Annotated in this window: 92 protein-coding genes (2 of these 92 only partly in view); 50 read left to right on the top strand and 42 right to left on the bottom strand. The window is 61.7% G+C overall.

All coding sequences use genetic code 11. The annotated features are described in order from the left end of the window. The 3 genes from aguA to J3P97_RS01370 form a co-directional block, all read right to left on the bottom strand. Nucleotides 1-388, bottom strand: the 5' portion of a protein-coding gene (gene aguA / locus J3P97_RS01380) for an agmatine deiminase (protein WP_434673310.1). It extends 719 nt beyond the left edge of the window; the window shows 388 of its 1,107 coding nt (coding positions 1-388); the start codon lies at nucleotides 386-388; its stop codon lies beyond the left edge, outside the window. A gap of 3 nt (nucleotides 389-391) precedes the next feature. Then, nucleotides 392-1,270: an N-carbamoylputrescine amidase gene (gene aguB, locus J3P97_RS01375; RefSeq protein ID WP_434673309.1), complete on the bottom strand. Its 879-nt coding sequence runs from the start codon at nucleotides 1,268-1,270 to the stop codon at nucleotides 392-394. Nucleotides 1,271-1,520: 250 nt separating this feature from the next. After that, a complete protein-coding gene (locus J3P97_RS01370; protein ID WP_434673308.1) occupies nucleotides 1,521-4,433 on the bottom strand; it encodes an aminotransferase in 2,913 nt (970 codons plus the stop codon). A 151-nt stretch (nucleotides 4,434-4,584) separates the two neighbouring features. On the opposite strand from J3P97_RS01370, the gene rfbC reads away from it, so the two are divergent. From rfbC to J3P97_RS01350, 4 genes are all read left to right on the top strand, one after another. Beyond that, nucleotides 4,585-5,133 carry a dTDP-4-dehydrorhamnose 3,5-epimerase gene (gene rfbC / locus J3P97_RS01365; RefSeq protein ID WP_434673307.1) on the top strand — a complete coding sequence of 183 codons (549 nt, stop codon included), beginning with the start codon at nucleotides 4,585-4,587 and terminating at the stop codon, nucleotides 5,131-5,133. Nucleotides 5,134-5,194: 61 nt separating this feature from the next. Next, nucleotides 5,195-7,003: a sensor histidine kinase gene (locus tag J3P97_RS01360; protein ID WP_434673306.1), complete on the top strand. Its 1,809-nt coding sequence runs from the start codon at nucleotides 5,195-5,197 to the stop codon at nucleotides 7,001-7,003. Then, the gene (locus J3P97_RS01355) at nucleotides 7,000-8,388 is read left to right on the top strand and encodes a sigma-54-dependent transcriptional regulator (protein WP_434673305.1); all 1,389 of its coding nucleotides are present in this window, start codon (nucleotides 7,000-7,002) and stop codon (nucleotides 8,386-8,388) included. Before J3P97_RS01360 ends, J3P97_RS01355 begins: the two co-directional genes overlap by 4 nt. A gap of 35 nt (nucleotides 8,389-8,423) precedes the next feature. Beyond that, complete coding sequence (locus tag J3P97_RS01350; RefSeq protein WP_434602511.1) at nucleotides 8,424-8,879, top strand: YiiD C-terminal domain-containing protein; 456 nt, start codon at nucleotides 8,424-8,426, stop codon at nucleotides 8,877-8,879. 145 nt (nucleotides 8,880-9,024) lie between these two features. On the opposite strand, the gene cysQ is transcribed toward J3P97_RS01350, so the two are convergent. Beyond that, nucleotides 9,025-9,852, bottom strand: coding sequence for a 3'(2'),5'-bisphosphate nucleotidase CysQ (gene cysQ, locus J3P97_RS01345; RefSeq protein WP_434673304.1), 828 nt, complete (start codon nucleotides 9,850-9,852; stop codon nucleotides 9,025-9,027). Next, a complete protein-coding gene (nudE, locus tag J3P97_RS01340) occupies nucleotides 9,849-10,415 on the bottom strand; it encodes an ADP compounds hydrolase NudE (RefSeq protein ID WP_305497515.1) in 567 nt (188 codons plus the stop codon). The genes cysQ and nudE overlap by 4 nt, the downstream gene beginning before the upstream one ends. An 89-nt stretch (nucleotides 10,416-10,504) precedes the next feature. On the opposite strand from nudE, the gene yrfG reads away from it, so the two are divergent. Beyond that, nucleotides 10,505-11,167 carry a GMP/IMP nucleotidase gene (gene yrfG / locus J3P97_RS01335; RefSeq protein WP_305497516.1) on the top strand — a complete coding sequence of 221 codons (663 nt, stop codon included), beginning with the start codon at nucleotides 10,505-10,507 and terminating at the stop codon, nucleotides 11,165-11,167. A gap of 111 nt (nucleotides 11,168-11,278) precedes the next feature. On the opposite strand, the gene lysM is transcribed toward yrfG, so the two are convergent. Continuing rightward, entirely contained in the window at nucleotides 11,279-11,728 is a 450-nt protein-coding gene (lysM, locus tag J3P97_RS01330; protein WP_434570328.1) for a peptidoglycan-binding protein LysM, read from the bottom strand. A 136-nt stretch (nucleotides 11,729-11,864) separates the two neighbouring features. Between lysM and J3P97_RS01325 the strand changes: the two genes are divergently transcribed. The 4 genes from J3P97_RS01325 to J3P97_RS01310 all read left to right on the top strand — a co-directional run bounded on the left by J3P97_RS01325 (nucleotide 11,865) and on the right by J3P97_RS01310 (nucleotide 16,748). Continuing rightward, the gene (locus tag J3P97_RS01325; RefSeq protein ID WP_305497518.1) at nucleotides 11,865-12,749 is read left to right on the top strand and encodes a LysR family transcriptional regulator; all 885 of its coding nucleotides are present in this window, start codon (nucleotides 11,865-11,867) and stop codon (nucleotides 12,747-12,749) included. Between the two features lie 93 nt (nucleotides 12,750-12,842). Beyond that, on the top strand, nucleotides 12,843-13,682 hold the full coding sequence (fdhD, locus tag J3P97_RS01320; RefSeq protein ID WP_305497519.1) for a formate dehydrogenase accessory sulfurtransferase FdhD: 840 nt from the start codon (nucleotides 12,843-12,845) through the stop codon (nucleotides 13,680-13,682). Then, nucleotides 13,679-16,027, top strand: a complete 2,349-nt coding sequence (locus J3P97_RS01315) for an FdhF/YdeP family oxidoreductase (RefSeq protein WP_434673303.1) — start codon at nucleotides 13,679-13,681, stop codon at nucleotides 16,025-16,027. Before fdhD ends, J3P97_RS01315 begins: the two co-directional genes overlap by 4 nt. Before the next feature lie 238 nt (nucleotides 16,028-16,265). After that, on the top strand, nucleotides 16,266-16,748 hold the full coding sequence (locus J3P97_RS01310) for a glycine zipper domain-containing protein (RefSeq protein ID WP_305497521.1): 483 nt from the start codon (nucleotides 16,266-16,268) through the stop codon (nucleotides 16,746-16,748). Nucleotides 16,749-16,831: 83 nt separating this feature from the next. Here J3P97_RS01310 and J3P97_RS01305 read toward each other — a convergent pair whose 3' ends face one another. The 5 genes from J3P97_RS01305 to J3P97_RS01285 all read right to left on the bottom strand — a co-directional run bounded on the left by J3P97_RS01305 (nucleotide 16,832) and on the right by J3P97_RS01285 (nucleotide 20,413). After that, nucleotides 16,832-17,251 carry an acyl-CoA thioesterase gene (locus J3P97_RS01305; RefSeq protein WP_434673302.1) on the bottom strand — a complete coding sequence of 140 codons (420 nt, stop codon included), beginning with the start codon at nucleotides 17,249-17,251 and terminating at the stop codon, nucleotides 16,832-16,834. A gap of 48 nt (nucleotides 17,252-17,299) precedes the next feature. After that, entirely contained in the window at nucleotides 17,300-18,526 is a 1,227-nt protein-coding gene (locus J3P97_RS01300) for a 3-hydroxyacyl-CoA dehydrogenase NAD-binding domain-containing protein (RefSeq protein WP_434673301.1), read from the bottom strand. Between the two features lie 122 nt (nucleotides 18,527-18,648). Continuing rightward, nucleotides 18,649-18,900 (bottom strand): hypothetical protein, encoded by a 252-nt coding sequence (locus J3P97_RS01295; protein WP_434673300.1) that lies wholly within the window; start codon nucleotides 18,898-18,900, stop codon nucleotides 18,649-18,651. Between the two features lie 18 nt (nucleotides 18,901-18,918). After that, on the bottom strand, nucleotides 18,919-19,170 hold the full coding sequence (locus J3P97_RS01290; protein WP_434673299.1) for a colicin E3-like toxin immunity protein: 252 nt from the start codon (nucleotides 19,168-19,170) through the stop codon (nucleotides 18,919-18,921). A gap of 7 nt (nucleotides 19,171-19,177) precedes the next feature. Further along, a complete protein-coding gene (locus tag J3P97_RS01285) occupies nucleotides 19,178-20,413 on the bottom strand; it encodes a colicin E3/pyocin S6 family cytotoxin (protein WP_434673298.1) in 1,236 nt (411 codons plus the stop codon). Nucleotides 20,414-20,592: 179 nt separating this feature from the next. Between J3P97_RS01285 and J3P97_RS01280 the strand changes: the two genes are divergently transcribed. Next, nucleotides 20,593-20,955 carry a DUF1493 family protein gene (locus J3P97_RS01280; protein WP_434673297.1) on the top strand — a complete coding sequence of 121 codons (363 nt, stop codon included), beginning with the start codon at nucleotides 20,593-20,595 and terminating at the stop codon, nucleotides 20,953-20,955. 223 nt (nucleotides 20,956-21,178) lie between these two features. On the opposite strand, the gene J3P97_RS01275 is transcribed toward J3P97_RS01280, so the two are convergent. The 3 genes from J3P97_RS01275 to J3P97_RS01265 all read right to left on the bottom strand — a co-directional run bounded on the left by J3P97_RS01275 (nucleotide 21,179) and on the right by J3P97_RS01265 (nucleotide 24,449). Next, a complete protein-coding gene (locus J3P97_RS01275) occupies nucleotides 21,179-22,723 on the bottom strand; it encodes a phosphoenolpyruvate carboxykinase (protein WP_092253286.1) in 1,545 nt (514 codons plus the stop codon). Between the two features lie 178 nt (nucleotides 22,724-22,901). Continuing rightward, a complete protein-coding gene (hslO, locus tag J3P97_RS01270) occupies nucleotides 22,902-23,804 on the bottom strand; it encodes an Hsp33 family molecular chaperone HslO (RefSeq protein WP_434673296.1) in 903 nt (300 codons plus the stop codon). 240 nt (nucleotides 23,805-24,044) lie between these two features. Then, nucleotides 24,045-24,449, bottom strand: a complete 405-nt coding sequence (locus J3P97_RS01265; protein ID WP_434673295.1) for an RNA-binding S4 domain-containing protein — start codon at nucleotides 24,447-24,449, stop codon at nucleotides 24,045-24,047. A gap of 295 nt (nucleotides 24,450-24,744) precedes the next feature. On the opposite strand from J3P97_RS01265, the gene J3P97_RS01260 reads away from it, so the two are divergent. Both J3P97_RS01260 and rimK read left to right on the top strand, forming a co-directional pair. After that, complete coding sequence (locus tag J3P97_RS01260; RefSeq protein WP_305501394.1) at nucleotides 24,745-25,167, top strand: ATP-dependent zinc protease family protein; 423 nt, start codon at nucleotides 24,745-24,747, stop codon at nucleotides 25,165-25,167. Continuing rightward, entirely contained in the window at nucleotides 25,164-26,069 is a 906-nt protein-coding gene (gene rimK, locus J3P97_RS01255; protein WP_003196697.1) for a 30S ribosomal protein S6--L-glutamate ligase, read from the top strand. The genes J3P97_RS01260 and rimK overlap by 4 nt, the downstream gene beginning before the upstream one ends. A 131-nt stretch (nucleotides 26,070-26,200) precedes the next feature. Here the strand turns inward: rimK and J3P97_RS01250 are convergent, their stop codons facing one another. Next, nucleotides 26,201-27,514 carry an ATP-binding protein gene (locus J3P97_RS01250; RefSeq protein WP_434570347.1) on the bottom strand — a complete coding sequence of 438 codons (1,314 nt, stop codon included), beginning with the start codon at nucleotides 27,512-27,514 and terminating at the stop codon, nucleotides 26,201-26,203. Nucleotides 27,515-27,624: 110 nt separating this feature from the next. After that, nucleotides 27,625-28,365, bottom strand: coding sequence for an osmolarity response regulator transcription factor OmpR (ompR, locus tag J3P97_RS01245; protein ID WP_039592639.1), 741 nt, complete (start codon nucleotides 28,363-28,365; stop codon nucleotides 27,625-27,627). Nucleotides 28,366-28,719: 354 nt separating this feature from the next. Between ompR and J3P97_RS01240 the strand changes: the two genes are divergently transcribed. The 7 genes from J3P97_RS01240 to tauD all read left to right on the top strand — a co-directional run bounded on the left by J3P97_RS01240 (nucleotide 28,720) and on the right by tauD (nucleotide 37,050). Continuing rightward, on the top strand, nucleotides 28,720-31,044 hold the full coding sequence (locus tag J3P97_RS01240; RefSeq protein ID WP_434570350.1) for a Tex family protein: 2,325 nt from the start codon (nucleotides 28,720-28,722) through the stop codon (nucleotides 31,042-31,044). After that, the gene (locus tag J3P97_RS01235; protein ID WP_305497532.1) at nucleotides 31,044-31,427 is read left to right on the top strand and encodes a PaaI family thioesterase; all 384 of its coding nucleotides are present in this window, start codon (nucleotides 31,044-31,046) and stop codon (nucleotides 31,425-31,427) included. Before J3P97_RS01240 ends, J3P97_RS01235 begins: the two co-directional genes overlap by 1 nt. Nucleotides 31,428-31,698: 271 nt before the next feature. After that, nucleotides 31,699-33,282 (top strand): glutamate--cysteine ligase, encoded by a 1,584-nt coding sequence (gene gshA, locus J3P97_RS01230; RefSeq protein WP_434673294.1) that lies wholly within the window; start codon nucleotides 31,699-31,701, stop codon nucleotides 33,280-33,282. Between the two features lie 247 nt (nucleotides 33,283-33,529). Continuing rightward, the gene (gene tauA / locus J3P97_RS01225) at nucleotides 33,530-34,507 is read left to right on the top strand and encodes a taurine ABC transporter substrate-binding protein (RefSeq protein ID WP_434673293.1); all 978 of its coding nucleotides are present in this window, start codon (nucleotides 33,530-33,532) and stop codon (nucleotides 34,505-34,507) included. A 20-nt stretch (nucleotides 34,508-34,527) separates the two neighbouring features. Beyond that, complete coding sequence (tauB, locus tag J3P97_RS01220) at nucleotides 34,528-35,322, top strand: taurine ABC transporter ATP-binding subunit (RefSeq protein WP_434570356.1); 795 nt, start codon at nucleotides 34,528-34,530, stop codon at nucleotides 35,320-35,322. Continuing rightward, entirely contained in the window at nucleotides 35,319-36,158 is an 840-nt protein-coding gene (tauC, locus tag J3P97_RS01215; RefSeq protein ID WP_434673292.1) for a taurine ABC transporter permease TauC, read from the top strand. The genes tauB and tauC overlap by 4 nt, the downstream gene beginning before the upstream one ends. 49 nt (nucleotides 36,159-36,207) lie before the next feature. Continuing rightward, nucleotides 36,208-37,050: a taurine dioxygenase gene (tauD, locus tag J3P97_RS01210; RefSeq protein WP_434673291.1), complete on the top strand. Its 843-nt coding sequence runs from the start codon at nucleotides 36,208-36,210 to the stop codon at nucleotides 37,048-37,050. A gap of 195 nt (nucleotides 37,051-37,245) precedes the next feature. On the opposite strand, the gene mgrA is transcribed toward tauD, so the two are convergent. Further along, the gene (gene mgrA / locus J3P97_RS01205; RefSeq protein WP_434602497.1) at nucleotides 37,246-38,283 is read right to left on the bottom strand and encodes an L-glyceraldehyde 3-phosphate reductase; all 1,038 of its coding nucleotides are present in this window, start codon (nucleotides 38,281-38,283) and stop codon (nucleotides 37,246-37,248) included. A 202-nt stretch (nucleotides 38,284-38,485) separates the two neighbouring features. After that, a complete protein-coding gene (locus J3P97_RS01200; protein WP_434602496.1) occupies nucleotides 38,486-39,376 on the bottom strand; it encodes a LysR family transcriptional regulator in 891 nt (296 codons plus the stop codon). Between the two features lie 119 nt (nucleotides 39,377-39,495). Between J3P97_RS01200 and J3P97_RS01195 the strand changes: the two genes are divergently transcribed. After that, the gene (locus tag J3P97_RS01195) at nucleotides 39,496-40,236 is read left to right on the top strand and encodes an SDR family oxidoreductase (protein ID WP_434602495.1); all 741 of its coding nucleotides are present in this window, start codon (nucleotides 39,496-39,498) and stop codon (nucleotides 40,234-40,236) included. A gap of 124 nt (nucleotides 40,237-40,360) precedes the next feature. On the opposite strand, the gene betT is transcribed toward J3P97_RS01195, so the two are convergent. Next, a complete protein-coding gene (gene betT / locus J3P97_RS01190) occupies nucleotides 40,361-42,322 on the bottom strand; it encodes a choline transporter BetT (RefSeq protein ID WP_434674495.1) in 1,962 nt (653 codons plus the stop codon). Nucleotides 42,323-42,870: 548 nt separating this feature from the next. Between betT and J3P97_RS01185 the strand changes: the two genes are divergently transcribed. The 12 genes from J3P97_RS01185 to J3P97_RS01130 all read left to right on the top strand — a co-directional run bounded on the left by J3P97_RS01185 (nucleotide 42,871) and on the right by J3P97_RS01130 (nucleotide 55,097). After that, a complete protein-coding gene (locus J3P97_RS01185; protein ID WP_434604959.1) occupies nucleotides 42,871-43,872 on the top strand; it encodes a D-cysteine desulfhydrase in 1,002 nt (333 codons plus the stop codon). Between the two features lie 235 nt (nucleotides 43,873-44,107). Further along, a complete protein-coding gene (tcyJ, locus tag J3P97_RS01180; RefSeq protein ID WP_434673290.1) occupies nucleotides 44,108-44,908 on the top strand; it encodes a cystine ABC transporter substrate-binding protein in 801 nt (266 codons plus the stop codon). After that, on the top strand, nucleotides 44,908-45,573 hold the full coding sequence (gene tcyL, locus J3P97_RS01175) for a cystine ABC transporter permease (protein ID WP_305497544.1): 666 nt from the start codon (nucleotides 44,908-44,910) through the stop codon (nucleotides 45,571-45,573). The genes tcyJ and tcyL overlap by 1 nt, the downstream gene beginning before the upstream one ends. A gap of 3 nt (nucleotides 45,574-45,576) precedes the next feature. Next, nucleotides 45,577-46,335 carry an L-cystine ABC transporter ATP-binding protein TcyN gene (gene tcyN, locus J3P97_RS01170; RefSeq protein WP_305497545.1) on the top strand — a complete coding sequence of 253 codons (759 nt, stop codon included), beginning with the start codon at nucleotides 45,577-45,579 and terminating at the stop codon, nucleotides 46,333-46,335. Nucleotides 46,336-46,811: 476 nt separating this feature from the next. After that, entirely contained in the window at nucleotides 46,812-47,561 is a 750-nt protein-coding gene (locus J3P97_RS01165) for a hypothetical protein (RefSeq protein WP_434602494.1), read from the top strand. 296 nt (nucleotides 47,562-47,857) lie between these two features. Continuing rightward, nucleotides 47,858-49,099, top strand: a complete 1,242-nt coding sequence (locus tag J3P97_RS01160) for an SfnB family sulfur acquisition oxidoreductase (protein ID WP_305497547.1) — start codon at nucleotides 47,858-47,860, stop codon at nucleotides 49,097-49,099. A 23-nt stretch (nucleotides 49,100-49,122) separates the two neighbouring features. After that, nucleotides 49,123-50,316: an SfnB family sulfur acquisition oxidoreductase gene (locus tag J3P97_RS01155; RefSeq protein WP_434673289.1), complete on the top strand. Its 1,194-nt coding sequence runs from the start codon at nucleotides 49,123-49,125 to the stop codon at nucleotides 50,314-50,316. Beyond that, a complete protein-coding gene (locus J3P97_RS01150) occupies nucleotides 50,316-51,674 on the top strand; it encodes an LLM class flavin-dependent oxidoreductase (RefSeq protein ID WP_434602492.1) in 1,359 nt (452 codons plus the stop codon). Before J3P97_RS01155 ends, J3P97_RS01150 begins: the two co-directional genes overlap by 1 nt. 132 nt (nucleotides 51,675-51,806) lie before the next feature. Continuing rightward, entirely contained in the window at nucleotides 51,807-52,616 is an 810-nt protein-coding gene (locus tag J3P97_RS01145; RefSeq protein WP_434673288.1) for a MetQ/NlpA family ABC transporter substrate-binding protein, read from the top strand. A 1-nt stretch (nucleotide 52,617) separates the two neighbouring features. Then, nucleotides 52,618-53,742 (top strand): methionine ABC transporter ATP-binding protein, encoded by a 1,125-nt coding sequence (locus J3P97_RS01140; RefSeq protein WP_434673287.1) that lies wholly within the window; start codon nucleotides 52,618-52,620, stop codon nucleotides 53,740-53,742. Then, nucleotides 53,732-54,376 carry a methionine ABC transporter permease gene (locus J3P97_RS01135; protein WP_434673286.1) on the top strand — a complete coding sequence of 215 codons (645 nt, stop codon included), beginning with the start codon at nucleotides 53,732-53,734 and terminating at the stop codon, nucleotides 54,374-54,376. Before J3P97_RS01140 ends, J3P97_RS01135 begins: the two co-directional genes overlap by 11 nt. A gap of 94 nt (nucleotides 54,377-54,470) precedes the next feature. After that, complete coding sequence (locus J3P97_RS01130; protein WP_434570385.1) at nucleotides 54,471-55,097, top strand: class I SAM-dependent methyltransferase; 627 nt, start codon at nucleotides 54,471-54,473, stop codon at nucleotides 55,095-55,097. 180 nt (nucleotides 55,098-55,277) lie between these two features. On the opposite strand, the gene J3P97_RS01125 is transcribed toward J3P97_RS01130, so the two are convergent. Further along, nucleotides 55,278-55,844, bottom strand: a complete 567-nt coding sequence (locus tag J3P97_RS01125) for a transporter substrate-binding domain-containing protein (protein WP_305497554.1) — start codon at nucleotides 55,842-55,844, stop codon at nucleotides 55,278-55,280. Nucleotides 55,845-55,976: 132 nt separating this feature from the next. On the opposite strand from J3P97_RS01125, the gene J3P97_RS01120 reads away from it, so the two are divergent. Beyond that, nucleotides 55,977-56,402, top strand: a complete 426-nt coding sequence (locus J3P97_RS01120) for a DUF4399 domain-containing protein (RefSeq protein WP_434570387.1) — start codon at nucleotides 55,977-55,979, stop codon at nucleotides 56,400-56,402. Nucleotides 56,403-56,598: 196 nt separating this feature from the next. Here J3P97_RS01120 and serA read toward each other — a convergent pair whose 3' ends face one another. After that, a complete protein-coding gene (gene serA / locus J3P97_RS01115; protein ID WP_039592617.1) occupies nucleotides 56,599-57,828 on the bottom strand; it encodes a phosphoglycerate dehydrogenase in 1,230 nt (409 codons plus the stop codon). 204 nt (nucleotides 57,829-58,032) lie between these two features. Between serA and J3P97_RS01110 the strand changes: the two genes are divergently transcribed. From J3P97_RS01110 to J3P97_RS01095, 4 genes are all read left to right on the top strand, one after another. After that, complete coding sequence (locus tag J3P97_RS01110) at nucleotides 58,033-59,427, top strand: FAD-binding oxidoreductase (protein ID WP_434570389.1); 1,395 nt, start codon at nucleotides 58,033-58,035, stop codon at nucleotides 59,425-59,427. A 43-nt stretch (nucleotides 59,428-59,470) separates the two neighbouring features. Next, a complete protein-coding gene (locus J3P97_RS01105) occupies nucleotides 59,471-60,136 on the top strand; it encodes a fumarylacetoacetate hydrolase family protein (protein WP_305497557.1) in 666 nt (221 codons plus the stop codon). A 226-nt stretch (nucleotides 60,137-60,362) separates the two neighbouring features. Continuing rightward, nucleotides 60,363-61,295: an SdiA-regulated domain-containing protein gene (locus J3P97_RS01100; RefSeq protein ID WP_434673285.1), complete on the top strand. Its 933-nt coding sequence runs from the start codon at nucleotides 60,363-60,365 to the stop codon at nucleotides 61,293-61,295. A gap of 118 nt (nucleotides 61,296-61,413) precedes the next feature. Continuing rightward, nucleotides 61,414-62,328, top strand: coding sequence for an SdiA-regulated domain-containing protein (locus J3P97_RS01095; protein ID WP_434673284.1), 915 nt, complete (start codon nucleotides 61,414-61,416; stop codon nucleotides 62,326-62,328). Between the two features lie 143 nt (nucleotides 62,329-62,471). On the opposite strand, the gene rpiA is transcribed toward J3P97_RS01095, so the two are convergent. Next, complete coding sequence (gene rpiA, locus J3P97_RS01090; RefSeq protein ID WP_434673283.1) at nucleotides 62,472-63,146, bottom strand: ribose-5-phosphate isomerase RpiA; 675 nt, start codon at nucleotides 63,144-63,146, stop codon at nucleotides 62,472-62,474. A 326-nt stretch (nucleotides 63,147-63,472) separates the two neighbouring features. On the opposite strand from rpiA, the gene ilvA reads away from it, so the two are divergent. Genes ilvA through J3P97_RS01070 form a run of 4 tightly spaced genes read left to right on the top strand, consistent with a single transcriptional unit; the run spans nucleotide 63,473 to nucleotide 67,175 of the window. After that, nucleotides 63,473-64,987: a threonine ammonia-lyase, biosynthetic gene (ilvA, locus tag J3P97_RS01085; RefSeq protein ID WP_434673282.1), complete on the top strand. Its 1,515-nt coding sequence runs from the start codon at nucleotides 63,473-63,475 to the stop codon at nucleotides 64,985-64,987. Nucleotides 64,988-65,025: 38 nt separating this feature from the next. After that, nucleotides 65,026-65,439, top strand: a complete 414-nt coding sequence (locus J3P97_RS01080; RefSeq protein ID WP_434673281.1) for a DUF2269 family protein — start codon at nucleotides 65,026-65,028, stop codon at nucleotides 65,437-65,439. Between the two features lie 15 nt (nucleotides 65,440-65,454). Continuing rightward, nucleotides 65,455-66,711: an SDR family oxidoreductase gene (locus tag J3P97_RS01075; protein WP_434673280.1), complete on the top strand. Its 1,257-nt coding sequence runs from the start codon at nucleotides 65,455-65,457 to the stop codon at nucleotides 66,709-66,711. Further along, nucleotides 66,708-67,175: a DUF2269 family protein gene (locus J3P97_RS01070; protein ID WP_434673279.1), complete on the top strand. Its 468-nt coding sequence runs from the start codon at nucleotides 66,708-66,710 to the stop codon at nucleotides 67,173-67,175. The genes J3P97_RS01075 and J3P97_RS01070 overlap by 4 nt, the downstream gene beginning before the upstream one ends. Before the next feature lie 4 nt (nucleotides 67,176-67,179). On the opposite strand, the gene J3P97_RS01065 is transcribed toward J3P97_RS01070, so the two are convergent. Then, on the bottom strand, nucleotides 67,180-67,836 hold the full coding sequence (locus J3P97_RS01065; protein ID WP_434570403.1) for an HAD family hydrolase: 657 nt from the start codon (nucleotides 67,834-67,836) through the stop codon (nucleotides 67,180-67,182). A 143-nt stretch (nucleotides 67,837-67,979) separates the two neighbouring features. On the opposite strand from J3P97_RS01065, the gene J3P97_RS01060 reads away from it, so the two are divergent. Beyond that, entirely contained in the window at nucleotides 67,980-68,459 is a 480-nt protein-coding gene (locus J3P97_RS01060; protein ID WP_003186867.1) for an RNA pyrophosphohydrolase, read from the top strand. Between the two features lie 22 nt (nucleotides 68,460-68,481). Then, on the top strand, nucleotides 68,482-70,761 hold the full coding sequence (gene ptsP, locus J3P97_RS01055) for a phosphoenolpyruvate--protein phosphotransferase (RefSeq protein WP_305497566.1): 2,280 nt from the start codon (nucleotides 68,482-68,484) through the stop codon (nucleotides 70,759-70,761). 127 nt (nucleotides 70,762-70,888) lie between these two features. Here the strand turns inward: ptsP and J3P97_RS01050 are convergent, their stop codons facing one another. Further along, the gene (locus J3P97_RS01050) at nucleotides 70,889-71,635 is read right to left on the bottom strand and encodes an NRDE family protein (RefSeq protein ID WP_434673278.1); all 747 of its coding nucleotides are present in this window, start codon (nucleotides 71,633-71,635) and stop codon (nucleotides 70,889-70,891) included. A gap of 147 nt (nucleotides 71,636-71,782) precedes the next feature. On the opposite strand from J3P97_RS01050, the gene J3P97_RS01045 reads away from it, so the two are divergent. The 3 genes from J3P97_RS01045 to J3P97_RS01035 all read left to right on the top strand — a co-directional run bounded on the left by J3P97_RS01045 (nucleotide 71,783) and on the right by J3P97_RS01035 (nucleotide 74,464). Next, nucleotides 71,783-72,565, top strand: coding sequence for a sulfite exporter TauE/SafE family protein (locus tag J3P97_RS01045; RefSeq protein ID WP_305501400.1), 783 nt, complete (start codon nucleotides 71,783-71,785; stop codon nucleotides 72,563-72,565). Nucleotides 72,566-72,633: 68 nt separating this feature from the next. Next, nucleotides 72,634-73,443 (top strand): prolipoprotein diacylglyceryl transferase, encoded by an 810-nt coding sequence (gene lgt, locus J3P97_RS01040; RefSeq protein WP_434673277.1) that lies wholly within the window; start codon nucleotides 72,634-72,636, stop codon nucleotides 73,441-73,443. A 49-nt stretch (nucleotides 73,444-73,492) separates the two neighbouring features. Continuing rightward, nucleotides 73,493-74,464 carry a thymidylate synthase gene (locus J3P97_RS01035; protein WP_434673276.1) on the top strand — a complete coding sequence of 324 codons (972 nt, stop codon included), beginning with the start codon at nucleotides 73,493-73,495 and terminating at the stop codon, nucleotides 74,462-74,464. A gap of 135 nt (nucleotides 74,465-74,599) precedes the next feature. On the opposite strand, the gene cadR is transcribed toward J3P97_RS01035, so the two are convergent. After that, complete coding sequence (gene cadR / locus J3P97_RS01030; protein WP_434570409.1) at nucleotides 74,600-75,046, bottom strand: Cd(II)/Pb(II)-responsive transcriptional regulator; 447 nt, start codon at nucleotides 75,044-75,046, stop codon at nucleotides 74,600-74,602. A gap of 85 nt (nucleotides 75,047-75,131) precedes the next feature. On the opposite strand from cadR, the gene J3P97_RS01025 reads away from it, so the two are divergent. Continuing rightward, complete coding sequence (locus tag J3P97_RS01025; RefSeq protein WP_434673275.1) at nucleotides 75,132-77,351, top strand: heavy metal translocating P-type ATPase; 2,220 nt, start codon at nucleotides 75,132-75,134, stop codon at nucleotides 77,349-77,351. A gap of 754 nt (nucleotides 77,352-78,105) precedes the next feature. Here the strand turns inward: J3P97_RS01025 and J3P97_RS01020 are convergent. Genes J3P97_RS01020 through J3P97_RS01010 form a run of 3 tightly spaced genes read right to left on the bottom strand, consistent with a single transcriptional unit; the run spans nucleotide 78,106 to nucleotide 83,314 of the window. Continuing rightward, nucleotides 78,106-81,153, bottom strand: coding sequence for an efflux RND transporter permease subunit (locus J3P97_RS01020; protein WP_434673274.1), 3,048 nt, complete (start codon nucleotides 81,151-81,153; stop codon nucleotides 78,106-78,108). After that, on the bottom strand, nucleotides 81,150-82,214 hold the full coding sequence (locus tag J3P97_RS01015) for an efflux RND transporter periplasmic adaptor subunit (protein ID WP_434570415.1): 1,065 nt from the start codon (nucleotides 82,212-82,214) through the stop codon (nucleotides 81,150-81,152). The genes J3P97_RS01020 and J3P97_RS01015 overlap by 4 nt, the downstream gene beginning before the upstream one ends. Next, on the bottom strand, nucleotides 82,211-83,314 hold the full coding sequence (locus tag J3P97_RS01010; protein ID WP_434673273.1) for an efflux RND transporter periplasmic adaptor subunit: 1,104 nt from the start codon (nucleotides 83,312-83,314) through the stop codon (nucleotides 82,211-82,213). Before J3P97_RS01010 ends, J3P97_RS01015 begins: the two co-directional genes overlap by 4 nt. Before the next feature lie 125 nt (nucleotides 83,315-83,439). Between J3P97_RS01010 and J3P97_RS01005 the strand changes: the two genes are divergently transcribed. Next, nucleotides 83,440-84,600 (top strand): AAA family ATPase, encoded by a 1,161-nt coding sequence (locus tag J3P97_RS01005; protein ID WP_434570419.1) that lies wholly within the window; start codon nucleotides 83,440-83,442, stop codon nucleotides 84,598-84,600. Between the two features lie 282 nt (nucleotides 84,601-84,882). On the opposite strand, the gene J3P97_RS01000 is transcribed toward J3P97_RS01005, so the two are convergent. The 7 genes from J3P97_RS01000 to J3P97_RS00970 form a co-directional block, all read right to left on the bottom strand. Then, entirely contained in the window at nucleotides 84,883-85,665 is a 783-nt protein-coding gene (locus J3P97_RS01000) for a MetQ/NlpA family ABC transporter substrate-binding protein (protein WP_434673272.1), read from the bottom strand. 277 nt (nucleotides 85,666-85,942) lie between these two features. Beyond that, entirely contained in the window at nucleotides 85,943-86,878 is a 936-nt protein-coding gene (locus J3P97_RS00995) for a sigma 54-interacting transcriptional regulator (protein ID WP_434673271.1), read from the bottom strand. Nucleotides 86,879-86,925: 47 nt separating this feature from the next. Continuing rightward, nucleotides 86,926-87,507 carry an alpha/beta hydrolase gene (locus J3P97_RS00990; RefSeq protein WP_434570425.1) on the bottom strand — a complete coding sequence of 194 codons (582 nt, stop codon included), beginning with the start codon at nucleotides 87,505-87,507 and terminating at the stop codon, nucleotides 86,926-86,928. Nucleotides 87,508-87,714: 207 nt separating this feature from the next. Further along, entirely contained in the window at nucleotides 87,715-87,960 is a 246-nt protein-coding gene (locus J3P97_RS00985) for a DUF2789 domain-containing protein (protein ID WP_434673270.1), read from the bottom strand. A 56-nt stretch (nucleotides 87,961-88,016) separates the two neighbouring features. Then, nucleotides 88,017-90,452 carry an alpha/beta hydrolase gene (locus J3P97_RS00980; RefSeq protein WP_434673269.1) on the bottom strand — a complete coding sequence of 812 codons (2,436 nt, stop codon included), beginning with the start codon at nucleotides 90,450-90,452 and terminating at the stop codon, nucleotides 88,017-88,019. A 9-nt stretch (nucleotides 90,453-90,461) separates the two neighbouring features. Next, on the bottom strand, nucleotides 90,462-91,904 hold the full coding sequence (locus tag J3P97_RS00975; RefSeq protein ID WP_434673268.1) for a TIGR01777 family oxidoreductase: 1,443 nt from the start codon (nucleotides 91,902-91,904) through the stop codon (nucleotides 90,462-90,464). Beyond that, nucleotides 91,897-92,385 carry a cell division protein gene (locus J3P97_RS00970; RefSeq protein WP_434673267.1) on the bottom strand — a complete coding sequence of 163 codons (489 nt, stop codon included), beginning with the start codon at nucleotides 92,383-92,385 and terminating at the stop codon, nucleotides 91,897-91,899. The genes J3P97_RS00975 and J3P97_RS00970 overlap by 8 nt, the downstream gene beginning before the upstream one ends. A gap of 506 nt (nucleotides 92,386-92,891) precedes the next feature. On the opposite strand from J3P97_RS00970, the gene J3P97_RS00965 reads away from it, so the two are divergent. Next, nucleotides 92,892-93,572, top strand: coding sequence for a hypothetical protein (locus tag J3P97_RS00965; RefSeq protein WP_434673266.1), 681 nt, complete (start codon nucleotides 92,892-92,894; stop codon nucleotides 93,570-93,572). A 775-nt stretch (nucleotides 93,573-94,347) separates the two neighbouring features. Here J3P97_RS00965 and J3P97_RS00960 read toward each other — a convergent pair. From J3P97_RS00960 to J3P97_RS00930, 7 genes are all read right to left on the bottom strand, one after another. Continuing rightward, nucleotides 94,348-95,214 (bottom strand): ABC transporter permease, encoded by an 867-nt coding sequence (locus tag J3P97_RS00960; protein WP_434602472.1) that lies wholly within the window; start codon nucleotides 95,212-95,214, stop codon nucleotides 94,348-94,350. A gap of 12 nt (nucleotides 95,215-95,226) precedes the next feature. Next, nucleotides 95,227-96,087 carry an ABC transporter ATP-binding protein gene (locus tag J3P97_RS00955; RefSeq protein WP_434626611.1) on the bottom strand — a complete coding sequence of 287 codons (861 nt, stop codon included), beginning with the start codon at nucleotides 96,085-96,087 and terminating at the stop codon, nucleotides 95,227-95,229. 5 nt (nucleotides 96,088-96,092) lie between these two features. Then, nucleotides 96,093-97,118 (bottom strand): ABC transporter substrate-binding protein, encoded by a 1,026-nt coding sequence (locus J3P97_RS00950; RefSeq protein ID WP_434673265.1) that lies wholly within the window; start codon nucleotides 97,116-97,118, stop codon nucleotides 96,093-96,095. Between the two features lie 37 nt (nucleotides 97,119-97,155). Further along, nucleotides 97,156-98,058, bottom strand: a complete 903-nt coding sequence (locus J3P97_RS00945; RefSeq protein WP_434602469.1) for a TauD/TfdA dioxygenase family protein — start codon at nucleotides 98,056-98,058, stop codon at nucleotides 97,156-97,158. A gap of 347 nt (nucleotides 98,059-98,405) precedes the next feature. After that, entirely contained in the window at nucleotides 98,406-99,773 is a 1,368-nt protein-coding gene (locus tag J3P97_RS00940; protein WP_305497595.1) for an HlyD family type I secretion periplasmic adaptor subunit, read from the bottom strand. Then, nucleotides 99,763-101,919 (bottom strand): type I secretion system permease/ATPase, encoded by a 2,157-nt coding sequence (locus J3P97_RS00935; protein WP_305497596.1) that lies wholly within the window; start codon nucleotides 101,917-101,919, stop codon nucleotides 99,763-99,765. Before J3P97_RS00935 ends, J3P97_RS00940 begins: the two co-directional genes overlap by 11 nt. 36 nt (nucleotides 101,920-101,955) lie before the next feature. Continuing rightward, entirely contained in the window at nucleotides 101,956-103,305 is a 1,350-nt protein-coding gene (locus J3P97_RS00930; protein WP_434673264.1) for a TolC family outer membrane protein, read from the bottom strand. Between the two features lie 360 nt (nucleotides 103,306-103,665). Between J3P97_RS00930 and J3P97_RS00925 the strand changes: the two genes are divergently transcribed. Next, nucleotides 103,666-115,343: the 5' portion of a retention module-containing protein gene (locus tag J3P97_RS00925; RefSeq protein WP_434673263.1), read on the top strand. It continues 352 nt past the right edge of the window; the window shows 11,678 of its 12,030 coding nt (coding positions 1-11,678); its start codon is at nucleotides 103,666-103,668; its stop codon lies off the right edge, out of view.

Raw genomic sequence — 115,343 nt, 5'->3', positions numbered from 1 at the left:
TCCATGGGAAATACAAGCCACCCTCGAAGCCGCCCCAGGAATTGAAGTCCCAATCGACACCGCGCACTTCGCCGTTGTTGTTGATCACGAACGTCGGGCCTGTGTCCCGGACCCAGGCGTCGTCGCTGGACATTTCCACCAGGCGGATATTCGGCACATCGAGCCGCGCCCGAGCGTTTTCGTATTGGGCGGCGGATACCGCCACGGTGACCGGCTCGAAACGGGCGATGGCCTTGGCAACCGCCACATGGGCGGCCTGCGCGGGCTTGCCGCCCAGGCGCCAGTTATCCGGGCGCTCGGGCCAGATCATCCAGACCTGGGTCTGGGGCGCCCACTCGGCAGGCATGTAAAAACCGTCCGCGCGCGGAGCGCTGTGCAAAGTTGTCATGTTTCAGGACTCCAGTGAGCCGTCGAGGGTTTTGATCGCGCCGTACAGGTTCGGGCGCCGATCACGGAAAGTGCCCCAGGCACTGCGAATGTGTTCCAGTTCGTCGAGGTCGAAGCTGTGTACCAGCACGCCTTCTTCGGTCTCGTTCAATTCCTGGACTTTTTCACCGAACTGATTGGCGATGAACGAGGAGCCGTAGAACGTGATGTCATAGCCATCCTGCTCTTCGTTGCCGATGCGATTGCTGGCGACCAGCGGCATCAGGTTGGCGCCGGCATGGCCCTGTTGTACACGCTGCCAATGATCGCGCGATGAAATGGTCTTGTCGTGCGGTTCGCTGCCGATGGCGGTCGGGTAAAACAGAATTTCCGCACCTTGCAACGCCATGCTGCGGGCGCACTCCGGAAACCATTGGTCCCAGCAGATGCCTACGCCGATTTTCGCATAGCGGGTATTCCACACCTTGAAGCCGGTATCGCCAGGGTTGAAATAATACTTCTCATGGTAGCCAGGACCGTCCGGGATGTGGCTCTTGCGGTAGATGCCCAGGTTGCGACCGTCGGCGTCGATGATCGCAATGCTGTTGAAACGCGCACGCCCGGCCCGTTCAAAAAAACTGATCGGCAGCACGACCTGCAGTTCTTCGGCGATTTTCTGGAAGTGCTTGATGGCGACGTTCTCGTCAACCGGAGTCGCCAACTGCAAATAATCCGGGTTCGGCTTCTGGCAGAAGTACGGTGTCTCGAACAATTCCTGGATAAGGATAACCTGCGCGCCTTGTGCAGCGGCCTGGCGGACCAGCTTTTCGGCGGTCTCTATGTTGGCTTCGAGATCCCAGGAACAGGCCATTTGCGTGGCGGCTACGGTAACGATACGGCTCATGAATCATCTCCTGGGCGATGGACAGTAGCGCCTTTATAGCCGATAAAAATCGACTTTCAAAGCGTAAAAAACCATGAATATAGGAAACACTCATAAAAATACCGACAAAAATCGAACTAACACCCAATAAACCTGTGGGAGCGAGCCTGCTCGCGAAGAGGGGGAACATTCAACATTGACGTTGACTGATCCACCGCTTTCGCGAGCAGGCTCGCTCCCACAGGAAAAACAGCGTGCTGTGCCGGATAAACTACAACCCCTCCTCCAGCGCTTTCGCCAGCATGTCGACGAAGAAGTCCACGCTCTGGCGACTGGTGACCATCGGTGGCTTGATCTTGAGGATGTTCAGGTAATCACCAGTCGGCTGCATGAAGATGCCCAACTCCCGCAGGCGATTGCACAGCGCGGTGGTTTCCTCGGTGGCCGGTTCGAGGGTGTCGCGATTGCGGATCAGCTCCACGCCCAGGTAGAACCCGGAGCCATGCACCGCTCCGACCAATGGATACTGGTCGATCAGCGCTTCCAGGCGGGCCTTGAAATGTCCGCCAACGACCCGGGCGTTTTCCCATAGGTTTTCTTCCTCCATGACGTCCAGCACGGCCATGCCGATCTGGCAACTGACCGGGCTGCCGCCGGCGGAAGAGAAAAAATACCCCTCGGCTTCCAGCGCCTCGGCGATTTCCCGGCGGGTGATGACGGCCCCCAGCGGCTGACCGTTGCCCATGCCCTTGGCCATGGTGATGATGTCCGGCACCACGCCTTGCTCCTCGAAGCCCCAGAAAAACTCCCCCATGCGCCCGTAGCCGACTTGCACCTCGTCGGCGATACAGACACCACCGCGCTCGCGCACCAAGGCGTAGACCTGTTTCAGGTACCCCGGTGGCAGCGCGATGCCGCCGGCATTGCCATATACCGGCTCGCAGATGAAGCCGGCGAGCTGACGTTTCTGTTCGGCGATTTTTGCCAGGTTGTGCTCGACGCTGAGCACGTAGTCCGGCGCACTGTCGACACCGCGGAATTCACCACGATAGGTGTTCGGCGCCGTCACCGGGTGCACCCAGTCCGGACGGCTGCTGAGGGCCTGGGGATTGTCGGCGATGGACGTCGAGACCGCATCGGCCGCCACCGACCAGCCGTGATAGGCCTCCAGCACGCTGAGCATGTCGCGTCCGCCGCTGTAGGCCCAGGCCAGGCGGATAGCCAGATCGTTGGCTTCGGTGCCGCTGTTGACCAGGAACACCCGGTCCATGTTCGACGGCGCCAGTGCCAGCAGGCGTTCGGAAAATTCGGCGATCGCCGCGTAGTGAAAACGCGAGTTGGTATTAAGCAGCGACCACTGCCTGGCCGCGACCGCCGCCATGCGCGGATGACCATGGCCCAGCACCGCGACATTGTTGAGCATGTCGAGGTACGAGCGGCCCTGCATGTCGATCAGGTGGTTGCGCCAGCCACGCTCGATGCGCGGCGGGTCGACGTAGTAGTGCTTCTGCGAACGGGCAAAACTGGCATCGCGACGGGCCAGCAGCGCCTGCGGATCGATTTCCGGCTCGGCATCGCAAGCCAGCCCCAACAGCACCGCGGGTGATGGGCAGAGCGCTTGCCAGGCCTGCGCCCGGGACGGTGTGCAGAACAACGGCGGGGCCAGATGCGCGCCCCGGCACAGCTGGACCAGCAATGGGCCAGCCACCTCGCCCACTACCTGACCCTTTGCCAGCGCGGCCCCGGGTTGCAGCGACGAGGAAACGCCCCACAAACGCACGCTCAGTTGCGGGCCATCGAGCCGCAGCAAGCCGTCAGCGTCCCTGTGCAACACCCCGGCGAAGGGCGATTCCAGCGGCGTACCGTGAGGAATGTGCAGTTCCACATGGAGCGGATAAGTATCGGGCTCTTCGGCACTGTCCGGCCGGGTGCGGGACAACCGATACTGCCCGTAACGGCTGGCCGCCAATCCATGCACGGCGGCCGCTTCGCTCAGCAGGCGCTGATCGATCCCCGGCTGCTCCCAATTGCCCGCCTCGAAATGCGGGCTGAGCACACCCAGGTCGATCAGGGCGAAATCACGCCCCACCAAAGTCGGCAACAGCGGTGCGAAACCCTCGTTGGCGAGGGGCGGCAGGCTATGGTCCACGGCGGCAAGGATCGCCGCTTCCATCAACTCAAGCGGTACGGAATGGGCGACGTTGAAGATTTCCCATTCATGCCTGAGATTGTCGCGAGCATATTGGTTATCCGGATCGACAGCGACCTGTTGCTCTCCGCTAAGTACCAGCACAGCGGCGCGGGCCACGATCAACGGCCAAAGCGCCTGGAGCTCTTCACGCTGCAATGGATTGACCGCGTGGTAGGCCTTGATCGCCGGCAGGATGAAAAACGGATCTGCATCGGCATGATGTAACAGCGCCGCGCAGGTGACCGACAGATCGGTGACACGCCAGGTACGGATCAGGTCGCCGAAATCGATGACGCCCTGCAGTTGCCATTGGCGCTGTGCATCGCGTTGCCAGACCACGTTGTCATCGGTGATGTCCATGTGGATCGCCTGCATCGGCAGGCTGGCCTTGAGCGGCTGCAAGCGCCGTTCGGCCTGCTGTGCGACGTCGGCGATCAACTGACGCCGCTGGTCATCGTCGATGACAGGCAACAGGTGATCGATCAAGGCTGGCGCGTGGCGCGCGTCCCATTGCAGGGTTCGCTCCAGGCCCGGGTGGTCGAACGTGGCCAAGGCCAGGTCCATGTCGGCGCACAGGCGGCCCAGCCCAGTCACCAGGTCAGGCGTGAGGTGCTTGAGTTGGGTGAGGGACTGGCCGTCGATGTACTCGAGCAGGCGCATGTGTATCGCTTGCCCGTCGACTTCTAGCGTCAGCAGGTCCTGGCCATTGGCAGCCTCGATCACCCGCGGCACCTTCACCGCGCCGTGCCCGGCCAACTGCTTGAGCGCGGCATGTTGGGCCTGGAGCTCCTGGACGGCGTAGTCGCCATGGCAGATTTTCAGCACGAACCGCCCGCGTTCGCTGTCGACGCGGTAGTTGAGGTCCTGATGACTGCCAAGGGGTCGCAGGTCACCGCTGAGTCCGTAATTCGAGCGCAGCAGTACCAGTGCCTGTTCGGCGCTGATCTGTGGGCTTGGCAAACTGGCACGGTGAACCAACGTGGCGAGTGGCATACAACGACCCCTGGGGTGGTTTTGTCTGGATGCCTATCTCGCCACCGAGTCGTTGGATAAGCAACCCCCTCTTTGACTCGGGGCTCGCGCCGACCACTGCTTTGGGCAAGAATGGACATCCTTGCTGCTGCCATTCCCATGGAGACACCCAATGAATGTAATCGCCACCGACCTGCCCGGTGTCCTGATCATCGAACCCAAGGTATTTGGTGACGAGCGCGGTTTTTTTTATGAAAGCTTCAACGCCAAGGCATTCAAGGACGCGACCGGCATCGACACTCAATTCGTGCAGGACAACCATTCTCGCTCGCTGAAAGGCGTGCTGCGCGGCCTGCATTACCAATTGCAGAACACCCAGGGCAAACTCGTGCGTGTCACCGTCGGTGAAGTGCTTGATGTGGCCGTGGACATCCGCCGCAGCTCGCCGAATTTCGGAAAATGGGTTGCGGTACGCCTCAGCGCCGACAATCACCGTCAACTCTGGGTGCCACCAGGGTTCGCCCACGGCTTTGTGGTCCTGAGTGAATTCGCGGAATTCCTCTACAAGACCACCAACTACTACGACCCGACATCCGAACGCAGCCTGTTGTGGAACGACCCCACACTGAACATCGACTGGCAATTGGGAGATATCCAGCCGCAACTGTCCGGCAAGGACCTGGCGGCTTCGACCCTGGAGCATGCGGACGTCTTCGCCTGATCGAAGACGCTGGCGTGCGTCCTAGGCATAATGCGCCTGTCCCCACAGGCGCATCATGCTCATGAATTCCACTCTCCCCCGCAGACCCCGTTGGCGCAGCCTGGCACTGCTGGCCCTGTGCCTGGCGCCGTTGCTGTGGCCGCTGGAGCACCTGGCGGAGCGTTACTACCGCAGCGAGCTGGCCGGGCAGAATCGCCAGACGCTCGATCTCTACGTCGCCAACCTGTTGGGAACCCTGCACCGCTATGAAGTGCTGCCGCAGATTCTTGGCGAGCTGCCGCCCCTGCGCGCGGTCCTGTCTGCGCCGGATGATGGCGTTACCCAGGGCAATGCCAATCGATTGCTGAAGAACATCAGCGCCCAGACTGGCGCTGAAGTCATGTACTTGATGGACGCCACTGGCAAGACCCTGGCGGCATCGAACTGGGACAAGCACGACAGTTTCGTCGGGCGCAATTTTGCTTTCCGCCCGTACTACATCGAAGCCATGGCCGGGCGTCTTGGACGCTTCTTCGGCCTGGGCACCACGTCGGGCAAGCGCGGTTACTTCTTTGCCGCCGCCGTACGTGATCGCGAAAAAGTCATTGGCGTACTGGTGGTCAAGGTCGACCTGGACCACACCGAAAGCCTGTGGGGCAAGACCCCTGAACAATTGCTGGTGACCGACCATAATGGCGTGGTAATCCTGACTTCACGCCAGGAGTGGCGGTTTCGCGCAACCCGCCCTTTGAGCATCGAAGAGAGCAAGGCGATCAGCGCGGTCCAACCCTACCCGACCCGCGATCCGAAGCCGCTTCATCTGGACGCCAATGCCTGGCTGACCCAGACCCAGGTCATCGAAGAGACAGGCTGGAACGTGAGCATCCTGGCCCCGCGAACGCTGATCGATCGTCCGGTGCGCACGGTGGTGGTCATTGGTGGCTCGGCGTTGCTGGTCTTGATGTTGCTGCTCGGGTTGATGATGCAGCGCCGGCGCCATTACCTGGAACGGATCGCCTTCGAAGCCAAGGCCCGGCTTGAGCTGGAAGGTCGGGTGGCGGAACGCACCAGTGACCTGGAAGGCCTCAACCGGCGCCTGCGCCAGGAAGTTCTGGAGCGCGAGCAGGCCCAGCAGGAGCTGGTCCGCGCCCAGGACGACCTGGTGCAGGCCGGCAAGCTGTCGGCCCTTGGCACCATGTCGGCGAGCATCAGCCATGAACTCAACCAGCCGCTGGCGGCCATTCGAAGCTACGCGGAAAACGCCGAGATCCTGCTCGATCACCAGCGCACCGACGACGCCCGGGGCAATCTCAAGCTGATCAGCGAACTGACCGGGCGCATGGCCTCGATCATCGCCCATTTGCGCGCTTTTGCCCGCCGCGACCGCCACGCGCCGGAAAGCGTCGCCCTGCAACCGGCGTTGGACGATGCCTTGGCGCTGCTCGCCAAACGTCGGCGCAGCATGGAAGTGGAACTGATCCGTGACCTGCCGGCCGCCACCTTGTGGGTCGAGGCCGGCGAAACACGCTTGCGCCAGGTGCTGGGCAACCTGCTGGCAAACGCCCTTGATGCCCTGACCGAAAAGGGCCCGCCGCGCAGACTCTGGCTCAGTGCCCAGGCAACGGAAACCGGAGTCAACCTGTACATACGCGATAACGGCCCGGGGTTCTGCATGGAAGCCCTGGGCCGGGCCGGCGAGCCTTTCTATACCACCAAGACCCGCACCCAGGGTCTTGGCCTGGGGCTGGCGATCTGCGACACCCTGATGCGCGCCTTCGGCGGCGAGCTGTTGTTCGCCAATCACAAGGAAGGCGGCGCCCTGATTACCCTGAAGCTGCGCGCGGGCGCGCCCGGGGTGAGCCTGCAACCGTCCGAGGACCGTAGTGTATGACCATCGATAACCAGATTGAGGTGGTGCTGATCGACGACGATCCCCACCTGCGTCAGGCCTTGAGCCAGACCCTCGACCTGGCCGGCCTGAAGATCCTCCCCCTGGGCGAGGCCAATGGCTTGGCCGGGCAATTGCCGCGAGACTGGCCCGGCGTGGTTGTCAGCGACATTCGCATGCCCGGCATGGACGGCCTTGAACTGCTGAACCAGCTGCACGCACAGGATCCGGAGCTGCCGGTCCTGTTGATTACCGGCCACGGCGATGTACCGCTGGCGGTCCAGGCAATGCGCGCCGGGGCCTATGACTTCCTGGAGAAACCCTTCGCCAGCGATCATTTGCTCGACAGCGTCCGTCGCGCCCTGGCCCTGCGCCGCCTGGTCCTGGACAACCGCAGCCTGCGCCTGGCCCTTAGTGACCGGCATGAACTCAGCGCCCGCCTGGTTGGCCAATCGGCGCCCATGCTGCGCCTGCGCGAGCAGATCGGCGCCTTGGCGGCGACCCGCGCCGACGTGTTGATCCTCGGTGAAACCGGGGCCGGCAAGGAAGTGGTCGCCCGCGCACTGCACGACCTCTCAAGCCGGCGCAACGGGCCCTTCGTGGCGATCAACGCCGGCGCCCTGGCTGAGTCAGTGGTGGAAAGCGAACTGTTCGGCCACGAGCCCGGCGCCTTCACCGGCGCGCAAAAACGCCGTATCGGCAAGTTCGAATTCGCCAATGGCGGCACATTATTCCTCGATGAAATCGAAAGCATGAGTCTGGACGTACAGGTCAAACTGCTGCGCCTGCTGCAAGAGCGCGTAGTGGAACGGCTGGGGGGCAACCAGCAGATCCCGCTGGATATCCGCGTCATCGCCGCCACCAAGGAAGACCTGCGCCAGGCCGCCGACCAGGGCCGTTTTCGCGCCGACTTGTATTACCGCCTGAACGTCGCGCCGCTGCGTATTCCGCCGTTGCGCGAACGCGGCGAAGATGTGCTGATGCTGTTCCAGCACTTTGCCAACGAAGCCAGCACCCGCCATGGCCTGCCGCCGCACGAACTGCAGCCGCCCCACCGGGCGCTGCTGTTACGCCACAGCTGGCCGGGTAACGTGCGCGAATTGCAGAACGCCGCCGAACGTTTTGCCCTGGGCCTGGAACTGGCACTGGACAACAGCGCGCCGGACAGCAGCCCCGCTGCGGTGGATGTGATCAGCGGCGGCCTGAGCGAGCAGGTGGAGAACTTTGAAAAAACCCTGATCGCTGCCGAACTGGCCCGTTCCCACAGCTCCGTACGCAGCCTCGCCGAAGCCTTGGGCATTCCGCGCAAGACGCTGCACGACAAGTTGCGCAAACACGGGCTGAACTTCGGCGACAGCAGCCATGGCCCGACCGAAGAGTCGGATTGAGCTCCACCCTTTCACTTTCAGCCAAGAGGGCCTGTATGAACCGCGACAGCCACTACCTGGAAACGATCCTGCACCGGGACATCCCGCTGACGCAGGACATGGGACTGAAGGTGCTCGGCTGGCAAGCCCGGCAGCTACGCTTGTTCCTGCCGATCGCGGCCAACGTCAATCACAAGAGCACCATGTTCGGCGGCAGCCTGTATTGCGGCGCCGTGCTCGGTGGCTGGGGCTGGCTGCACCTGGCGCTGCGCGAGGAAGGCATCGAAGACGGGCACATTGTGATCCAGGAAGGGCAGATCAGTTATCCGCTACCGGTTACCCGCGACGCGACCGTCATCTGTGAGGCGCCCGATGAAAAGACCTGGACGCGTTTCCTGGCCACTTATCGTCGCTACGGACGGGCAAGGCTGACCTTGCAGACGCAGGTGGTAAATGTGGATAGCGAGGACCTGGCGGTGCAGTTTGAAGGGCAGTACGTGCTGCATCGCTGATTGGCGCATAGACCCGTGGCGAGGGAGCTTGCTCCCGCTCGGCTGCGCAGCAGACGCTTTGGGGCCGCTTCGCCCGAAGCGTCGGACCGGCCCAGCGGGAGCAAGCTCCCTCGCCACAAAAGCTTCTGGGCTAAAAGATCAGATTTTAAGAACGAGCCAGCTCCAGCAACTTCCCACGCCACGGCGCTTTCGCCGGAAGCGCCAGGAAAGACGTATTCAATAACGACTCGCGTGCCGGATAGCAGAACGGCTGGCCCTGCAGGTCGAGTACCTCGCCACCCGCGCCCTCCAGCACGCCCTGGGCAGCGGCGGTGTCCCACTGCGACGTCGGCGCCAGACGCGGGTAGCAATCCGCCGCACCTTCAGCCAAAAGGCAGAACTTCAGCGAACTGCCGATATTGGTCAATTGCAGCGCCCCCAGGCTTTCGCTCAAACCGCCCAGCAGGCGTTCCTGCTCCGGGCTGGTATGACGGCGGCTCGCGACCACCGTAAAGGTTTCACCGCGCGCCAGCACGTTACGCACCACAATGGCCGCAGGCTCGGCATTCCTGTCGCCGCGCCAGGCACCCAGGCCTGCACCGCCGGCATAATAACGACCGTTGGTGGGCATCGACACTACACCGAACACCACTCGCCCGCCCTCGATCAGGGCGATATTCACGGTAAATTCCGCGCTGCCGGAAATGAATTCCTTGGTGCCGTCCAGCGGATCCACCAGCCACCAGCGTTGCCAGCCGGCGCGGACGCTTTGCGCAATATCGGCATCCTCTTCGGAAAGGATCGGGATATCCGGCGCCAGGGCTTTGAGCCCGGCCACGATCACATGATGAGCTGCCATGTCGGCGGCGGTCACCGGCGATTCGTCGGCCTTGCGCACGACCTCCACATCGGCCCGCCAGAAGGGCAGGATCGCGTCGCCAGCCGTGAGCGCCAGCTCGATAACCGGGGCCATCAGGGGATGCGGAAAATTCATGGCAGGTAGGCTCCGCGCTGAGTCAGCAGATCGCGGGCCAGGTACAACGCCGCCAACGCCCGGCCCTCGGTGAATTGAGGGTTCTGCGCCAGGGCCGACAGCTCGCCCAGGTTGACCTTGTCCACACGCATTGGCTCGGGCTCGTCGCCTTCCAGACGCTCCTCGTATAGATCGGTCGCCAGCACCACCTGGATCTTCTGGCTCATGTAGCCGGGAGACAATGACAACTCAGTCAGGTGTTCCAGTTGACGGGCGCCAAAACCGGCTTCCTCCTTGAGCTCGCGCTCGGCCGCCGCCAGCACATCTTCACCTGGCTCGATCAGGCCCTTGGGCAGGGACCATTCGTAGGCCTCGGTACCGCCGCAATACTCTTCCACCAGCACCGCATGGTCGGCGTCGAGCATCGCCACGATCATCACCGCACCGTAACCTGCGCCCTTGCCCGCCAGGCGTTCGTAGGTGCGTTCCACACCGTTGGAAAAACGCAGTTTCAGTTCTTCCACGCAAAACAGGCGGCTGGTGGCGACGATCCGTCGGTCGAGTATGGTGGGTGTCTGGCGCATAAACGGCTCCCTGGGCGATAGCAGGCTACTATACCCGGCCTATCTTGATTGTTTGTGTCGGTTATCTGATTACCGCTGGAGAAGTTTTTATGGCCTTGTTGCCCTGGCACGAGATCGATACGGTTCTGCTGGACATGGACGGCACCTTGCTGGACCTGCATTACGACAATCACTTCTGGCTGGAACATCTGCCCCAACGCTATGCCGAACTGCATGGCGTCAGCCGGGCCATGGCCGAGATGGAACTGCAGCCGCTGTTCGAGCGCAATGCCGGTCAGTTGCAGTGGTACTGCCTGGATTTCTGGAGTGCCGAGCTGAAGCTGCCGGTGCGCGAGTTGAAGCTGGAAACCGCCCACCTGATCGCCCTGCGTCCGGACGCCGATACGTTTCTAGCAGCCATCCAGCAGGCCGGCAAACGGGTCGTTATGATCACCAACGCCCACCGCGACTCGTTGTCCCTGAAGCTGGAACGCATCGAACTGGCCCCGTACTTCGAGCGTTTGATCAGCTCCCACGACTACGGTTTTCCCAAGGAAAGCCCACAATTCTGGGACGCACTGCAAGCCGACCTGGACTTCGACCCGGCCCGGAGCCTGTTCATCGACGATACCCTGCCGGTATTGCGCAGCGCCCGGGATTTTGGCATCGCACATTTACTGGCGGTCAGCGAGCCGGACAGTCGCAAGGGGCCGAAGGATACGGGGGAGTTCGATGCCGTCAGAGATTATCGGGATTTGATTGCCGGGCTTTGAACCGCACCGTCCTCATCGCGAGCAGGCTCGCTCCCACCTTGGCTCGCGGCGAACCAGTAATCTCCGTGGGAGCGAGCCTGCTCGCGATAAGGACACCGCCGAGCTCAAATCCTATTCAGGGATACGCAGTGACTGCCCTGGGTAGATCTTGTCCGGGTGCTTGAGCATCGGTTTGTTGGCTTCGAAAATCTTGTTGTACTTGTTCGGGTCGCCATAAACCCGCTTGGAAATGGCGCTCAAGGTGTCGCCTTTTTCCACGGTGACGAATTTGGCCTGCGTCGCGACCGGGCCGGTCACGGTGATCTGGTCATCGACACCGCTGATACCGGCCACGTTGCCCAGCGCCAGGAGAATCTTTTCCTTCTCCTCCTGAGTTGCGGCTTCGCCCGTGGCGATGACTTTCTCACCTTCGACCTTGACCTGAATCTTTGAAGTATCGATCCCTGTCAGGGCCTCCTGTACATGCTTGGTCAACGCTTCGCTGTTGGCTTCTGCCTTGTCGGGCGTCAGCGCATCGAGGATTTTTTCACCGGCATCTTTCAAGAAACTGAAAAGGCTCATCGTATTCACTCCATGGGTTCAGGTGTCCAGACGCAAAAGACTAGACCAAGCCAACCGACCCCGTTTCCCAGCCGACCAATGACCTCGCCACCGTCAAGGCGCTAGAATCCGAATCTTCCCGCGCCCAGGAGCGAAGATGGACATCAAGCAGCTGAAATTTCTTATCGCGCTCGAAGAAACCCGCCACTTTGGCCAGGCTGCAGCCCGCTGTCACATCACCCAGCCCACTTTGTCGATGCGCCTGCGCAGCCTGGAGGAAGAGCTGGGTTTGCCACTGGTCAATCGCGGCCAGCGCTTCGAGGGTTTTACCGCACCGGGCGAACGGGTGCTGGCCTGGGCGCGCACGGTGTTGGCGGCCTACGACGGACTGCAGGCTGAAGCGGCGGCCTGTCGCGGCAACCTGGTGGGCACGCTGCGCCTGGGCGTGGTTCCGCTGTCGGATTTCGACCCGTTGGCGATGATGCAGCGCCTGCACACCGACCATCCCAGCCTGCGTTTCGAATTGTCGTCCCTGAGCTCCGAACGCATTCTCGAACAATTGGCGAACAACCGGATCGACCTGGGCATCTCCTACCTGGAACGTCTGGACAACGAGCGTTTCGAAGCCCTGCCCTTCGCCCATACCCGCATGGGCCTGCTATACGACCAACGGTTTTTCTTTTTTGGCGAAGAACCGCTGAGCTGGGAAGCGCTAGTGGAGCTGCCCCTGGGCATGCTCACCAGCGGAATGCATTTTCGCCAATCCATCGACCATCACTTCCACAGCCGGGGGCTGACACCCCAACCGCTGCTGCAAACCGACGCGGTGCACCAATTGTTACAAGCTGTGCACGGTGGACTGTGTTGCGCCGTGGTACCGCTGGAAAGCGGGCTGAAGCTCACCGAAGACCTGCGAATCCAGCCCATCGACAGCGCCCAGACGCTGGTCCCGCTGGGGCTGATCATGCGGCGCGGCGCCCCACGCTCGGCATTGGCGGAGGCCTGTTTCGCCCTTTATCAGCAATCAGTAACCATTCCTTGATCGACGTCATCTATTGAAGGATCAGTAATAGCGATTAGACGTGGCAGATTGCCGCATTTAGTCTTAGGACTATTCCTACTCTCAGTGATGCCCATGAACGACAAGCCTCCGGTCTGTCCTGCGCCTGCCTTGGAAGCCTCCAAGCCAGCCGCCAGCCAGAGCTATCGCTACTGCAACCTGGACCACTCGCAATCGGACAGCGCCGCGCTGGCCGAGGAAGTGGCGTTGGCGATTGCCTATAACGGCATCAGCCAAGCGGTAATGTTGGTCACGCCCACTGACCTGGAAGATTTTATCGTCGGCTTCAGCCTCGGCAGCGGCATCATCGAAGACCCGGCGGATATCTATGACCTGCAACTGAGCGGAGCCGGTTCCGCGCAATATGCCCAAGTCACCATTGCCAACCGCGCCTTCTGGAACCTCAAGCAACAACGTCGGCAACTGGCCGGCACCAGCGGTTGCGGGCTGTGCGGGGTGGAGGCGGTGGAACAGGCGCTGCCCAACCTCAAGATGCTGCCGGGCGCACCGCTGCCACCGGCGCAATGGCTTGACGGCCTGCGCCAGCGCATCGGCCAGTTCCAACCCCTGGGCCAGCACTGCGGCGCGGTACACGCGGCGCTGTTCATGAATGACCAGGGTGAATTGCTGCTGGGCCGCGAAGACATCGGTCGCCACAACGCCCTCGACAAATTGATCGGTGCGCTGATCCGGCAGCAGATCCCGATAGCCGGGGGCCTGGCGATCGTCACCAGCCGTTGCAGCCTCGAATTGATTCAAAAAGTATTGCGTGCGGGCATCCAGACGCTGGTCAGCCTGTCGTCGCCCACCGGCCTCGCCGTGCAATGGGCTCGCCAACACAACCTCAACCTCATCCACCTGCCGCAAAAAAGTGCGCCGCGGGTCTACAGCCCTGCGATGGAGAATCAAGCGTGAGCAATCATCAACAAGCCAACCAGAAACCCGCACCGCGCTACAAGCCTTACAAGGGCCCGGCCGGTGGTTGGGGCGCGCTGATCAGCGTCGCCCAGGCCTGGCTGACCAGCGATAACGCGCTGAAAAACATTCGCATGATGCTCAAGACCAACCAGAACGGCGGTTTCGACTGCCCTGGCTGCGCCTGGGGTGACTCGCCGGAAAGCGGCATGGTGAAGTTCTGCGAGAACGGCGCCAAGGCGGTGAATTGGGAAGCGACCAAGCGTCGTGTCGACGCGGCTTTTTTCGCCAGGCACAGCGTGACGTCGTTGCTGGAGCAGAGCGACTACTGGCTCGAATACCAGGGCCGCCTGACGGAGCCGATGAGCTACGACGCGCAAACCGACCGCTACAAGCCCATCAGTTGGGAAGCCGCGTTCGCGATGATCGGTAAACACTTGCAAGGGTTGTCCAGCCCGAGCCAGGCCGAGTTCTACACCTCGGGCCGCGCGAGCAATGAAGCGGCTTATTTGTACCAGCTGTTCGTGCGCGCCTATGGCACCAACAATTTCCCCGACTGCTCGAACATGTGCCATGAGGCCAGCGGCGTGGCCCTGTCTCAAAGTGTCGGGGTGGGCAAGGGCACGGTAACCTTTGACGACTTCGAGCATGCCGATGCGATTTTCGTCTGGGGCCAGAACCCCGGCACCAACCACCCGCGGATGCTCGAACCGCTGCGCGAAGCCGTGAAGCGCGGCGCCCAGGTGGTGTGTATCAACCCGCTGAAAGAGCGTGGCCTGGAGCGTTTCCAACATCCGCAACACCCGCTGGAAATGCTTACCAACGGCGACAAACCCACCAACACCGCGTATTTCCGCCCAGCTCTGGGCGGCGACATGGCCGTGCTGCGGGGCATGGCGAAGTTCCTGCTGCAATGGGAACGTGACGCGCAGAACAGCGGCGCCCCTGCGGTATTCGATCATGCGTTCCTCAACGAGCACAGCGCCAACGTCCTGGATTACCTGGCAGTGGTTGACGACACCCCTTGGGAGCAGATCGCCGAGCAATCCGGGTTGACGCTCGCCGAAATCGAACAAGCGGCGCGCATGTACGCCAAGGCCAAGAACGTGATCATGTGCTGGGCGATGGGTATCACCCAGCACCGCCATTCGGTGGCGACGATCCAGGAAATCGCCAACCTGATGATGCTGCGCGGCAACATTGGCAAGCCAGGCGCCGGCCTGTGCCCGGTGCGTGGCCACAGCAACGTGCAGGGCGACCGGACCATGGGAATCAACGAGCGCCCGCCCGTTGCATTCCTCGACGCTCTGGAACGGCGCTTCCAGTTCAAGGTACCGCGTGAAAACGGCCACAACGTGGTCGAGGCGATCCACGCCATGGCCGAGGGCCGGGCCAAGGTGTTCATCGCTCTGGGCGGCAACTTCGCCCAGGCTACGCCAGACAGCCACCGGACCTTCCAGGCCCTTGGCAATTGCGACCTGACGGTACAGATCAGCACCAAGCTCAACCGCAGCCACCTGGCCCATGGCAAGGAAGCGTTGATCCTGCCGTGCCTGGGCCGGACTGACATCGACCTGCAAGCCGATGGCCCGCAGGCGGTGACGGTGGAGGACTCCTTCAGCATGGTCCACGCCTCGAACGGCCAATTGCAGCCACTGTCGGACCAGATGCGCTCCGAGCCGTGGATCATTGCCGGCATCGCCGCCGCCACCCTGGGCAGCCGCCCGGTGGATTGGAACTGGCTGGTGGCCGATTACAGCCGCATCCGCGACCTGATCGCCGAGACCATCCCTGGCTTCAAGGATTTCAACGAAAAACTCAAGAACCCCGGCGGCTTCTACCTGGGTAACAGCGCGGGGGCACGTCGCTGGAACACGCCTTCGGGCCGCGCCAACTTCAAGCCCAACCTGTTGCCGACCGACCTGATCCACGAACGCACCCGGGCTACAGGCCAGTTGCCGGACCTGATCCTGCAATCCATGCGCTCGCATGACCAGTACAACACCACGATTTATGGCCTCGATGATCGCTATCGTGGCGTGAAGGGCCAACGTGACGTGTTGTTCGTCAACGAAGCGGACATCATCCGCCTGGGCTTCAAGCCAGGGCAGAAGGCAGACATCGTCTCGCTCTGGGATGACGGCCGCGAGCGCCGGGTCAAGGGCTTTACCCTGTTGGCCTTTGATATCCCGGCCGGACAGGCTGCCGCCTATTACCCTGAAGTGAACCCGCTGGTGCCGCTGGAAAGCACCGGCGACGGCAGCCACACCCCGACCTCGAAGTTCGTGGCTATCCGTCTGGAAGCCGCAAGCGAGAACGGGTTGATCATGGCCAAGTCGGCCTGAAGCAATTCCGAGGGGCGCTTCTGGCCCCTCGGGCACTTTTCCAACGGGCACAAAAAAGGCCGTTTTTCAAAAAAACGGCCTGTCCGAAGTAGCTAAAGACCGGCGAAATAACGTTAAGTTCCGCCCAAAAAACAGTAACTTAGAGAATTGTGCACAAGTCGTGTTACTCGTCGGATTTCGATTGTAACCAAGCGAAGCCAGCCTCAGGATCGCGCCGTCATCCCTTTGAGGCTCCTCTATGAAGTTCTCCTCCATTCTCTTGTTGTCCCTTGGCCTGATCAGTGGCGTCGCATCTGCCGGCGGTACCGCCGAAGCAGGTGTAGGCGGCGCATTGGGCGGGGTTTTGGGTTCGGTCGTCGGCCAGTCTCTGGGCGGCAACACCGGTTCCACTATCGGCGCGGCCCTGGGCGGCGCAGGTGGCAGTGCGGTCGGTGCCGATAAACGCAGCCGCGGCGAAGCGGCTATCGGCGGCGCGCTGGGCGCAGCCGGCGGCAACGTGGTTGGCCGCAGCGTGGGCGGCAGCACGGGTAGCCTGATCGGTGCCGCAGCGGGCGGTGGCGCCGGTGGCGCACTGGGTAACTACATGGGCAAGGACGACGATGACGACCGTTATGAAGGTCGCCGTGGTGATCGCCGCTACTACCGTGACGGCCACCCGGGTCGCGGCCATGCCTACGGCCATCGCAAGCATAAGCACAAACATCGCTATCACGACGATTGACGGCTGGCTTGATCCAGACCGTTGAATGATCGCAGCCTTCGGCCCTTCTCGCAGAGACTGACCAAAGGCTGCGATTTTCGTTTTCAGGCCACCAACCGCTCCAACGCCCCGCGTAGCTGATCCGGAATCGCCACTGGCCGATTCGACGTCCGATCTACGAACACATGCACGAAACGCCCCGCCGCACAGGCCTCGTCCTCGCCCGCCTTGAACACCGCCAGCTCATATTGCACCGAACTGTTGCCCAGCTTCCCGACTCGCAGGCCGATTTCGACCCGGTCCGGGAAAGCGATCGAGGCAAAATAATCACAGGCTGAACTCACGACGAAGCCCACCACCCCCCCATCATGGATATCCAGGCCGCCGGTCTCGATCAGATAGGTATTCACCGCTGTATCGAAAAAGCTGTAGTAGGTGACGTTATTGACGTGACCGTACACATCGTTGTCATGCCAGCGTGTGGTCACTGGCTGGAAATGCAGATACTCGGCGCGTTGAGGCATCACTTGTCCTTGGTCAGGCTATCTGAGGCGTTGTGCAGGGTGCAGATACTACCGCTGCGAGAAGCTCTTGCCTTGCGCAGCCAGCTCGCCGATCAGACGGGCAGGCTTCCATTGGTCCCCTTGCTTCGTCTCGAGCTCCAGCAACCGTGCGTGGATGTCTTCGAGGCCCTGCTGATCCGCCCAGGCCATCGGACCGCCCTTGTCCGCCGGGAAGCCATAGCCATTGAGATAAACCAGGTCGATGTCGCGGGAAGACTCGGCAATGTCCTCCTGGAGGATCTTCGCACCTTCGTTGACCAATGCCAGCAAGCAGCGCTCCAGAATCTCCTCGGCAGCTATTTCGCGGCGCTGAAACCCTAGCTCCTCACTGACCCGCAGCACCAGCGCGTCGACCTCGACATCCTGCTCAGCCTGTCGGCTGCCCGGCTCATAGTGGTAGTACCCGTTACCACTCTTTTGGCCGAACCGCCCCATCTCGCACAGGCGGTTGTCCACTTGCACTTCGGGCGCATCCTGACCTTTACCCGCCAGCTCGCGCGCGCGCCATTCCAGGTCGATCCCAACCACGTCGTACATGCGGAACGGCCCCATGGCAAAGCCGAAACCTTGCAGCGCGGCATCGACCTGATGGGGAAACGCTCCCTCCAGCAGCATCTTGCGCGCCTCCAGCACATAGGGATGAAGCATCCGATTGCCGATAAACCCGTGGCAATTGCCCGACACCACGCTCACCTTGCCCATGCGTTTGCCCAGCGCCAGGGCGGCATCCAGCGCCGCCCTGGAGGTTTGCGCGCCACGAACGATTTCGAGCAATTTCATGATGTGCGCCGGACTGAAGAAATGCAGGCCCAGCACTTGAGCCGGCCGGCGCGTGGCGGCGGCAATCGCATCGATGTCCAGCGCCGAGGTGTTGCTTGCCAGGATTGCCTCGGGCTTGAGCATGCCGTCCAGCTCGCGAAAGATCTTCTGCTTGAGTTCAAGGTTCTCGTAGACCGCTTCGATAACCAGATCCACGTTGCGGATTGCCGCGTAGTCGTCCGCCCGAGCTATTCGGGCGATGCGCGCATCGGCTTCGCCTTGGTCGATACGTCCCTGGCGCACGTTATGGGCATAGGTGTCGGCCACCGCCGCCAGCGCCTGCTCAAGCATTTGCGGATTATTGTCGACCCACTGCACCGTAACGCCGGCATTGGCCAGGCACATCACGATGCCTCGCCCCATGGTGCCCGCCCCGACCACCGCGGCGCGCTGGATATCAAAGGATGTCTGGCTCATGTTTGCTCTCTTGTTGGTGATCCAAAGACAGCGTTCACCTTAGTCAGGCGGCGGATTTTTTTGAAATTTATTCGTGTGATGCTGGGCATTCAGCGGATGGATGCAGCTCACAGGTGTGCGGGTTATTCGTTTGATGTCAGGTACAGATCAAGATCTTCACGTAAGGCCAGCGACGCCAAGCGCTGCATTTCAAGAATTTGTTTCGCTGAAAGCCTGAAATCCGCGCCGATATGATCGATGTTGCTCTTCCATTCCATCACGGGAGCCAAGTCCTCTACCGACAAGCTGATGCTCTGCTCAATTACCAATTCGTCCTTGTCCGGATAAAACCCAACACAGCAAAACTCATGATTCTGCCTCCCTCGTTTTTCCATCTTTTTGGTCAGAGGCCATCAAGTGCTCTGATAATCAAAAGATATCTGATAGTCATGCTTCGACAGATCCAAGGCATGTCGAAAATGTGGTTGGAGGACTTCAACCCAGTCGGCATTCACATCAAAGTTTCCGTTGTTGATATTTTTTTCCACAGGGATATCAAGAACATCCATAATCGATGAATCATCCGCAAAGTCCTTTGAATACTCTTTTCCTATTAATAGTTCAGATGTTTTATCAAACCACCGCAGTCTTATTTTTAGCCCCATGTCGCCCTCACAAAAATCTCTTTATGTTACGTTTCGGATTTGGTTGTTTCTTCTGCTCGCCTGTAACGTGATCAAAAGAACCCAGGTGGCTGCCGTCGCTAGCGCGATACACCTCTAACTCAGCGTGCCTGGAGTCCCATTCGTAGACTTTCCTGCCTTTAGCATCGATCCAGCGCTCCCGCAGCCCGCCACCACCCTGACGCGGGGTCTTTGCTTTAGCCTCAATCAAACCAACAAAACCGGTTATAGCATCTGTCTTGGGTGCCTGGTGGTAATCATGGGCCGCCTCCAGTAAGCCTTTTCGCCGCACACTGAAAACGATATATAACGGCGAAACCCCAGCCCCCACCGGAAACACAAGAATGAAATCCTTGAACTCGGGCGGATAAATCGGGTTCACAATAATGCTGTCCGCCATGGGCGTCGGCGGGAAGATCCAGATGCGCGGTGCCTGTGGCGCGGCCTCCAGCGCGGGGATTCCCAGCGTTGCGGTAGGATCAATGGCCGGCGTCCAGATCAACTCGACCCCATCGCCAAAATCCGCCACTTGCTGATTACCACGAAGCTGGAACGTCACCACCGGAATCATTTCCCAGTCGCGCCTTGACTGGGTGTTATAGCCATACCCTTTGAGCGTCCCGTCGGCCTGGGTTTCGACATTCAACCGAACCCGGGTGCGCGCCTGCTCAAGGGAGCGCAGTTGCTCTTCGGTGTACAGCGAACCGTCCGCCAGGTTCGATGGCATCAGCAGCCCCACCAACCCTGCCAGCGCACCCGCCGCCAACGGCGCAGTGACCGCCGCGCCGGCACTCAACGAAGCCAGCGCCGTCCCACCCAGTGCCAACGTGCCAATGCTCGCCGGTAGCGTGCCGCTGATTTTTTCCAGCGGTACGCAGCCTGACTCGTTAACCTCACGGCCGCCCAACAGCGTGAATGCGCCATAAGCACTCAGCAGTTCCGTCGGGATATAGCCGGTTGGATTGTGGTAGTCGATGATCGCATCGGGCAGTTCGCAGGACTTGGCAAACACGCAGCCCTTGATGTCCGGTACTGTCCTTTCACGTACCTGGGCCTGGCGCTGGCTCATATACGCTTCCTGCCGGGCGAGCATGTCTTTGTAAGACTTGAGGTCGGCGTCTCTTTTCGCCAGTTCGGCAGAGGTCATGTCCCGTAGGACCCTGTAGCCTCGGTCGCCACCGCGGAGCTCCCAGACCTGCGGGACACCGGCTTTTCCTTTCGTCATGCTTCGTCCTTGCTCGCTCGCCGCTGCCTCACTGACAGGGCGCGACGAACCTTACCCGGCAGCAAAAAGCAGCGCGTACAGGACGTTTCCGAAACCGCCGTGAGATCTTTCTCTTTTTTAATGCACTAAACTTCCCGGGTCAGACACGCCCTCTTCACCTGTCCTTCGGACTCTCTAACATGCACCTCGCCCCAGACTTTCCTGACGACCTCGCCATGCGTCAGCTCATGGAATTACTCCACGAAGAATTCGGCCTGCCGGAACGCAAGATCATTCGCCTGGACACTGCGGTCAATTTCGATCTGGGCTGCGATGGCGCGGATGCCCGGCACCTGATGGAAGCGCTGGAGGAGCGGTTCGTCATCGACCTTGTCGACTACGACGCCTATCGTTACTTCCAGCCGGAAGGCTTTGATGTGTTTCAAAAACGCAGGGCCAAGGGCCGGGGAGACAAGCTGCCGCTGACCATCGGCATGCTTTACAAAGCGATCAAGGCGCAACGATGGGATACTCGGGAGCTGGAAGCGGATTCACCAACCTGATTTAAGTGCCATTATTCTGGCCGTTTCAGTCTATTTCGTTTGGAATAATGGCAGAATCCTTTTGCGGCCCGATCACCTCAGTCAATGGCCCGTACTGGCGGGAGCGTTAGGACTATCGAGGCGAGAGCAAGAGCATATGGCGCCCGCATTTCGACTTTCGAACCGATAGTGACCCACAAAAAAGCCGCCCTCAAAGGCGGCTTTTTCATTCAATCACCAAGCCTTACAGCTGCGGACCCGCCGCCTTGATCGCGTCGCTCACGTCGAACTTCTTGAAGTTCTCGATGAACAGACCGGCCAGTGCCTTGGCGGCTTCGTCGTAGGCAGCCTTGTCGGCCCAGGTGTTGCGCGGGTTCAGCAGGCCGGTTTCAACGCCTGGGACAGCCAGCGGCACGTCCAGGTTGATGATATCCAGGTGTTCGGTTTCAGCACCGATCAACGCGCCGCTCTGGATCGCCGCGATCACCGCACGGGTGGTCGGGATGTTGAAGCGTTTGCCGACGCCGTAGCCGCCGCCAGTCCAGCCGGTGTTGACCAGGTAGACCTTGGAGCCGAAACCACGGATACGCTTGATCAGCAGCTCTGCATATTCACCGGCCGGGCGCGGGAAGAACGGCGCGCCGAAGCAGGTGGAGAAGGTCGACTTGATGCCGCTGCCCGAGCCCATTTCGGTCGAACCCACCAGTGCGGTGTAGCCGGACAGGAAGTGGTAGGCGGCTTGTTCTTCGCTGAGGATCGACACCGGTGGCAGCACGCCGGTCAGGTCGCAGGTCAGGAAGATCACGGCGTTTGGCTCGCCACCGAGGTTTTTCGGCGCGCGTTTTTCGATCAGCTCGCGCGGATAGGCGGCGCGGCTGTTCTGGGTCAGGCTGTCGTCGGCGTAGTCGGCTTTCTTGGTGACCGGGTCCAGGACCACGTTTTCCAGGACGGCGCCGTGCTGGATGGCTTTCCAGATGACCGGCTCGTTCTTCTCGGACAGGTCGATGCACTTGGCATAGCAACCGCCTTCGATGTTGAAGACCACACCCACGCCCCAGCCGTGCTCGTCGTCACCGATCAGGTAACGGCTTTCGTCGGCGGACAGGGTGGTCTTGCCAGTGCCCGACAGACCGAAGAACAAGGTCACGTCGCCTTCTTCGCCCATGTTGGCGGCGCAGTGCATCGGCAGCACGTCGACCGCTGGGAGCAGGAAGTTCTGCACGGAGAACAGGGCTTTTTTCATTTCGCCGGCGTAGCGCATGCCAGCGATCAGCACTTTCTTGGCAGCAAAGTTGATGATTACGGTGCCGTCGGAATTGGTGCCGTCGCGCTCAGGCTCGCAGACGAAGTTCGGCGCATTGAGGATCTGCCACTCGTCCTTGCCGCCGGCGTTGTACTGCTCGGGATTGATGAACAGGCAACGACCGAACAGGTTGTGCCAGGCCGTCTCGGTGGTCATCTTGACCGGCAGGTAGTGCGCAGGATCGGAACCTACATGCACGTGGGAAACAAAACGCTCGCGCTCACCCAGGTAGGCCTCGACGCGGTTCCACAGGGCATCGAACTTGTCGGCCGGGAACTTGCGATTGATCGGGCCCCAGGCGATGGCGTCCTGGGTAGTCGGCTCTTCCACGATGAAACGGTCGACTGGCGAGCGACCGGTACGATGACCGGTACGAACAACCAGCGCGCCAGTATCGGCAAGCTCGCCTTCACCGCGATTCAGGGCTTCTTTGACCAGATCATCGACACTCAGATCGGTATACACGGCGTTATTGGCTTGCGTCATGAGATTCCCCGTCGGCCCGTGGCCGAGTGCTCCAAACGTTTTGTAGTAGGAAGTCGCGCACTACTACCCGAAAAAAGTGGGCCGGATTATGCCAGAAAAGCCCAAAAAGAGTAGGGCCCTCCCGTCAGTACGGCGTAAATCCGGCGTTTGCCAGGAGATTTACCTGCGCTGAACCGTTTTAGTGACGAGTATCTGACGGTGTGTCGACACCCGCACCGGCGAACAATTGTGCGATGTCCGCCGCGTCGAACAGGTAGCGCTCATTGCAAAACTGGCAATCGATCTCGATGGCGCCGCCATGCTCGATCACCAGTTGCTGCGCATCTTCCAGACCCAGACTGACCAGCGCATTGCCGGATCGTTCACGGGAGCAACTGCATCGGAAGCGCAACGGCTGACCCTCGAACAGGCGCACCTGCTCTTCGTGGTAGAGACGATGCAGAATGGTTTCGTTGTCCAGGCCCAGCAACTCGTCGGCGCTCAAGGTGCTGGCCAGAGCGGTAACGTGCTGCCAGCTGGCGTCACGCTCTTCCGAATCGCGAATGCGATCGGCGGGCAATTGTTGCAACAGCAGGCCACGGGCGCGCCGCCCGTCGGCGTACAGCCAGAAGCGGGTGTTGGTCTGCTGGGACATGACGAAGTAATTGGTGAAGCATTCGGCCAGCGTCGCGCCGTCGAGATCGACAACGCCCTGATAACGCTTGCCATGACTTGGATCGACCGTCAGGGCCAGCACGCCGTTGGGCATCATGTCGGCGAGCGTCGCGTCGGCGCCGATCTGCTCGGCGTGGTACCGGGCCAGGCCACGAATCTCACGCTCGCTGGAGCATTCGATCATCAGCAAGGGGACCGGACCGTCGGAGCGCGCCTGGAGAATCAGCAAGCCATCGAACTTCAAGGTGCCCACTAGCAATGCCGCCGCCGCCATCAGTTCGCCTAGCAGTTGCGCGACCGGCTCCGGATAGGGGTGCTTGGCAAGGACTTCGGCATAGCTACGCTCCAACGCCACCATCTCGCCACGGACGTCGTTGTCGTCGAAGATGAAACGCTGGGTGTAGTCGGTATCCGGTAAATCAGTCATAGGGTCTGGTATCTGCGGTGATGACAAATGATGACAGGCATTTTATGGGCATTCAGGGTGGGTTCCAAGCAAGGCATGACTTTGCCTGGTGGGAAGACTGAGCATCTATCTGCACGTGCAGCGCTGTTGTGGCGAGGGAGCTTGCTCCCGCTCGGTTGCGTAGCGACCGCAAGATTTTGGGGCCGCTGGGCAGCCCAGCGGGAGCAAGCTCCCTCGCCACGGGCTAGATGTGCCGATGTTTTATTCGCTATTGCTGCCATGAAACCTGAACAGGTCGCGACGCTGCTTCTTGCTCGGCTTGCCATCGGTGCTGACGCCCAGGGCCCCGGCCTTGCGTTGTGCGGCCGCAGCTTCGCGCTTGGCGATGCTGGCGTCGGTCTCGCGATAGAGTGTCTGCGCTTCTGGCGCGCCGCGCCGCACAATCGACAGGGCTTCGACCACCACGGTTTTTTCATCGAACCCGGCGCGAATGACGTATTCGTCGCCGATACGTGGCTCTTTGCCAGGCTTGCAACGTTCACCGCGATGGTGAACCTTGCCGCTTTCGATGGCGGCCTTGGCCAGGGCACGGGTCTTAAAGAATCGCGCTGCCCACAACCATTTATCGAGACGGACCTTGTCGTCCTCTTCGCTTTTTTGTGTCACTGCAATTCCTCTTTTCAACCAATAGCCAGAACTGTACTACCGTTTTTGTCGGGCGCACGAATCCGCTCCGACGGATAGAATGCCCGCCGAACCGCTCGCTTGCATTGGCATGCGCCGGTATCGGTTACACCTGTAAACAAGTACGTAGATAACTGTCGCCATTTTGTGATTATTCTGCGTGAATACCGCGATTGCGGAGCCCGCTATCCGATGCGCCAATTTCAGGTTGTTTTTATTGAAGACTTTTGACCATCTGACCGTCGTCGGTCTGCGCGAATGGGTGGCGCTCCCGGATCTGGGAGTCGCAGGCCTGCGGGCAAAAATCGACACCGGCGCCAGCACCTCCAGCCTGCACGCCACCGATATCGAGCCATTCGAGCGCGACGGCGAGAAGTGGGTGCGTTTCACCGCACACCTGGGGACGGTGGTGCAACTGCGCCACCGCCGCTGCGAAGCCCCGCTGGTGGCGCGCAAAACCATCAAGAGCTCCAACGGCCACGCCCAGGTCCGCTACGTGATCAGCACCACGCTGGCGCTGGGTGATCGGTTCTGGCGGGTGGAGTTCACCCTGGCCTGTCGTAAATCCATGCGGTATCGCCTGTTGTTGGGTTCCAAAGCCTTGATCGACGGCCAGCTGGTCGTCAATCCAGGCATCAAATACGTTCAAGACAAACCGGTATTTCCGGTGTCCACTACCTCTGCCACAGGTGTTGCATGAAGATCGCTGTGCTGTCGCGCAATCCGCGCCTGTATTCCACTCGTCGCCTGGTTGAAGCAGGGACGGAACGTGGCCATGAAATGGTGGTGATCGATACCCTGCGCGCCTACATGAACATCGCCAGCCACAAGCCGCAGATCCACTACCGCGGCAAACCGCTGGAAGGGTTTGATGCGGTGATCCCGCGTATCGGCGCATCGGTGACTTTTTATGGCTGCGCAGTGCTGCGCCAGTTCGAGATGATGGGGGTGTTCCCGCTCAATGAGTCTGTCGCTATCGCTCGCTCCCGAGACAAGCTGCGCTCATTGCAATTGCTCTCCCGACGCGGCATCGGCTTGCCGGTAACCGGGTTCGCCCACTCTCCCGATGACATTCCCGACCTGATCGCGATGGTCAACGGCGCGCCGCTGGTGATCAAGGTGCTCGAGGGCACCCAGGGGATCGGTGTCGTGCTGTGCGAGACCGCAACCGCGGCGGAATCGGTGATCGAGGCGTTCATGGGCCTCAAGCAGAACATCATGGTCCAGGAATACATCAAGGAAGCCGGTGGCGCGGACATTCGTTGCTTCGTGGTCGGCGATAAAGTGATCGCCTCGATGAAACGCCAGGCCAAACCCGGTGAGTTTCGCTCCAACCTGCATCGCGGCGGCAGCGCGAGCCTGATCAAGATCACCCCGGAAGAACGCATGACAGCCCTGCGCGCGGCCAAGGTCATGGGATTGGCGGTGGCCGGCGTGGATATCCTGCGCTCCAATCACGGACCGCTGGTGATGGAAGTCAATTCTTCGCCAGGCCTGGAAGGAATCGAGACCACCACCAGCAAGAACGTGGCGGGGATCATCATCGAACACCTGGAAAAAAATGGCGGGCCGAACATGACCCGGACCAAGGGCAAGGGTTGAATCAACACAAAGCCCTGTGGGAGCGAGCTTGCTCGCGATGCGGTGTATCAGCCAGCGTCAACTTTGCTGACTGACCGCAATCGCGAGCAGGCTCGCTCCCACAAGTCCTGAGTTTTACCTGAGGAAAATCGCTACACCGCATCCCGCGGCAGCATCAAGCCCAACGGCAACCGCACCCGGGCCTCCAATCCGCCGCCAGCTCGATTGCGCAGTTCGACGTTGCCGCCATGCATCGAGGCGATGCGCTTGACGATGGCCAGGCCCAGCCCGGTACCCTTCCCTCCCCGAGCCCGATCACCGCGGGTGAACGGGTTGAAAATGGCTTCCAGCTCCGCTGGGTCGATGCCGGCGCCGCGGTCCATGACGCTCAGGACGACATAAGGCGCGCTGGTGTCGCCGGAAACATAGGCGGCGACTTCAACGCCCGTGCCGGCATGGTTGAGGGCGTTACCGATCAGGTTGTTCAACAGGCGCTTCATCGACACGCGGCGTAGCGGAAACGGCTGGATGGGCTCCAGGCGCAAGTGGACCTTCTCTTCGTTCTGGTTGTAGGGCGCAGCCACCTCCCGTACCAGCTCGCTGAGGTCCACCTCCTCTACCGATTCGTCACGACCGTCGCGAATGAACGCCAGGAACTGATCGAGAATCGCGTCCATGTCTTCGATATCGCGGACCATTTCGTCGGTCAGGTCGGTGTGCTCGCCCATCAATTCCAGCGACAGCCGCAACCGCGTCAGCGGCGTGCGCAGGTCATGGGAGACGCCGGCGAGCATCAGCTCACGTTCGCGTCCGGCCTGCTCGACATCCTCGGCCATCTGGTTGAAGGCGCGGTACACCTCGGTCATCTCGCTGGGCGTATCGCTGACGGGCAACCGCACGCTGCGGCCCTGGCCCAGTTGCCGGGCTGCATAGACCAGGCGCTTGAGTGGCTGGTTGAGCTGGCTGACGAAAATCCACGCCGAAGCCGTCGACAACAGGCCGATCGCCAGGAACCAGCCCAGCACGTTCCAGATTTTCTGGCCGCGCAGCGGATGGGGGTACAGCGGAACCTTCAGCCACCCATCACCAAGGCTCGGCGCACGCACCCACAAGGCGGGCGGCGAATGCATGCGCAGCCGCACTTCGGTATCGGCGCCCAGTTCGGCCTGCATCTGCCGCTGGTAGATCTCGCTGTATGGCCAATGCTGCTCACCTTCAGGCACACCGGCGCCGACCACCCGGATCAAAGTCGCCGCCTCGGCGATTTTGACTCGATTGGTTTCGTCCGCTGCCCAATAGGCGCGCAGGGTCAAGGCAACGCCGTGACTGTATTGGCGGTCCACCAGCACGTCTTCGTTCATCAGCAGGTAAACCAGCGTCAGCGCCTTGGAAAACAGCACGACGATCAGCACCAGCCAGAGGGTGCGGGAGAAAAAGCTCTGGGGGAACCAGACGGGGGTCTTCATGAGTAACCGCTACATACTTGCAGGAGCGAGCGATGCTCGCACAATGACGGACCGCGAGTCGCCTGGAAAGATTTTCACCCGCCAGGCCGCGCGCTCCTACAAATCGCCGATCACTTGCCGGCAGCGCCATCCGGCACGAACACGTAGCCAACGCCCCAGACCGTCTGGATATAACGCGGCTTGGAAGGATCGGGTTCGATCATCCGGCGCAAACGGGAAATCTGCACGTCGATGGAGCGCTCCAGCGCATCCCATTCGCGGCCACGGGCCAGGTTCATCAGCTTGTCCCGGGTCAGCGGCTGGCGGGCGTTCATCACCAGGGCCTTGAGCACGGCGAACTCGCCAGTGGTGAGCATGTGGATCTCATCGCCGCGCTTGAGCTCGCGAGTGGCCAGCGACAGTTCATAGTCGCCGAAGGTCACGCTCTCGTCTTCGCTGCCCGGTGCACCCGGCACCGGCGCCGACTGGCGACGCAGGACAGCCTTGACCCGGGCCATCAGCTCGTCCGGGTTGAACGGCTTGGCCAGGTAATCGTCGGCGCCCAGTTCCAGCCCCTTGATACGGCTCAGCTCGTCGCCCTTGGCAGTGAGCATGATGATCGGGATCTGGTTGTTCGCGCCCCGCAGACGACGGCAAGCGGTCAACCCGTCCTCGCCAGGCAACATCAGGTCGAGGACCACCAGATTGAAAACCTCACGGGCCAGCAGCCGGTCCATTTGCTCGGTGTTCGGTACGGTGCGGGCGCGATAGCCCTTGCTGACGAAAAAGCGCTCCAGCAGGCTGCTCAGCCCCGGATCGTCGTCAACAATCAGAATTTTTTCGCCTTCAGCAGTTTGTGCGGTGCTGCTCATAGGAAGCTCCTTTGATCTTGGCGCGCATTATGGCTTAGCTGCCGTTATACGCACCGAGTGCATTGTTAGCAGATTTTTCCTCTATCTTCAGTAGCTCACCCATCCATCCCGCAGGTCACGACACCCCCCGGAACAGCGGAACGCTGGTTATAATGCGCGGCCTTTTGCGCCAGGGGATGCCGGATCGTTATACCGGCGCACCGTTCTCCCTGGCCAGGCAGCACTTTTTGAATTCAGCGGGTCACTGGTCGTCCCCTGCCCCCGGCAGCGACGCAAGCCAGGCCGCTCAACCAGCCTCGCCGCGCCCTGTTACTGTGGCGGCGGGCCTGATTTCACAATTTGTCAGGTGGTTTTATGGACAGCATCAACAGCCGCATCGCCGAGGAACTCGGCGTACGCCCGCAACAGGTCGAAGCGGCCGTCGCGCTACTCGATGAAGGCTCCACGGTGCCTTTCATCGCCCGTTACCGGAAGGAAGTGACCGGCAGCCTCGATGACACCCAGCTGCGTCATCTGGAAGAGCGCCTGCGCTACCTGCGAGAACTCGACGAACGGCGCATCAGCATCCTGGCGAGCATCCAGGAGCAGGGCAAGCTGACCCCGCAACTGGAACGCGACATCAAGCTGGCCGATACCAAGACCCGCCTGGAAGACTTGTACCTGCCCTACAAGCAGAAACGCCGCACCAAGGGCCAGATTGCCCTGGAAGCCGGCCTCGGCGAACTGGCCGACGGCTTGTTCAACGACCCCACGTTGGCGCCGGAAGCCGAAGCCGCGCGTTTCGTCGATGCCGAAAAAGGCGTGGCGGACATCAAGGCTGCGCTGGAAGGCGCCAAGTACATCCTCATGGAGCGCTTCGCCGAAGACGCGAACCTGCTGGAAAAACTGCGCAACTACCTCAAGCAGGAGGCGATCCTGAGTGCTCGCGTGATCGCCGGCAAAGAAGAGGAAGGCGCCAAGTTCCGCGATTACTTCGAACACGACGAGCCCCTCAAGAGCGTGCCGTCGCACCGGGCGCTGGCGATTTTCCGCGGTCGCAACGAAGGCATCCTCAGTTCATCGCTGAAAGTCGGCGAAGAATTGCCCGGCACCATGCACCCGTGCGAAGGCATGATCGGCCAGCAGTTCGGCATCCAGAACCAGAACCGCGCCGCCGACAAGTGGCTGGCCGAAGTGGTGCGCTGGACCTGGAAGGTCAAGCTCTACACCCACCTGGAAACCGACCTGCTGGGCGAACTGCGCGACAACGCCGAGACCGAGGCGATCAACGTGTTCGCCCACAACCTGCACGACCTGCTGCTGGCCGCACCGGCCGGGCCGCGTGCCACGCTGGGCCTGGACCCGGGCCTGCGCACTGGCTGCAAGGTGGCCGTGGTCGACTCCACCGGCAAGCTGCTGGACCACGCCACGGTCTACCCGCATGTGCCGCATAACAAGTGGGACCAGACCATCGCTATCCTTGCCGCCCTGTGCGCCAAGCACTCGGTGGACCTGATCGCCATCGGCAACGGCACCGCCAGCCGTGAGACCGACAAGTTGGCCGCCGAGCTGATCAAGAAATACCCGGCCATGAAAATGACCAAGGTCATGGTCTCCGAGGCCGGCGCTTCGGTTTATTCGGCGTCGGAACTGGCCTCGAAGGAATTCCCGGACCTGGACGTGTCGATCCGTGGCGCGGTGTCCATCGCCCGTCGCCTGCAGGACCCACTGGCGGAACTGGTGAAGATCGACCCGAAATCCATCGGTGTCGGCCAGTACCAGCATGACGTATCGCAATTGAAGCTGGCCCGTGGCCTGGACGCCGTGGTGGAGGACTGCGTGAACGCCGTGGGCGTGGACGTGAACACCGCTTCGGTAGCATTGCTGGCGCGCATCTCCGGCCTGAACGCCACGCTGGCGCAGAACATCGTCACCCACCGCGACGAACACGGCGCGTTCAAGACCCGCGCCGCATTGAAAAAAGTCCCGCGCCTGGGCGAAAAAACCTTCGAACAGGCCGCCGGCTTCCTGCGCGTCATGAATGGTGACAACCCGCTCGACTCCTCGGCAGTTCACCCGGAAGCCTATCCACTGGTGCAACGCATCGCCGCCCAGACCGACCGCGACATTCGCTCGCTGATCGGCGACGCGGCGTTTCTCAAGCGCCTGGACCCGAAGAAATTCACTGACGAAACCTTCGGCCTGCCCACCGTGACCGACATCCTCCAAGAGCTGGAGAAACCGGGCCGCGACCCACGTCCAGAGTTCAAGACCGCTGAATTCCAGGAAGGCGTCGAAGACCTCAAGGACCTGCAACCGGGCATGATCCTCGAAGGCGTGGTGACCAACGTCACCAACTTCGGCGCGTTCGTCGACATCGGCGTGCACCAGGACGGCCTGGTGCATATTTCGGCCTTGTCGGAGAAATTCATCAAGGACCCGCGCGAAGCCGTGAAGGCCGGTGACGTGGTGAAAGTGAAGGTCATGGAAGTCGACATCCCGCGTAAACGCGTGGGCCTGTCGATGCGCATGAGCGACACGCCGGGCGAGAAAATCGACGGCGCCCGCGGTGCCCGTCCAGGCGCCGCGCCACGCCAGTCGCAGAACACCGCGCCGCGGAAGGAAACTGCCACCGCGGCCCCGGCGAATAACGCCATGGCCTCGCTGTTCGCCAATGCCAAGCAACTGAAGAAACGCTGATGGAGGCGCCGGCCGGGTTGGTGGAGAGCGCGTTTTTCAAGCTGCTCGGCTGCCGTCTGCAGAGCCTCGGGGACGGGGTGGCGCAAGTCGCCCTGAGCCTTGAGCCGCCATTGCGCAACCGCGGTGGCAAGCTGCACGGCGGGGCGCTGTTCAGCCTGGTGGACATTGCCATGGGGCTGGCCTGCTCCAGCGTCCATGGCTTCGACCAGCAGAGCGCAACCATCGAGTGCAAGATCAACTACATTCGCGCCGTGTCCGACGGCGAAGTGCTGTGCACCGCCCGGGTCATCCACCCGGGCCGGCGCACGCTGGTGGTCGAGGCCGAGGTGATGCAGGGCGACAAGCTGGTCGCAAAAGCGCAAGGCACGTTCGCTGTCCTATAGCTCGCTGTCATCGATTTAGGGTAATTTCGACGCCATGAATGCCGTGCCGACCTCTATTGTGGGAGCGAGCCTGCTCGCGATAGCGATGGACCAGTCAATATAAAATTGACGGACATACCGCCATCGCGAGCAGGCTCGCTCCCACAGGGGGCTGCGACGATCTGTCTTTGGCAGCACAAAAACCAGGCGAAAACGCCAGTTTCAACTTCACCCTTGTAGACCGTCTTGCCCACCCCCATATTGGGGCGACTGACGCGTGAAGGAATTCAACTTGAGCGACCTTTTAAACCGCCGCCTGGCCCTGCTCGGCGAGCGCGCCAACCTCTCCCTGCTCGAGCAGTGCCTGCACGGTATCGAACGTGAATGCCTGCGCGTCACGGGCGACGGGCGCCTGGCGCAGACCCCGCATCCCGAATCCCTGGGCTCGGCGCTGACCAACGAACAGATCACTACTGACTATTCCGAGTCGCTGCTTGAGTTCATCACCCCGGCCCTGGCCAACCCGGCCGACACCCTGCACAGCCTCGACAGGATCCACCGGTTTGTCTACAGCAAGCTCGGCGACGAGTACCTGTGGAGCCCTTCGATGCCGTGTCCGCTGCCGGCCGAGGAAGACATTCCGATCGCCTACTACGGCACCTCGAATATCGGTCGACTCAAGTATGTCTACCGCCAGGGCCTGGCCCTGCGCTACGGCAAGACCATGCAATGCATCGCCGGGATCCACTACAATTTCTCCCTCCCGGAAAAGCTCTGGCCCCTGCTGCGCCAGGACGAAGCCAGCGACGTGAGCGACCGCGACTTCCAGTCCTCGGCCTACATCGCGCTGATCCGTAATTTCCGCCGCTACAGCTGGTTGCTGATGTACCTGTTCGGCGCCTCGCCGGCCCTGGACGCAGGTTTCCTGCGTGGTCGTCCGCACCGGTTGGAGCAACTGGACCCGGACACCTTGTACCTGCCCTACGCCACCAGTCTGCGCATGAGCGACCTGGGTTACCAGAGCAACGCCCAAGCCGGCCTGACACCTTGCTATAACGACCTGGCTAGCTACACCGACAGCCTGCGCAAAGCCGTGGCAACGCCCTATGCGCCTTATGTCGACGTCGGTACTCACCAGAACGGCGAATGGGTGCAGCTCAACACCAACATCCTGCAGATCGAAAACGAGTACTACTCCAACATCCGCCCCAAGCGCGTGACCTACACCGGCGAGCGGCCGATCCAGGCGCTGATGGCCCGAGGGATCCAGTACGTCGAAGTGCGCTGCCTGGACATCAACCCGTTCCTGCCGATGGGCATCGACCTGACCGAGTCGCGCTTCCTCGATGCGTTCCTGCTGTACTGCGGCCTCAACGACAGCCCGCAACTGGAAAACAATGAGTGCAGCAACGCCACGAGCAACTTCCTGACCGTGGTCAAGGAAGGCCGCAAGCCTGGCCTGCAATTGCAGCGCCAGGGTCAATCGGTGGACATGCAAACCTGGGCCATGGAGTTGCTGGAAAAGATTGCTCCGCTGGCCGCCCTGCTTGACCAGAGCCAAGGCGGTGATGCCCATCGCCAGGCTCTCGACGCGCAACAGGCAAAAGTCCGCGACCCGTCGTTGACGCCATCCGCCAAGGTCTTGGCCGCCATGGCCGAGCACCAGGAAAGCTTCGCCCAGTTCTCCCTGCGCCAGAGCAAGGCCCACGCCGAGTTCTTCCGCGCCGAACCGTTGTCGACCGAAGAGCAAGTCGCGTTCGAAGAAACCGCTCGCCAGTCCTTGGTCCAGCAAACCGAGCTGGAGCAGAACGAGGTGGGGGACTTCGACGTGTTCGTGGGTTCGTATCAGGCGAGCATTCTGGCGATCAGTAACTGAATCCCTGGGTGCGAGAACGCTTTTCGTGGCGAGGGAGCTTGCTCCCGCTCGGCTGCGCAGCAGCCGTAAAGATGGGCCTGCTGCGCAGTCCAGCGGGAGCAAGCTCCCTCGCCACAGGGGTTTCGTACCTTCCTGATAGACTTTTTCGCAGATAAGCTCATTCGAAAAAGTTATTTATTTACTCATTCTTAGATCATTTAGTCTCCTCCAACGCCGACTCTCCGGCGGCCTGTTGAGGAGCTTCCCCATGTCTTTGCGTTTCTCCCTTCGCCTTCTCGCGGCCGCTTCCCTGGCCGCGGCGAGTCTTTTCGCCCAGGCGGCCGACCTGACCGTGGCCTATCAGACCACCGTCGACCCGGCCAAAGTCGCCCAGGCCGATGGCGCTTATGAGAAAGCCACCCAGGCCAAGATCAACTGGCGAAAATTCGACAACGGCGCCGACATCATCGCCGCCATCGCCTCGGGCGACGTGCAGATCGGCTACCTGGGTTCCAGCCCGCTGACCGCCGCCATCACCCGCAAGGTTCCGGTGGAAACCTTCCTCATCGCCACCCAGATCGGCGCCGCCGAAGCCTTGGTCGCCCGTGATGGCTCCGGCATCAAGACCCCGCAGGACCTGATCGGCAAGAAAATCGCCGTTCCGTTTGTTTCCACTGGTCATTACAGCCTGCTCGCCGCGCTGAAGCACTGGAACATCGACCCGTCGAAAGTCACGGTGCTCAACCTCGCGCCACCGGCCATCATCGCCGCCTGGAAGCGCGGCGATATCGACGCCACCTACGTCTGGGACCCGGCCCTGGGCGTGGCCAAGGAAAACGGCAAGGTGCTGATCACCTCCGCTGAACTGGCCCAGTTCGGCGCGCCAACCTTCGACGCCTGGATCGTGCGCAAGGATTTTGCCCAGAAGCATCCGGAGATCGTCACGGCTTTTGCCAAGGTCACCCTGGACGCCTACGCCCAGTACCGCAAGGACCCGCAAGCCTGGCTGGCCGACGCATCGAACATCGACAAGCTGGTGAAACTCTCCGGCGCCAAGGCCAGCGACATTCCATTGCTGTTGCAAGGCAACGTATTCCCGTTGGCCGCCGACCAGGTGGTGAGCCTCGGTGCTCCGACCACCCAGGCCATCACCAACACCGCCGCGTTCCTCAAGGAGCAAGGCAAGGTTGAAGCCGTGCTGCCGGACTACGCGCCATACGTCAGCGCCAAATACATTACCCGCTGATCAAGACAGGAGACGTCGAGATGGCCTTGCTACAGCTGGAGCGCATCAGCGCACAGTACCCCGGCGCAACGAAACCGGTACTGGCGGATATTTCGTTGACCCTGGGCCCGCAGCAGTTGCTGGTTGCCCTCGGCCCCTCCGGCAGTGGCAAGACTTCGCTGCTCAACCTGATTGCCGGGTTTGTGGAACCCAGCGCCGGACAGATCACCCTGGACGGCATTCCCGTCAGGGGCCCGGGTGCCGAGCGCGGCGTAGTGTTCCAGGACGATGCGCTGTTGCCCTGGCAAGACGTGTTGGCGAACGTCGGATTCGGCCTGGAGCTGGCGGGTGTTGCCAGGGAGAAGCGCGAGGCTCGCGCTCGGGAAATGCTCGCCCTGGTGGACCTGGCCGGTTTCGAAAAGCGCCGTGTCTGGCAGCTGTCGGGCGGCCAGAAGCAACGCGTCGGGCTGGCACGCGCGCTGGCGGCCGATCCACGGGTATTGCTGATGGACGAACCTTTCGGCGCCCTGGACGCGTTCACCCGTGAACAGATGCAGGAACTGCTGCTGCAAGTCTGGCAACGTACCGCCAAGCCGGTGTTCCTGATTACCCATGACATTGAAGAAGCGGTATTCCTTGCCACCGACCTGATCCTGCTGGCCCCCGATCCGGGGCAAATCGTCGAGCGCCTCAGCCTGGATTTCGGGCGCCGCTACGGCGCGGGGGAATCGGCGCGGTCGATCAAGTCCGACCCGCGCTTCATCGAAACCCGCGAGCATGTGCTGGCGAAAGTGTTCTCCCAACGCAGCGCTACTCGGCAACAGGAGCGCGCATGAGCAGCTATGAAGTTCCAGCCGTGGCCAGCGACGCCGTGGCCGCCCGCCCTCCAGTCCTCGCGCGCCGTACCCTGAGCACGCGATGGATCAGCGGCGTGACGCTGGTGGTGCTGCTGTTGCTCTGGTGGGCCGTTACCGCCAGCGGCCTGATCGAACCGCTCTTCCTGCCGCCGCCCTCCGCCGTGCTGCAAAAAGGTTGGCTGCTGGCTACCAGCGGCTACATGGACTCCACGCTCTGGCAGCACCTCGGCGCAAGCCTCGGGCGGATTGGCCTGGGCCTGCTGTTCGCGGTGCTGACGGCGGTGCCGGTGGGCATCGCCATCGGTGCCAACCGTATTGCCCGCGGCGTACTCGATCCGCTGATCGAGTTCTACCGGCCGATTCCACCCCTGGCTTACCTGCCGCTGATCGTGATCTGGTGCGGCATCGGTGAGCTGTCGAAAGTCCTGCTGATCTACCTGGCGATTTTCGCCCCGATCGCCATCGCCACTGCAACCGGCGTGCGCACCGTCGACCCGGCCAAACTGCGCGCGGCCCAATCGCTGGGGGCCACGCGGGCGCAACTGATTCGCCATGTGATCGTACCCAGCGCCCTGCCCGACATCCTCACCGGTATTCGCATCGGCCTGGGCGTGGGCTGGTCGACGCTGGTCGCCGCCGAACTGATCGCGGCCACCAGCGGCCTGGGGTTCATGGTGCAGTCGGCAGCGCAGTTCCTGGTCACCGATGTCGTGGTGCTGGGGATCCTGGTGATTGCGCTGATCGCCTTTGCCATGGAAATGGGCCTGCGCGCCCTGCAACGCAAACTGGTGCCGTGGCACGGCCAGGCCCACTGAACCTTTATTGACCACGCCGACCATTCGGCGCCGATCCGAGAGAACGACGATGAGCCGTCCGACCGTTACCCCTCTGAGCGTTGCCCTCGGCGCGCAGATCAGCGGGATCGATATCAGCCAGCCACTGGCCCCGGAAGACCGTGACACCATCGAGCAGGCACTGCTCGAATATCAGGTGCTGTTCTTCCGCGACCAGCCGATCGAACCCGCACAACAGGCCCGTTTCGCCGCGTACTTTGGCGACCTGCACATTCACCCGATCTACCCCAACGTGCCGGAGCAGCCCGAAGTGCTGGTGCTCGACACCGCCGTCACCGATGTGCGCGACAACGCGGTGTGGCACACCGACGTGACCTTCCTGCCGACCCCGGCCATGGGCGCGGTACTCAGCGCCAAGCTGCTGCCGGCATTCGGCGGCGATACGTTATGGGCCAGCGGCATCGCGGCCTACGAAGCCTTGTCGGCACCGTTGAAAAGCCTGTTGGAGGGCCTGACGGCGACCCACGACTTTACCCGTTCGTTCCCGCTGGAACGCTTTGGCAACACGGCGGAAGATCGGCTACGTTGGGAAGAAGCACGGCGCAAGAATCCACCGCTGTCGCATCCGGTGATTCGCACTCATCCGGTGAGCGGCCGCCGCGCACTGTTCGTCAACGAAGGCTTCACTACGCGCATCAACGAGCTGTCGGAAACCGAAAGCGAGGCGATCCTGAAATTGCTGTTTGCCCATGCGACGCGTCCGGAGTTCACCGTTCGCTGGCGCTGGCAGGCCAACGACGTGGCGTTCTGGGACAACCGCGTGACCCAGCATTTCGCCGTGGACGACTACCGTCCCAACCGGCGGGTGATGCACCGGGCGACGGTGTTGGGGGATGTGCCGTTTTTCAGGTGAGCCCTGCCTGAATCTTCCAAACGACCCATATCCCCGTGGCGAGGGAGCTTGCTCCCGCTGGGCTGCGTAGCAGTCCCAAAATCTCGGATCAGTTCATCATGCGCAAGCAACATGAACTGGGGGCCGCTTCGCGACCCAGCGGGAGCAAGCTCCCTCGCCACGGGTCCTGCGTTCAACCTGATAAACCGGCTGGAATTACTCAGCTGTAGAAGGTTTCTCCCACAGGTTGATCCCGCCCTCTTGGGCAAACCGGTCGATCTCGGCCAGTTCTTCGGCGCTGAACTCGAGATTTTGCAGCGCCCCGACGTTCTCGACGATCTGCTCCGGTCGGCTGGCGCCGATCAGGGCCGAGGTGACCCGGGGATCGCGCAATGTCCAGGCCAGGGCCATTTGCGCCAGGCTCTGGCCGCGACGCTGGGCGATCTCGTTGAGGGCGCGTACGTGGGCGATGTTTTCATCTGACAGATGCGAGGCCTGCAACGAACCGCCGCCCGGGCGATTGACCCGCGCATCGGCGGGAATGCCCTTGAGGTATTTGTCGGTCAGCAGGCCCTGCGCCAGCGGCGTGAAGGCGATCACGCCGGTGCCCAGTTCCTCGGTGGCGTCCAGCAAGTCCTTCTCGACCCAACGGTTGAGCAGGTTGTAGGCCGGCTGATGGATCAACAGCGGCACTTTCCATTCCTGAAGCAGCGCCGCCATTTCCCGGGTCTTCACGCCCGAATAGGAAGAAATGCCAATGTACAGGGCCTTGCCCTGCTGCACGGCGGTGGCCAGGGCGCTGGCGGTTTCTTCCAGTGGCGTGTCGGGATCGAAACGGTGGGAGTAAAAGATGTCCACGTAATCCAGACCGAGGCGCTGAAGGCTCTGGTCAAGGCTGGCCAGCACGTATTTGCGCGAACCGCCGCCCTGGCCATAAGGGCCTGGCCACATGTCCCAGCCGGCCTTGCTGGAGATGATCAGTTCATCACGGTATTGCTTGAAATCTTCCCGCAGCAACCGGCCGAAATTGATTTCGGCGCTGCCGTAGGGCGGGCCGTAGTTGTTGGCCAGGTCGAAGTGGTTGATACCCAGGTCGAATGCCGTGCGCAACAAGGCCCGCTGAGTGTCGATCGGCGTGCTGTCGCCGAAGTTGTGCCACAAGCCGAGTGACAAGGCCGGCAGTACCAGCCCGCTGCGCCCGACGCGGCGGTAAGGGATGGATTCGTAGCGGTTTTGCGCAGCGGTGTAGGTCATCGAAAAAGCTCTCTGTTCGGACGGCTGGTGGCAGAAGCTAACATTTCACAGACGCACCGGTCAGGTCGAAAGTTCGCAAAACCCTGTGGGAGCGGACTTGCTCGCGAAAGCGGTGGGTCAGTAGGCAGCGATATTGGATGTATTGCCGCCTTCGCGAGCAGGCTCGCTCCCACAAGGGAAACGCTAATAACATAGGGGTCAGCTAGCGCGCCTGGGCAAACACCTCCGCCACCCAATCCACAAACACCCGTACCCGCGGTGACATGTGTCGGTTGTGTGGATAAACCACCGACACCGGCATGGACGGCGGAGGTGTCGCGGCGAGCACTTCGCGGATCAGGCCTTGGCGGATCGGCTCCTCCATTCGGTAATACGGGCATTGGATCAGGCCCATGCCGGCGATCGCCGACGCCGCATAGATTTCTGCCCCGGACACCGACAACGTGCCCCCGATCGAAACCTCCCTGAGCTCGCCGTCGACCATGAATTCGAATGGATAAAGCTTGGCGGTGGTGCGCGAGACGTAGTTCACCGCTTTGTGCTGCTTGAGATCCTCCAGGCTTTTCGGTTCACCGTATTGGCGCAGGTAAGCGGGGCTGGCACAGGTGATCTGGCGAAGATTGGCGACACGCCGGCCGATCAACGACGAATCCGCCAACGTACCGGAGCGCACGACGCAATCGACGCCCTCGGCGATCAGGTCGACGAAGCGGTCCGCTTCACTGATGAACAATTCAATATCCGGGTAACGGGCCATGAATTGGGGCAACGCGGGGATCACGAAATACCGCGCCTGGGTTCCATGCAGGTCCACCCTCAACTTGCCTTTGGGCGCGACCCCGCGAAACGCCAGCTCGGCTTCTTCGAGTTCCGCCAGCAATTGCACGCAACGCGGGTAGTAGGCCTCGCCATCAAGAGTCGGACGCACCCTGCGTGTGCTGCGCTCCAGCAGACGGACACCCAGCCAGGCTTCGAATTGATTGAGCGTGTGGGTCAGCGTGGCCCGGGGCATGTTCAGGTCTTCGGCAGCCAGCGTGAAGCTGCTGCGCTCGTAGATACGGACAAACACCTTCATCGCCTTGACCTGATCCATCTGCAGCCCTGATTGTTGAGGAATGTTGAACAGTCAAGGCAACTCTCCTGCATTTATCGCTGCACGTAAACATGTGAATCTGGCTTCAACCCATCACAAATCTCAAGGAGATCCTTGCCATGACTGCTCAAAACGCCAAAGTCGCCATCGTCACCGGTGCCTCCCGTGGGATCGGCGCGCAGATAGCCAGGCAATTGGCGAGCGACGGGTTTGCCGTCGCCATCAACTTCGCCAGCAGCGCCACCGAGGCCTCGCAGCTGGCGGTGCAGTTGCGTCAGGCCGGGCACCCGGCCATAGCGGTGAAGGCCGACGTGTCGGTTGCCGCCGACGTCAGCCGGATGTTCGATGAAGTCGAAGCGCAACTGGGCAGGGTCGATGTGTTGATCAACAACGCCGGCATCCTCCAGGTCATGCCGTTGGCGCAGCACAGCGACGAGCTATTCGACCGCACGTTCGCCATCAACACCCGTGGCACCTTCAACACCTTGCGCGAGGCCGCGACCCGGCTGAACGATGGCGGCCGCATCGTGAATTTTTCCAGCAGTACCGTGGGCATGAACCTGCCGGGCTACTCGGTGTACATCGCCAGCAAGGCCGCGGTGGAATCCCTGACCCAAGTATTTGCCAAGGAACTGCGCGGTCGCCAGATCACCGTCAACGCCGTGGCCCCGGGGCCGGTCGCCACCGAGCTGTTCATGCAGGGCAAAAGCGAAGAGCAGGTCCAGCACTATGCCAGGATGCCGCCCCTGGAACGCCTCGGCCAGCCGGAAGACATCGCCAGCATCGTGTCATTCCTGGTAAGCCCGGCCGCTGGTTGGGTGAACGGCCAGATTCTGCGGGCTAACGGAGGGCTGGTCTGAGGCATGCTCTGCGGCACCATCCAAACGGCCTTCGCGAGCAGGCTCGCTCCCACCGGGGTATCGCATGTCCCTGTGGGAGCGAGCCTGCTCGCGAAGACGTCGGAGCGGTGCAGACTCTTTCCTTTCAGCGCACCAGATGCAGAAACTGCATGTGCCGCTCGTACTGGTCGAGGATGTCGTTGATGACCTGCTCCTTGGAATACCCCACCAGGTCGTAGTCCTGGCTGCCCTCGCTCAGGTGTACTTCGGCGCGGTAGTAGCGACGATTGTTGATCTGTTTGGAGCCCATGCCACCCCGGGCGAAGGACGGCGTGAAGTAACCCCGCATCTGCACCTGGTAGATGAACGGATGCTGTTCGCCGTGGCCGATTTCCAGGCTGACGCTGTCGTTGGCCGGGTCTGGCTGGGTCACCACTGTCAGGCCCTTTTCGGCGAATACCGCCTTCACCTCCTCGATGGCCGGGCGCACCGTGGTATCGAGGAAGCGATACACCTCGTCGCGGGAAGGAAAATGCACCGCCTGGCTCAAGCGCTGACGCCAACCGCCAGTGCCCCGCCGGGAGCCCGACACCGGCGCGAGGGAATGCAACTGCGCGATCTGCTTCTGCGACTCCAGGTAGAACGCCTTGTGCAGGCCCCACATCATCAGCAGCAGAATCAGCGAGAACGGCAAGGACGTCAGCACCACGGCCGACTTCAAGGCATCGATGCTGCCGGAGAACAGCAAGGCACTGGTCACCAGGGCAGTCATCGCGCCCCAGAACACCCGCAGCCATTTCGGCCCGTCCTCATCGGGGCTGCCGCCCTTGGCCGACAATGTCGACAGCACCACGGTGCCGGAGTCAGCGGACGTGACAAAAAACACGAAGCTGATGAACACCGTGACCGCAATTACCGTCTTGCTCCACGGGTAGGTTTCCAGCAGCAGGTAAAGGCTCATCGACGGGTTGTCCAGGGCCGACATGCCCAGGGCGCTCATGCCATGGTTCAGGACCTGATCGATGGCGCTGTTACCGAAAATCGACATCCACGCCAGGGTGAAACCCAAGGGGATCAGCAGCACGCCGAACACGAATTCACGGATCGTCCGGCCACGGGATATCCGTGCGATAAACAGCCCCACGAACGGTGACCACGCGATCCACCATGCCCAATAGAACACTGTCCAACCGCCCAGCCAGTCGCTGGGCTCGTTGTAGGCATACAGGTCGAAACTCTTCATCGACAGGGCGCCGAGGTAATCGCCGAGATTCTGGATAAGCGTATTGAGCAGATGCTGGGTCGGTCCGGCGAACAGCACAAACAGCAACAGCGCGCACGCCAGCAGCATGTTGATATCGGACATGACGCGCACGCCCTTGTCGACGCCAGCCACGGCGACAATGATTGCCGCGCCCATCATCAGCACGATCAGCCCGACCTGGATCCACTGGGTGTGAGCAATGCCGAAGAGGTAATCCAGACCGGAATTGAGGTGCAGCACGCCAAAGCCCATATCCGCGCCAAGGCCGAACACGGTCGCGATGATGCCGAAACCGTCCACCGCATAACCGATCGGCCCGTTGATGCGCTTGCCGATCAGCGGGTACAACGCCGACCGCAAGGCCAGCGGCAGGTTATGCCGGTAGGCGAAGTACGCCAGGGCCATGCCAACAAAAGCGAACACACCCCAGCCGTGCAAACCCCAGTGCAGGAACAGGATCTGCATCGCCTGGCGCGCCGCATCGGCGGTGCCGGCTTCGCCCTGGGGCGGCTGGACCAGATGGGTCAGGGGCTCGGAAACGCAGAAGAAAAACAAGGTGATGCTGATCCCGGCGGCAAACAACATGCCGGCCCAGGACAGGTAGCTGAACTCGGGCTCGTCGTGGTCGGCACCGAGCTTGATCTTGCCGTAGCCGGACAAGGCGGTGACCACCACGAAGACCAGATACAGGGTCATCGCCAGCATGTAATACCAGCCGACCGTATTGGCCGCCCAGTTCTGCGCGGCCAGCAACCAGGCGCCGGCCTGCTCCGGCACGGCAATGACGACCAGGCCGAACAGCAGGATGAAGGTCGCGGCGAAATAAAACACCGGCGGATTCATGCGGACCAGGCCGCTGGATGGGAGGGACGAAGTACTCATCGATGGAGCACCTCGCAAAGCGAAATCATGACGTGCGCAAACGGACTCGGCAAAGGCAAGCCTCCTGTTGTGAGCGGGCAGCAAACCAATGGTTTAACTTGAATGAACGTTCAAGTTAAACATGAATAGGCTGCCAAGGACTAATCGCAGGGCTCAATGGCACGTTTCCTACACTAGCCCATGGGTGGGTATGACGCAGTTCGCAGATCATTCGTTCAGTGGTGACGCAAATCCTGTGGGAGCGGTTCAGTTGAGAGAATGATGCGCCTGTGGCGAGGGAGCTTGCTCCCGCTCGGCTGCGAAGCAGTCGTAACCCGGCGAGTGCGGTGGGTCTGACGCTCCGCATCTGGCAGGTTTTGGGGCCGCTGCGCGGCCCAGCGGGAGCAAGCTCCCTCGCCACGGGTCCGTTGATTGCCTTATTAAGTGTCATCCTCAACGCCCACATGCCGGTTGCCCGTGAATACTCAGCTGCCTATAGTCCGGATATCGCCTACAGCCAGTACGGACTCATGATCAAAGAACAGTTGTCTCGCTTCCATCGTCTCGACCTGCTCAGCCATCCGACGCCTCTGGAAAAACTCGACCGTCTCTCCGCCTGGCTCGGCCGCGACATCTACGTCAAGCGCGACGACCTGACGCCTCTGGCACTGGGCGGCAATAAGTTGCGCAAGCTTGAATACCTTGCCGCCGACGCCCTGGCCCAAGGCGCCGACACGCTCGTCACTGCCGGCGCGATCCAGTCCAACCATGTCCGTCAGACCGCTGCCCTGGCCGCGAAGCTGGGCCTGGGTTGTGTGGCGTTGCTGGAAAACCCCATCGGTACCGAGGAAAGCAATTACCTGGGCAACGGTAATCGGCTGTTGCTGGAGCTGTTCGACGCCAAGGTCGAACTTGTTGAAAACCTGGACAACGCCGACGAACAGTTGCAGGCCCTTGCCGGCCGCCTGCGTAGCAACGGGAAAAAACCTTACCTGGTGCCGATTGGCGGGTCGAATGCCCTGGGTGCCTTGGGTTATGTGCGCGCGGGCCTGGAGTTGGCCGAACAGATCAAGGACACCGGGCTTGAATTCGCCGCCGTGGTGCTGGCCTCGGGCAGTGCCGGCACGCATGGCGGCCTGGCGCTGGCACTGAGCGAAACCCTGCCGGACCTTCCCGTGATTGGCGTGACGGTTTCACGCAGCGAGGAAGACCAGTTTCCGAAAGTCCAGGGGCTCGCCGAACGTACGGCGCAGTTGCTGGAAATGGCCCTGCCGCCGGCCTTCAAGGTGAACCTGTGGGACGAGTACTTCGCCCCCCGCTACGGCGAGCCCAACGCCGGTACGCTGGCGGCGGTCAAGTTGCTGGCGAGCCAGGAAGGCCTGCTGCTCGATCCGGTCTATACCGGCAAGGCCATGGCCGGGCTGCTCGACGGCATCGGTCGCGACCGCTTTGAAAACGGCCCGATCATCTTCCTGCATACCGGCGGTGCACCGGCGCTGTTTGCCTATGACTCGGTGTTCCAGGCTCGGTAAATGTCGCTGTGGAGCGAGCAGGCTCGCTCCCACAAGATGTTGATTACATATTGGAATATCGTCGTGATTTAATATTATTTTCCAATCTATACGACCCAACCTATAGTCGCGCCGCAGGCGTATTTGCCACGAGACGCAAAGCCTGCTTTTAGGGCAGGATGTGGCAATTCTTTCGGATCGCGGCTACGCCTTTCTCTTCCAGATAAACGTCATCATAAAAATACAGGGGCTTGTCATGAATTTTTCCGCATTACGTCGCAACCTGCTGGTGGGTTCGCTGGGCCTGGCATTGAGCGCCGGGCTGATGGGGCAAGCGGTTGCCGGTGAGCAGCTGCAAAAAATCAAGGACGCTGGTGAGATCAAGATCGGCCTGGAAGGCACTTATCCACCGTTCAGTTTTGTTGATGACAGCGGCAAACTGACTGGCTTCGAAGTGGAATTTTCCGAAGCCCTGGCCAAGGAACTGGGGGTCAAGGTCAAGCTGCAGACGACCCCATGGGCCGGTATCCTCGCCGCCCTGGAATCCAAGCGTCTTGACGCCGTGGTGAACCAGGTGACCATCTCCGAAGAGCGCAAGAAAAAGTACGACTTCTCCGAGCCGTACACTGTTTCCGGGATCCAGGCGCTGGTACTGACCAAAAAAGCCGACGAACTGAACATCAGGAAGGCCGCTGACCTGGACGGCAAAAAAGTCGGCGTGGGCCTGGGCACCAACTATGAGCAGTGGGTCAAGGCAGAAGTACCGGGCGCCCAGGTCAAGACCTACGACGATGATCCAACCAAGTTCCAGGACCTGCGTGTCGGCCGCATCGATACCATTCTGATTGACCGCCTGGCCGCGCTGGAATACGCCAAGAAAGCCAAGGACACCACCGTCACCAGCGAAGCCTTTTCTCGCCAGGAGTCTGGCATTGCCCTGCGCAAAGGCGAGCCCGAGCTGCTGGCAGCCGTGAACAAGGCCATTGAAAAACTGCGCGCCGACGGCACGCTGAAAAAGCTCTCGGAAAAATACTTCAGCGCTGACGTCACTCAATAATGGAAGCAGCTCTTCAACTCGCGCTGGACTCCGCGCCCTTTTTGCTCAAGGGCGCGTATTACACGGTCATACTCAGCCTGGGCGGCATGTTCTTCGGCTTGCTGCTCGGGTTTGGCCTGGCGCTGATGCGTTTGTCGCGCTTCAAACCGGTGAACTGGATTGCCCGCATCTACGTGTCGTTCTTTCGCGGCACGCCGTTGCTGGTGCAGTTGTTCGTGATCTATTACGGCTTGCCGCAACTGGGCATCGAGCTGGACCCACTGCCGGCGGCACTGATCGGTTTTTCGCTGAACATGGCGGCCTACGCCTGCGAAATCCTGCGGGCCGCGATCAGCTCCATCGAACGCGGCCAGTGGGAAGCGGCGGCCAGTATCGGCATGACCCGCGCGCAGACCCTGCGTCGGGCCATCCTGCCGCAAGCCGCACGCACAGCCCTGCCACCGTTGGGCAACAGCTTCATATCCCTGGTCAAGGACACTGCATTGGCGGCGACCATCCAGGTACCGGAGCTGTTCCGCCAGGCGCAGCTGATCACCGCCAGAACCTTCGAAATCTTCACCATGTACCTTGCCGCCGCGCTGATCTATTGGGTTCTTGCCACCGTGCTTTCGCACTTGCAGAACGTCTTGGAAGCCCGGGTCAATCGGCATGACCAGGAGTCCTGACCGATGATTGTCGTGGAAAAACTGACAAAGCAGTTCAAGGGTCAGGTAGTGCTCAACGGCATCGACCTGAAGATCGAAGAAGGCGAAGTGGTAGCGATCATCGGCCCCAGCGGCTCGGGCAAGACCACCTTCCTGCGCTGCCTGAACTTTCTCGAAGAACCCAGCAGTGGCAGGATCAAGGTCGGCGACATCGAGATCGATGGCAGCCGCCCGCTGAACCAGCAACAGGGCCTGGTCAGGCGTTTGCGTCAGCAGGTAGGGTTCGTATTCCAGAATTTCAACCTGTTTCCCCATCGCACCGCATTGGAAAATGTCACCGAAGGTCCCCAGGTGGTGAAAAAAATTCCCCGTGCCGAAGCCGAAGCCCTGGGGCGCAAGCTCCTGGCCAAGGTCGGGCTGGCCGGCAAGGAAGACGCCTACCCACGGCGCCTGTCCGGCGGCCAGCAGCAGCGCGTGGCAATTGCCCGGGCGCTGGCGATGGAGCCGGCGGTGATCCTGTTCGACGAGCCGACCTCGGCCCTCGACCCCGAACTGGTGGGCGAGGTACTGGCGACCATTCGCGGCCTGGCCGAAGAAAAACGCACCATGGTGATCGTCACCCACGAAATGGGCTTCGCCCGGGACGTGGCCAATCGCGTGGTGTTCTTCGATAAAGGTGTGATCGTCGAGCAAGGGGAAGCCAAGGCTTTGTTCGCGGCCCCTAAAGAAGAGCGTACTCGACAATTCCTCAGTAAGTTCCTCTCCGCACACGCCGCGCAATAAGTTATCCGGCACACTTCCATGGAAGGAAGTGGATAACTTGAATGTCATACTCTTGACCGCTACGAAACAACTTACAGCCCCGACCTCAGTTGAGAAACTTTTCAGCACGACATGCGTATACCTTGCGTAACACTTATGTCGCCCCCCTCGCCCGTTGTCTCGCGCCTTCAGCTACCGTAAGCAATACGACAGACGCCGGGGCAAGGAAAGTGGCGTCTGACAGCAAGTATTACTAACTGCATCGCGTAGGAAACTTCTGAAGAGTTGGCCAATCAAGCATTAATCCCACCCTTCTATTGACACTGTAACTGCCCAACCCTTATCTAGAAGCCAACAAGCGACGCGCCTTATTTTTAATTCCCCTCAGTCTTGCACTGAAAGTTCATGAGTTTATTGCAAAGCAATAAACAATGCCGCGTTTATCCGTGCCTTTGACCTTTATGAAACAGTTCGATATGGACACCAAGGAGAACACCATGACATGTACGTCACCGATCCTCGAACTGGCCGCGCCCGCGCTGGCCAATGCCCTGCATACCGGTATCAACATCACCAGCGCCGCTCGGCTGGAAGTGCTCATCACACCTTATTCCGGCATGGACGCGGGCGATCTGATCGAACTGTTCTGGGATAACTGCTACGTCGGCTCCCGCCAGGTAGCCGAGGCGGATACCCATGGCGGCATCACGCTGCGGATACCCGAAAGCTTCGTCGTCAACGGGACTTCATGCATCCATTACCGCGTCATGCGGGTCGGGCGGGGGCCGGCGCTGTCGGCTCCGCAACAGGTGCAAGTCAAACTCGACTGCCCCGGAGGTCGGCCTTCGACCTTGATCGGCGATGAAAACCAGAGCCTGGCACCGGTGCGTATCCCCCAGGCCATCCGTCGCCAGGGCGTCAATCCGAATCAGATCAAGCGTGGCGTACCGCTGACCATCGAGCCCTACCTGAACATGGCCGCCGACGATGCGATCACCGTGCGCTGGGGCGATGTACGGATGGACTTGCCTCGGATCAAACCTTGCGAGGTGGGCCAGCCGATCCATGTCTGGGTGCCACCGGAAATAATCACCGAAGCCGGCGAAGACCTGCGCCTGGAAGTGACCTATTGCATCCTTGATCGTGTAGGCAACACCTCCCATTGGGCACCGCCGCGGACATTGAAGATCGGTTGCGCGAATGCGAATCTGAAGAGCCCCGCCAAAAGCGTTGTTGATGGTCGTTGAAATGCCTTGGCAAAAATAATCGGTTTTTGTGACAGGGATCTGCTCCCTCACCACAAGAGCCGTTTCGCCCATGCGGGCTCCTTGAATTTAAATCCAGCCTATCGATATTCCTAAAAGATAGTTCAAAAACATTTTATACGCGTTTAGGGTATATCGACCGGACCACCGGACATTCTTGATTTTCGCCACCGCATTCATCGCGGTGTTTTCTTGAGATGTGAGGTGGGTATGGTACGGAACACAAACGCCCCAGTGCAGGGCGCCAAGGCACTGCACGCAGCCACGGAGTGGCTGTAATGTCCGATCTGGCGCAAGCAAAGGTCCATAGCGACCTGGATGTGGCTCCATTGTTATTGCCGGCACAGGTGCTGCGCACCGATGCCGAGGCAATCAAGGCCGCGCATGAACTCGCACAGGTTGCTCGCCAGCAGGCCGCGCGCCGCGATCAGCAGCGCAAGCTGCCCTGGGCGGAAATCGAGCAATTCACCCGCAGCGGGCTTGGCAGCATTGCCGTTCCTCGTGAGTACGGCGGCCCGCAAGTCTCTTCAGTTACCATCGCCGAAGTGTTCGCGATCATTTCCGCAGCCGATCCGGCCCTCGGGCAGATCCCGCAGAACCAGTTCGGCGTGCTCCAGCTGATTCTCGCCACGGGCACCGAACGGCAAAAGAAAATTCTCCTCCAGAGCGTGCTCGAAGGCTGGCGCATCGGCAACGCCGGGCCGGAGCGCGGCACCCGCAACACCCTGGACCTCAAGGCGCGGATCACCGCCGATGGCGATGGCTTCGTCATCAATGGACAGAAGTTCTACTCCACCGGCGCCCTGTTCGCCCATTGGGTTGCCGTGAAGGCATTGAACGACGAAGGTCGCCAGGTGCTGGCGTTCGTCCGGCGCGGCACCCCGGGCCTGCGCATCGTCGACGACTGGTCGGGCTTCGGCCAGCGCACCACGGCCAGCGGCACCGTGCTGCTGAACAATGTGCGGGTCGACGCCGAACTGGTCCTGGACAACTGGCGCATCAACGAAACGCCAAACGTGCAAGGCGCCTTCTCGCAGCTGATCCAGGCGGCGATTGACCTGGGCATTGCCCGCGGCGCCATCGACGACGCGATCGCCTTCGTTCGCGAACGCGCCCGGCCCTGGATCGATGCCAAGGTCGAGCGGGCCAGCGACGATCTGTACGTAATCGCCGACGTCGGCAAGCTGAAAATCGAACTGCATGCCGCCGAGGCTTTGTTGCGCAAGGCGGGGCACGTACTGGACCAGGTTAACGCCGCGCCGATCACTGCACAGTCCGCCGCCCGCGCTTCGATAGCCGTCGCCGAAGCCAAGGTGCTGACCACCGAAATCGCCCTGCAAGCCAGCGAAAAACTCTTCGAGCTGGCCGGCAGCCGCGCCACCCTTGCCGAGTTCAACCTCGACCGCCACTGGCGCAACGCGCGGGTCCACACCCTGCACGACCCGGTGCGCTGGAAATACCACGCAATCGGCGACTACCACCTGAACGGGACCTTGCCCGCCCGACATTCCTGGATCTGACGACCCGACCACTGGAGCAGCACATGACGCTTTCCCAACACGTCGCGGTGATCACCAGCGATGAACAAGCCCTGATTGTCGCCAGCGACCTGGCCGATGACTTCAAGCGCGACAGCGCCCTGCGCGATCGCGAACGGCGCCTGCCGCACCCGGAGCTGGAAGCCTTCACCCGCTCCGGCCTGTGGGGCATCAGCGTGCCCAAGGCCTACGGCGGCGCCGGCGTTTCCAACGTCACGCTGGCGAAGGTCGTGGCGCTGATCGCCCAGGCCGATGGCTCGCTCGGGCAAATCCCCCAGAACCACTACTACGCCCTGGAAGTGCTGCGGGTAAACGGTAGCGAAGCGCAGAAGCAACGGCTGTATGCCGAAGTGCTGGCCGGTCAGCGGTTCGGCAATGCCCTGGCGGAGCTGGGAACCAGGACTGCTCACGAGCGCACCACCCAACTGCTTCGCGATGGCGACGGGTACCGCATCAACGGCCGCAAGTTTTACGCCACCGGGGCGATCTATGCCCAGCGCATCCCTACTTCGGTGGTGGACGAGAACGGCGTGCAGCAGTTGGCGTTCGTTCCGCGCAACAGCCAGGGCCTGACGGTTATCGACGACTGGAGCGGTTTCGGCCAGCGCACCACGGGCAGCGGCTCGGTGGTGTTCGAAGCGGTGCATGTCGCTGCCGAAGACATCGTGCCGTTCCAGAGCGCCTTCGAGCGCCCTACTCCGGTGGGCCCGTTGGCGCAGATTCTCCATGCCGCCATCGACACCGGCATTGCCCGCGCCGCCTATGAAGATGCGTTGCATTTTGTCCGCTGCAAAACCCGGCCGTGGATCGACGCCACCAGCGATGTCGCCACCCAGGATCCGCATACGCTCAAGAGCTTCGGCCATTTGAACATTCGCCTGCACGCCGCCGAAGCCCTGCTGGAACGCGCAGGCGAATTCCTCGACCGCGCCCAGGCCGACAGCAACGCCGAAACGGTGGCGGCGGCCTCGATTGCCGTAGCCGAAGCCCGGGCCATCAGCACCGAAATCTCCCTGGCCGCCGGCAGCACGCTGTTCGAACTGGCCGGCAGCCAGGCGACCCTGGCCGAACATGGCCTGGATCGTCACTGGCGCAACGCCCGGGTGCATACGCTGCATGACCCGGTGCGCTGGAAATATCACGCGGTCGGCAATTTCTACCTCAACGACGAAAAACCACCATTACGAGGGACCATCTGATGGCCCTCGACAAGAAAAAAATCCTCCTCAACGCGTTCAACATGAACTGCATCGGCCATATCAACCACGGCTTGTGGACGCATCCGCAGGACACCTCGACCCAGTACAACACGCTCGAATACTGGACCGGGCTGGCCCAGCTACTGGAGCGCGGCCTGTTCGACGGGTTGTTCATTGCCGATATCGTCGGGGTCTATGACGTTTACCAGCAATCGGTGGAGGTCACGCTGAAAGAGTCGATCCAGCTGCCGGTCAACGACCCATTGCTGCTGGTCTCGGCAATGGCTGCCGTCACCCGCAACCTCGGCTTCGGCCTCACCGCCAACCTCACCTATGAGCCGCCGTACCTGTTCGCCCGACGCATGAGCACGCTGGATCACCTGAGCCGCGGCCGGGTTGGCTGGAACATTGTCACCGGCTACCTGGACAGCGCCGCGAAAGCCATGGGCCTTGGCGCGCAGGTCGAGCACGACCGCCGTTATGACCAGGCCGACGAGTACCTGGAGGTGCTCTACAAACTCTGGGAGGGCAGCTGGGAAGACGATGCGGTGCTCAACGATCGCCAGCAACGGATCTACGCCCAGCCAGAAAAAGTACACAAGGTCAGGCACCAGGGCGAGTTTTATCAGGTCGAGGGTTATCACCTCTGCGAGCCATCGCCTCAACGCACACCGGTGCTGTTCCAGGCCGGCAGCTCCGAGCGCGGGCTGCTGTTCGCCGGGCGGCATGCCGAGTGCGTGTTCATCAGCGGCCAGAACAAGCCGGCGACCAGGGCCCAGGTGGACAAGGTCCGCGCCAGCGCCGTCGCGGCCGGGCGCAATGCCGAGGACATCAAGGTGTTCATGGGCTTGAACGTGATTGTCGGCGAGACCGAAGCAGCGGCCTGGGCCAAGCATGCCGAGTACCTGGGGTATGCCAGCGCCGAGGCCGGCGTGGCGCATTTCTCCGCGTCGACGGGCATCGACTTTTCCGAGTACGAACTGGACGAACCGATCCAGTACGTGAAGAGCAACGCCATCCAGTCCGCGACCAAGACCTTGCAGAACAACGACTGGACCCGACGCAAGCTTCTGGAGCAACACGCCTTGGGCGGTCGCTACATCACCGTTGTCGGCTCGCCCGAACAGGTCGCCGACGAGCTGGAATCGTGGATCGCCGAGACCGGCCTCGACGGCTTCAACCTGACCCGCATCGTCACGCCACAAAGCTACGTGGATTTCATCGACCTGGTGATTCCCGAGCTGCAGCGCCGCGGGTCGTACAAGACCGAATACGACGGGGGGACGTTGCGGGAAAAGCTGTTTCACGCGCAAGCGCGACTACCCGGCCAACACACTGGCTCGAACTACCGGCGATGACCGTGGCGAGGGAGCTTGCTCCCGCTGGTGGGCGAAGCCCGCCCAAAAAAGCTCGGGCTACTTCGTAGCCCAGCGGGAGCAAGCTCCCTCGCCACGAAAGCACATGACTCATTAATGACTGGAACAACCGACATGACCAAGCAACTCCTGACCCTGCCAGTCAAAGCACTGGCCCTGGCCCTCGGCCTGTTCAGCTCAGCGCTGTTCGCCGCCGACGCCCCGTTGAAAATCGGCACCACCGCCGCCTTCGCCATTCCTCTGGAGGCCGCTGTCGAAGAGGCCGGCAAACAAGGCCTGAAGGTTGAGCTGGTGGAATTCAGTGACTGGATCGCGCCTAACGTCAGCCTCGCTTCGGGTGACATTGACGTGAATTATTTCCAGCACATTCCCTTCCTGGAAAACGCCAGGGCAGCCGCTGGGTTCGACCTGGTGCCGTTCGCGCCGGGAATCATCAACAACGTCGGCCTCTACTCGAAAAAATACAAAAGCTTCGACGAGCTGCCCGAAGGCGCGAGCGTCGCCATAGCCAACGACCCGATCAACAGCGGTCGCGGCTTGCAACTGCTGGCCAAGGCCGGGCTGATCCAGCTCAAGCCGGGCGTCGGCTACAAGGCCACCGAAGACGACATTGTCGCCAACCCGAAGAAGATCAAGATCCTGCAGGTCGAAGCCGTGCAACTGGTGCGCGCCTATGAAGACGCTGATCTGGTGCAGGGCTACCCGGCCTATATCCGCCTGGCGAACACCTTCGACGCGACGTCCGCGTTGCTGTTCGACGGCCTCGATCACAAGGAATACGTCATCCAGTTCGTGATCCAGCCCAAGAGCAAAAGCGACCCGCGGCTAATCAAGTTCGTCGATATCTATCAGCACTCCCCGGCCGTGCGCGCTGCCTTGGACAAGGCCCATGGCAAGCTCTATCAAGCCGGCTGGGAAAGCTGATATGAATGCCGTCAACGCTTTGCTTGAACAGCAAACGCCCACGCGCCGAAGCGCCGAAAGCACCGAGCTGCACCCACAGCTCAACCGGGCCCACGTGCGTTTTGTCGCACTGGGCAAAACCTACCTGGGCGCCCAAGGACCGGTGAACGCGCTGCACGGCATCGACCTGGCGATCCAGCGCGGCGAGGTGTTCGGCATCATCGGCCGCAGCGGCGCCGGCAAGTCATCGCTGATCCGTACCATCAACCGCCTCGAGCAACCTACCAGCGGTCGGGTGCTGATCGATCAGGTGGATATCGGCGAGTTCGATGAGGATCGCCTGGTCGAGCTGCGCCGGCGCATCGGCATGATCTTCCAGCATTTCAACCTGATGTCGGCCAAGACCGTCTGGCAGAACGTCGAGCTGCCGCTGAAAGTCGCCGGGGTGCCCAAGGAGCAACGCCAGCGCAAGGTCCGCGAGCTGCTCGAACTGGTGGGTCTGGATGGCAAGCACAAGGCCTATCCGGCACAACTCTCAGGCGGGCAGAAGCAGCGGGTCGGCATCGCCCGGGCGCTGGTCCACGATCCCCAGATCCTGCTGTGTGACGAGGCCACTTCGGCGCTGGATCCGGAGACCACTCAGTCGATCCTCCGCCTGCTGCGGGAGATCAACCAGCGGCTGGGCCTGACGATCGTGCTGATTACCCACGAGATGGCGGTGATCCGCGAAGTCTGCGACCGGGTAGTGGTGCTGGAACAAGGGCGGATCGTCGAACAGGGGCCGGTCTGGGAAGTCTTCGGCAATCCGCAACATGAGGTCAGCCGGACGCTGCTGGCGCCGTTGCAGCACGCGCTGCCTGAAGAACTGCAGAACCGCTTGCAGCCGCAACCGGCCTCGGCGGACGCGGCCACAGTGCTGCGCCTGCAATTCACCGGTACCGCCCGCGATGAACCGGACCTCGCAGCCCTGTTCGGCGCCCTCGGTGGCCGGGTGCGACTGTTGCACGGCGGCATCGAACGGATCCAGGGACATGGGCTGGGACAATTACTGCTGGCCGTGAGCGGCTCCTCACTGGACGCCGAGGAGTTGCGTCAGCGGGCAGGTGCATGGGCGCAACGGGTGGAGGTGCTGGGTTATGTGGATTGATCGTTTATTGCAGGGCTTCATCGACACGTTCCTCATGGTCGGTGTGTCGTCATTGATCGCGTTGCTGGCGGGCATTCCGCTGGCGGTTATCCTGGTCACCAGCGGCAAAGGTGGCATTTACGAGGCACCGGTGCTGAACCGTGCCTTGGGCGCGTTCGTGAACCTGTTTCGCTCGATCCCGTTCCTGATCCTGATGGTGGCGCTGATTCCGTTCACTCGGCTGATTGTCGGCACGACCTATGGCGTGTGGGCTGCGGTGGTGCCGCTGACCATCGCCGCGACGCCGTTTTTTGCCCGCATCGCCGAAGTCAGCCTGCGGGAAGTCGACCACGGCCTGATCGAAGCGGCCCAGGCCATGGGTTGCCGGCGCTGGCATATCGTCTGGCACGTATTGCTGCCGGAGGCGCTGCCAGGCATCGTCGGCGGTTTTACCATCACTTTGGTGACCATGATCAATTCCTCGGCCATGGCCGGGGCGATCGGCGCCGGTGGCCTGGGTGACATCGCCTACCGTTACGGCTACCAGCGGTTCGACAGCCAGATCATGCTCACGGTTATCGTGCTGCTGGTGGCGCTGGTCGCGGTGATCCAGTTGGGGGGCGATCGTCTGGCGCGCGGCCTGAACAAACGCTGAAGCGCGACTCATTGTGGGAGCGAGCCTGCTCGCGATTGGCGGCCGGCGGGCTTGCGGTATAGTCGTCAAACACTCCCCAGCAAAGCCCGCGATCATGAAACACACTGCCGAAGACCTGCACGTCATCACCGCCACGACCCTGGGTCATTACAACGCCGTGGCCGAGAATTTTCGCGAAGGCACCCGCGATCATGATGTCAGCCAGAACATCGATGCGTTGCTGCGCCACATCCAGGGCCAGGCGCCGTTTCATATCCTCGACTTCGGCTGCGGTCCGGGGCGGGATTTGCGTACGTTCACCGGCATGGGCCATGTCGCGGTCGGCCTGGATGGTTCCGAAGAATTCGCCCGGATGGCCCGCCAGGACAGCGGGTGCGAGGTGTGGCAACAGGACTTCCTGAAACTCGACCTGCCGGATGGACGCTTTGATGGGATTTTTGCCAACGCGGTGCTGTTTCATATTCCAGTCCAGGAACTGCCCCGCGTGCTCAGGCAGCTGCACGCCACGCTAAAGGCTGGAGGGGTTCTGTTCAGCTCCAATCCACGAGGCGAAAACCAGGAAGGCTGGAACGGCCAGCGCTTCGGCGCCTACCACGATCTCGACGCCTGGCGCAGGCTGCTGGGCGCGGCAGGTTTTGTGGAGCTGGAGCATTATTACCGGCCGGCGGGGCTGCCACGGGAACAGCAGCCTTGGTTGGCCAGTGTGTGGCGTAAGCCTTGAAGACAGATCAATCGACCGTATGGATGCTGCCCCCCGTGGCGAGGGAGCTTGCTCCCGCTCGGCGGCGCAGCCGTCGCAAGGCGGCTGATGCAGTCTGTCCGGGAAATCACCTGATCCGGATTAGGACTGCTTCGCAGCCCAGCGGGAGCAAGCTCCCTCGCCACGGGTGATTCCATTTTTTCACTCCGGCTGTTTCAACCACTTCTGCGACAACTGCTCCAGCCGCCCATCCTCCTTGATCCGCGCCAGGGCATTGTCCAGGCTGGCCTTGAAGGCCGGGTTGTCCTTCTGGAACGGAATCACCAGGCTGGGCGGCGGGCCTTTCTTGTCCTGCGCCTGGAACGACTGCGCCATGACCAGCGGACGTTGCGACTCGTCCTTGCTTGCCAGCAACTGCGCATCCGGTTGGCTGTAAGGGGTACTGGTATCGAAACGATCCGCCAGTTCCGGGGTCAGTGCTATGTGATTGATGGCGACGTCGTATTTGCCGGTTTCCACACCGGCCAGCAAATCCTCGGCATCGGTGACAACGAAATCGGCCCGTACATCGAGTTCGTTCGCGAGCATTTCGCCCAGCTCCACTTCGAAGCCAGTGAGTTTGCCGTCTTCCTTGAAGTTGAAGGGCGCCGTGTTGGCCTCAAGAGCGATGCGCAACTCGCCCCGGTCGTTGATATCGTCGATCAATTCGGCATGGGCCAAAGGGCTCAAAAGGGGTAGCAGGCAGATCAGGCCAGGCAGGAAACGCATGGTCACTCCTAGAATTTATACAAGCGACGCTCGTCTCAGGCTCGCTTTGCTATGGTTGTTGCAGGCTTCGACAACGATTGTTCATGAAGTTGTCATGACTCAGCGGATTTCATCGAAAAACTGGAGAAAAAAATGAAAAGCTTTATGTCTCGTGCCGCGTTGGCTGGCCTGTTGTTGGGCACCTCGATGCTGGCAACAGCGGCGACCCCGGCCCCCAAGGGTGCAGAAGTGTTCATCGTTTCCCCGGAAGATGGCGCCACCGTCAGCCAGGAATTCAAGGTCAAGTTCGGCGTCAAGGATATCGCCCTGGCTCCGGCGGGCGATGTGACCAAAAACACTGGCCATCACCATTTGCTGATCGATGTCGACGACGTGCCGAAGGAAGGCGCGCCGATTCCGACCGACGCCCACCACATGCACTTCGGCAAGGCACAAACCGAGGCCACCATCAAACTGGCCCCGGGCAAGCACACCTTGCAATTGATCCTGGGCGACAGCGGCCATATGCCGTTCGACCCGTCGATCGTGTCCGAGAAAATCACGGTAAATGTGAAGTAACACCGTATCGACTGACACAACGCAGCCCAATGTGGGAGCGAGCTTGCTCGCGATAGCGGTGGTTCAGTCGATAGATCTTTTTCTGACACTCCGCGATCGCGAGCAAGCTCGCTCCCACAGGGTTTCCAGGTTGTGCCAGATAAAAAAACGGGAGCCCCCTGCGGCGCTCCCGTTTTATATTGCAAGTCCAGCCTGCTTAGAACAACACGCGGCAACGAATGGTGCCGTTGATGTGCTGCAGCTTCTCCTGCGCCAGGTCGGAGTATTCGGCATCGACGTCGATCACGACGTAGCCGACCTTCTCGTTGGTCTGCAGGAACTGGCCGGAAATGTTGATGCCGTTTTCCGCGAAGACCTTGTTGATCTCGCTCATCACACCCGGGATGTTCTCGTGGATGTGCAGCAGGCGGTGCTTGCCAGGGTGAGCGGGCAAGGCCACTTCCGGGAAGTTCACCGACGATACCGAAGTACCGTTGTCGCTGTACTTGACCAGTTTTTCCGCCACTTCCAGGCCGATGTTGGCCTGGGCTTCAGCGGTGGACCCGCCGATGTGCGGGGTCAGGATCACGTTGTCCAGGCCACGCAGCGGGCTCTCGAAGATGTCGTCGTTGGAGCGCGGCTCCACCGGGAACACGTCGATGGCAGCGCCGATCAGGTGCTTGTCCTTGATCGCTTCGGCCAGGGCGTCGAGCTTGACCACGGTGCCACGCGCGGCGTTGATCAGGATCCCGCCTTTCTTGATGGCACGGATTTCCTTCTCGCCGATCATCCACTGGGTGGCCGGGGTTTCCGGTACGTGCAGAGTGACGATGTCGGACATGCCCAGCAATTCATGCAGGTCGTTGACCTGGGTGGCGTTGCCCAGTGGCAGCTTGGTCACGGTGTCATAGAAGAACACCTGCATGCCAAGGCCTTCGGCAAGTACCGACAACTGGGTGCCGATCGAGCCGTAGCCGACGATACCCAGCTTCTTGCCCCGGATTTCGAAGGAGTTGGCCGCGCTCTTGATCCAGCCGCCACGGTGGCAGGAAGCGTTTTTCTCGGGGATGCCGCGCAGCAGCAGGATCGCTTCGGCCAGCACCAGCTCGGCAACGGAACGGGTGTTGGAGTACGGCGCGTTGAACACCGCGATACCGCGCTCACGGGCCGCGTTGAGGTCAACCTGGTTGGTGCCGATGCAGAAGCAGCCGACCGCGACCAGTTTCTTGGCGTGGTCGAAGATCTCTTCGGTCAGTTGAGTACGGGAGCGAATACCGATGAAGTGAGCATCGGCGATCTTTTCCTTGAGCTGGGCTTCCGGCAGAGAACTGGTGATGTACTCGATGCTGGTGTAGCCCGCCGACTTGAGGACGTCGACAGCCGATTGGTGGACGCCTTCGAGAAGAAGGAACTTGATCTTGCTCTTATCGAGAGAAGTCTTGCTCATCTGCGTAAACCTGTGTCCCGGAGAAAAATGGCAGGGAATCGGGCAGCCTGGGCCGGCCCGACCGGCATGACAGCCGTCGCCGCAGAACAGCCGTTGGGCACTACGCTGCGGGGTCGGTATGCTAGCATATGCCCCCCGCAAACACCCATTCCTGCGACGTGAAGCGTTCTCAGGATGACCATGAATTGTTCGAGAGTTCTGTCGATGACCAATCCTGCCGTGATAGATGAGCTGAAGACCCTGGTTGAGCCTGGCAAGGTCCTGACCGATGCCGACTCCCTGAATGCTTACGGCAAGGATTGGACCAAGCATTTCGCTCCGGCGCCGGTGGCCATCGTCTTTCCCAAGACCATCGAACAGGTCCAGGCCATCGTGCGCTGGGCCAATGCGCACAAGGTCGCGCTGGTCCCCTCGGGCGGACGTACCGGGCTGTCCGCCGCGGCCGTGGCGGCCAATGGCGAAGTCGTGGTGTCCTTCGACTACATGAACCAGATTCTCGACGTGAACCTGACCGACCGCACCGCCGTGTGCCAGCCGGGCGTGGTCACCGAACAACTGCAGAACAAGGCCGAGGAACATGGCCTGTACTACCCGGTGGATTTTGCTTCGGCCGGTTCCAGCCAGATTGGCGGCAATATCGGGACCAATGCCGGCGGGATCAAAGTCATTCGCTACGGCATGACGCGTAATTGGGTGGCGGGCATGAAAGTCGTCACCGGCAAGGGCGACGTGCTGGAGCTGAACAAAGACCTGATCAAGAACGCCACCGGCTACGATTTGCGCCAGCTGTTCATCGGCGCGGAGGGCACGCTTGGCTTCGTGGTCGAAGCCACCATGCGCCTGGATCGGGCGCCGAAAAACCTCACCGCGATGGTGCTCGGCACGCCGGATTTCGATTCGATCATGCCGGTGCTGCATGCCTTCCAGGGCAAACTGGACCTGACCGCATTCGAGTTTTTCTCCGACAAGGCCCTGGCCAAGGTCCTCGGGCGCGGCGACGTGCCGGCGCCGTTCGAGACCGACTGCCCGTTCTACGCCCTGCTGGAATTCGAGGCCACCACTGAAGAAGTCGCCAACCACGCGCTGGAAACCTTTGAGCACTGCGTCGAACAAGGCTGGGTGCTGGACGGCGTGATGAGCCAGAGCGAAACCCAGTTGCAGAACCTGTGGAAATTGCGCGAGTACATCTCCGAAACCATCTCCCACTGGACGCCGTACAAGAACGACATCTCGGTAACCGTCTCGAAGGTACCGGCATTCCTGCGGGAAATCGATGCAATCGTCGGCGAACACTACCCGGACTTCGAAATCGTCTGGTTCGGCCACATCGGTGACGGCAACCTGCACCTGAACATCCTCAAGCCGGAAAACCTGAGCAAGGATGAGTTCTTCGCCAAGTGCGCGACGGTGAACAAATGGGTGTTCGAGACCGTCGAGAAGTACAACGGCTCGATTTCCGCCGAGCACGGCGTGGGCATGACCAAACGCGACTATCTGACCTACAGTCGCTCGCCGGTGGAGATCGAGTACATGAAAGCGGTAAAGGCAGTCTTTGACCCCAACGGCATCATGAACCCGGGCAAGATCTTCGCGGTTTGACCCTTATAAACACCTGATGAAAATCCAAAGGCAGGAGTCGGTTATGAGCTATCAGCACCAGTATGTCGACGGTACGCGTATTCATTTCCCGATCGGGAAAGTGGTGTGCATTGGCCGCAACTATGCCGAGCATGCAAAGGAACTGGATAATCCGGTGCCCACCGAGCCGTTGCTGTTCATCAAGCCAGGCAGCTGCGTGGTGCCGCTGGAAGGCGGTTTCAGCATTCCCACCGACCGCGGGTCGGTGCATTACGAGGCGGAAATCGCCGTGCTGATCGGCAAGCCGCTGTCCACCCGGCCCAGCGCTGAGGAAGTGCTGGACGCGATCTCCGGCTTCGCTCCGGCCCTGGACCTGACCCTGCGGGACAAGCAGGCCGAGCTCAAGGGCAAGGGACTGCCCTGGGAAGTCGCCAAGTCTTTCGACGGCGCGGCGGTGATCGCCCCGTTCGTCTCGAAGGACACCTTCGCCGACCTGACCGACATCCCCGTTCGCCTGGTCATCAATGGCGAAGTGCGCCAGGACGGCAACAGCAGCCTGATGCTCAACCCCATCGTGCCGATGATCCAGTATATGGCCGGCTGTTTCTCGCTGCAGGCCGGCGACGTGATCCTGACCGGCACGCCGGCCGGCGTCGGACCGTTGAACGTCGGTGACGAACTGGTGCTGGAACTGCCGGGCGCGAGCCGCTTCGAGAGCAGTGTTCGTTAAACACGACACCTTACCTCACTGTGGGAGCGAGCCTGCTCGCGATGGCGATGTATCCGACAGGTTAATGTCGACTGATATACCGCTTTCGCGAGCAGGCTCGCTCCCACAGGGTATGAAAGGCAACTGCGCATTTACCGTTTTTTTCACATGCCATCCGGATAATTCCGGGCAATGCGGCATCTGAGCCAGCCAGCCCCTAGCCGAATTCCCTGGAACGTGTCCCCTGATGGCCAAGACCCAAGCACTGCCCACCCCCAAAGCATCCCGTCGCTCTCGCTTCGCCCTGCCCTGGTATGTCTGGCTGCTGATCGCGGGCGCCAGCGCTTACGGCCTGGCATTCGCCATGCATTGGGATGACCGGGGCCTGCTTTGGGTGTCGGAGCGCTTCCAGAGCCAGGCCGAGCGCCGGGAAAGCATCTGGCTGCCTGACTACCGCGCTGTCATTGACGCCAAGGCGCTCCCGGGAATGGAAGACGACGAAGCGTCCGACCTGACCTATAGCCCACAGACCAAGACCCTCTTCGCGGTGATGGGCAAAAATCCGTTCCTGGTGGAGCTGAACCTGCAGGGTGACGTATTGCGCAAGATGCCGCTGGTGGGCTGGGGCAACCCTGAAGGTGTGGCGTTCATGGAAAACGGCCTGCTGGCCATCACCGATGAACGCAAGCACACGCTGTCGATCGTCCAGGTTGATGCCAATACCCGCGAGCTGAACATCAAGGACTTCCCCCAATATGACCTGGGCACGTCGAAGAACCAGAACAAGGGATTCGAAGCCATCGTCTGGGATCCGAAGAATCAGCAACTGATCCTTGGCGAAGAGCGCCCACCGGCATTGTTCACCTGGAAAAGCGACGGGAGCCAGCTGCTCAAGGGCGACAAGCAGATCCATGTCAGCAACGAACTCGACCTGCGCAACCTGTCCGCCCTGGCCGTAGACCCGCGCACCGGCCACACGCTGGTGCTATCGGCCGACTCCCATTTATTGCTGGAACTGGACGAAGCAGGCGATCAGGTCAGCTTCATGACCCTGCTCGGCGGCTTCAACGGCCTGAAGGACACGATCCCTCGCGCCGAAGGCGTCACTGTCGATGAAGCCGGCACCCTCTACATCGTCAGTGAACCGAACCTGTTCTACCGTTTCGAAAAACAGCACTGACAGCGCGACTTTGTAAGACACTTCCCACCATCGTGTAGGATGTGGCACGCGGCCATTAAGCTTCAGTTCAGGCAGTCGTGGTATTTCCAACCACCTGTTTTTATCCGAGCCCTCCTACATGCGTCGACTTGTCCGTCCCAAGCCACTGTTCCTGCTGTTGCTGGCCATCGTGCTGATCACCCTGATCACGGCGGGCCAGTACCTGCGCCTGTTCGAACGCGCCTGGTTCAACATGAGCAGCCTGTGGCACCCCGTCAACGAGCAGGCAATCGCACTGGATCAGTACCAGGTCGCGCTTGAGGCGCAGGTGATCGAAGGGTTGGACGATGACGTTTCGGCGCTGACCTTCGATCCGATCCGCAAGACCCTGTTCACCGTGACCAACAAGAATCCCGAGCTGATCGAGCTGTCGCTGGACGGCAAAATCTTGCGGCGCATAGCCCTGGTCGGGTTTGGTGATTCGGAAGCGGTGGAATTCATCAGCGAGAACATCTATGTCATCACCGACGAGCGCCAACAACGGCTGATCAAGATCCATCTGGACGACGACACCCGGTTCCTGGACGCGGCCGAAGCCGAGCAGATCTCGCTCGGGGTGCACATGAGCAGCAACAAGGGTTTCGAAGGGCTGGCCTACGACTCCCTGGGCAAGCGGCTATTCGTGGCGAAGGAGCGCGACCCGATGCTGATCTACGAGGTCCACGGGTTTCCCCACCACAACCCGGAAAAATCCTATGCGGTGCACGTCGTCAACAATCCCAAGCGTGACGCCGGGCTCTTTGTGCGCGACCTTTCAAGCCTGCAATACGATGAGCGCAGCGGTCACCTGATGGCGCTGTCCGACGAGTCGCGGTTGATCATCGAGCTGGATATCAACGGCCGTCCGTTGAGCACGCTGTCGTTGAGCAAGGGCCGCCACGGCCTGCAGAAAACCGTCCCCCAGGCTGAAGGCCTGGCCATGGATGACGATGGCAACCTGTATGTGGTGAGTGAGCCGAATCTGTTTTACGTGTTCAAGAAGGCGCAGCCTTGAACCTCTCACCCTGACCCCGAAAATCCAATGTGGGAGCGAGCCTGCTCGCGAAGGCGATATGCCAGACAACACATGATGTGTCGGACAGACCGCTTCGCGAGCAGGCTCGCTCCCACCGGGACTGATACCGCTCAAAAAATCGGTTATTCAGCCCGCAGCGTCTTCACCCCTTCAGCAGTCCCCAGCAACAGCACATCCGCCGGACGTGCGGCGAACAAGCCGTTGGTGACCACGCCGACAATGGCGTTGATCTGGCGTTCCAGCTCCACCGGGTTGGTGATCTGCAGGTTGTGGACGTCGAGGATGATGTTGCCGTTGTCGGTCAGCACACCTTCGCGATACACCGGATCGCCGCCCAGTTTCACCAACTGACGGGCGACGTGGCTGCGGGCCATGGGGATAACTTCCACCGGCAGCGGGAAGGCGCCGAGTACCGGCACCAGCTTGCTGGCGTCGGCGATGCAGATGAAGGTCTTGGCGACTGCCGCGACAATCTTCTCGCGGGTCAATGCAGCTCCACCGCCCTTGATCAGGTTCAGGTGCGCATCGCTTTCATCGGCGCCGTCGACGTAGAACTCCAGGTCGCTCACGGTGTTGAGCTCGTACACCGGGATCCCATGGCCCTTGAGGCGCGCGGCGGTGGCTTCGGAGCTGGCGACCGCGCCATCGAACGCACCCTTGTGCTGCGCCAGCGCGTCAATGAAGCAATTGGCGGTCGAGCCGGTGCCGACCCCGACGATGCTCTTGTCATCCAGCTTCGGGAGGATGAGGTCGACGGCGGCCTGGGCCACGGCCTGTTTGAGTTGATCCTGGGTCATGCGGGCTCCGAGGGTGCCGAGAGGGAACGAAAGGCCGGCATTATAGGCGTCGGAGCAGCCTTGGTCATTGCCTGTTTGGCACAGATCCAGCGTGCCAAGGGAGCCTCCTCCCGCTGGACCGTGCAGCAACCGTGGCGAGGGAGCTTGCTCCCGCTGGATCGCGTAGCGGTCCCAGAAAAAGCGATGAGCGCTTCGCACTCAAGCGGGAGCAAGCTCCCTCGCCACGGGGACTTGTGTGCGCCGGCTGCCTTAATTCGTGTGGTCGCCCGGCCAAAAGCCGGGTTAGACTCCCTGGCCCTGCCCAACCCGCTCAGTGATGCTTTCCGATGCTCGAACAGTACGTCAAGAAGATCCTCACCTCGCGCGTTTATGACGTTGCCGTTGAAACCCCGTTGCAGACCGCTCGCCAGCTCTCCGAGCGGCTGGGCAATGACGTCTGGCTCAAGCGTGAAGACCTGCAGCCGGTGTTCTCGTTCAAGATTCGCGGGGCCTACAACAAGCTGACCCAACTCAGCGACGAAGAGCGCGCCCGTGGCGTAGTCACGGCCTCGGCCGGCAACCACGCCCAGGGCCTGGCGCTGGCAGCCAAGGTGCTGGGCGTCAAAGCCACCATCGTCATGCCCAAGACCACCCCGGAAATCAAGGTCGAAGGCGTACGCTCCCGCGGCGGCAAAGTGGTGTTGCATGGCGACTCGTTCCCCGAGGCGCTGGCGTATTCGCTGAAGCTGGTCGACGAAAAGGGCTACGTCTATATCCATCCCTATGACGACCCTCATACCATCGCCGGGCAGGGCACCGTGGCGATGGAGATCCTCCGCCAGCACCCCGGGCGCCTCGATGCGATATTCGTCCCGGTGGGCGGTGGCGGGCTGATTGCCGGGATCGCGGCCTACGTGAAATACCTGCGCCCCGAGATCAGGATCATCGGCGTCGAGCCTGATGACTCCAATTGCCTGCAAGCGGCCCTGGCCGCCGGTGAGCGCGTGGTATTGCCGACCGTCGGCCTGTTCGCCGACGGCGTGGCCGTGGCGCAGATCGGCCAGCACACCTTTGATATCTGCAAGCACTACGTGGATGAAGTGATCACCGTCAGCACCGACGAGATTTGCGCAGCCATAAAGGATATCTACGACGATACCCGCTCGATCACCGAACCGGCCGGCGCCTTGGGCGTGGCCGGGATCAAGAAGTACGTCGAATCGCGGGGCATCAGCGGTCAGACCCTGGTGGCCATCGATTCCGGCGCCAACGTCAACTTCGATCGCTTGCGCCATGTGGCCGAGCGCGCCGAGCTGGGCGAAGGGCGCGAGGCGATCATCGCCGTGACCATTCCTGAGCAGCCGGGCAGCTTCAAGGCCTTCTGCGAAGCCATCGGCAAACGGCAGATCACCGAATTCAACTACCGCTACAACACCGGCAGCGAAGCGCACATTTTCGTCGGCGTACAGACGCATCCGGAAAACGATCCGCGCAGCAAGTTGATCGCCAGCCTGACCGAGCAAGGCTTTCCGGTGCTGGACTTGACCGACAACGAGCTGGCCAAGCTGCACATCCGCCACATGGTCGGCGGGCACGCCGCCCACGTCATCGACGAAGTGGTGCTGCGTTTCGAGTTCCCGGAGCGTCCGGGCGCGTTGTTCAACTTCCTCAACAAGCTGGGCGGGCGCTGGAATATCTCGATGTTCCACTACCGCAACCATGGCGCGGCGGATGGTCGCGTGGTCGCCGGGCTGCAAGTGCCTCACGATGAACGCCACCAGGTACCGGCCGCCCTGGAAGAAATCGGCTATCCGTATTGGGATGAAAGCGATAACCCGGCCTATCAGCTGTTTCTTGGTTGAAGGGCTACGCTGAAGGACATCGGCCTTAAGGAAATCCCATGGAAACTCTGCTGACCTTGAAAGTCCTGCACGTCGCGGCCACGGTCCTGCTGCTGGCTTGCGGTGTAGTCCTTGCCGTCCTGGCCTGGCGTAAACGCAGCGAGGGACCGGCCAGCACGCTGCGGCGTCCCTGGCTGTTGGCCTGGTGCGTGATGCTGGTCTGCATGCTGAGCATGCCGTTCACCGGCTGGTGGCTGGCTCACCTGGTGGGCTGGCCGTTGGGGCAAAGCTGGCTGTTGGGCTCCAGCGTGATCTACACGGTGGCGACGCTCTGCGTTTGCTGGTTGCTGGCAAGGCTCAATCGTCTGCGCTTGGGCAGCGGTGGCGGCAGCAGGTTTACCCTGGCATTGGCGATCATCGGTGGCGTCGGCTTCCTGTCCATCGCCGCGCTGATGGGTGCCAAGCCGATTTAAGCGACAGGGACGGTCATGAAGATCCTACTGGTGGGAGGCGGCGGTTTTATCGGGCGCCATCTGCTGCGAGCGTTGCACAGCGCTGGTCACTCGATCATCGCAACCAGTCGTGAACCCCAGGCGCCAGGTTGGCCTGGGGTTGAATGGCGGCAGCTGGATCTCGGTGTACTGGCAGGCGACCCTGAACACTTTGCCTTGCCCCTGGACGTCGATTTGCTGATCAACGCGGCCGGCCTGCTCAGCGTCGACACCGAGGCGCTGAGCCTGGTCCAGGATCGGGGCGCGCGAGCGTTGTTCGACCAGGCCGCGCGCCGCGGTGTCCGGATCCTGCAGATTTCCGCGCTGGGCGCGAGTGCGCAATCGGACGTGCCGTTCCTGGCGAGCAAAGGCTTGGCCGACGAATATCTTTGCGTGCTGGACAGCGTATCGGTGGTGCTGCGGCCCTCGTTGGTGGTGGGACCAGGCGGCGCGAGCAGCGGCTGGATGGAGGGCCTTTCTCCGTGGCCGTTGATTCCCTTGCTGAATCTTCAAGCGCGCATCCAGCCCGTACATGTCGATGACCTGGTGGGCGCGGTGCTCGCCCTGCTGCGGCAATGGCCGACCGAGTCGGTGGTGCTGCCGCTGGTAGGACCGGAGCCGATGACGCTGGCCCGACTCATCGATCATCTGCGCGCCGCCCAAGGTTGGGCGCCGGCCCGCTACATCAAGGCCCCTGCGCTGTTGACTGAACCGGGTAGCCGGCTTGGGGATCGGTTCGGCTGGCGGGCATTGAACAGGCAAAGCCTGGCCTTGGCACAACGGGACAATCTGGCCGACCCCGCGGCACTCGCGTCAATCTGCGGGTATTACGCCGCCCCCGTACAAACCCGCTTGCAGGATTGGCCCAGCGCAGCCCAGAGCAGCCTCAGAGCGATCCGCCCGCTGATGCTCGCGGTACTGGCGATCATCTGGCTGGGAACCGCCATCGTCTGCCTCGGCCCCGGCTACGATTGGGGCTTGCGTATCATGGCCGAAGCCGGTGTCCACGGCGCCTGGGCGAAGCTTGCGGTAATCGCCGGCGCGCTGTGTGACGGCGCGCTGGGCGTGGGCATGCTATTCAAGCGCTGGCGCCGCCAGGCATTGCGATTGCAGTTGGGATTGATGCTCGGCTACACGCTGTGCATCAGTTTTATCCTGCCGCACTATTGGTTTGACCCTTATGCGGCTGTCGCCAAGAACCTGGTGCTGATAGTCGCGACTTTATGGCTGCTTTGGACTGAACCGCGCCGATGAGCATTTACCTGCTGCTGAAAACCCTGCACATCCTGTCCTCGACCATCCTCTTCGGCCTGGGCGCGGGGTCCGCCTACTACGCGCTGCGGGCCTGGCGCAGCGGCAAGCTTGAAGTCATTGCCGTCACCTTCAAGCATCTGGTCTTCGCCGATTGGGCGTTCACGGCCACTACCGCCGTGTTCCAGCCGCTGAGCGGCCTGGCCCTGATGCATATGGCCGGCTGGCCACTGCAACAGAGCTGGTTGATGTGGAGCATCGGCCTTTATTGCCTGGCGGGCGCCTGCTGGCTGCCGGTGGTCTGGTTGCAGATCCGCGTGCACAAAATGGCCGAGCAAGCCTTGCAGGACGGCACGCCCATGCCGCTCAAGGCCAGCACCTACATGCGCTGGTGGTTTGCGCTGGGCTGGCCGGCGTTCCTCGCGTTCATGGTGATCTTCTACCTGATGGTGGCCAAGCCTGCGTGAGAGGTCAGTCGCGCAGGCTGATCACAGGCCAGCCGCGTTTCTCGGCCTCGGCCCGCAGGTTCGGATCCGGATCGACCGCCACCGGGTGCGTCACTGCTTCCAACAGCGGCAAGTCGTTCATCGAGTCGCTATAGAAGTAGCTGTCGTCCAGCGAATACCCGGTCTCTTCCAGCCAGCGGTTCAGCCGGGTCACCTTGCCCTCGCGGAAACAGGGGATGTCGGTGCTGCGCCCACTGTAGCGACCGTCGATCATTTCGCACTCGGTGGCAATCAGGGTTTCGACGCCCAGACGCTCGGCAATCGGCGCGGTGACGAAGCGGTTGGTGGCGGTGATGATCACCAGCTTGTCGCCGGCATCACGGTGTTTCTTCAGCAATTCGATGGCTTGGGGCAGCACGATCGGCTCGATGCAGTCGCGCATGTACTCGAGATGCCACTGCGCCAGCACCTCCATCTCGGTACGGCCGAGGATTTCCAGGCAGAAATTCAGGTACGCGGCGTTGTCCAGCTTACCGGCCAGGTAGTCCTGGTAAAACTCATCGTTGCGCGCCTTGTAGGTGACGGCATCCAGAAACCCGCGCTCGCAGAGGTAATCGCCCCAGGCGTGATCGCTGTCGCCGCCCAGCAGCGTGTTGTCCAAGTCGAATAAAGCCAGCCGCATTGCAGTTACTCGCTGAAATTTCTTGAGAAAGGCGCCCAGAATACGGACTTTTCACAAGAGTGCACATAAGGTGGGCAGCCTCGTTGCTGCTTTCACAACCTTTGTGGAACAATGCGGCGACATGCGTTTGCGAGGTTGTTGCCGTGATCGATCCCGATGGTTTCCGTCCCAATGTGGGGATCATTCTTACGAATGATGCCGGACAGGTGCTATGGGCTCGCCGTATCAATCAAGACGCCTGGCAGTTTCCACAGGGAGGGATCAACCCCCAGGAGACGCCGGAAGAGGCTTTGTACCGCGAGTTGAACGAAGAAGTGGGGCTGGAGCGAGAGGATGTCGAAATACTCGCCTGCACCCGAGGCTGGTTGCGCTATCGTTTGCCGCAACGCCTGGTCCGCACGCACAGCCAACCGCTGTGTATCGGCCAGAAGCAGAAATGGTTTCTCCTGCGCCTGATCTCCAACGAGCAGCGGGTGCGGATGGATTTGACCGGTAAACCGGAATTCGATGGCTGGCGCTGGGTCAGTTATTGGTATCCGTTGGGCCAGGTGGTGACATTCAAGCGCGAGGTGTATCGACGCGCTCTCAAAGAGCTTGCCCCGCGCCTGCTGACGCGCGACTGACGACGGAGTTCGACCCCGAGCCATGCTCAATACGCTGCGCAAGATCGTCCAGGAAGTTAACTCCGCCAAGGATCTCAAGGCGGCGTTGGGGATTATTGTATTGCGCGTCAAAGAGGCCATGGGCAGCCAGGTCTGCTCGGTCTACCTGCTGGACCCCGAGACCAACCGTTTTGTGCTGATGGCGACCGAGGGCCTGAACAAGCGCTCCATCGGCAAGGTCAGCATGGCGCCCAACGAAGGCCTGGTCGGCCTGGTCGGTACCCGGGAAGAACCGCTGAACCTGGAAAACGCCGCCGATCACCCGCGCTATCGCTACTTTGCCGAGACCGGTGAAGAGCGCTACGCATCGTTCCTCGGCGCGCCGATCATTCACCACCGCCGCGTCGTCGGCGTGTTGGTCATCCAGCAAAAAGAGCGCCGCCAGTTCGACGAGGGCGAAGAAGCCTTCCTCGTGACCATGAGCGCGCAACTGGCCGGGGTTATCGCCCACGCCGAGGCCACCGGCTCGATCAGCGGCCTGGGCCGCCAGGGCAAGGGCATCCAGGAAGCCAAGTTCGTCGGCGTGCCGGGTTCACCGGGCGCGGCGGTGGGCACCGCGGTGGTCATGCTGCCACCCGCCGACCTCGACGTGGTGCCGGACAAGACCATCGCCGACATCAATGCCGAGCTGGGCTTGTTCAAGACCGCCATCGAGGGCGTGCGGGCCGACATGCGCGCCCTGTCCGCCAAGCTGGCCACGCAACTGCGGCCTGAAGAGCGCGCGCTGTTCGATGTCTACCTGATGATGCTTGACGATGCCTCCCTGGGCAGCGAAGTGACCACAGTCATCAAGACCGGCCAATGGGCCCAGGGCGCGTTGCGCCAGGTGGTGACCGACCACGTCAACCGTTTCGAACTGATGGACGACGCCTACCTGCGCGAGCGCGCCTCCGACGTCAAGGACCTCGGTCGCCGCCTGCTCGCCTACCTGCAGCAGGAGCGCCAGCAGACCCTGGTCTACCCCGACAACACTATCCTGGTGAGCGAAGAGCTGACCCCGGCGATGCTCGGCGAAGTGCCGGAAGGCAAGCTGGCGGGCCTGGTCTCGGTACTGGGCTCGGGCAACTCCCACGTGGCGATCCTGGCCCGGGCCATGGGCATTCCCACGGTCATGGGCCTGGTGGACCTGCCGTATTCCAAGGTCGACGGCATCCAGATGATCGTCGACGGCTACCACGGCGAGGTCTACACCAACCCCAGCGACGTGTTGCGCAAGCAGTTTGCCGATGTGGTGGAGGAAGAGAAGCAACTCTCCCTGGGCCTGGATGCCCTGCGCGACCTGCCGTGCATAACCCTCGATGGCCATCGCATGCCGTTGTGGGTCAACACCGGCCTGTTGGCCGATGTGGCCCGGGCGCAGAAGCGTGGCGCCGAGGGCGTGGGCCTGTACCGCACCGAAGTGCCGTTCATGATCAACCAGCGTTTCCCCAGCGAAAAGGAACAGCTGGCGATCTACCGCGAGCAATTGTCCGCGTTTCATCCGCAACCGGTGACCATGCGTAGCCTGGACATCGGCGGCGACAAATCGCTGTCCTACTTCCCGATCAAGGAAGACAACCCGTTCCTCGGCTGGCGCGGGATCCGCGTGACGCTCGACCATCCGGAAATCTTCCTGGTCCAGGCCCGCGCCATGCTCAAGGCCAGCGAAGGCCTGAACAACCTGCGCATCCTGTTGCCGATGATCTCTGGCACCCATGAGCTGGAAGAAGCCCTGCACCTGATCCACCGGGCCTGGGGCGAGGTGCGCGACGAAGGCACCGACGTACCCATGCCGCCGGTGGGCGTGATGATCGAGATTCCGGCAGCGGTGTACCAGACCAAGGAACTGGCGCGGCAGGTGGACTTCCTGTCGGTAGGCTCCAACGACCTGACCCAGTACCTGCTGGCCGTGGATCGCAACAACCCACGGGTGGCCGACCTCTACGACTACCTGCATCCGGCCGTGCTGCAAGCCTTGCAGAACGTCGTTCGCGACGCCCATGCCGAGGGCAAGCCGGTAAGCATCTGCGGCGAAATGGCTGGCGACCCGGCGGCGGCGGTGCTGCTGATGGCGATGGGCTTCGACAGCCTGTCGATGAACGCCACCAACCTGCCGAAAGTGAAATGGATGCTGCGCCAGATCAACCTCAGCAAGGCCCAGGAGCTGCTGGCGGAGCTGATGACCATCGACAATCCGCAGGTGATCCATAGCTCCTTGCAGTTGGCGCTGAAAAACCTCGGGTTGGCGCGGATGATCAACCCGGCTTCGAACAAGACCCTCTAGATCCCGCGGCGAGCATTTGTGGCGAGGGAGCTTGCTCCCGCTGGCGGGCGAAGCCCGCCCAAAAGCTTTGGGGCTACTTCGTAGCCCAGCGGGAGCAAGCTCCCTCGCCACGGGGTTATCGTCGGCATTAAACGAGCAGCTCCACCTCCCCCAAATGCCCCCCATGCGGCCCGAAACTGCGCTCGACCATCTGCCGCGTCCCGTCAGCATTAACGATCAGCGCCGTGCTCGCCCGCGTCCCGTAGGCCGGGCTGGCGATGAACACGCTCGACAGCAGCATTTCCGTGGACAGTCCCACGCCGGTGTCCGGCAGCTCCGCCACCGGGGCCGGTTGCGGATCGTTCAATAGCGTCAGCAGCGCTTGGGGTTGCGGGTCATGCAGCACCTCACTCAACGCCGTCCGGGCCTTGAGCAATTTCGGCCAGGGCGTGTTCAACCCGGCGTTGGACAATCCGTAGATCCCTTCGGCCAACAACTGCGGACGTGTATCGCGTGCGTTGTAGTGCCACAGTTCGGCACCATCTCCCAGCAGCAGGTTGAAGCCACCGTACTCGCCGGCGCGCGGCACGACTTCGCTCAGATAATCGACGATCGACAGATTCCCGGTCAGGAACCGCGCCACCAGCTCGCCGCGAGACTTGAACGCCGGGAGCTGGCCAGGATCGCGGATGTTGGTCAGCGCGGCAAAGCGGCCCCCGGCGCCGACCCCGAGCCAGGTGCCGCCCGCTTCCAGGTCGCGACCGGCATGCACGTGCGGTGCGTCAGGCCACTGCGCCAGTGGCAGCGTCGGGCGCGCATAGAACTCGTCGCGGTTGGCCGCCACGATCAGCGGCTGGGCGTGGCCGGGCCGCCAGGCAAATACGATCAGGCACATCAGGTTGTCCTGTGAAAAATCCGAGCTCCGCTTTCGTGGTGCCTACTTTACCCACACATCACCAACGCATCCATCGCCTTCAGTGGAGCCCAGGCCCCTCGATCCGTTACCATGCCGCTCTTGTTTGCGATGGTCGAGGCGACGCTGGTGGAATTCCTGCTTTATCTGCTGCTCGGCGCCTGTGCCGGTGTACTCGCCGGGCTATTCGGCGTCGGCGGCGGGATGATCATCGTCCCGGTGCTGGTGTTCAGTTTCACCTTGCAGGGTTTTGACCCTCAGGTGTTGACGCACCTGGCTGTCGGTACGTCCCTGGCATCGATCATCTTTACCTCGGTAAATGCCGTACGCGAGCATCACCGCAAAGGCGCGGTGCGCTGGCAGATCTTTACCTGGATGACCGTCGGGATCCTGATCGGTGCCGGTTTCGGCGCCATTACCGCCGAAGCGATCTCCGGCCCGCATCTGCAAAAAATCATCGGCGTATTCGCCATGCTCGTTGCCCTGCAACTGGCGCTGGATTTCAAGCCGAAGGCCAGCCGTACCGTGCCGGGCAAGGTCGGATTGGGCCTGGCCGGCACGGTTGTCGGCTGGGCCTCGGCGATTTTCGGTATCGGCGGCGGTTCGCTGACCGTGCCGTTCCTGACCTGGCGCAGCGTGCCGATGCAACAAGCGGTGGCGACTTCGTCGGCCTGCGGGCTGCCCATCGCCCTGGTCAGTGCGTTAAGTTTCATGATTCTGGGGTGGCAGGATCCGTTGTTGCCCCCCCATAGTCTCGGTTTTGTATATTTGCCGGCACTGCTGGGCATCGCCCTGACGAGCATGATCTTCGCCCGTTTCGGCGCGCGACTGGCCCATCGCCTGTCGCCGCGCTTGCTCAAGCGGCTGTTCGCCGCTTTGTTGTTCAGTGTGGGCTTGAGTTTCCTGCTCTGACGCAATCCTGGCTTAATCCCGAGGTGGCAGCTTCGCCCGGGTATTTTTGACGTTCACGAGGAATATCAATGCTGCCTTACCCGCAGATCGATCCGGTTGCCCTGGCCATCGGCCCGCTGAAAATCCACTGGTACGGTCTCATGTACTTGATCGGTATCGGCGGTGCCTGGTGGCTGGCCTCGCGCCGGCTCAACCGGTTTGACCCGACCTGGAACAAAGAGAAGCTCTCGGACCTGGTGTTCTGGCTGTCCATGGGCGTGATCGTTGGCGGGCGCCTGGGTTATGTACTGTTCTACGACCTGAGCGCCTACCTGGCCAACCCGACGCTGATCTTTGAAGTCTGGAAGGGCGGCATGTCGTTCCACGGGGGCTTCATCGGCGTGATGCTGGCGGCGCTGTGGTTCGGCAAGCGCAACAACAAGTCGTTTTTCGAACTGATGGACTTCGTCGCGCCGATGGTGCCGATCGGCCTGGGCGCCGGGCGCATCGGCAATTTCATCAACGCCGAGCTGTGGGGCAAGCCGACGGACGTGCCGTGGGCGATGGTCTTCCCGCCGTTCAGCGACCCGGCCCAACTGCCGCGCCACCCGTCGCAGCTGTACCAGTTCGCCCTGGAAGGCGTGGCACTGTTCCTGATTCTCTGGTTGTTCTCGCGCAAGCCGCGGCCGACCATGGCGGTGTCGGGCATGTTTGCGCTGTTCTACGGGATCTTCCGTTTCATCGTCGAGTTCGTCCGCGTACCGGACGCCCAGCTCGGCTATCTGGCGTGGAACTGGCTGACCATGGGCCAGGTGCTGTGCCTGCCGATGATCATCGGTGGCCTGGCGCTGATCTGGCTGGCTTATAACCGTGCACCGGCTGAGGCGGCCAAGGTTTAAAATTCGGACCCCGGGGCGCTGGCCCCGGGTTCAAGGACACAGGTAACCCATGAAGCAATATCTCGACCTGGTGGCTCACGTCATCAAGAACGGCACCAAGCAAGCCAACCGCACCGGCGTGAACACCATCAGTTTCCCTGGCGCGATGCTGCGCTATGACCTGAAGGAAGGCTTTCCCGCCATCACTACGCGCAAGATGGCCTTCAAGTCGGCGATCGGCGAGATGTGCGGTTTCTTGCGTGGCGTGAACAACGCCGCCGAGTTCCGGGCCCTGGGCTGCAAGGTCTGGGACCAGAACGCCAACGAAAACGCGCAATGGCTGGCCAACCCGTTCCGCCAGGGCGAGGACGACCTGGGCGAGATCTACGGCGTGCAATGGCGCAAGTGGCCGGCCTACAAGCAGATCCCGCTGAGCAACGCGGCCGCCATCGAGCAGACGCTGGCCCAGGGTTATCGGCAGATCGCCGAAGGCGAAGAAAACGGTCAGGCCTACGTGGTGCTGTACAAGGCCATCGATCAGGTTCGCCAGTGCGTCGACACCATCATCAAGGACCCGGGCAGCCGGCGCATCCTGTTCCACGGCTGGAACTGCGCCCAGCTCGATGAAATGGCCCTGCCACCGTGCCACCTGCTGTACCAGTTCCATCCGAATGTCGAGACCCGGGAAATCTCCCTGACCCTCTACATCCGCTCCAACGACCTGGGCCTGGGCACGCCGTTCAACCTCACCGAAGGCGCCGCGCTGCTAAGCCTGATTGGCCGCCTGACCGGTTATACGCCGCGCTGGTTCACCTATTTCATCGGCGATGCCCACGTCTACGAAAACCACTTGGACATGCTCAATGAACAGCTTACGCGCGAGCCGTTCCCGATGCCCCGACTGGTGATTTCCGAGCGCGTGCCGGAGTTCGCCAAGACCGGCGTATACCAGCCCGAGTGGCTGGAGCAGGTCGAACCGAGCGACTTCTCCCTCGAAGGCTACCAACACCATGCGCCGATGACCGCGCCGATGGCGGTCTAAAAAACACCACGTCTCCCCTGTGGGAGCGAGCTTGCTCGCGATGAGGTCATCACATTCAACACAGATGTTGACTGATAAACCGCTATCGCGAGCAAGCTCGCTCCCACACTGGATCTGCATGCGCTGCAGGTCAGGTCAATGCCCATGACTCCTGCCCACATGTGAATGCTCCACCTCCGGCGCCACCGCCCCGCTCACCTCCAACCGTTGCAAGATCCCACACTGCTCAAGATCCGGCCCTTCGCCACAGCGATGGCGCAGGTCGATCAGTTGCGCCTGCAAGGCCTGCAGTCCGTCGATGCGCGCCTTGACGTGGTGGATGTGTTCGTCGATCAATGCGTTGACGCTCTCGCATTGGTCCTGGGGGCTGTCGCGCAAGGCGAGCAGGCTGCGGATTTCCTCCAGGGTCATGTCCAGGGTCCGGCAGTTGCGGATGAACGTCAGCCGCTCGGCATGGGCCTGGGTGTAGACGCGATAATTGCCGTCACTGCGGGCCGGTTCCGGCAGCAACCCCTCACGTTCGTAATAGCGGATGGTCTCGACCTGGCAGTCGGTGATTTTCGCCAGTTCGCCAATCTTCATCGGATGAACTCCAAATAGGTGCTTGACCCTATAGTGGCTACAGGGTCTTTACTGCGCAACAGGCACTTTTCACGGACGTAACCCGATGAACGATTCCATCCATACACCCCGACCCGCCCATGGCCATGAGCACGGGCACTCCTGCTGCTCATCCAAGGCAGCGCCGGCGGTAGTCACGCTCGACAAAACGCCGACGGACGGTGCGCGGCTGAGCAGTTTTCGCATCGAAGCCATGGACTGCCCTACCGAACAGACACTGATCCAGAACAAGCTCGGCAAACTTGAAGGCGTGCAGCGACTGGAATTCAACCTGATCAACCGTGTGCTGGGCGTAACCCATGACCTGCCCAGCGACACGCCGATCATCAAGGCCATCGAGTCCTTGGGAATGCAGGCGGAACCGTTGACGGCTGGCCAGGACAAACCGACTCACACCCCGCCCGCTCCAGCCAAACCATGGTGGCCGCTGGCGTTGTCCGGCGTCACAGCATTGGGCGCCGAGGTGATTCACTTCACCAACGCCGCGCCGAACTGGGTCGTCGCGTTGGTGGCGCTGGTGTCGATCCTCAGCGGTGGCCTCGCCACCTACAAGAAGGGCTGGATCGCCCTGAAGAACCTGAACCTGAACATCAACGCCCTGATGAGCATCGCCGTGACCGGCGCGGTGTTGATTGGCCAATGGCCGGAAGCGGCGATGGTGATGTTCCTGTTCACCGTGGCCGAACTGATCGAGGCCAAGTCCCTCGACCGTGCGCGCAACGCCATCAGCGGCCTGATGCAGATGGCGCCGGAACAGGCCACCGTGCAGCAGGCCGATGGCAGTTGGCAGGTCCAGGAAGTGAAGAGCATCGCCCTTGGCGCGCGGGTGCGGGTTCGCCCCGGTGAACGCGTCGGGCTGGATGGCGCTGTGGTCGCAGGTCGCTCGACCATCGACCAGGCGCCGATCACCGGGGAAAGCCTGCCGGTGGACAAGACCGTGGGCGACAAAGTGTTTGCCGGCACCATCAACCAGGCCGGCGAACTGGAATACGCCGTGACCGCCGCGGCCGATCAATCCACCCTGGCGCGGATTATCCATGCCGTGGAGCAGGCCCAGGGGGCCCGGGCACCGACTCAGCGCTTCGTTGACCGGTTCTCGACAATCTACACCCCGGCGGTGTTTGCCCTGGCCTTGGCTGTGGCCGTCATCCCGCCGCTGTTCATGGGCGCAGTCTGGTTCGAGTGGATCTACCGGGCGCTTGTCCTGCTGGTGGTCGCCTGCCCATGTGCACTGGTGATTTCCACCCCCGTGACCATCGTCAGCGGCCTGGCGGCAGCGGCGCGCAAAGGCATCCTGGTCAAGGGCGGCGTGTACCTGGAGGGCGGCCACAAGCTCGATTACCTGGCCTTGGACAAGACCGGCACGATCACCCACGGCAAACCGGTGCAGACCGATTACCTGGCACTCGACCCCAGCGTGGAAACCACCGCACCGGCCCTGGCCGCCAGCCTCGCGGCGCGGTCGGACCATCCGGTATCCCGGGCGATTGCCCACGCGGCTGTGGATAAACAACTGGCGCAGCAGGTTGTGGATAACTTCGCGGCGCTTGCCGGGCGCGGCGTTCGCGGTGACATCGGCGGCCAGACCTATCACTTGGGCAACCATCGCCTCGTGGAAGACCTGGGCCTGTGCTCTCCCGAGCTGGAAGCGAAACTCTTCGCCTTGGAAAAACAAGGCAAGTCCGTCGTGCTGCTGCTCGACACCACCAAGCCTCTGGCGCTGTTTGCTGTGGCCGATACCGTCAAGGACTCGAGCCGCGAAGCGATCCGGCAGTTGCATGACCTGGGCATCAAGACGCTGATGCTGACCGGCGACAACGCCCACACCGCCGAGGCGATTGCCGCACAGGTGGGCATGGACCGAGCCCATGGCGACCTGTTGCCGGAAGACAAGCTGCAAATCATCGAGAAGCTCTACGCCGAGGGTCACCGGGTCGGCATGGTGGGCGACGGCATCAACGACGCCCCGGCCCTGGCCCGCTCGGAAATCGGCTTCGCCATGGCGGCGGCCGGCACCGACACCGCCATCGAGACCGCTGACGTAGCGCTGATGGACGACGACCTGCGCAAGATTCCCGCGTTCATCCGGCTGTCGCGGCAGACGTCGAGCATCCTCAAGCAGAACATCGCCCTGGCGTTGGTGATCAAGGCGATTTTCCTTGGGGTGACCTTCGCCGGGTTCGCCACCATGTGGATGGCGGTGTTTGCCGACATGGGGGTGAGCTTGCTGGTGGTGTTCAATGGGTTGCGGTTGTTGCGCAAGTAAAGATTCGGAGACACCGGGCTGGCCTGCTCGCGAAAGCGGTGGGTCAGCTTGCATTGATGTTGGATGTGCCGCAGCCATCGCGAGCAAGCTCGCTCCCACACTGGTCTCCACTGGACATCAAATCCATGCCCATCCCCAAATCCCCTGTGGGAGCGAGCCTGCTCGCGAAAGCGGTGGGTCAGCTTGCATTGAGGTTGAATGTGCCGCAGCCATCGCGAGCAAGCTCGCTCCCACACTGATCTCCACTGGACATCAAATCCATGCCCATCCCCAAATCCCCTGTGGGAGCGAGCCTGCTCGCGAAAGCGGTGGGTCAGCTTGCATTGAGGTTGGATGTGCCGCAGCCATCGCGAGCAGGCTCACTCCCACACTGGTCTCCCAATAGACATCAAATCCATGTCAGTCCCCGAATCCCTGTGGGAGCGAGCCTGCTCGCGAAAGCGGTGGGTCAGCTTGCATTGAGGTTGGATGTGCCGCAGCCATCGCGAGCAGGCTCGCTACCACACTGGTCTCCCAATAGACATCAAATCCATGTCAGTCCCCGAATCCCTGTGGGAGCGAGCCTGCTCGCGAAAGCGGTGGGTCAGCTTGCATTGAGGTTGAATGTGCCGCAGCCATCGCGAGCAAGCTCGCTCCCACACTGATCTCCATTGGACATCAAATCCATGCCCAGCCCCAAATACCCTGTGGGAGCGAGCCTGCTCGCGAAAGCGGTGGGTCAGCTTGCATTGATGTTGGATGTGCCGCAGCCGTGTCACTCGCGCTTGGGCTCGCGGATCTTGTACCAGGCCACATACAGCGCTGGCAGGAACAGCAGCGTCAGCAGCGTGGCGACGATGATCCCGCCGATCATCGCGTAGGCCATCGGGCCCCAGAACACTTCCCGGGCGATCGGGATCATCCCCAGGCTCGCCGCCGCCGCCGTCAACAGGATCGGCCGGCGCCGGTGCTCGGTCGCTTCCACCACCGCATCCCAGGGTTCATAGCCGTCACGTTCGTATTCGTCGATCTGGGTCACCAGGATCACCGAGTTGCGGATGATGATGCCGATCAGCGCAAGGATCCCGAGGATCGCCACAAAGCCCATGGGCGTACCCGTCGGCACCAGCGCCAGGACCACGCCGATCAAGCCCAGGGGCGCGACACTGGCCACCAGGAACAATTTCTGCACGCTGTGCAACTGGATCATCAGGAACGTCGCCATCAGGAACAACATCAGCGGCACCACGCTGGCGATCGGCCCCTGGGCCTTGCTGCTTTCCTCCACCGTGCCGCCGGTGGCGACCTTGTAGCCTACCGGCAATTTGGCGGCGAACCTGTCGATGTCCGGTTGCAGTTGCCGCACCAGGTCCGTCGGCTGGATTTCATCGCGCACGGCAGCCTTGATGGTGATGGTCGGCTTGCGGTCGCGGCGCCACACCAGTGGTTGCTCCAGCTCGTAGCGCACCGTGGCAAAGGCCAGCAGCGGAATCGAGGTCCCGCCCGGTGTGACGATCTGCAGGTTCTGCAAGGTTTCCGGCGAACCGCGCTCGGCGTCTTCGGCGCGACCCACCACGTCGATCAGGTAGATATCGTCGTTGACCTGGGTCACCGGCGAGCCGCTGACGATGCTGTTCATCAGCCGGGCCACGTCATCCGAAGACAATCCCAGTTGCCGCGCCTTGTCCTGGGCGATGTCGATGCGCAGTACTTTGCCCGGCTCGTTCCAGTCGTAGATGATCTCGCCAATGTGCGAATTCTTGTCCAGTTCGGTGGCAAGCTCAATGGCATGCTTGCGCACCTGGTCGATGTCCTTGCCGCTGACCCGGTACTGGATCGGCCGACCGACCGGCGGGCCCATTTCCAGCGCCTGCACGTAGCTGCCGATGCCGACGAAATCTTCACGCAGGCGCTTTTGCAGGCGTTCGCTGAGGGCCGTGCGTGACTCCAGATCCTTGCTGACGATCACCAGTTGCGCGTAGTACGGGTTCTGCAGTTGCTGGTCCAGCGGCAGGTAGAAGCGAATGGCGCCTTCGCCGATGTAAGTGCTCCAGCGCGCGATGTCCGGGTCGCCCTTGAGGGTGGCCTCCAGGCGATCGACCGCCTTGCGCGTCTCGTCCATCGAGGCGTTCTGCGGCAGGTTGAGGTCCACCAGGATCTCCGGGCGGTCCGAGGACGGGAAGAACTGGTTCTGTACGAAGCGCATGCAGAATACCGCCAGCGCGAACAGCAGCACGGTGATCCCGATTGCCCACCAGCGATTGCGCATCGCCCACAGCAGGCCACCGTTGAAGGCCCGTCCGACCCGTCCCGGCTCGTTGCTGTGGGGCTTTACGTTGGGACTGAGAATGTGCACGCCGATCACCGGGGCGAACAGCACCGCGACGATCCAGGACACCAGCATCGCCACGGCAATCACCGCGAACAGGGTGAAGGTGTATTCGCCAGCCGAACTGGCGTTCAGGCCGATGGGCACGAAGCCGGCCACGGTCACCAGGGTCCCGGTGAGCATCGGAAAAGCGGTCGAGGTATAGGCAAACGTCGCGGCCTGATCCTTGGAATCGCCTTTTTCCAATCGCGTGACCATCATTTCCACGGTGATCATGGCATCGTCCACCAGCAAGCCGAGGGCGATGATCAATGCACCGAGGGAAATCCGCTGCATGGTGATGCCGCTGTATTCCATGAACACGAACACCATCGCCAGCACCAGCGGGATCGAGCAGGCCACCACCAGCCCGGCGCGGATGCCGAGGCTGATGAAACTGACCACCAGAACGATGATCACCGCCTCGAACAAGGCGCTGGTGAAGCCGCCGACGGCTTCCTCCACCACTTCGGCCTGGTCCGACACCGTATGCACGCCGACCCCCACCGGCAGGTCCGCGGTCAGTTCGTCCATGCGCGCATGCAGCGCCTTGCCGAACTCCTGGATGTTGCCGCCCTTCTTCATGGCAATGGCAAGACCGATCGCCGGCGTGCCGTTGAAGCGGAACATCGGCGTGGCGGGGTCGACGTAACCACGGCGAATGTCGGCGATATCGGCGAGGCGATAGAAACGATCGTTGAGTCGCAGGTTGACGTTGGCCAGGTCCTTTTCCGATTGGAACTGGCCGGACGTGCGCACGGAGATCCGCTCCGGCCCGGCGTCGATCACCCCTGCCGGGGTCACGGCGTTCTGCGACTGCAGGCTCTGCACTACCTGGCGCTGGTCGATGCCCAATGCGGCGAGTTTGCGTGTGGAAAAATTCAGGTACAGCACTTCGTCCTGCTCGCCGACCATTTCCACCTTGCCCAGGCCGGGCACGTCGCGGATCTCGGCGCGCACCCGTTCGACATAATCGCGCAACTGACGCATCGACAGGCCGTCGCCGGTAAAGGCATACACCGAGCCGTACACGTCGCCGAACTCATCGTTGAACCCTGGGCCTTGCAAGCCTTCAGGGAAATCGCCACGAATGTCATTGATCTTCTTGCGGACCTGGTACCAGATCTCGGGGATTTCCTCGGCGCCGGTGGTATCACGCAGATACACGAACACCGTCGACTCCCCCGGCCGGGTGTAACTCTTCACATAATCGAGGGAATCGAGCTCTTCAAGTTTTTTCTCGATGCGGTCGGTGACCTGGTCGAGGGTTTCTTCCTGGGTCGCGCCGGGCCAGCGGGTCTGGATGACCATGGTCTTGATGGTGAACGACGGGTCTTCTTCGCGGCCCAGGTTCATGTACGAGAACACGCCCATCAGCAATGCGACGAACATCAGGTACCACACGAAAGACTGATGCCGCAGGGCCCATTCGGATAAGTTGAAAGGCCCTTTCATCGTGCGTCCTCGTCGAGTTTCACTTTTTGCCCCGGCTGGAGACTGTTCACCCCGGCGCTGACCACGCGGTCGCCAGGCTTGATGCCGTTGGCGACCAGGACCGAACCGGCCGATCGCTCGATAATCTGTACTTCTCGTGGCGAGACTGTCTGGCTCTGCGGGTCGATCAGCCAGATTCGCGCCTTGCCGTCGACTTCCTGCAACGCGCTGAGCGGCAGCTCGATGCGCGGTTCGATGGCCGAGCTCAGAGTCACGCTGATGGCGGTGCCCAGGCGAAAGCCCGGCGGGGTATCGGTCAGGGTCAGGCGCGCGCGGCGGGTACGGGTGGCGCTTTGCGCCTGAGGCTCGATCTCGCGCACGATGGCCGTGGTGCGGGTCGCCGGGTCGAGTTGAGCGGCGACCTCGAACACCACATCCTCGGGCAGGCGCTCGGCCAGCCCGGCGGGCAAGTCGATCACCGCTTCCTTGACGTCCGGGCGGGCCAGCGTCACTACTTGCTGGCCGGCGGTCACCACCTGCCCCGCCTCGGCCGTCCAGGCGGTGACGACCGCGTCATGGTCGGTACGCAGTTCGCTGTAGTTGAGCTGGTCGCGGGCCTGTTCCACCGTGGCCTTGGCCTGTTCCAGGGAGGCAGCGGTGGTTTTCAGGTCCGTCTGGGCGATGTCCAGTTGTGCCTGGGCACCGACGCCACGGTCGAACAATTGCTGCTGGCGACGGGCATTGGCCTGGGCATTGATGTACTGCGCCTCGATCCGCGCCAGGTCGCCCTGAGCGGCGCGCAACTGGTTCTGCTGGTCGGTGGGGTCGAGGGTTGCGAGCAGGTCGCCCTTCTTCACTTCCGCGCCAACATCGACGTTGCGACTGGCGATGCGCCCGGGCACACGAAAACCCACGTTGGTTTCGTAGCGCGCCTGGATATTCCCGGCGAAGCGTCCCAGAGCCTGCTGGTCCAAGGCCCGGACCTCAATGGACAACACCGGCCGCACCGGCTCCGGCGGTGCTTCTTCTTTCGAGCAGGCGGCCAGCAGCAGGCCGGCCGCGACCATCCACAGGCGCTTCATGGCTGGGCTCCTGACGGGTTTTTCTCATAGCTGTTTTCAGCGATCTCGACGCGCATGCCCGGATGAAGCAACTGCCCGCCGGCAATGATGACTTTTTCGCCGCCCTTGAGCCCGTCGCTGACGATGACCTTGCCGGTCAGGTAGCGGCTAACGGTGACGTTGTGCAACTGCGCCTTGCCTTCGCCGTCCACCAGCCACACGGCCGGATTACTGAGATTCTTGGTCAGTGCCGACCAGGGCAGCTCCACGGCGGTTTTTCCTGCGGATTTGGCGGTGGCGCTGACCACCGAACCCAGGCGCATGCCTTCGGGCAAGTCGTTGAGCGTGACCTTGACCTGCACGGTGCCGGTCTCGGCGGACACCGCCGGGGTGATCTCGCGCACCGTACCGGTGGTCTTGATGGCAGGGTTGTCGAGCAGGCTGATGACAATGTCCGGCGCCGATGGCGGTTCGCTCAGCAGCGACTCGTAGATGTTGAACACCGCGTCGCGCTCACCGTCCCGGGCCAGGCTGAAGATCGGCTCCGTGGCCTGGACCACCTGGCCCACTTCGGCCTGGCGCGCCGTGATGATGCCCGGCGCCTCGGCGATCAGTGCGGTGTAGCTCAGCTGTTCGCGGGCATTGGCCAGTTGTGCCTGGGCCGCCGTCAGCGCGCTCTGGCTGCTGCGCAGTTGCGCCTGGGCCGCGTCGTATTCGCTCTGGCTGGTGTAGCCCTTGGGCAAGAGCTTCTGCTGGCGCACAAATGCCGCCGCACTCTGCTTGACCCGCGCCTGTTCGGCGGCCACCTGGGCCTCGGCGGAATCGACGTTGGTCTGCAGGTCACGTGGATCGAGCCGGGCCAGCACTTGCCGGGCCGAGACCCGGTCGCCGACGTCGACTTTGCGCTCGATGATCTTGCCGCCGACACGAAACGACAGGTCAGCCTGCACGCGAGCCTGGACATCGCCGGTAAGCGTCACCGAGGCGGCGTATTCGGAAGGTATGGCATGCTGCACGAAAACCCGTGGCAAGGCTTTTTCCTCGGGCTTCTTGTCACCGCACCCCGCCAACACCGCACACACGCCCAAGCCAACAATCAATTTGATTCCAGGACCAGCCATGCAGACTCCTTTGCGTTGTACGGACGTACCAGTGACGATACGACTGTGAGCTTAGAACAGGGTTCACCGAATGCACAGGAATCGGGCAGACTCGTCTGTGACATCCATGTACGAAGGGAATTCGCATGCTCACGACCCTGGCGGTGGCCAACTACCGGTCCATCAACAAACTGGTCATCCCGCTGGGCAGGCTGAACCTGATCACCGGGCCCAACGGCAGTGGCAAATCGAATCTGTATCGCGCCCTGCGCCTGTTGGCGGAGACGGCGCAAGGAGGCGTAGTCAATGCCCTGGCCCGTGAAGGTGGGCTGGGCTCGACCTTCTGGGCCGGCCCGGAAGAAATAAGCCGTCGCATGCGTAACGGCGATGTACCTGTGCAGGGCATCGTGCGTCAGGGCAGCATGCGCCTGCGCCTCGGATTTGCCGGGGAAAACTTCAGCTATTCGATCGCCCTGGGCCTGCCGGAACCCAGTCGTTCGGCGTTTTCACTGGACCCTGAAATCAAGCGCGAATGCATCTGGGCCGGACCGGTTTACAGGCCTGCCAGCTTGCTGGTGGACCGCAACGGGCCGATGATCCGCGCCCGTGAAAGCCGTTCGTGGGACGTATTGGCCCAACACACCCCGACCTTCGATAGCCTGTTCGATCAGGTCGGCAGCCTGCGCGCTTCGCCGGAGGTCCTGCAGATGCGCGAGTTCATTCGTCGCTGGCGCTTCTACGACCACTTTCGCAGCGATGCCGACGCCCCGGTGCGCCAGCCGCAACTGGGCACTCGCACCCCAGTGTTGCACCACGACGGACGCGACCTGGCTGCAGCGTTGCAAACGATTCTGGAGATAGGCGACTTCGAAGCCCTGCACGCCGCCATTGGCGATGCGTTTCCTGGCGCTCAACTGCACATCGACAAACTGCAGGGCGGGCGTTTCGCCATCGCCTTCCAGCAACACGGCCTGCTGCGACCGTTGTCGGCCGCCGAGCTGTCCGATGGAACCCTGCGCTACCTGCTGCTAGTAGCCGCCCTGCTCACGCCGCGCCCGCCCTCGCTGATGGTTCTCAACGAACCGGAAACCAGCCTGCACCCGGATCTGTTGCCGGCCTTGGCACGCTTGATAATCCGCGCTTCGGCCAATTGCCAGGTCTGGGTCGTGTCCCATGCGACACGCCTGATCGCCGCGCTGGAGCAGGATGAAAACTGCAATTGCATCGTGCTGGAAAAAGACTTGGGACAGACCGCAATCGTCGGACAGCGGATGCTGGATGAGCCGGCGTGGCATTGGCCTGAATAAGTAGTGACTGACAAACCGCTTTCGCGAGCGGGCTCGCTCCCACAGTGGTCGGTGTTGCTTCATCCGTGGCGAGGGAGCTTGCTCCCGCTGGCCTGCGGAGCAGGCCCCTCTGTTCTTGAGGTAGACCGCATCAGCCGTTTTTGCGACTGCTGCGCAGCCGAGCGGGAGCAAGCTCCCTCGCCACGGGTAAGCCGTGCCGCTACACGATATGTTGAGCACAAAAAACGCCGACGCTGTATCAGCCGTCGGCGTTTGTAACTGCGTTAAGGTCTACCGCGCCAATCAGAACGCCGGCAGTACCGCGCCGCTGTATTTCTTCTCGATGAACGCCTTCACTTCCGGGCTGGTCAGCGCCTTGGCCAGTTTCTGGATGGCCGCGCTGTCCTTGTTGTCCGGACGGGCCACCAGGAAGTTCACGTAAGGCGAATCCGAACCCTCGATCACCAAGGCATCCTTGGCCGGGTTGAGACCTGCTTCCAGGGCGTAGTTGGTGTTGATCATGTCCAGGTCGACCTGGTCCAGCACACGCGGCAGCATGGCCGATTCCAGTTCCTTGAACTTGAAGTTCTTCGGGTTCTCGGCGATGTCTTTCGGCGTTGCCAGGGCGTTTTTCGGGTCCTTGAGTTTGATCAGGCCAGCCTTCTGCAACAGGATCAGGGCACGACCGCTGTTGCTGCCTTCGTTAGGGATGGCGATGGTCGCGCCGTCTTTCAGCTCAGCCAGGCTTTTTACTTTTTTCGAGTAGCCGCCAAACGGTTCGACGTGGACGCCGATCACCGTCACCAGGTTGGTGCCTTTGCCTTCGTTGAAGCTCTTGAGGTAAGGCAGGGTCTGGAAGTAGTTGGCGTCAAGGCGCTTCTGGTCAACCTGTACGTTGGGTTGGACGTAGTCGGTGAACACCTTGATTTCCAGGTCCACGCCTTCTTTGGCCAGGGCCGGCTTGATCAGCTCGAGGATCTCAGCGTGGGGTACCGGTGTGGCAGCCACGACCAGTTTTTCCGCCGCCTGGGCCAGGCTCGAGGTCAGGGCTGCCGCCAATGCGGTGAACAACAGAACCTTTTTCATGCAGTGTCCTTATTCAATATCACTGTCGTCATGGACGACGGCCAAATGTGGGTGTGCCAGCGAAGTGCTATCGCTGGCGTGATGCGGAAGATACCGACATTTTTTATGCCTTAACAATATCTTTTATTCAAGTTCATATTCATTTTGCTCATATAAGGAAAGCGCTCTTGTGGTGAGGGAGCTTGCTCCCGCTCGGTTGCGCAGCAATCGCAAAATCTTGGGTCCGCTGCGCGGCCCAGCGGGAGCAAGCTCCCTCGCCACAGGTGGGCGTCCTGATCTATAGCGTTTGGTCCAGTCGATCGAGCAGCGCCTTGAGGGCGGTGCGCTCAGCTTGCGAGCCCTGTGCAATAACCTGCTCCACCTGCCGCTCGACCAGTTCCAGGGCTGAAAACTGGGACGGCAAATTCAGATGCTCCGGCAAAATCTCATCGCCGGCACTCACCAGCAATGCAAAATGGATAACGTTCTCCAACTCGCGGGTGTTGCCCGGCCAGCTGTGGCGTTCAAGCGCCCGTTGCGCCGCTTCACTGATCAGCGGCACGGCCAGGCCAAGGCGCTGGCTGTAGATGCCCAGGAAATATTCGGCCAGGGACAGGATATCGCCCACCCTCTCGCGCAAGGCGGGTAACTCGAGCTGCCCCTCGCTCAGGTAATGATAAAGCCGGTCATGAAATTTTCCGGCGTCCACCGCTTGCGCCAGATCAATGCTGGTGGCCGCCACCAGGCGCACGTCCACCGGGCTCGGTTGTTGGGCGCCGACACGTGTGACCTCATGGTTTTCCAGCGCCGCCAGCAACTTGATCTGGATCGGCAGCGGCAGGTCTCCGATCTCATCCAGGTAGAGCGTGCCGCCGTTGGCCGAGCCGAACCACCCGGCCCGACTGCTGGCCGAACCGCTATAACTGCCGACGGAATAACCGAACAATTCGGCGTCGGCATAGGTCGGGCTGATAGCGCCGCAATTGACCGAAACAAACAGCCCACCGCGATTGCTCTCGCGATGGATATGCCGGGCCAGCAGCTCCTTGCCGGTGCCGGTTTCGCCGCGAATCAGCACCGAAATCGCCCGTGGCGCCAGTTGTTCCAGCTCCTTGCGCAACTGCCGCGAACGCGGGTCGACGAACACCAGTGCCTTGGCACGGATGCTCAGGGGGCTTTTTTCCGAGTCGGGAAAGGTCAGCAAGGGCTGACCGAAGGTTTCATGCAGGCTCATGGCAGGCTCCCGCCCCAAACCGCCGGCGAGACGGAGGGCATTAAAATTCAGGCGCGACGCAGGGCGTGATGCTCCATGCGGTTTTGCAAACGATAGAGATAAGCGAAACCCTGCTCCCAGCGCTGGTGGCCGGACTTCACATTGATGTGCCCCGCCCCGGCCAGGATCCCGGCCTCGGCCCCCCAACTCCGCGCCAGCTCCATGGCGCGCGCGGCACTGACCGCCGCGTCGTTGTCGGAACTGACCACTTGGCTGGGAAACGGCAACAGGTCCGTGGGAATCGGCGCGAAGTTGCGTAGCGCCGGGGCACAAGCGGGGCGCTCGACATCCGCCGGCGCCACCAGCAACGCGCCACGCACCTGCCGCAGGAATGGCACCGGCGCGGTGGCGGCCCAATGGGCCACGGTGATGCAACCCAGGCTATGGGCGATCAGGATCACTGGCGTGCTGTCGCTGGCGATGGCTTCGGCCAGCGCGGCGACCCAATCTTCACGCCGTGGCGTCAGCCAGTCAGCCTGCTCGACCCGGGCACTGTTGGGCAGGCTGTTCTGCCAGTGGGTTTGCCAATGATTTTCCGGCGATCCTTGCCAGCCCGGCACAATCAGGTAGCGAATCGATTCGTTGCGCATGGGTGCTCTCCTGCTTGTCTGTTCCCGGACGAGTATAAGGAGGAGAGTTATATTATTTAAGGAATAAGAAGCTATTTATTAATTCCATACAGGAATAACAAATTGTGGGAGCGAGCTTGCTCGCGATAGCGGTAGGTCTGTTACATCAATGTTGACTGACATACCGCCATCGCGAGCAAGCTCGCTCCCACAGTTTTCGAGCCAACCTCACTCGCTCCGTCCCTTGCGCAACAGCACGTCGAGTTGATCCACCACCACCGCCCAGTCGGCATCTTCAAGGATTTCGTCGCGCAGCAACTGTCGCTGGCCCTCGCTCCAGAAGAACGCATCGGACACGTGCAGCTCGGGCTTGAGCGGCGAGTGGCTGGCGATGAACTGATCGATGCTGACGGCGTCGTCGGGTAGGCCGAGTTGTTTGAATAACGCGGGCAGCGTATGGACTGGGGATTCCATGCGGGACTCCTGAGCATGAACGGATGGCTGGCTGATGTTCCTCAGTTTAGACCCTCCTACTCCACCAACCTCAACTCCCCATCGCAATACACCACCTCACGCCCCAGCCATCCCACGTCTACTTGAGGCAGTACCGCCGAAGGTTTGCGCAGTTCACGCAGCAGCGTCGAGCCATGGGACAGGCGGCCGCCCATGCGTGCGATCACGGCGCGGGCGCCTTGATAGTGAGCGTGGCGGCCAGGGTCCAGGGTGTCTTCCAACAGGATGTCCTCGCCGAGAACGCCCTGGGCCTGACCCGGGTAGATAAGGAATCCGCTCGCCTGCTCGGTGCCTTCACGACCGTCCTGCCAGAAGCTGCCGTCGCGGCTGCGGATGTCCCGGTGCGGCGCGAACCAATGCTCGCGGTCGGCGCTCGGCATGGCGTGGTGCAGGCGGAAAAAGATCCGCATCAGGTTGTCGCGATACCATTCGCGCACCTGCAAGTAGTAGCCGCGCAGCCCTGGCAGGCCGGCGTCATGGGCCAGGCGAATCGCTAACGGCCATTGCGGGAAGGGTTGCAACGGCAGATCGGTCGGCGCCGGGCGCGGCGTTGCCGGATCGGTTTCCCAAGGCAAGCGATGAGGGCTGTGTTCGAGATTGTCATAGGCGGTCGGCGGTCGTCCCAGCCAGTCGCCGCCACTGCTGGCCAAGGCGCTGGCGATGCACAGGTTGCCCTGCACCACGAATACGTAGAAGCGGGTAAACCAGTCGGCCAGTTGCTGGCCGTCAGCGCCTTGTCCGGTCAGTTCGTGCAGCTCTCGGTCGAAACGGCGCAAACCGTTTTCCAACGTAAGCAGATGCCCGCGAGCGATACGCTGCATGCGCAAAAATAACGGCAGCGACCGCAGCAGGCGCAGCGGCCGCCAAGGCAGGTGCGGCGTTGCCCCACCGACCTCGCCGGCATAGCTGCTGGCGCTGATGCCCCAGTCTGCCAGCCGGGCGAGAAACAGGTCGTTGTTGATATACGAGGCGCCGCCAAACACCGCGGTGAAAGGCTCGTTGTCCTGCAAAATCCGTGAATCCCAACGCGCCATGATCGCCGGAATGCTTGCCGCCGCGCGACGCTGGGCGTACTCCACCAGAACGCTGGGTTGTGGCGGCAGGATCTCGGCGATGTTGGCGGCGGTCAGGTGACGGCGCCAGCCGTAGTCGCTGATCGGCCGGTATTGCAGCAACCAGAGTTGCGTGCCGTCCCAGGCCCATTCAACATCGCCGGGCACGTAGTGGAAGACCCGCAGCACGCCTTGGAGAAACTGCCACAGCGCTTCGGCGGTCAGGCCATGGGCCGGCGTGAATGTGCCGCTGTTCCAAGACTCGCCGAGACGGGAAATGATCGCTCGCTCAGGGCTCACCTTGCCATCGGCCAACGACTCCAGATGGCCTTCGACCCATTCCAGCTCAACCGAAAGGTGACGCACAAAGGCGATCCCGGACAGCCGTGGGGTGATGAAACGCTGCACCACCACTTCCTCGACACCCGCCGCGCTCAGCTCGGCAATGCGTGTCGGCACATTGTGTGTCGGCTCGCGCAAGTAGGTGGTGCTCAAGCCCGCATTGGCCGCATCGGCCTGATCCTCCCCGTAACTGGAGGAACGCACGGCCCAGGCAGCATCCGGCTGGCTGCACAAAAATCCTGGCAAGCGTGGATCATGACAATCGTTGAGTGACAGCGCCGCTGGCACCGGCTGCCCGGCCAGCTCCGCCAGGCGCAAGCGGCCACCCTTGGTGTGCGCGACGAACCCGCGCTCGCCGGACTCCAGCCAGGTGGCAAATTCAGCCGGTGAGTCGATCCACGGGTAGTGGCCCCAACCGGGCTTCAGGCTGATGGTCAAGTCGGCGCGGGCGAGAATGGCTGACCATGCCGCTGCCTGGGCGATGCCGAGCATCTTGTCCTGATCGCCCCATACCAGTTCGACCGGGTCGCTGATCCACTCCAGCAACGGCAACGCGGTGTCGGCGCGCACCAGATCCCAATGCGGGACAAAGGCCCGGCAGCGGGCATAGCCGGCGCCCATGCGCTGGTACTGCGCGGGCGTCCATTGCTGGCGGGAGAACTTGTGGGCGAACAGCCTTGGCTTGTTCGCCAGCAGCCAATGAATGGTCTTGCGAATCGGCAGCGGCGACATCAGCGCCGGCAATCGTCGCTGCCACAAGAACGCGCCCACCGGCGCCAGCAATACGCTGCGGCAAAAGTGCCCGGGCCGGCGTTGCAAGGCGTGCAGCACCAGCAAGGCGTTCACCCCGACCGCCATGATCGCGCTGCCCTTTACCGTTGCCGCGAGCAACGCCTGAGCGTAGGCCGCCAGGTCTTCACAAGGAGCCTGAGGGTTGTCGCCGAAACCGGGCAGCTCCAGCGGCACCACGTCGTAGCGTTTGAAGTGCGGCAACGCGTCGTCCCACCAATCGGCAGCGCTACCGTTGCCGGCCAGCAGGTACATCCTCGGCTTGCTCATGGACAGTCCTCAGGCCAGGTCGCGCAGGGCAGCGTCGAGTGTCGGGTAACGGAACGTATAACCGGCCTGAACGAGACGATCGGGCACCACGCGCTGGCCGTCGAAAAACAGCTGGGCCATCTCGCCAGCCAGGGCGCGCACCGGCGCGGCCGGGATGTGGAACCACACCGGGCGCTTGAGCGCCTTGCCGACACGTTCGGCGAACAAAGCCTGACTGACCGTTTCCGGCGCTACCAGGTTGTAGGTGCCGCTCAGGCTTTCGTCTTCGAAGGCACGGGCGATCACCTGGATCACGTCGTCGCGGTGCACCCAACTCATGATTTGCCGACCATCGCCCATCCGCCCACCGAACCCCAGGCGAAACGGAATCAGCAACGGCAGCAACGCACCGCCCGGACCGAACACCACGCCCAGGCGCATCACCACCTGTCGCACGCCCAACTCGGTTGCGGGCCGCGCAGAGGCTTCCCAACGCGAACAGAGTTCGGCCATGAAACCATCGCCCTGGCTGGCGCTTTCATCGAGGCTTTCGCTGGCGTCGCGCACGCCATAAAAACCGATGGCCGACGCTTGAATCCACAACGCCGGTTTGTGCCGGGCGTTCTTCAACCATGTCATCAAGGCTTCGGTGGTATCGACCCGGCTGGCGATGAGTTGCGCCTGGCGCCTCGGGCTCCAGCGCGGCCCGGCCACCGGCGCGCCCGCCAGGTTGATCAGTACATCGAAGGTTTCGTCATGGCCCAGCTTGCCCAGCGAACGCACGCAGCGGGCGCGGCCGTCAAACAGATAGGCCGCCCTCAATGGATCGCGGGCCAACACGCTGACCGTGTGCCCGGCATCGAGCAACTGATTGACCAGGGTCTCGCCGATAAACCCGGTGCCTCCCGTGACCAGCACGCGCTTGTAGGCACCACCGGCAAACGGGTTACCCGGCTTGCCCTGGCGCTGCATGCGCAAGGCGGCCAAGCCGTCGCGAATGCCCGAGGCGGTGACGCCGATGGCAAACAACGTCAGCAGCCAGCCGCGCCAGCCCAGGTCGATCGTGCTCAGGCCGGTCGGCAGACTCGCCCACTGCGCCAGTTGCACGCCGTACAGCGCGAAGAAGGCCCCACCGTTGACCGCCAGCACGGTGTGCATGATGCGCTCGATGGGCGGCAGTTTGCGGCTACGGTCCTCGACCACGAAGTCCCACAGCGTCAGACCGATCTCCAGGGCGAACAGCAGCGCGATGACGATCGCCCATGTCCCTTCGAAGGCCAGATGCGCGATACCCAGGAACAGGATCCCGTAGAAACACGAGCGCAGGGAATGGATGGAGAGTTCCAGCCGCGCACTGTGGCGATAGGGCAAGGCGACAGTGAGTTCGTGGTGATACAGGGTATCCAGCGCACCGAGGATGGCCTGGGCAATCAGCAGGGCAATGGCCCAGTCCAGCGGCGAAAAATCAGGCATGGTTCGACTCACTCGATGTGTTGTCGGTCAGGGCGGTGCGGCGATCATGGCGATAAAGCCAGAACAGCGGCGGCAGTAAAACAAGTAATGCAAAGCTGTCGAACCACAGGTGCGACCAGACCCGCGCCTGGGCGGAAACCAGCATGTCCTGAGGCGCCCAGAGCAGAATGCCGACGATCAGCCAGCCCCAGGGCATGGCACTTTTCAGGCGATCGCCGAGATGGACCAGCGCGAGCATGTACAACGCATAGCTTTGCAACGTGGCGCCGAACAGCGCCAGCCACCAGACCTGTTGCGTGCGGACGGTAACCGGCACGATGTCCGCACCCCAGAACGCCTGCTCGATGGTGTTCAGGTAATCATCGAGCAAGCCGGAGTGACCGGCCCAGGTCAGCGTAAGACCGGCGAGCAGATGCATCAGGGCCGCAGCGTACAGCCAAACGACCAGGGCTTTGCGAAGGGGGCTTGGAGGGACTGGCATTCCGTGTCCTGAAGGCTTGCTTGGAGGCGGCAAGTCTAATGGAAAAGGAAGGGGCTTTACTTGGCTAACAAGCCGGGCAGCGATAAATAAAATCCACTGCCCGGAGTCAGTTGGCGGGGAAATGGATCGGCTTGAATTCAAGCGTCAGGTTGAAAGGCCTGTGGTGAATTGAAGACCGCCTTCGCGAGCAAGCACGCTCCCACATTGGACCTGTGCTGGCTGAGATATCTGCAACAACCCCAACCACCTGTGGGAGCGAGCTTGCTCGCGATGGCGTCAGCCCAGACACCCCATAACCGTGGCGAGGGAGCTTGCTCCCGCTGGCCTGCGCAGCAGGCCCCCAGCATTCTTTCAGGCAAACCGCATCGCCTGGTTTTGCGACTGCTGCGCAGCCGAGCGGGAGCAAGCTCCCTCGCCACAGAGATCGGCTTGAGGACACTCTTCATCAGTTGGCAGGAAATGGATCGGCTGGAATTCAAGCGTCAGGTTGAAAGGCCTGTGGTGGATTGAAGACCGCCTTCGCGAGCAAGCTCGCTCCCACAGGGTTTTGTGTCGAACTGAAATATATGATCAACACCGTCCAACCTGTGGGAGCGAGCCTGCTCGCGATGGCGCCCTCCCAGACACCCAAAACCCGTGGCGAGGGAGCTTGCTCCCGCTGGCCTGCGCAGCAGGCCCCCAGCATTCTTTCAGGCAAACCGCATCGCCTGGTTTTGCGACTGCTGCGCAGCCGAGCGGGAGCAAGCTCCCTCGCCACAGGGATCGGCTTGAGGTCCACTCTTCATCAGTTGGCGGGGAAATGGATCGGCTTGAATTCAAGCGTCAGGTTGAAAGGCCTGTGGTGGATTGAAGACCGCCATCGCGAGCAAGCTCGCTCCCACATGGACCTGTGCTGGCTGAGATGTCTGCAACAACCCCAACCACCTGTGGGAGCGAGCCTGCTCGCGATGGCGCCCTCCCAGACACCCAAAACCCGTGGCGAGGGAGCTTGCTCCCGCTGGCCTGCGCAGCAGGCCCCCAGCATTCTTTCAGGCAAACCGCATCGCCTGGTTTTGCGACTGCTGCGCAGCCGAGCGGGAGCAAGCTCCCTCGCCACAGGGATCGGCTTGAGGACACTCTTCATCAGTTTGCGGGAAATGGATCGGCTGGAATTCAAGCGTCAGGTTGAAAGGCCTGTGGTGGATTGAAGACCGCCTTCGCGAGCAGGCTCGCTCCCACATTGGACCTGTGCTGGCTGAGATATCTGCAACAACCCCAACCACCTGTGGGAGCGAGCTTGCTCGCGATGGCGCCCTCCCAGACACCCAAAACCCGTGGCGAGGGAGCTTGCTCCCGCTGGCCTGCGCAGCAGGCCCCCAGCATTCTTTCAGGCAAACCGCATCGCCTGGTTTTGCGACTGCTGCGCAGCCGAGCGGGAGCAAGCTCCCTCGCCACAGAGATCGGCTTGAGGTCACTCTTCATCAGTTGGCAGGAATTGAAGACCGCCATCGCGAGCAAGCTCGCTCCCACATGGACCTGTGCTGGCTGAGATATCTGCAACAACCCCAACCACCTGTGGGAGCGAGCCTGCTCGCGATGGCGCCCTCCCAGACACCCAAAACCCGTGGCGAGGGAGCTTGCTCCCGCTGGCCTGCGCAGCAGGCCCCCAGCATTCTTTCAGGCAAACCGCATCGCCTGGTTTTGCGACTGCTGCGCAGCCGAGCGGGAGCAAGCTCCCTCGCCACAGGGATCGGCTTGAGGACACTCTTCATCAGTTGGCAGGAAATGGATCGGCTGGAATTCAAGCGTCAGGTTGAAAGGCCTGTGGTGGATTGAAGACCGCCTTCGCGAGCAGGCTCGCTCCCACAGGGTTTTGTGTCGAACTCAAATATATGATCAACACCGTCCAACCTGTGGGAGCGAGCTTGCTCGCGATGGCGTCAGCCCAGACACCCCCCCTCGCCACGGATGCTCATGAATGGCTTACCTTTGCATCCCCCAACGCTTCACCGTCACCCGCTCCAGGCTGTCGAATACCAGGTTCTCTACCAGCAGCCCGATGAGGATCACCACCGCCAGCCCTGCAAAGACCTTGTCGGTGTACAGCTCGTTGCGGTTCTGGAAAATGTACCAGCCCAGGCCGCCCTTGCCGCTGGTGGCGCCGAATACCAGTTCGGCGGCGATCAGGGTGCGCCAGGCGAAGGCCCAGCCGATTTTCAGCCCGGCGAGGATCGACGGCAGCGCCGCCGGAATCAGGATGAACAGCACAAAGCGCAGGCCCTTGAGCCCGTAGTTGCGCCCGGCCATGCGCAGCGTTTCCGACACGCCGAGAAACCCCGCATACATGTTCAATGCCAGCGCCCACAGCACCGAATGCACCAATACAAAAATCAGGCTGTTCTGCCCCAGGCCGAACCACAGCAGCGCCAACGGCAACAGCGCGATGGCCGGCAACGGGTTGAACATCGACGTCAGGGTGCTGAGCAGGTCACGCCCCAACTGCGTCGACACCGCCAGGGTGGTCAAGCCAAACGCCAGGACGATGCCGAGCAAATAACCCTTGAGCAGCACCACCAGGGAAATCCACACCTTGCCCAGCAACTCGCCACTGAGCAAACCGTCATGTAGCGCACTGGCAGTCTGCAAAAAGCTCGGCAGCAACAGGTCGTTGTTCTGGTAACGCGCCACGCCCTCCCACACCAGCGCCAGCACCAACAGGATCAAACATTTACGCAACCAACCCTGCTGCCAAAGGCGCTGGCTCAGGGGCAATTCCCGCTCCAGTGGTACGTGGGTCAGCGGTTGCAGATCGACTTCGTATTCTTCGCGCGCAGGCGATAACTGGCTCATGAAAGGCTCCCCTCAGTATGCGATACGAATGTCGGCAAAACCCAGCTCGCGTTCAGCATCCGGCGACTGGCCTTGTTCGAACAGCAGCGAATGAATCCGCCGCGCCGTGTGCTGGAACCCGACACCGCCAAGGCTGTGCAGATCATATTGATGGCTGTGGATTTCCGCCCGGACCCGCCCCGGATGCGGTGACAGCAGCAGGATGCGATTGCCCACCACCAGCGCTTCTTCGATGGAATGGGTAACGAACAACAGCGTGAAGCGCACCTCCTCCCAGAGCAGCAGCAATTCCTCCTGCATCTTGCGGCGGGTCAGCGCATCCAGCGCCGCAAAGGGCTCGTCCATCAGCAGGATCTTCGGTTGCATCGCCAGCGCTCGGGCAATCGCGACGCGTGCCTTCATTCCACCAGATAAGGTATGCGGATAAGCATCGGCAAACGCTGCCAACCCGACTTTATCGAGGTAGTGCAGCGCCCGCTCCTCGGCCTCGCGACGTTTGAGCGTGCCCGACGCCAGCAGCGCGAACATCACGTTCTGCTTGACGGTTTTCCACGGCGGCAGTTGATCGAACTCCTGGAACACCACAATCCGGTCCGGCCCCGGCGCGTTGACGGCTTGGCCTTGCAGACGAATCTCGCCTTCGCACGGCGATATGAAACCACCAATGGCCTTGAGCAACGTGGACTTGCCGCATCCGGACGGGCCGAGCAATACAAAGCGGTCCGCCGGATCGACCTCGAAACTCACCTGATGGGTGGCCCGCACCACTCTCTGCGGGGTGCGGTATTCCAGGCTGACGTTATCCACCGACAACAGCGCGGTGTCGGTGCGGGTGGCGTTGCTGGCCGCGTGGCCTGGCAATGGCGCGTTCATGACAATCAGCTCCCCTGCAGCGGTTTGGCGTCCTGGAAGAAGTAGTCTTCCCAGGAGGCCGGCTTGTTCTTGATGGCGCCGACGCGGTAGAGGAATTCGGCGAGCGGGTAGGTGTTTTTTGGCGTGACGGTAAATTCGATCTGCGGGTTTTCGATGATCTTCAGCAGAGTCGCCCGGTCGATCTTGGCCTTGCTTACGCGCAGGTAGGTGTCCGCCGCCGCGCCTTTGTCTTTCTGAGCAAACTCGGCCGCTTCGGTCAGCGCTTCGACGAAGGCCTTGTAGGTTTTTGGGTTTTCATCGCGGAATTTCTCGGTGGCGAACAGCACCGTGGGCGAATTCGGCCCAAGCACATCATAGGAATTGAGTACCACGTGGACATTGGGATTTTGCAGGGCCTGGTCCTGGAACGGCGGGTTGGAAAAGTGCCCGGTCAACTCGGTGCCGCCGGCAATCAACGCGGCCGTGGCGTCCGGGTGCGGGACGGCCAGGGTGTACTTGTCGAGACGATTGAACTCCTTGTCGCCCCACTGCTTCGCAGCGGCGTACTGCAGGAAACGCGACTGCACCGACACGCCCACCGCCGGCACCGCGATGCGGTCCTTCTCGGTGAAGTCGGCGACGGTCTTGACGTTCGGGTTGTTGCTCAACAGGTAATAGGGAAAGTTGCCGAGGGAGGCCACGGCCTTGACGTTCTGCTTGCCACGGGTGCGGTCCCAGACCGTCAGCAACGGCCCGACACCCGCCCCGGCAATGTCGATGGAGCCCGACAGCAACGCATCGTTGACCGCCGCGCCGCCGGACAGCTGGGTCCAGTCGACCTTGATGTCGATGCCCTCCTCCTTGCCGTGCTTCTCGATCAATTGCTGGTCACGGACCACGTTCAGCAGCAGGTAGACGATGCCGAACTGCTCGGCGATGCGAATCTCACCTTCGGCCTGGGCGCTGGCCGGCGCGACCAGGCTGCCAGCGAGCAAGCTGAACCCCAGGCCGATAGCCGCAGCCAGCGGTGCAAAAGCAATGCGTTTGGACATGGTGTTTCTCCGGGCTCTTTGCGCGCTGCGCAGCCGATCAGAAAGGGGCGTCGCCCTGGATAGTGGTGCGATACAGCTTTCGGCGCAGATGGCCAGGGCAACCGGCGGCGAGGTGAATCAGCGAGCGGTTGTCCCAGAACACCAGGTCGTGGGGCTGCCATTGATGGCGATAAATGTTCTGGGGCAGCACGCTGTGGGCATACAGCTCGGCCAGGATGGCTTTGCTTTCATCCTCCGGCAGGCCGACGATGCGGGTGGTGAAGCCTTCGCTGACGAACAGCGCCTGGCGCCCGGTTTCCGGGTGGGTGCGGACGATCGGATGCACGACTTCGGCGACCTGAGCCAACTGTTCAGGCGTCAGCGTCGGGCGCCAGTTGCCTTCGAATTTGGTCTCGCTGTAACGCGCCGTGTAGGAATGCGCTGCCGAACGGCCCTCAATCGCTTTACGCAGTGTCTCGGGCAAACCGTCCCAGGCCTTGTGCATGTCGGCGAACAGCGTATCGCCGCCCTCGCTCGGCAGCTCCTGGGCGTGGAGCATCGAGCCGAGGCTCGGCAGTTCCTTATAGGAAAGGTCCGAATGCCAGAACTTGCCGGCGTCTCCCAGACCGATGGACTGGCCGTTCTCGATGATGTTGGAGACGATGAGAATTTCCGGATGCCCGGCCAGCAGGAATTGCTTGAGCACATGGATTTGCAGCACGCCAAAACGGCGGCTGAAAGCGATGTGTTGCTCGGGGGTGATGCGCTGATCGCGGAACACCACGACGTGATAGTCCAGGTGTGCGCGGTGGATGCGCGCAAAATCCTGATCGTTGATCGGCCGGGACAGGTCCAGCCCGACGATCTCGGCCCCTACGGCGCCGCTGAATGGGCGTACTTCGAATGATTGCGGCGCGATGTTCGCGGCATTTGAGTCTGGAGAAAAAGAGACGGCTGGCATACATCACTCCCACGCACGGCGCGCTTGAATGGGCGCGCAGTCGATCAAAAACTCACGGGGTCACCGTGTCGGTTTGTGTCGTGCGGCGCGCCGATTGGTCGGCAGGTACGCAGGGGGATAACTTTAAGGGTATAAGAAGGTTAATTTAAATACTGAAAATGCATAACCATATGGCAGAAGCTGTGGGGGCAACACGGTCGTGTGGCGAGGGAGCTTGCTCCCGCTGGCCTGCGAAGCAGGCCCCGGCATTCTTTCAGGCTGACCGTCTTGCCTGGTTTTACGACTGCTTCGCAGCCGAGCGGGAGCAAGCTCCCTCGCCACAAACGCTACAGCACTGAGTCCAGGGCTTACCGCTCATGCAACGCCTCGGCCCGGGCCTTGATGATGGGCTTGAGCAGGTAGCTCAGCACGGTCTTCTTGCCGGTGATGATATCTACCGACGCCACCATCCCCGGGATGATCAGCAAGGGCTTTTCAGGCGTGCCCAGGTGGCTGCGTTCGGTGCGCAACTTGATGATGTAGTAGGTGGTTTTCTTGTCTTCATCAGTGATGGTGTCGGCGCCGATCTGTTCCAGCTTGGCTTTCATCCCACCGTAGATGGTGTAGTCGTAGGCGGTGAATTTCACCGTGGCGTCCTGGCCGGGGTGCAGGAAGGCGATGTCCTGGGGACGGATTTTCGCTTCCACCAGGATAGTGTCGTCCAGGGGCACGATTTCCACCAGGTCGCTGCCGGGCTGGATTACCCCGCCGATGGTGTTGACCAGCAGTTTGTTGACGATGCCGCGCACCGGCGATGTCACCAGGGTACGGCTCACCCGGTCCTCCAGGGCCTTGCCGGTGGCTTGAGCCTTGTTCAGGTCGGTGCGCGCCTCATTGAGCTGGGTCAGTGCCTCGCTGCGAAATTTGCCGCGGGTCTCGTCGATCTTGCGCTGCACTTCCTTGATCGCCGACTCGGCGCGAGGGATTGCCAGCGTCGTCGCGTCCAGTTGCCCGCGGGTCTCGACTTCGGCACGCTTGAGCCGCAGCACTTCCACCGGCGATACCGCGCCCTGGGCAACCAGCGGCTCGGACATGTTGATTTCCTGGCGTTGCAGCGCCAGGCCGGAGCGGTATTGCGCCTGCTTGGAGACGAACTCGCGCAATTCCTGCTGACGCTGGATCAACTGCTCCTGCAAGCCGCCGATTTCATCATGCAGCTGCTGGCGGCGGCTGATGTACAGCGATTCTTCGCTGGCAGCCTGGCCCGGCACCGCCTTGAGTACATCGGCCGGAAAATTCAGCGGTCGGTCATCGACCTCGGCACTCAGGCGCTCGACCCGCAACAGCATGGACAGGCGATCCGCCTCGGTTTCGCCGACGTTGGAGACAAAGCGCGTGTCGTCCAGGCGAATCAACGACGCACCGGCGTCAACGATCTGCCCTTCCTTTACAAACAGTTCGGCGACGATACCGCCTTCCAGGTTCTGGATTTTCTGAATCTTGGACGAGGGGATCGCCTTGCCATCGCCCTTGGTCACTTCGTCGATCTCGGCGAAGTTGGCCCACAGCACCAGGAACACGAAAAAACCGATGATGCCCCAGATTGTCAGGCGCACCACGCGGGGGGCGTCTTCGATCAGCGCCTTGTTGACTTCGGGCAGCGGTTGGCCATGCAGCGAGTCGGAACCTTTGAAGTAACGGCCCACAGCGCCCTTGAAACCGGATTTAAGCAACACTGATCTGCCCCTTCTTCAACGCTTCCATGACGGCGGCTTTCGGGCCGTCGGCGAGAATCTGTCCACGGTCGATCACCAGCAGGCGGTCCACCAGCGACAGCAAGGATGCCCGGTGCGTCACCAGCAACACGGTCTTGTTTTCCACCACAGCAGCCAGGCGCTGTTTCAAGCGCTCTTCACCGGTGTTGTCCATCGCGCTGGTAGGTTCGTCCAGGAGCAGGATCGGCGGATTGAGCAGCAACGCGCGAGCCAGGGCGACGTTCTGGCGCTGGCCGCCGGACAGGTTCTGCCCGCGCTCACCGACTTGCAGTTCATAGCCTTGCGGATGCAAGCGGGCGAACTCGTGTACGCCTGCCAGCTCCGCGGCCTGAAGCACCAATTCATCCTCGACGTAGCGGGCACCTGAAGTGAGGTTGTCGCGCAGGGTTCCGGACAGCAGCTGGATGTCCTGGGGCACGTAGCCGATGTTGTAGCGCAGCTCGCTGACGTCGATCTGGCGAATGTCCACGCCATCCACCAGCAACGCGCCGTCATCCGGCTGGTAAAGCCCCACCAGCAATTTTGCCAGAGAGCTTTTGCCCGAACCGCTGCGGCCGATGATGCCGATTTTTTCGCCCGGCTTGATCACCAGGTTGATGTTCTTCAGCGCGGCGTTCTGCTGGTTCGGATAGGTAAAGTTCAACTGGCGGCATTCAATGGCGCCCTGCAGGACTTTGCGGCTGAGCGGGCGCTCATCGAAATTGCGTTCCTGGGGCAGCTCCATCATCTGGTCGACGGAAGTCATGGTGACCCGCGCTTGCTGGTAGCGGGTCAGCAGGCCCGACAACGAGGCCAATGGGCTCAGTGCGCGGCCGCTGAGCATGTAGCAGGCGATCAGCCCACCCATGCTCAGGTTGCCGGCGATGATCTGGTAGACGCCGAAGACGATCATGATCACCCCGGCCAGTTGCTGGATCAGCAAGGTGATATTCATCGCCAGGCCGGACAGCATCTTCACGCGCAGCTCGAGGCGGCTGAGGGTGCCGATGGTCTGTTCCCATTGGTACTGCCGTTCACTTTCGGCGTTGTTGACCTTCACCGCATCCAGGCCGGCCAGGGTTTCGATCAGGCTGGACTGGCGCTCGGCGCCCAGGGCCATGGTTCGTTCCATGGTCGCTACCAACGGCTTCTGCAAGGCATAGCCAATCAGCAAGGCGATCGGGAACGCCAGCACCGGAATCCACACCAGGTGCCCGCCCAGGATCGCGATGACCATGAAGATCAGCAGCGTGAACGGCAAGTCGATCAGGCTGGTCAGGGTCAGCGAGGCGAGGAAGTCCCGCAGGCTCTGGAATTCGTGGATGTTCTGGGCAAAGCTGCCGACCCGCGCCGGGCGATATTTCATCGCCATGCCGACGATGCGCTCGAACAGCGTCGCAGAAATGATCAGGTCGGTTTTCTTGCCCGCCAGGTCCAGGCACAGGCTGCGCAACATCTTCAGGATCAAGTCGAAAATGTAGGCGCCGGTAATGCCGACAGCCAGTACCCACAGGGTTGATTCGGCCTGGTTCGGCACCACGCGGTCGTAGACGTTCATCACGAACAGCGGCGCGGCCATGGCGATGATGTTGATCAGCAGACTGGCCGCGATGGCATCGGCGTACAACCAGCGGGAGCGTTTGAGAGTGTCGCGAAACCAGGAACGCGCCCGAGGGATCAGCGTGCCGTGGTTGACGTCAAATTTATGCTGCGGTTGGGCGAAGAAAACCTTGCCGCTGTAGTCATCGGCCAGCAGCTCGCGGCTGACGGTGACCTCTCCGCCATCGCTTTCGCTAAGCAGCAAGCGCGCCTGGTCGTCACCGGCCCAGCCCAGCAGCACGGCGCTGCGGCCTTCTTTCAGCAGTAGCAGAGCCGGCATGGCGATGGCCGGGATCTGTTCGAGCTTGCGTTGCAACACCCGCCCTTGCAGACCGGCACGGGCCGCCGCGCGCGACAATAAGTCGACGCTCAAGCGTTGCTTGGGCAGCGGCAGGCCGGTGGTCAGCATCGCCGCGCTGGCAGGTTTCTGGTGCAGCATGCAGAGCGCCAGCAAACCATCCAGCAGCGGGTCATCGTGCAGCGTGCGCGGGTCGTGAACTAGTTCGACTGGACTGACTTCTGATTCCACGCTCGGCACTCTTTCGCTGAAAAACGGATGGATGGCTTAATTCATCCCAGGCAACTGGACCTTGGGTTTAACGTCGGTCTGCACAACCGATGCCAACGGCGCGACCACGCCTTGGCTTTTCAGCAACTGGCCCATGGTCGCCTTGATCCGGTACTGGCTGAACAGCTGCACGTTCTTGATTTCCGCCAGACGGCGGGAGGCGCTGAACAGCTCGTTTTCGCTGTCGAGCAAGTCGAGCAGGGTCCGCTCGCCGAGACTGAATTGCTTCTGGTAGGCGGTGCGCACGTTGGCGCTGCGATCCACGTATTGCTGGGCGATCGGCACCTGGGCGTTGGCGTTGTTCAGGGCGTTCCACGCCAGGCCCAGCTCTTCGTTCAATTGGCGCAGCGCGTTGTTGCGGATATCCAGCGCCTGGTTGGACAGGTAGGACTTGGATTCCAGGTCAGCCTTGTTGCTGCCACCGGCGTACAGGTTGAAGCGCATGCGCAGCATGGCCTGCCATTCATTGTTGTGGCCGTTCTGGCCGTCCAGGTCGTTGTCGGCGGTGCGGCCCAGTTCCGCGTCGAAGCGAGGGTAGAAGCTCGACTTGGCGGCCTCGTACTGCTTCTCGGCGGCGGCGATGTCGGCTTCGGCCGAGCGCAGCACCGGGCTGTTTTCCAGCATCTGGGCACGGGCTTCGGTCAGGTTGGCCGGGAGCAACGCCAGAAAGTCGGCGGGGCGCTCCAGTTGGTCAGGCAATTGGCCGACGGCGCTGAGGTAGTTGGTCTCGGCATCGGCCAGGTTGGTCTGCTCGGTGATCAGGTTGTTGCGGGCCTGGGCCATGCGCGCCTCAGCCTGGTCCAGGTCGGCGCCGCTGCCTACGCCCCGGGAAGTGCGCAGCTTGATCTGATCGAAGATGCGCTCGTGACTCTTGAGGTTTTCCTCGGCCAGGCGCACGAACTCACGGCGGGTCAGTACGTCCAGGTACACCTGGGCGACGGTCAGCCCGGTGCGCTCGGAGGCATCAAGCAAGGAATAGGCGCGAGCACTGACGTTGGCTTGTTGACGCCCAACTTCGCTGGACGTCGCAAAACCGTCAAAAACCATTTGCGACAGGCGTAGGCTCGATTCGCTGCGGTTCAGGGTTTCCCAATGATTATTACTGCCCGAACGGGTCGTCACGCTGTCGGTGCCTTCACGGCCGTAACCGGCTGCGAGGTCCACTCTAGGCAGGTAGCCGCCCTTGGCCGCCTTCAACTGATAGTCCGCCGCCAGGCGGCTGTTCACGCCTGCCTGAATTTCCGGATGAACATCCAATGCTTGTTGCATGGCCTGCGGCAAGGTTTGTGCTTGTACGAAACTGGCGGCCAGGGCGAAGGGTAAAGCCTTGAACAGGTGCGAACGCATGGTTGGAAAATTCCCGAAACTCTTGTCTTGAATCACAGCGAAACGTGTCGCTGCATCGGATGATGGCAACCGGAATGACCGTATGTCGGAAAGTTCAAAACAGGGGCAGGAACACGCACCGAAAGAACAGGTCGCCGCTTAAATATCAATGTGACATTACAGGGGCGATTGTTTAGGATGGCCAGCATAAGGTCAATAGTTTGGCAGAAACAAAATAAGCCGAACTAGCTGTCAAAATATCGTCATATTTCCAGCGTCAAAACATTATCCCTTTGTGCGCATGAACGTCCAGACCGCTATGGCCAACGAGGCTGTCGGGTCCATGGAAGTCTACTGAACGTGGTACCCGGAGAGTCTTCAATGAGCAGTGTTATTGCCGTTGTCAAAAGCATTGTTGGTCAGGTTTTCGTCGTTTCCCCCGAGGGCATTCGGCGCGTACTCATTGAAGGCGATCGCCTTAACGTAGGCGACCAGCTGGACACCGGCCCTGCCGGCGCCGTCACGTTGGAACTGGCTGACGGCCGCACGCTCGACCTGGGCCGCGATACCCAGTGGAGCGCCAGCGCGCCGGACTCTTCCACCGACCTCGAACAGGCCACTGCCCAAGCCGCGCCTTCAGTAGAAGAGCTGCAGCAAGCCATCGCCGCCGGTGTCGACCCGACCACCGCCCTGGAAGCCACCGCGGCCGGCGCCACCGCTGCCGGTACAGGCGGAGCCGTGGGCGGCGGTCATAGCTTCGTCGTGCTGGATGCCACGGCCGGCAGCGTCGACCCCACCATCGGCTTCCCGACCGAAGGCCTCGCTGCGGCCACGGCAACCGATGACAACATCCTGGGTGGCGACGACAACGCCGATACCACCGCCAACGCCTTGCTCAATGCGACGATGACCTTGAGCGCCACCCCGACCCTGACCGAGGCCGGGGGCGTGCTGGTCTACACCGCGACCGTGACCCAGGCGCCGCAAACCAACCTGACCGTAACCCTGTCCAACGGCGCGGTGATCGTGATTCCGGCCGGGCAACTGACCGGTAGCGTCAACGTGCCCCTGGCACCGAACGACACGGTCTACAACGACCCCAGCCAAGTCAGCGTGACCGTCACCGGCACCACTGGCGGCACCGGCATCGCCGTGACCCTGCCGACCACGCCAGCCGTGACGCAGATCACCGACACCGTCGACACCACCACCGTCACCCTGAGCGCCGGCAATACTGTCACCGAAGGCGGCCAGATCACCTACACCGCGACGCTGACCAACCCGGCTCAAACGCCGGTGACCGTGACATTGAGCAATGGCTCGGTCATCACGATTGCCGCTGGCCAGACCACCGGTACCGTGGCTGTCGATACTCCGGCTAACGACGCCTATAACAACGGCAGCACCGTCAGCACTACGATTACCGGCGCCACTGGCGGTAACTTCGAGAATCTGGTGCCGAGCACTACGCCTGCGGTTACTACGATCACTGATTCGGCTGACGCCACTGGCCTGACGCTCAGCGCCAGCGAAACCATCACCGAAGGCGGCCAGATCACCTACACCGCCACGTTGACCAATCCGACCCAGACGCCGGTGACCGTGACGTTGAGCAATGGCTCGGTGATCACTATCGCCGCCGGCCAGACCACCGGTACCGTGGCTGTCGATACCCCGGCTAACGACGTCTACAACAATGGCAGCACTGTCAGTACTACGATTACTGGCGCAACCGGCGGTAACTTCGAGAATCTGGTGCCCAGCCCTACGCCTGCGGTCACCACGATCTCTGACTCGGCTGATACGACTGGCCTGACGCTCAGCGCCAGCGAAACCATCACCGAAGGTGGCCAGATCACCTACACCGCCACGTTGACCAATCCGGCCCAGACGCCGGTGACCGTGACGTTGAGCAATGGCTCGGTCATTACCATTGCCGCTGGCCAGACCACCGGCACCGTTGCCGTGGATACCCCGGCCAACGACGTCTACAACAATGGCAGTACCGTCAGCACCACGATCACCGGCGCAACCGGCGGCAACTTCGAAAACCTGGTGCCGAGCACGACGCCTGCGGTCACCACGATCTCTGACTCGGCTGATACGACTGGCCTGACGCTCAGCGCCAGCGAAACCATCACCGAAGGCGGTCAGATCACTTACACCGCAACGCTGACCAATCCTGCTCAGACGCCGGTGACCGTGACGTTGAGCAATGGCTCGGTCATTACCATTGCCGCCGGCCAGACCACCGGCACCGTTGCCGTGGATACCCCGGCCAACGACGTCTACAACAACGGCAGTACCGTCAGCACCACGATCACCGGCGCAACCGGCGGCAACTTCGAAAACCTGGTACCGAGCACGACGCCTGCGGTTACTACGATCACTGATTCGGCTGATGCTACTGGCTTGGCCTTGTCCGCAACCGACACCGTCGCCGAAGGTGGTTCGATTGTTTACACCGCGACCCTGACCAACGCAGCGGGCTCGCCTGTCACCATTACTTTGAGCAACGGCGCCGTGATCAATATCGCCGCCGGCGCTACCACTGGCACCGTCACTGTCGACGCGCCGAAAGACGATGTCTATAAGGATGCCGGCAAGGTTGAAGTTAGCATCGACACGGCAGTTGGCGGTAACTTTGAGAACCTGGTGCCTAACACTGCACCAGTCGTGACGGACGTGACCGATACCCTCGACACCAGCACCGTTTCGCTCACCGCGACTTCGACCGTTGGCGAAGGCGGCGTTGTGGTTTACACCGCTTCGGTGAATGCTCCGGTCACCGGCGCCCCATTGGTCGTCACCTTGAGCAACGGCCAATCCATCACCATCCCAGTTGGCGCAAGCTCTGGCTCGGTGAACTTCACCGCACCAAACGATGCGTTGGCGGGTGGCAGCAACCTGAGCGTCAAGATCGACGACGCCAAGGGCGGCAACTACGAAAATCTGGAAATCGACGGCAAGCCTGCGGACACCGCAGTCACCGATTCGACTGATGCCACGGGCTTGACCCTTTCCGCGACCGACACTGTTGCCGAAGGCGGCTCGATTGTTTACACCGCGACCTTGAGCAACGCCGCCGGTTCGCCTGTCACCATCACCCTGAGCAACGGTGCCGTGATCAATATCGCCGCCGGCGCTACCACTGGCACCGTAACCGTCGATGCACCGAAAGACGACGTCTACAAAGACGCCGGCAAAGTCGAAGTCAGCATCGATAAAGCTACCGGTGGCAACTTCGAAAATCTGGTGCCGAGCACTGCACCGGCCGTCACCGATGTGACCGACACCCTCGACACCAGCACCGTTTCGCTCACCGCGACTTCGACGGTTGGCGAAGGCGGCACCGTGGTTTACACCGCCTCGGTAAACGCCCCGGTCACCGGCGCTCCGCTCGTAGTGACCTTGAGCAACGGCCAGTCCATCACCATCCCAGTTGGCGCAAGCTCTGGCTCGGTGAACTTCACCGCACCTAATGATGCGTTGGCTGGCGGTAGCAACCTCAGCGTCAAAATTGACGACGCCAAGGGCGGCAACTACGAAAATCTGGAAATCGACGGCAAGCCTGCGGACACCGCAGTCACCGATTCGACTGATGCCACGGGCCTGACCCTGTCCGCGACCGACACCGTTGCCGAAGGCGGCTCGATTGTTTACACCGCGACCCTCACCAACGCTGCCGGCTCGCCTGTCACCATCACCCTGAGCAACGGCGCCGTGATCAATATCGCCGCCGGCGCTACCACTGGCACCGTCACTGTCGACGCGCCGAAAGACGACGTCTACAAGGACGCCGGCAAGGTCGAAGTCAGCATCGATAAAGCCACCGGTGGCAACTTCGAGAACCTGGTGCCGAACACTGCACCAGCCGTCACCGATGTGACCGACACCCTCGACACCAGCACCGTTTCGCTCACCGCGACTTCGACGGTTGGCGAAGGCGGCACCGTGGTTTACACCGCCTCGGTAAACGCCCCGGTCACCGGCGCTCCGCTCGTAGTGACCTTGAGCAACGGCCAGTCCATCACCATCCCAGTTGGCGCAAGCTCTGGCTCGGTGAACTTCACCGCACCTAATGATGCGTTGGCTGGCGGTAGCAACCTCAGCGTCAAAATTGACGACGCCAAGGGCGGCAACTACGAAAATCTGGAAATCGACGGCAAGCCTGCGGACACCGCAGTCACCGATTCGACTGATGCCACGGGCCTGACCCTGTCCGCGACCGACACCGTTGCCGAAGGCGGCTCGATTGTTTACACCGCGACCCTCACCAACGCTGCCGGCTCGCCTGTCACCATCACCCTGAGCAACGGCGCCGTGATCAATATCGCCGCCGGCGCTACCACTGGCACCGTCACTGTCGACGCGCCGAAAGACGACGTCTACAAGGACGCCGGCAAGGTCGAAGTCAGCATCGATAAAGCCACCGGTGGCAACTTCGAGAACCTGGTGCCGAACACTGCACCAGCCGTCACCGATGTGACCGACACCCTCGACACCAGCACCGTTTCGCTCACCGCAACTTCGACGGTTGGCGAAGGCGGCGTTGTGGTTTACACCGCTTCGGTGAACGCTCCAGTCACCGGCGCCCCGCTCGTAGTGACCTTGAGCAATGGTCAAAGCATCACCATCCCAGTCGGCGCAAGCTCTGGCTCGGTGAACTTCACCGCACCAAACGATGCGTTGGCGGGTGGCAGCAACCTGAGCGTCAAGATCGACGACGCGAAAGGTGGCAACTACGAAAACCTGGAAATCGACGGCAAGCCTGCGGATACCGCAGTAACTGATACCCAAGACACTACCAGTCTGACGCTGTCTGCAACCGACACCGTAGCTGAAGGCGGGGCCATCGTTTACACCGCGACCCTGACCAACGCAGCGGGCTCGCCGGTGACCATCACCCTGAGCAACGGCGCGGTGATCAACATCGCCGCCGGCGCCAAGACCGGTACCGTGACCGTCGACGCGCCGAAAGATGACGTCTACAAAGACGCCGGCAAAGTTGAAGTCAGCATCGATAAAGCTGTCGGTGGCAACTTCGAAAACCTGGTGCCAAGCACCACGCCAGCCGTGACCGACGTCACCGATACGCTCGACACTTCGACTGTCAGCCTGACGGCGTCCCCTTCCGTGGGCGAAGGCGGCACTGTGGTTTACACAGCATCCGTAAACGCTCCAGTCACCGGCGCTCCGCTGGTCGTCACGCTGTCGAATGGTCAAAGCATCACCATCCCAGTCGGCGCAAGCTCTGGCTCGGTGAACTTCACCGCACCTAATGATGCATTGGCGGGTGGCAGCAACCTGAGCGTCAAGATCGACGACGCCAAGGGCGGCAACTACGAAAATCTGGAAATCGACGGCAAGCCTGCGGACACCGCAGTCACCGATTCGACTGATGCCACGGGCTTGACCCTTTCCGCGACCGACACTGTTGCCGAAGGCGGCTCGATTGTTTACACCGCGACCTTGAGCAACGCCGCCGGTTCGCCTGTCACCATCACCCTGAGCAACGGCGCGGTGATCAACATCGCCGCCGGCGCCAAGACCGGCACCGTGACCGTCGACGCGCCAAAGGACGACGTCTACAAAGACGCCGGCAAAGTTGAAGTCAGCATCGATAAAGCTGTCGGTGGCAACTTCGAAAACCTGGTTCCGAACACTGCACCTGCCGTGACCGACGTCACCGACACGCTCGACACCTCGACTGTCAGCCTGACGGCTTCCCCTTCCGTGGGCGAAGGCGGCACTGTGGTTTACACAGCATCCGTAAACGCCCCGGTCACTGGCGCCCCGCTCGTGGTGAACTTGAGCAACGGCCAATCCATCACCATCCCAGTTGGCGCAAGCTCTGGCTCGGTGAACTTCACCGCGCCTAATGATGCGTTGGCGGGCGGCAGCAACCTGAGCGTCAAGATCGACGACGCGAAAGGTGGCAATTACGAAAACCTGGAAATCGACGGCAAGCCTGCGGACACCGCAGTAACTGATACCCAAGACACTACCGGTCTGACGCTGTCTGCAACCGACACCGTAGCCGAAGGCGGGGCCATCGTTTACACCGCGACCCTGACCAACGCAGCGGGCTCGCCGGTGACCATCACCCTGAGCAACGGCGCGGTGATCAACATCGCCGCTGGCGCCAAGACCGGCACCGTAACCGTCGACGCGCCGAAAGACGACGTCTACAAGGACGCCGGCAAGGTAGAAGTCAGCATCGATAAAGCTGTCGGTGGCAACTTCGAGAACCTGGTGCCTAACACTGCACCAGCCGTGACCGACGTCACCGACACGCTCGACGCTTCGACTGTCAGCTTGACCGCTTCCCCTTCCGTGGGCGAAGGCGGCACTGTGGTTTACACCGCTTCGGTAAACGCTCCAGTCACCGGCGCCCCGCTCGTAGTGACCTTGAGCAACGGCCAGTCCATCACCATTCCGGTTGGTTCGAGCTCCGGCTCGGTGAATTTCACCGCACCTAACGATGCGTTGGCAGGTGGCAGCAACCTCAGCGTCAAGATTGACGACGCCAAAGGCGGCAACTACGAAAACCTGGAAATCGACGGCAAGCCTGCCGGCACCACCGTCACCGATGTCCAGGACACCACCGGCCTGAGCCTGAGCGCCACCAACTCGGTCGCCGAGGGCGGCCAGATCACCTATACCGCGACCCTCACCAACGCCGCTGGCTCGCCAGTGACCGTGACCCTGAGCAACGGCGCGGTGATCAACATCGCCGCCGGCGCCAAGACCGGCACCGTGACCGTCGACGCGCCAAAGGACGACGTCTACAAAGACGCCGGCAAAGTTGAAGTCAGCATCGATAAAGCTGTCGGTGGCAACTTCGAAAACCTGGTGCCGAGCACCACGCCAGCCGTGACCGACGTCACCGATACGCTCGACACTTCGACTGTCAGCCTGACGGCGTCCCCTTCCGTAGGCGAAGGCGGCACTGTGGTTTACACCGCTTCGGTGAACGCTCCAGTCACCGGCGCCCCGCTCGTAGTGACCTTGAGCAACGGCCAGTCCATCACCATCCCAGTCGGCGCAAGCTCCGGCTCAGTGAACTTCACCGCGCCTAATGATGCGTTGGCGGGTGGCAACAACCTGAGCGTCAAGATCGACGACGCCAAGGGCGGCAACTACGAAAACCTCGAAATCGACGGCAAGCCTGCGGATACCGCAGTAACTGATACCCAAGACACTACCGGTCTGACGCTGTCTGCAACCGACACCGTCGCCGAGGGCGGTTCGATTGTTTACACCGCGACCCTGACCAACGCTGCCGGCTCGCCGGTGACCATCACTTTGAGCAACGGCGCGGTAATCAACATCGCCGCCGGCGCCAAGACCGGCACCGTAACTGTCGATGCCCCGAAAGACGACGTCTACAAGGACGCCGGCAAGGTTGAAGTCAGCATCGATAAAGCTACTGGCGGCAACTTCGAAAACCTGGTGCCTAACACTGCTCCAGCCGTGACCGACGTCACCGACACCCTCGACACCAGCACCGTTTCGCTCACCGCGACTTCGACTGTTGGCGAAGGCGGCGTCGTGGTTTACACCGCTTCGGTGAATGCTCCAGTCACTGGCGCTCCGCTCGTGGTGAACTTGAGCAACGGCCAGTCCATCACCATTCCAGTTGGTTCGAGCTCTGGCTCAGTGAACTTCACCGCACCAAACGATGCGTTGGCGGGCGGTAGCAACCTCAGCGTCAAGATCGACGACGCCAAGGGCGGCAACTACGAAAACCTCGAAATCGACGGCAAGCCTGCGGATACCGCAGTCACCGATTCGACTGATGCCACGGGCCTGACCCTGTCCGCGACCGACACCGTCGCCGAGGGCGGTTCGATTGTTTACACCGCGACCTTGAGCAACGCCGCCGGTTCGCCAGTGACCGTGACCCTGAGCAACGGCGCGGTGATCAACATCGCCGCCGGCGCCAAGACCGGCACCGTAACTGCCGACGCACCGAAAGATGACGTCTACAAAGACGCCGGCAAAGTCGAAGTCAGCATCGACAAGGCCGTCGGCGGCAACTTTGAAAACCTGGTGCCTAACACTGCACCAGCGGTGACCGACGTCACCGACACCCTCGACACCAGCACCGTTTCGCTCACCGCGACTTCGACTGTTGGCGAAGGCGGCGTTGTGGTTTACACCGCTTCGGTGAATGCTCCAGTCACCGGCGCTCCGTTGGTCGTCACCCTGTCGAATGGCCAAAGCATCACCATCCCAATCGGCGCAAGCTCTGGTTCAGTGAACTTCACCGCACCTAACGATGCATTGGCGGGCGGTAGCAACCTGAGCGTCAAAATCGACGACGCCAAGGGCGGCAACTACGAAAACCTCGAAATCGACGGCAAGCCTGCCGGCACCATCGTCACCGATGTCCAGGACACCACCGGCCTGAGCCTGAGCGCCACCAACTCGGTCGCCGAGGGCGGCCAGATCACCTATACGGCGACCCTCACCAACGCCGCTGGTTCGCCAGTGACCGTGACCCTGAGCAACGGCGCGGTGATCAACATCGCCGCCGGCGCCAAGACCGGCACCGTAACCGTCGATGCGCCAAAGGACGACGTCTACAAAGACGCCGGCAACGTCGAAACAACGATCAAGACGGCCACCGGGGGTAATTTCGAGCACCTGGTGCCGAGCACCACGCCAGCCGTGACCGCCGTGACCGACACGCCTGACAACACCACCGTCAGCATCACCGGCAGCACTTCGGTCACCGAAGGCCAGGCCGCCACGTATACGGTCAACCTGACGAACCCGGCGCAAACCGAGGTAACGGTCAAGATCGTCTACAGCGGTACCGCCGCCGATGGCTCGGACTTCACCGGCGTCTACACCGTGAAGATCCCGGCCAACGCCACCAGCGCGACTTTCAACGTGGCGACGCTGGACGACAAGATCACCGAAGGCACCGAAAACTTCGTGGTCAAGATCGACTCGGCCACCGGAGGCAACTTCGAGAACCTGGCGGTCAGCGGCACCAATGGCAGCGTCAGCACTTCGATCATCGACAACGATGCACCGCCGGTACTCGACCTGGACGCCAACAATTCCAGCGGCAAGACCGGCGCCGATTACCAAGTGACCTTTACCGAAGGCACCACCGGCCCGGGCGCGTCGATTGGCGACACCGACCTGAAAATCACCGACCCGGACAGCACCCAGCTGACCGGCGCCACCATCGTGCTGACCAACCGTCAGCCTGGCGATCATCTGAACCTGGGCAATAGCGTCAACGGCATCAGCATCAACGCCAATAGCACCGACGGCAAAATCGTCCTGACGCTGACGGGCAATGCGACGTTGGCCGACTACATGCAGCAGATCAAGAACATCAGCTTCATCAACAACAGCGAAGATCCGAGCACCGTACCGCGCGTCATCACCGTGACAGTGACCGACGGCACGAGCTACTCCAACACCGCCACCACCACCGTGAACGTAGTCGGAGTCAACGACGCACCCGTAGCCACCGGTGGCGCGGTGACCGGTACCGAAGACACTTCACTGGTCCTCGGCTGGTCGACGTTCGGCATCAGCGACGTGGACAGCGCCGCCACCAGCCAGGGTGTGAAAATCACCGGGCTGCCGGGTGACGGCAAGTTGCAGTACCTGGACGGCGCAACCTGGAAGGACGTGGCCAACAACCAGACCTTCACCAAGGCCGACATCGACGCCGGCAAGCTGCGCTTCACACCCGATGCCAACGAATCCGGGGCCGATGGCTACGGCGGCAGCGGCGTGGGCAACAAGCAGGCTGACTACGCGCAGATCAAGTTCCAGCCAACCGACGGCCAGACCCTGGGTAACACCGGCACCGTGAAGATCGACATCACGCCAACCGCCGATGCGCCGACCCTCAACGTCGCCGGCAACAACGTGACCTCTACCGGCCTGATCAAGGAAGTCTGGACCGGCCTGTCGGGCCTGGGCACCGATGGCAATGGCGCGCCGTCCGGCACGCTCAAGTCAGTGATCGACGCCGCCGGCACGCCGAACAGCAGCACCAATGTGAGCAACGTTCAGAACGACGGCAACGTCAATCCGGGCACCGCGTCGAAGACCTCGGGCCTGATCTTCCTGGAAGCCGGCAAGGCCTACACCTTCAGCGGCACCGGCGACGACAGTTTGCTGGTGACCATCGGCGGCAAGACCGCCGCGGCCATCACTTGGGGTGCGGGCGGCCAGTTGAACGGTTCGTTCACGCCGACCACCAGCGGCTACTACACCCTGGACATCTACCACCACAACCAGACCGGCCCAGGCAGTTATGACGTGAACCTGTCGGTCAACGGCAGCACGCCGGTGGACCTGAGCAGCGCAGGCGTACCGCTGTATACCGGCGTGGCTGACCTGGTGAATGCCGGGGTTTCCGTTTCCGACCTGCACGGCACCAATGGCGAAGGCTACTACGACGGCTACAAGCTCAACGAAGGCGCCGAAGGCGGCAGCGTGAAGCTGTCGAAAATCACCACCGCCCTGACCGACACCGATGGCTCCGAAAGCCTGAGCGTGAAAATCGGCGGCATGCCTGAAGGCAGTGTGCTGAGCGATGGCGCGGGACACACCGCAACCGTGGGCGCCAACGGCGAAGCTTCGCTCACCGGCTGGAACCTGGGCAGCCTCAACCTGACGCCACCGACCTACTTCAGCGGCCAGATCAACCTGACCGTAACGTCGACCTCCACCGAATCCCTCGGCGGGTCGGCAGTGACGACCGCGCAGATCCCGGTCACCGTCTACCCGGCGACCTATAACGCTGTCACCGCCACCTCCGGCAACGACAATGTCACCGGTACCGACGGCAACGACATCGTGGTCGCGGACATCGGCGGGCTGACCGTGGTGCCGGGCGTCAACTACAACATTGCCTTCATGGTCGACAGCTCCGGCAGCATGAGTTCGTCGTCCGTTACAGCCGCGAAGAACTCGCTGACCCAGGTGTTCAACACGCTCAAGCAGAGCCTGGGCAGCAACTCCGGGACGGTGAACATCTTCCTGGCGGACTTCGACAATCAGGTCAACAAGAACGTTGCGGTCAACCTCAACGATCCGAACGCGCTGACACTGCTCAAGAGCGTGCTCGACTCGATGGTGTCCGGCGGCAATACCAACTATGAAGATGTGTTCAAGACCACCGCAAACTTCTTCAACAGCACCCAGGCCCTGAGTAATACCGGTGCGAAGAACCTGACGTACTTCATCACCGACGGTGAGCCGACGCGCTACCAGTCCGGCGAAGTGACGAACCCAGTGTTGTACGGCACCGTCAAGCTCGACGACGTCCTGAGCGCGGCCAACTACACCGTTGGTAAGTACTACACCCAGACGATCGACAGCACACACAAATTCATCATCGAAGAAAATGGCGACATGTACCTGTCGACCAAGAGCGGCAAGAACAACTGGAATGAGAGTTACGTCGGCACGGTGCATGCCGAGGGCAACGGCACGTTCGAGTTCTCCTACCTGGACGGCGGCGGGTGGGGCGACGCCTCGGCAGCAGCCGGCTCAGCGGCCAGCTTCACCCTGCTCAAAGGCTTGAGCAACGTTGAAGCCATCGGCCTGAACAACGGCGTGACCCTGGACGACCTCAAGCCATACGACTCCGATGGCAAGCCGCAAACCAACATCGACCCCAAGGACCTGGCCAACTCGATCATCGGTCACACCGAAGCGACGTTGCCAGGTGCCGACACGGTCAATGGCGGCGACGGCAACGACATCCTGTTCGGCGACCTGGTGAGCTTCAATGGTGTCGCCGGCGAGGGTTACCAGGCGATCCAGTCGTTCGTGGCCCAGCAAAGCGGCGTCGACGTCAGCAAAGTCACCACCAGCAACGTGCACCAGTACATCACCGACCACTACACCGCGTTCGATGTGTCCGGTGCCCACGATGGCAACGACACCCTGTTGGGCGGCGCCGGCAACGACATTCTCTTTGGCCAGGGCGGCAACGATTTGCTCGACGGCGGCAAGGGCAATGACATCCTGCTCGGCGGCAGCGGCAGCGACATCCTGATCGGCGGCAAGGG

The organism is Pseudomonas sp. R1-15, assembly GCF_051132085.1.
In the GTDB taxonomy this organism is placed as follows: Bacteria; Pseudomonadota; Gammaproteobacteria; order Pseudomonadales; family Pseudomonadaceae; genus Aquipseudomonas.
Note: the sequence above shows the minus strand (reverse complement) of the source record. Positions and strands in the feature narration are given on the sequence as shown.

Bases quoted from the DNA above. Each gene is read 5' to 3' on its own strand.
- J3P97_RS01275 (WP_092253286.1), bottom strand. From the start codon at position 22,723: ATGACGCAAGCCAATAACGCCGTGTATACCGATCTGAGTGTCGATGAT.
- J3P97_RS01150 (WP_434602492.1), top strand. From the start codon at position 50,316: ATGGCCCTCGACAAGAAAAAAATCCTCCTCAACGCGTTCAACATGAAC.
- nudE (WP_305497515.1), bottom strand. From the start codon at position 10,415: ATGCGCCAGACACCCACCATACTCGACCGACGGATCGTCGCCACCAGC.
- J3P97_RS01240 (WP_434570350.1), top strand. From the start codon at position 28,720: ATGGACAGCATCAACAGCCGCATCGCCGAGGAACTCGGCGTACGCCCG.
- J3P97_RS01350 (WP_434602511.1), top strand. From the start codon at position 8,424: ATGAACCGCGACAGCCACTACCTGGAAACGATCCTGCACCGGGACATC.
- rfbC (WP_434673307.1), top strand. From the start codon at position 4,585: ATGAATGTAATCGCCACCGACCTGCCCGGTGTCCTGATCATCGAACCC.
- betT (WP_434674495.1), bottom strand. From the start codon at position 42,322: ATGAATCCGCCGGTGTTTTATTTCGCCGCGACCTTCATCCTGCTGTTC.
- tcyJ (WP_434673290.1), top strand. From the start codon at position 44,108: ATGAATTTTTCCGCATTACGTCGCAACCTGCTGGTGGGTTCGCTGGGC.
- J3P97_RS00950 (WP_434673265.1), bottom strand. From the start codon at position 97,118: ATGTCCAAACGCATTGCTTTTGCACCGCTGGCTGCGGCTATCGGCCTG.
- J3P97_RS01005 (WP_434570419.1), top strand. From the start codon at position 83,440: ATGCTCACGACCCTGGCGGTGGCCAACTACCGGTCCATCAACAAACTG.
- cadR (WP_434570409.1), bottom strand. From the start codon at position 75,046: ATGAAGATTGGCGAACTGGCGAAAATCACCGACTGCCAGGTCGAGACC.
- J3P97_RS00985 (WP_434673270.1), bottom strand. From the start codon at position 87,960: ATGGAATCCCCAGTCCATACGCTGCCCGCGTTATTCAAACAACTCGGC.
- J3P97_RS01195 (WP_434602495.1), top strand. From the start codon at position 39,496: ATGACTGCTCAAAACGCCAAAGTCGCCATCGTCACCGGTGCCTCCCGT.
- J3P97_RS00990 (WP_434570425.1), bottom strand. From the start codon at position 87,507: ATGCGCAACGAATCGATTCGCTACCTGATTGTGCCGGGCTGGCAAGGA.
- tcyN (WP_305497545.1), top strand. From the start codon at position 45,577: ATGATTGTCGTGGAAAAACTGACAAAGCAGTTCAAGGGTCAGGTAGTG.
- J3P97_RS01120 (WP_434570387.1), top strand. From the start codon at position 55,977: ATGAAAAGCTTTATGTCTCGTGCCGCGTTGGCTGGCCTGTTGTTGGGC.
- serA (WP_039592617.1), bottom strand. From the start codon at position 57,828: ATGAGCAAGACTTCTCTCGATAAGAGCAAGATCAAGTTCCTTCTTCTC.
- J3P97_RS01065 (WP_434570403.1), bottom strand. From the start codon at position 67,836: ATGCGGCTGGCTTTATTCGACTTGGACAACACGCTGCTGGGCGGCGAC.
- mgrA (WP_434602497.1), bottom strand. From the start codon at position 38,283: ATGACCTACACCGCTGCGCAAAACCGCTACGAATCCATCCCTTACCGC.
- cysQ (WP_434673304.1), bottom strand. From the start codon at position 9,852: ATGAATTTTCCGCATCCCCTGATGGCCCCGGTTATCGAGCTGGCGCTC.
- J3P97_RS01285 (WP_434673298.1), bottom strand. From the start codon at position 20,413: ATGACGAAAGGAAAAGCCGGTGTCCCGCAGGTCTGGGAGCTCCGCGGT.
- J3P97_RS01105 (WP_305497557.1), top strand. From the start codon at position 59,471: ATGAGCTATCAGCACCAGTATGTCGACGGTACGCGTATTCATTTCCCG.
- J3P97_RS01235 (WP_305497532.1), top strand. From the start codon at position 31,044: ATGGAGGCGCCGGCCGGGTTGGTGGAGAGCGCGTTTTTCAAGCTGCTC.
- fdhD (WP_305497519.1), top strand. From the start codon at position 12,843: ATGAACGACAAGCCTCCGGTCTGTCCTGCGCCTGCCTTGGAAGCCTCC.
- hslO (WP_434673296.1), bottom strand. From the start codon at position 23,804: ATGACTGATTTACCGGATACCGACTACACCCAGCGTTTCATCTTCGAC.
- ompR (WP_039592639.1), bottom strand. From the start codon at position 28,365: ATGAGCAGCACCGCACAAACTGCTGAAGGCGAAAAAATTCTGATTGTT.
- J3P97_RS01025 (WP_434673275.1), top strand. From the start codon at position 75,132: ATGAACGATTCCATCCATACACCCCGACCCGCCCATGGCCATGAGCAC.
- aguB (WP_434673309.1), bottom strand. From the start codon at position 1,270: ATGAGCCGTATCGTTACCGTAGCCGCCACGCAAATGGCCTGTTCCTGG.
- tauA (WP_434673293.1), top strand. From the start codon at position 33,530: ATGTCTTTGCGTTTCTCCCTTCGCCTTCTCGCGGCCGCTTCCCTGGCC.
- J3P97_RS01140 (WP_434673287.1), top strand. From the start codon at position 52,618: ATGAATGCCGTCAACGCTTTGCTTGAACAGCAAACGCCCACGCGCCGA.
- J3P97_RS00930 (WP_434673264.1), bottom strand. From the start codon at position 103,305: ATGCGTTCGCACCTGTTCAAGGCTTTACCCTTCGCCCTGGCCGCCAGT.
- J3P97_RS01355 (WP_434673305.1), top strand. From the start codon at position 7,000: ATGACCATCGATAACCAGATTGAGGTGGTGCTGATCGACGACGATCCC.
- J3P97_RS01305 (WP_434673302.1), bottom strand. From the start codon at position 17,251: ATGCCTCAACGCGCCGAGTATCTGCATTTCCAGCCAGTGACCACACGC.
- tauD (WP_434673291.1), top strand. From the start codon at position 36,208: ATGAGCCGTCCGACCGTTACCCCTCTGAGCGTTGCCCTCGGCGCGCAG.
- J3P97_RS00960 (WP_434602472.1), bottom strand. From the start codon at position 95,214: ATGAGCCAGTTATCGCCTGCGCGCGAAGAATACGAAGTCGATCTGCAA.
- ilvA (WP_434673282.1), top strand. From the start codon at position 63,473: ATGCTCGAACAGTACGTCAAGAAGATCCTCACCTCGCGCGTTTATGAC.
- J3P97_RS01145 (WP_434673288.1), top strand. From the start codon at position 51,807: ATGACCAAGCAACTCCTGACCCTGCCAGTCAAAGCACTGGCCCTGGCC.
- J3P97_RS01035 (WP_434673276.1), top strand. From the start codon at position 73,493: ATGAAGCAATATCTCGACCTGGTGGCTCACGTCATCAAGAACGGCACC.
- J3P97_RS01110 (WP_434570389.1), top strand. From the start codon at position 58,033: ATGACCAATCCTGCCGTGATAGATGAGCTGAAGACCCTGGTTGAGCCT.
- J3P97_RS01200 (WP_434602496.1), bottom strand. From the start codon at position 39,376: ATGGATCAGGTCAAGGCGATGAAGGTGTTTGTCCGTATCTACGAGCGC.
- J3P97_RS01325 (WP_305497518.1), top strand. From the start codon at position 11,865: ATGGACATCAAGCAGCTGAAATTTCTTATCGCGCTCGAAGAAACCCGC.
- rimK (WP_003196697.1), top strand. From the start codon at position 25,164: ATGAAGATCGCTGTGCTGTCGCGCAATCCGCGCCTGTATTCCACTCGT.
- J3P97_RS01160 (WP_305497547.1), top strand. From the start codon at position 47,858: ATGTCCGATCTGGCGCAAGCAAAGGTCCATAGCGACCTGGATGTGGCT.
- J3P97_RS01020 (WP_434673274.1), bottom strand. From the start codon at position 81,153: ATGAAAGGGCCTTTCAACTTATCCGAATGGGCCCTGCGGCATCAGTCT.
- J3P97_RS01360 (WP_434673306.1), top strand. From the start codon at position 5,195: ATGAATTCCACTCTCCCCCGCAGACCCCGTTGGCGCAGCCTGGCACTG.
- lgt (WP_434673277.1), top strand. From the start codon at position 72,634: ATGCTGCCTTACCCGCAGATCGATCCGGTTGCCCTGGCCATCGGCCCG.
- J3P97_RS01155 (WP_434673289.1), top strand. From the start codon at position 49,123: ATGACGCTTTCCCAACACGTCGCGGTGATCACCAGCGATGAACAAGCC.
- J3P97_RS01165 (WP_434602494.1), top strand. From the start codon at position 46,812: ATGACATGTACGTCACCGATCCTCGAACTGGCCGCGCCCGCGCTGGCC.
- J3P97_RS01070 (WP_434673279.1), top strand. From the start codon at position 66,708: ATGAGCATTTACCTGCTGCTGAAAACCCTGCACATCCTGTCCTCGACC.
- J3P97_RS01095 (WP_434673284.1), top strand. From the start codon at position 61,414: ATGCGTCGACTTGTCCGTCCCAAGCCACTGTTCCTGCTGTTGCTGGCC.
- tcyL (WP_305497544.1), top strand. From the start codon at position 44,908: ATGGAAGCAGCTCTTCAACTCGCGCTGGACTCCGCGCCCTTTTTGCTC.
- J3P97_RS00955 (WP_434626611.1), bottom strand. From the start codon at position 96,087: ATGAACGCGCCATTGCCAGGCCACGCGGCCAGCAACGCCACCCGCACC.
- rpiA (WP_434673283.1), bottom strand. From the start codon at position 63,146: ATGACCCAGGATCAACTCAAACAGGCCGTGGCCCAGGCCGCCGTCGAC.
- J3P97_RS01050 (WP_434673278.1), bottom strand. From the start codon at position 71,635: ATGTGCCTGATCGTATTTGCCTGGCGGCCCGGCCACGCCCAGCCGCTG.
- J3P97_RS01080 (WP_434673281.1), top strand. From the start codon at position 65,026: ATGGAAACTCTGCTGACCTTGAAAGTCCTGCACGTCGCGGCCACGGTC.
- J3P97_RS00975 (WP_434673268.1), bottom strand. From the start codon at position 91,904: ATGCCTGATTTTTCGCCGCTGGACTGGGCCATTGCCCTGCTGATTGCC.
- J3P97_RS01290 (WP_434673299.1), bottom strand. From the start codon at position 19,170: ATGGGGCTAAAAATAAGACTGCGGTGGTTTGATAAAACATCTGAACTA.
- J3P97_RS00980 (WP_434673269.1), bottom strand. From the start codon at position 90,452: ATGAGCAAGCCGAGGATGTACCTGCTGGCCGGCAACGGTAGCGCTGCC.
- J3P97_RS00995 (WP_434673271.1), bottom strand. From the start codon at position 86,878: ATGAGCCTGCATGAAACCTTCGGTCAGCCCTTGCTGACCTTTCCCGAC.
- tauC (WP_434673292.1), top strand. From the start codon at position 35,319: ATGAGCAGCTATGAAGTTCCAGCCGTGGCCAGCGACGCCGTGGCCGCC.
- J3P97_RS00945 (WP_434602469.1), bottom strand. From the start codon at position 98,058: ATGCCAGCCGTCTCTTTTTCTCCAGACTCAAATGCCGCGAACATCGCG.
- yrfG (WP_305497516.1), top strand. From the start codon at position 10,505: ATGGCCTTGTTGCCCTGGCACGAGATCGATACGGTTCTGCTGGACATG.
- J3P97_RS01370 (WP_434673308.1), bottom strand. From the start codon at position 4,433: ATGCCACTCGCCACGTTGGTTCACCGTGCCAGTTTGCCAAGCCCACAG.
- J3P97_RS01310 (WP_305497521.1), top strand. From the start codon at position 16,266: ATGAAGTTCTCCTCCATTCTCTTGTTGTCCCTTGGCCTGATCAGTGGC.
- J3P97_RS01135 (WP_434673286.1), top strand. From the start codon at position 53,732: ATGTGGATTGATCGTTTATTGCAGGGCTTCATCGACACGTTCCTCATG.
- J3P97_RS01075 (WP_434673280.1), top strand. From the start codon at position 65,455: ATGAAGATCCTACTGGTGGGAGGCGGCGGTTTTATCGGGCGCCATCTG.
- tauB (WP_434570356.1), top strand. From the start codon at position 34,528: ATGGCCTTGCTACAGCTGGAGCGCATCAGCGCACAGTACCCCGGCGCA.
- J3P97_RS01100 (WP_434673285.1), top strand. From the start codon at position 60,363: ATGGCCAAGACCCAAGCACTGCCCACCCCCAAAGCATCCCGTCGCTCT.
- J3P97_RS01000 (WP_434673272.1), bottom strand. From the start codon at position 85,665: ATGAAAAAGGTTCTGTTGTTCACCGCATTGGCGGCAGCCCTGACCTCG.
- J3P97_RS01295 (WP_434673300.1), bottom strand. From the start codon at position 18,900: ATGGAAAAACGAGGGAGGCAGAATCATGAGTTTTGCTGTGTTGGGTTT.
- J3P97_RS01300 (WP_434673301.1), bottom strand. From the start codon at position 18,526: ATGAGCCAGACATCCTTTGATATCCAGCGCGCCGCGGTGGTCGGGGCG.
- lysM (WP_434570328.1), bottom strand. From the start codon at position 11,728: ATGAGCCTTTTCAGTTTCTTGAAAGATGCCGGTGAAAAAATCCTCGAT.
- J3P97_RS01130 (WP_434570385.1), top strand. From the start codon at position 54,471: ATGAAACACACTGCCGAAGACCTGCACGTCATCACCGCCACGACCCTG.
- J3P97_RS01185 (WP_434604959.1), top strand. From the start codon at position 42,871: ATGATCAAAGAACAGTTGTCTCGCTTCCATCGTCTCGACCTGCTCAGC.
- J3P97_RS01125 (WP_305497554.1), bottom strand. From the start codon at position 55,844: ATGCGTTTCCTGCCTGGCCTGATCTGCCTGCTACCCCTTTTGAGCCCT.
- J3P97_RS01015 (WP_434570415.1), bottom strand. From the start codon at position 82,214: ATGAAGCGCCTGTGGATGGTCGCGGCCGGCCTGCTGCTGGCCGCCTGC.
- ptsP (WP_305497566.1), top strand. From the start codon at position 68,482: ATGCTCAATACGCTGCGCAAGATCGTCCAGGAAGTTAACTCCGCCAAG.
- J3P97_RS01010 (WP_434673273.1), bottom strand. From the start codon at position 83,314: ATGGCTGGTCCTGGAATCAAATTGATTGTTGGCTTGGGCGTGTGTGCG.
- J3P97_RS00970 (WP_434673267.1), bottom strand. From the start codon at position 92,385: ATGCCAGTCCCTCCAAGCCCCCTTCGCAAAGCCCTGGTCGTTTGGCTG.
- J3P97_RS01280 (WP_434673297.1), top strand. From the start codon at position 20,593: ATGCACCTCGCCCCAGACTTTCCTGACGACCTCGCCATGCGTCAGCTC.
- J3P97_RS01250 (WP_434570347.1), bottom strand. From the start codon at position 27,514: ATGAAGACCCCCGTCTGGTTCCCCCAGAGCTTTTTCTCCCGCACCCTC.